This window comes from Nocardia sp. NPDC052254 (assembly GCF_040679495.1).
Classification (GTDB): domain Bacteria; phylum Actinomycetota; class Actinomycetes; order Mycobacteriales; family Mycobacteriaceae; genus Nocardia.
This window is the reverse complement of the sequence record NZ_JBFAUW010000001.1, coordinates 516,769-630,002: the sequence shown is the minus strand read 5'-3', so window position 1 is coordinate 630,002 and position 113,234 is coordinate 516,769. Positions and strand designations below refer to the sequence as shown.

General features: G+C 68.0%; 110 protein-coding genes and 2 pseudogenes (1 of these 112 running past the window's edge). 66 read left to right on the top strand and 46 right to left on the bottom strand.

The annotated features are described in order from the left end of the window. Positions 1-180 precede the first annotated feature (180 nt). Complete coding sequence (locus AB0L57_RS02900; RefSeq protein WP_364956087.1) at positions 181-1,524, top strand: MFS transporter; 1,344 nt, start codon at positions 181-183, stop codon at positions 1,522-1,524. Here the strand turns inward: AB0L57_RS02900 and AB0L57_RS02895 are convergent, their stop codons facing one another. Beyond that, entirely contained in the window at positions 1,525-2,223 is a 699-nt protein-coding gene (locus tag AB0L57_RS02895; RefSeq protein ID WP_364956084.1) for a DUF4389 domain-containing protein, read from the bottom strand. It lies immediately after the preceding gene. A gap of 114 nt (positions 2,224-2,337) precedes the next feature. Further along, positions 2,338-3,144 (bottom strand): FCD domain-containing protein, encoded by an 807-nt coding sequence (locus AB0L57_RS02890; RefSeq protein ID WP_364956081.1) that lies wholly within the window; start codon positions 3,142-3,144, stop codon positions 2,338-2,340. A gap of 94 nt (positions 3,145-3,238) precedes the next feature. Between AB0L57_RS02890 and AB0L57_RS02885 the strand changes: the two genes are divergently transcribed. Genes AB0L57_RS02885 through AB0L57_RS02865 form a run of 5 tightly spaced genes read left to right on the top strand, consistent with a single transcriptional unit; the run spans position 3,239 to position 8,481 of the window. Then, positions 3,239-4,393, top strand: a complete 1,155-nt coding sequence (locus tag AB0L57_RS02885) for an acyl-CoA dehydrogenase family protein (protein ID WP_364956077.1) — start codon at positions 3,239-3,241, stop codon at positions 4,391-4,393. Next, positions 4,390-5,352 (top strand): acyl-CoA dehydrogenase family protein, encoded by a 963-nt coding sequence (locus tag AB0L57_RS02880; protein WP_364956074.1) that lies wholly within the window; start codon positions 4,390-4,392, stop codon positions 5,350-5,352. The genes AB0L57_RS02885 and AB0L57_RS02880 overlap by 4 nt, the downstream gene beginning before the upstream one ends. 34 nt (positions 5,353-5,386) lie before the next feature. After that, positions 5,387-6,187, top strand: coding sequence for an enoyl-CoA hydratase-related protein (locus tag AB0L57_RS02875; RefSeq protein ID WP_364956071.1), 801 nt, complete (start codon positions 5,387-5,389; stop codon positions 6,185-6,187). 3 nt (positions 6,188-6,190) lie between these two features. Beyond that, complete coding sequence (locus AB0L57_RS02870; RefSeq protein ID WP_364956068.1) at positions 6,191-7,375, top strand: acyl-CoA dehydrogenase family protein; 1,185 nt, start codon at positions 6,191-6,193, stop codon at positions 7,373-7,375. Beyond that, positions 7,372-8,481, top strand: coding sequence for an acyl-CoA dehydrogenase family protein (locus AB0L57_RS02865; RefSeq protein WP_364956065.1), 1,110 nt, complete (start codon positions 7,372-7,374; stop codon positions 8,479-8,481). The genes AB0L57_RS02870 and AB0L57_RS02865 overlap by 4 nt, the downstream gene beginning before the upstream one ends. Positions 8,482-8,532: 51 nt before the next feature. On the opposite strand, the gene AB0L57_RS02860 is transcribed toward AB0L57_RS02865, so the two are convergent. Both AB0L57_RS02860 and AB0L57_RS02855 read right to left on the bottom strand, forming a co-directional pair. Next, entirely contained in the window at positions 8,533-9,309 is a 777-nt protein-coding gene (locus tag AB0L57_RS02860) for an SDR family oxidoreductase (protein WP_364956063.1), read from the bottom strand. Continuing rightward, positions 9,306-10,838, bottom strand: coding sequence for a class I adenylate-forming enzyme family protein (locus tag AB0L57_RS02855; protein ID WP_364956060.1), 1,533 nt, complete (start codon positions 10,836-10,838; stop codon positions 9,306-9,308). Before AB0L57_RS02855 ends, AB0L57_RS02860 begins: the two co-directional genes overlap by 4 nt. A 172-nt stretch (positions 10,839-11,010) precedes the next feature. On the opposite strand from AB0L57_RS02855, the gene AB0L57_RS02850 reads away from it, so the two are divergent. The 5 genes from AB0L57_RS02850 to AB0L57_RS02830 all read left to right on the top strand — a co-directional run bounded on the left by AB0L57_RS02850 (position 11,011) and on the right by AB0L57_RS02830 (position 15,526). After that, the gene (locus AB0L57_RS02850) at positions 11,011-12,204 is read left to right on the top strand and encodes a CoA transferase (RefSeq protein WP_364956058.1); all 1,194 of its coding nucleotides are present in this window, start codon (positions 11,011-11,013) and stop codon (positions 12,202-12,204) included. Next, positions 12,201-13,472, top strand: coding sequence for an acetyl-CoA hydrolase/transferase C-terminal domain-containing protein (locus AB0L57_RS02845; RefSeq protein WP_364956054.1), 1,272 nt, complete (start codon positions 12,201-12,203; stop codon positions 13,470-13,472). The genes AB0L57_RS02850 and AB0L57_RS02845 overlap by 4 nt, the downstream gene beginning before the upstream one ends. After that, positions 13,473-14,258 (top strand): enoyl-CoA hydratase-related protein, encoded by a 786-nt coding sequence (locus AB0L57_RS02840; protein WP_364956051.1) that lies wholly within the window; start codon positions 13,473-13,475, stop codon positions 14,256-14,258. A 141-nt stretch (positions 14,259-14,399) separates the two neighbouring features. Further along, positions 14,400-15,023, top strand: a complete 624-nt coding sequence (locus tag AB0L57_RS02835) for a TetR family transcriptional regulator (RefSeq protein ID WP_364956048.1) — start codon at positions 14,400-14,402, stop codon at positions 15,021-15,023. Further along, a complete protein-coding gene (locus AB0L57_RS02830; RefSeq protein WP_364956045.1) occupies positions 15,020-15,526 on the top strand; it encodes a hypothetical protein in 507 nt (168 codons plus the stop codon). Before AB0L57_RS02835 ends, AB0L57_RS02830 begins: the two co-directional genes overlap by 4 nt. Positions 15,527-15,551: 25 nt before the next feature. On the opposite strand, the gene AB0L57_RS02825 is transcribed toward AB0L57_RS02830, so the two are convergent. The 7 genes from AB0L57_RS02825 to AB0L57_RS02795 form a co-directional block, all read right to left on the bottom strand. Then, positions 15,552-17,402, bottom strand: coding sequence for an alpha/beta hydrolase (locus AB0L57_RS02825; RefSeq protein ID WP_364956043.1), 1,851 nt, complete (start codon positions 17,400-17,402; stop codon positions 15,552-15,554). A 26-nt stretch (positions 17,403-17,428) separates the two neighbouring features. After that, positions 17,429-17,746, bottom strand: coding sequence for a DUF2563 family protein (locus tag AB0L57_RS02820; protein WP_364956040.1), 318 nt, complete (start codon positions 17,744-17,746; stop codon positions 17,429-17,431). 161 nt (positions 17,747-17,907) lie between these two features. After that, positions 17,908-18,885: an alpha/beta hydrolase family protein gene (locus tag AB0L57_RS02815; RefSeq protein WP_364956037.1), complete on the bottom strand. Its 978-nt coding sequence runs from the start codon at positions 18,883-18,885 to the stop codon at positions 17,908-17,910. 321 nt (positions 18,886-19,206) lie between these two features. After that, complete coding sequence (locus tag AB0L57_RS02810; protein WP_364956035.1) at positions 19,207-20,166, bottom strand: NADPH:quinone oxidoreductase family protein; 960 nt, start codon at positions 20,164-20,166, stop codon at positions 19,207-19,209. 5 nt (positions 20,167-20,171) lie between these two features. After that, complete coding sequence (locus AB0L57_RS02805; protein WP_364956032.1) at positions 20,172-20,975, bottom strand: enoyl-CoA hydratase-related protein; 804 nt, start codon at positions 20,973-20,975, stop codon at positions 20,172-20,174. Next, entirely contained in the window at positions 20,972-21,988 is a 1,017-nt protein-coding gene (locus tag AB0L57_RS02800) for a phosphotransferase family protein (RefSeq protein WP_364956030.1), read from the bottom strand. Before AB0L57_RS02800 ends, AB0L57_RS02805 begins: the two co-directional genes overlap by 4 nt. Then, positions 21,985-23,286: an acyl-CoA dehydrogenase family protein gene (locus AB0L57_RS02795; RefSeq protein WP_364956027.1), complete on the bottom strand. Its 1,302-nt coding sequence runs from the start codon at positions 23,284-23,286 to the stop codon at positions 21,985-21,987. The genes AB0L57_RS02800 and AB0L57_RS02795 overlap by 4 nt, the downstream gene beginning before the upstream one ends. 91 nt (positions 23,287-23,377) lie before the next feature. Between AB0L57_RS02795 and AB0L57_RS02790 the strand changes: the two genes are divergently transcribed. Genes AB0L57_RS02790 through AB0L57_RS02780 form a run of 3 tightly spaced genes read left to right on the top strand, consistent with a single transcriptional unit; the run spans position 23,378 to position 25,301 of the window. Then, positions 23,378-23,851, top strand: coding sequence for a VOC family protein (locus tag AB0L57_RS02790; RefSeq protein WP_364956024.1), 474 nt, complete (start codon positions 23,378-23,380; stop codon positions 23,849-23,851). Next, positions 23,848-24,678 carry an SDR family oxidoreductase gene (locus AB0L57_RS02785; protein ID WP_364956022.1) on the top strand — a complete coding sequence of 277 codons (831 nt, stop codon included), beginning with the start codon at positions 23,848-23,850 and terminating at the stop codon, positions 24,676-24,678. The genes AB0L57_RS02790 and AB0L57_RS02785 overlap by 4 nt, the downstream gene beginning before the upstream one ends. After that, a complete protein-coding gene (locus AB0L57_RS02780; RefSeq protein ID WP_364956019.1) occupies positions 24,678-25,301 on the top strand; it encodes a TetR/AcrR family transcriptional regulator in 624 nt (207 codons plus the stop codon). The genes AB0L57_RS02785 and AB0L57_RS02780 overlap by 1 nt, the downstream gene beginning before the upstream one ends. Here the strand turns inward: AB0L57_RS02780 and AB0L57_RS02775 are convergent. Together AB0L57_RS02775 and AB0L57_RS02770 are read right to left on the bottom strand one after the other, a co-directional pair. Then, positions 25,261-26,145 carry an ATP-grasp domain-containing protein gene (locus AB0L57_RS02775; RefSeq protein WP_364956017.1) on the bottom strand — a complete coding sequence of 295 codons (885 nt, stop codon included), beginning with the start codon at positions 26,143-26,145 and terminating at the stop codon, positions 25,261-25,263. The two genes, AB0L57_RS02780 and AB0L57_RS02775, sit on opposite strands and share 41 nt — an antisense overlap. A gap of 114 nt (positions 26,146-26,259) precedes the next feature. Further along, positions 26,260-27,054 carry an acyl-CoA thioesterase domain-containing protein gene (locus tag AB0L57_RS02770; protein ID WP_364956014.1) on the bottom strand — a complete coding sequence of 265 codons (795 nt, stop codon included), beginning with the start codon at positions 27,052-27,054 and terminating at the stop codon, positions 26,260-26,262. A 284-nt stretch (positions 27,055-27,338) separates the two neighbouring features. Between AB0L57_RS02770 and AB0L57_RS02765 the strand changes: the two genes are divergently transcribed. Further along, positions 27,339-27,485, top strand: a complete 147-nt coding sequence (locus AB0L57_RS02765) for a DUF1059 domain-containing protein (protein WP_081769375.1) — start codon at positions 27,339-27,341, stop codon at positions 27,483-27,485. Here the strand turns inward: AB0L57_RS02765 and AB0L57_RS02760 are convergent. Beyond that, positions 27,479-29,242, bottom strand: a complete 1,764-nt coding sequence (locus AB0L57_RS02760) for a TIGR03619 family F420-dependent LLM class oxidoreductase (RefSeq protein WP_364956011.1) — start codon at positions 29,240-29,242, stop codon at positions 27,479-27,481. The genes AB0L57_RS02765 and AB0L57_RS02760 overlap by 7 nt on opposite strands. Before the next feature lie 73 nt (positions 29,243-29,315). Between AB0L57_RS02760 and AB0L57_RS02755 the strand changes: the two genes are divergently transcribed. Then, positions 29,316-30,872 carry an acyl-CoA synthetase gene (locus AB0L57_RS02755; protein WP_364956008.1) on the top strand — a complete coding sequence of 519 codons (1,557 nt, stop codon included), beginning with the start codon at positions 29,316-29,318 and terminating at the stop codon, positions 30,870-30,872. Between the two features lie 15 nt (positions 30,873-30,887). On the opposite strand, the gene AB0L57_RS02750 is transcribed toward AB0L57_RS02755, so the two are convergent. Beyond that, positions 30,888-31,682, bottom strand: a complete 795-nt coding sequence (locus AB0L57_RS02750; protein WP_364956005.1) for an enoyl-CoA hydratase — start codon at positions 31,680-31,682, stop codon at positions 30,888-30,890. A gap of 59 nt (positions 31,683-31,741) precedes the next feature. Between AB0L57_RS02750 and AB0L57_RS02745 the strand changes: the two genes are divergently transcribed. Continuing rightward, positions 31,742-32,785 (top strand): TIGR03617 family F420-dependent LLM class oxidoreductase, encoded by a 1,044-nt coding sequence (locus AB0L57_RS02745; protein ID WP_364956002.1) that lies wholly within the window; start codon positions 31,742-31,744, stop codon positions 32,783-32,785. A gap of 65 nt (positions 32,786-32,850) precedes the next feature. On the opposite strand, the gene AB0L57_RS02740 is transcribed toward AB0L57_RS02745, so the two are convergent. Then, positions 32,851-33,261: a MarR family transcriptional regulator gene (locus tag AB0L57_RS02740; protein WP_364957253.1), complete on the bottom strand. Its 411-nt coding sequence runs from the start codon at positions 33,259-33,261 to the stop codon at positions 32,851-32,853. 174 nt (positions 33,262-33,435) lie between these two features. On the opposite strand from AB0L57_RS02740, the gene AB0L57_RS02735 reads away from it, so the two are divergent. Next, complete coding sequence (locus AB0L57_RS02735; RefSeq protein WP_364955999.1) at positions 33,436-34,884, top strand: MFS transporter; 1,449 nt, start codon at positions 33,436-33,438, stop codon at positions 34,882-34,884. A gap of 20 nt (positions 34,885-34,904) precedes the next feature. On the opposite strand, the gene AB0L57_RS02730 is transcribed toward AB0L57_RS02735, so the two are convergent. Continuing rightward, entirely contained in the window at positions 34,905-35,663 is a 759-nt protein-coding gene (locus AB0L57_RS02730; protein ID WP_364955996.1) for an SDR family oxidoreductase, read from the bottom strand. 94 nt (positions 35,664-35,757) lie between these two features. On the opposite strand from AB0L57_RS02730, the gene AB0L57_RS02725 reads away from it, so the two are divergent. The 4 genes from AB0L57_RS02725 to AB0L57_RS02710 all read left to right on the top strand — a co-directional run bounded on the left by AB0L57_RS02725 (position 35,758) and on the right by AB0L57_RS02710 (position 38,525). Beyond that, positions 35,758-36,312 carry a helix-turn-helix domain-containing protein gene (locus tag AB0L57_RS02725; RefSeq protein ID WP_364955993.1) on the top strand — a complete coding sequence of 185 codons (555 nt, stop codon included), beginning with the start codon at positions 35,758-35,760 and terminating at the stop codon, positions 36,310-36,312. Positions 36,313-36,473: 161 nt separating this feature from the next. Then, the gene (locus tag AB0L57_RS02720; RefSeq protein WP_364955990.1) at positions 36,474-36,638 is read left to right on the top strand and encodes a hypothetical protein; all 165 of its coding nucleotides are present in this window, start codon (positions 36,474-36,476) and stop codon (positions 36,636-36,638) included. A gap of 3 nt (positions 36,639-36,641) precedes the next feature. After that, positions 36,642-37,742 (top strand): hypothetical protein, encoded by a 1,101-nt coding sequence (locus AB0L57_RS02715; protein ID WP_364955988.1) that lies wholly within the window; start codon positions 36,642-36,644, stop codon positions 37,740-37,742. A 354-nt stretch (positions 37,743-38,096) separates the two neighbouring features. Beyond that, on the top strand, positions 38,097-38,525 hold the full coding sequence (locus AB0L57_RS02710; protein WP_364955985.1) for a DoxX family protein: 429 nt from the start codon (positions 38,097-38,099) through the stop codon (positions 38,523-38,525). Positions 38,526-38,969: 444 nt separating this feature from the next. Here AB0L57_RS02710 and AB0L57_RS02705 read toward each other — a convergent pair whose 3' ends face one another. Further along, positions 38,970-39,467 (bottom strand): nuclear transport factor 2 family protein, encoded by a 498-nt coding sequence (locus AB0L57_RS02705; protein ID WP_364955983.1) that lies wholly within the window; start codon positions 39,465-39,467, stop codon positions 38,970-38,972. Positions 39,468-39,756: 289 nt separating this feature from the next. Here AB0L57_RS02705 and AB0L57_RS02700 point away from each other — a divergent pair, with 289 nt between their 5' ends. Then, complete coding sequence (locus tag AB0L57_RS02700) at positions 39,757-40,143, top strand: Imm7 family immunity protein (RefSeq protein WP_364955979.1); 387 nt, start codon at positions 39,757-39,759, stop codon at positions 40,141-40,143. An 11-nt stretch (positions 40,144-40,154) separates the two neighbouring features. Here AB0L57_RS02700 and AB0L57_RS02695 read toward each other — a convergent pair. The 11 genes and pseudogenes from AB0L57_RS02695 to AB0L57_RS02645 all read right to left on the bottom strand — a co-directional run. Continuing rightward, positions 40,155-40,499 (bottom strand): annotated as a pseudogene (locus AB0L57_RS02695) (Scr1 family TA system antitoxin-like transcriptional regulator); the annotation flags it as partial. A 15-nt stretch (positions 40,500-40,514) separates the two neighbouring features. After that, a pseudogene (locus AB0L57_RS02690) lies at positions 40,515-41,339 on the bottom strand (NAD(P)-dependent oxidoreductase); the annotation flags it as partial. Beyond that, on the bottom strand, positions 41,321-42,139 hold the full coding sequence (locus AB0L57_RS02685; protein ID WP_364957250.1) for an NAD(P)-dependent oxidoreductase: 819 nt from the start codon (positions 42,137-42,139) through the stop codon (positions 41,321-41,323). The gene AB0L57_RS02685 and the pseudogene AB0L57_RS02690, both read right to left, overlap by 19 nt. Positions 42,140-42,168: 29 nt before the next feature. Next, a complete protein-coding gene (locus AB0L57_RS02680; RefSeq protein WP_364955976.1) occupies positions 42,169-42,687 on the bottom strand; it encodes a DoxX family protein in 519 nt (172 codons plus the stop codon). A 7-nt stretch (positions 42,688-42,694) separates the two neighbouring features. Continuing rightward, complete coding sequence (locus AB0L57_RS02675) at positions 42,695-43,684, bottom strand: alpha/beta hydrolase (protein WP_364955973.1); 990 nt, start codon at positions 43,682-43,684, stop codon at positions 42,695-42,697. Positions 43,685-43,847: 163 nt separating this feature from the next. After that, positions 43,848-45,509, bottom strand: coding sequence for an OB-fold domain-containing protein (locus AB0L57_RS02670; protein WP_364955970.1), 1,662 nt, complete (start codon positions 45,507-45,509; stop codon positions 43,848-43,850). Positions 45,510-45,591: 82 nt separating this feature from the next. Continuing rightward, a complete protein-coding gene (locus AB0L57_RS02665) occupies positions 45,592-46,968 on the bottom strand; it encodes a cytochrome P450 (protein WP_364955967.1) in 1,377 nt (458 codons plus the stop codon). 10 nt (positions 46,969-46,978) lie between these two features. Next, on the bottom strand, positions 46,979-47,170 hold the full coding sequence (locus tag AB0L57_RS02660) for a ferredoxin (protein WP_364955964.1): 192 nt from the start codon (positions 47,168-47,170) through the stop codon (positions 46,979-46,981). A 12-nt stretch (positions 47,171-47,182) separates the two neighbouring features. Continuing rightward, positions 47,183-48,043, bottom strand: coding sequence for a mycofactocin-coupled SDR family oxidoreductase (locus AB0L57_RS02655; RefSeq protein WP_364955961.1), 861 nt, complete (start codon positions 48,041-48,043; stop codon positions 47,183-47,185). Positions 48,044-48,096: 53 nt separating this feature from the next. Further along, positions 48,097-48,801: an SDR family NAD(P)-dependent oxidoreductase gene (locus tag AB0L57_RS02650; protein WP_364955958.1), complete on the bottom strand. Its 705-nt coding sequence runs from the start codon at positions 48,799-48,801 to the stop codon at positions 48,097-48,099. Next, positions 48,798-49,604, bottom strand: coding sequence for a TauD/TfdA family dioxygenase (locus AB0L57_RS02645; RefSeq protein ID WP_364955956.1), 807 nt, complete (start codon positions 49,602-49,604; stop codon positions 48,798-48,800). The genes AB0L57_RS02650 and AB0L57_RS02645 overlap by 4 nt, the downstream gene beginning before the upstream one ends. A 201-nt stretch (positions 49,605-49,805) precedes the next feature. Between AB0L57_RS02645 and AB0L57_RS02640 the strand changes: the two genes are divergently transcribed. The 6 genes from AB0L57_RS02640 to AB0L57_RS02615 all read left to right on the top strand — a co-directional run bounded on the left by AB0L57_RS02640 (position 49,806) and on the right by AB0L57_RS02615 (position 56,711). Further along, positions 49,806-51,290 (top strand): aldehyde dehydrogenase family protein, encoded by a 1,485-nt coding sequence (locus AB0L57_RS02640; RefSeq protein ID WP_364955952.1) that lies wholly within the window; start codon positions 49,806-49,808, stop codon positions 51,288-51,290. Continuing rightward, positions 51,287-52,519 carry a CoA transferase gene (locus tag AB0L57_RS02635; RefSeq protein WP_364955949.1) on the top strand — a complete coding sequence of 411 codons (1,233 nt, stop codon included), beginning with the start codon at positions 51,287-51,289 and terminating at the stop codon, positions 52,517-52,519. The genes AB0L57_RS02640 and AB0L57_RS02635 overlap by 4 nt, the downstream gene beginning before the upstream one ends. A gap of 26 nt (positions 52,520-52,545) precedes the next feature. Continuing rightward, positions 52,546-53,727: an OB-fold domain-containing protein gene (locus AB0L57_RS02630; RefSeq protein WP_364955946.1), complete on the top strand. Its 1,182-nt coding sequence runs from the start codon at positions 52,546-52,548 to the stop codon at positions 53,725-53,727. Between the two features lie 211 nt (positions 53,728-53,938). Beyond that, positions 53,939-55,099, top strand: coding sequence for a thiolase family protein (locus AB0L57_RS02625; protein ID WP_364955943.1), 1,161 nt, complete (start codon positions 53,939-53,941; stop codon positions 55,097-55,099). Between the two features lies 1 nt (position 55,100). After that, complete coding sequence (locus AB0L57_RS02620; protein WP_364955940.1) at positions 55,101-55,484, top strand: hypothetical protein; 384 nt, start codon at positions 55,101-55,103, stop codon at positions 55,482-55,484. Positions 55,485-55,658: 174 nt separating this feature from the next. Then, entirely contained in the window at positions 55,659-56,711 is a 1,053-nt protein-coding gene (locus AB0L57_RS02615; RefSeq protein WP_364955937.1) for an enoyl-CoA hydratase/isomerase family protein, read from the top strand. A gap of 80 nt (positions 56,712-56,791) precedes the next feature. On the opposite strand, the gene AB0L57_RS02610 is transcribed toward AB0L57_RS02615, so the two are convergent. From AB0L57_RS02610 to AB0L57_RS02595, 4 genes are all read right to left on the bottom strand, one after another. Next, positions 56,792-57,532, bottom strand: coding sequence for an FCD domain-containing protein (locus AB0L57_RS02610; protein ID WP_364955934.1), 741 nt, complete (start codon positions 57,530-57,532; stop codon positions 56,792-56,794). Positions 57,533-57,864: 332 nt separating this feature from the next. After that, positions 57,865-58,563, bottom strand: a complete 699-nt coding sequence (locus AB0L57_RS02605) for a hypothetical protein (protein ID WP_364955931.1) — start codon at positions 58,561-58,563, stop codon at positions 57,865-57,867. Positions 58,564-58,670: 107 nt separating this feature from the next. Then, a complete protein-coding gene (locus AB0L57_RS02600; RefSeq protein WP_364955928.1) occupies positions 58,671-59,597 on the bottom strand; it encodes an enoyl-CoA hydratase in 927 nt (308 codons plus the stop codon). A gap of 19 nt (positions 59,598-59,616) precedes the next feature. Continuing rightward, positions 59,617-60,663: a phosphotransferase family protein gene (locus AB0L57_RS02595; protein WP_364955925.1), complete on the bottom strand. Its 1,047-nt coding sequence runs from the start codon at positions 60,661-60,663 to the stop codon at positions 59,617-59,619. Between the two features lie 252 nt (positions 60,664-60,915). Between AB0L57_RS02595 and AB0L57_RS02590 the strand changes: the two genes are divergently transcribed. From AB0L57_RS02590 to AB0L57_RS02560, 7 genes are all read left to right on the top strand, one after another. Next, the gene (locus AB0L57_RS02590; RefSeq protein ID WP_364955922.1) at positions 60,916-62,394 is read left to right on the top strand and encodes a class I adenylate-forming enzyme family protein; all 1,479 of its coding nucleotides are present in this window, start codon (positions 60,916-60,918) and stop codon (positions 62,392-62,394) included. Between the two features lie 48 nt (positions 62,395-62,442). After that, positions 62,443-63,621 carry a thiolase family protein gene (locus tag AB0L57_RS02585; protein WP_364955919.1) on the top strand — a complete coding sequence of 393 codons (1,179 nt, stop codon included), beginning with the start codon at positions 62,443-62,445 and terminating at the stop codon, positions 63,619-63,621. Positions 63,622-63,665: 44 nt separating this feature from the next. Beyond that, positions 63,666-64,427, top strand: coding sequence for an SDR family NAD(P)-dependent oxidoreductase (locus AB0L57_RS02580; RefSeq protein ID WP_364955917.1), 762 nt, complete (start codon positions 63,666-63,668; stop codon positions 64,425-64,427). 36 nt (positions 64,428-64,463) lie between these two features. After that, positions 64,464-65,228 (top strand): SDR family oxidoreductase, encoded by a 765-nt coding sequence (locus tag AB0L57_RS02575; protein WP_364955914.1) that lies wholly within the window; start codon positions 64,464-64,466, stop codon positions 65,226-65,228. Between the two features lie 52 nt (positions 65,229-65,280). After that, positions 65,281-66,573 (top strand): acyl-CoA dehydrogenase family protein, encoded by a 1,293-nt coding sequence (locus tag AB0L57_RS02570; protein WP_364955911.1) that lies wholly within the window; start codon positions 65,281-65,283, stop codon positions 66,571-66,573. 238 nt (positions 66,574-66,811) lie between these two features. Continuing rightward, a complete protein-coding gene (locus AB0L57_RS02565; RefSeq protein WP_364955908.1) occupies positions 66,812-67,396 on the top strand; it encodes a TRAP transporter small permease in 585 nt (194 codons plus the stop codon). After that, positions 67,393-68,892, top strand: a complete 1,500-nt coding sequence (locus AB0L57_RS02560) for a TRAP transporter large permease (protein ID WP_364955905.1) — start codon at positions 67,393-67,395, stop codon at positions 68,890-68,892. The genes AB0L57_RS02565 and AB0L57_RS02560 overlap by 4 nt, the downstream gene beginning before the upstream one ends. A 95-nt stretch (positions 68,893-68,987) precedes the next feature. Here AB0L57_RS02560 and AB0L57_RS02555 read toward each other — a convergent pair whose 3' ends face one another. Beyond that, positions 68,988-70,205, bottom strand: coding sequence for a CoA transferase (locus AB0L57_RS02555; protein ID WP_364955902.1), 1,218 nt, complete (start codon positions 70,203-70,205; stop codon positions 68,988-68,990). A gap of 89 nt (positions 70,206-70,294) precedes the next feature. Between AB0L57_RS02555 and AB0L57_RS02550 the strand changes: the two genes are divergently transcribed. The 7 genes from AB0L57_RS02550 (at position 70,295) to AB0L57_RS02520 (ending at position 77,591) form a co-directional block, all read left to right on the top strand. Then, positions 70,295-71,479, top strand: coding sequence for an acyl-CoA dehydrogenase family protein (locus tag AB0L57_RS02550; protein WP_364955899.1), 1,185 nt, complete (start codon positions 70,295-70,297; stop codon positions 71,477-71,479). A gap of 40 nt (positions 71,480-71,519) precedes the next feature. Continuing rightward, positions 71,520-72,260, top strand: a complete 741-nt coding sequence (fabG, locus tag AB0L57_RS02545) for a 3-oxoacyl-ACP reductase FabG (RefSeq protein WP_364957248.1) — start codon at positions 71,520-71,522, stop codon at positions 72,258-72,260. A 118-nt stretch (positions 72,261-72,378) separates the two neighbouring features. Continuing rightward, complete coding sequence (locus AB0L57_RS02540; protein ID WP_364955896.1) at positions 72,379-72,528, top strand: hypothetical protein; 150 nt, start codon at positions 72,379-72,381, stop codon at positions 72,526-72,528. 19 nt (positions 72,529-72,547) lie between these two features. After that, a complete protein-coding gene (locus AB0L57_RS02535) occupies positions 72,548-72,688 on the top strand; it encodes a hypothetical protein (RefSeq protein ID WP_364955893.1) in 141 nt (46 codons plus the stop codon). A 123-nt stretch (positions 72,689-72,811) separates the two neighbouring features. Further along, positions 72,812-75,175, top strand: a complete 2,364-nt coding sequence (locus AB0L57_RS02530; protein ID WP_364955890.1) for a CoA transferase — start codon at positions 72,812-72,814, stop codon at positions 75,173-75,175. A gap of 3 nt (positions 75,176-75,178) precedes the next feature. Then, entirely contained in the window at positions 75,179-76,438 is a 1,260-nt protein-coding gene (locus tag AB0L57_RS02525; protein WP_364955887.1) for an acyl-CoA dehydrogenase family protein, read from the top strand. A gap of 49 nt (positions 76,439-76,487) precedes the next feature. Then, positions 76,488-77,591 (top strand): acyl-CoA dehydrogenase family protein, encoded by a 1,104-nt coding sequence (locus AB0L57_RS02520; protein WP_364955884.1) that lies wholly within the window; start codon positions 76,488-76,490, stop codon positions 77,589-77,591. Between the two features lie 30 nt (positions 77,592-77,621). On the opposite strand, the gene AB0L57_RS02515 is transcribed toward AB0L57_RS02520, so the two are convergent. Together AB0L57_RS02515 and AB0L57_RS02510 are read right to left on the bottom strand one after the other, a co-directional pair. Next, positions 77,622-79,010: an amidohydrolase family protein gene (locus AB0L57_RS02515; RefSeq protein ID WP_364955881.1), complete on the bottom strand. Its 1,389-nt coding sequence runs from the start codon at positions 79,008-79,010 to the stop codon at positions 77,622-77,624. Continuing rightward, on the bottom strand, positions 79,007-80,200 hold the full coding sequence (locus AB0L57_RS02510) for a CoA transferase (protein ID WP_364955878.1): 1,194 nt from the start codon (positions 80,198-80,200) through the stop codon (positions 79,007-79,009). Before AB0L57_RS02510 ends, AB0L57_RS02515 begins: the two co-directional genes overlap by 4 nt. 220 nt (positions 80,201-80,420) lie before the next feature. On the opposite strand from AB0L57_RS02510, the gene dctP reads away from it, so the two are divergent. After that, positions 80,421-81,677: a TRAP transporter substrate-binding protein DctP gene (dctP, locus tag AB0L57_RS02505; RefSeq protein ID WP_364955875.1), complete on the top strand. Its 1,257-nt coding sequence runs from the start codon at positions 80,421-80,423 to the stop codon at positions 81,675-81,677. Positions 81,678-81,738: 61 nt separating this feature from the next. On the opposite strand, the gene AB0L57_RS02500 is transcribed toward dctP, so the two are convergent. From AB0L57_RS02500 to AB0L57_RS02490, 3 genes are read right to left on the bottom strand one after another with little or no spacing between them, the layout of a single operon-like run. Continuing rightward, entirely contained in the window at positions 81,739-82,530 is a 792-nt protein-coding gene (locus AB0L57_RS02500) for an SDR family NAD(P)-dependent oxidoreductase (protein ID WP_364955872.1), read from the bottom strand. Between the two features lie 25 nt (positions 82,531-82,555). Further along, positions 82,556-83,560, bottom strand: coding sequence for a MaoC family dehydratase (locus tag AB0L57_RS02495; protein WP_364955869.1), 1,005 nt, complete (start codon positions 83,558-83,560; stop codon positions 82,556-82,558). Position 83,561: 1 nt separating this feature from the next. Beyond that, positions 83,562-84,410, bottom strand: a complete 849-nt coding sequence (locus tag AB0L57_RS02490; RefSeq protein ID WP_364955866.1) for a CoA ester lyase — start codon at positions 84,408-84,410, stop codon at positions 83,562-83,564. 234 nt (positions 84,411-84,644) lie between these two features. Here AB0L57_RS02490 and AB0L57_RS02485 point away from each other — a divergent pair, with 234 nt between their 5' ends. Genes AB0L57_RS02485 through AB0L57_RS02470 form a run of 4 tightly spaced genes read left to right on the top strand, consistent with a single transcriptional unit; the run spans position 84,645 to position 88,038 of the window. Beyond that, the gene (locus AB0L57_RS02485) at positions 84,645-85,799 is read left to right on the top strand and encodes an acyl-CoA dehydrogenase family protein (RefSeq protein ID WP_364955863.1); all 1,155 of its coding nucleotides are present in this window, start codon (positions 84,645-84,647) and stop codon (positions 85,797-85,799) included. A gap of 1 nt (position 85,800) precedes the next feature. Then, complete coding sequence (locus AB0L57_RS02480) at positions 85,801-86,997, top strand: acetyl-CoA C-acetyltransferase (RefSeq protein WP_364955860.1); 1,197 nt, start codon at positions 85,801-85,803, stop codon at positions 86,995-86,997. Between the two features lie 47 nt (positions 86,998-87,044). Beyond that, a complete protein-coding gene (locus AB0L57_RS02475; protein ID WP_364955857.1) occupies positions 87,045-87,269 on the top strand; it encodes an alcohol dehydrogenase catalytic domain-containing protein in 225 nt (74 codons plus the stop codon). After that, positions 87,262-88,038 (top strand): SDR family NAD(P)-dependent oxidoreductase, encoded by a 777-nt coding sequence (locus AB0L57_RS02470; protein ID WP_364955854.1) that lies wholly within the window; start codon positions 87,262-87,264, stop codon positions 88,036-88,038. The genes AB0L57_RS02475 and AB0L57_RS02470 overlap by 8 nt, the downstream gene beginning before the upstream one ends. 87 nt (positions 88,039-88,125) lie before the next feature. On the opposite strand, the gene AB0L57_RS02465 is transcribed toward AB0L57_RS02470, so the two are convergent. Genes AB0L57_RS02465 through AB0L57_RS02455 form a run of 3 tightly spaced genes read right to left on the bottom strand, consistent with a single transcriptional unit; the run spans position 88,126 to position 90,474 of the window. Continuing rightward, positions 88,126-89,325: a hypothetical protein gene (locus tag AB0L57_RS02465; protein WP_364955851.1), complete on the bottom strand. Its 1,200-nt coding sequence runs from the start codon at positions 89,323-89,325 to the stop codon at positions 88,126-88,128. Continuing rightward, complete coding sequence (locus AB0L57_RS02460) at positions 89,322-89,741, bottom strand: OB-fold domain-containing protein (protein WP_364955847.1); 420 nt, start codon at positions 89,739-89,741, stop codon at positions 89,322-89,324. Before AB0L57_RS02460 ends, AB0L57_RS02465 begins: the two co-directional genes overlap by 4 nt. 1 nt (position 89,742) lies before the next feature. Continuing rightward, a complete protein-coding gene (locus tag AB0L57_RS02455) occupies positions 89,743-90,474 on the bottom strand; it encodes an FCD domain-containing protein (RefSeq protein ID WP_364955844.1) in 732 nt (243 codons plus the stop codon). Positions 90,475-90,689: 215 nt separating this feature from the next. Between AB0L57_RS02455 and AB0L57_RS02450 the strand changes: the two genes are divergently transcribed. From AB0L57_RS02450 to AB0L57_RS02435, 4 genes are all read left to right on the top strand, one after another. After that, complete coding sequence (locus AB0L57_RS02450) at positions 90,690-93,035, top strand: CoA transferase (protein WP_364955841.1); 2,346 nt, start codon at positions 90,690-90,692, stop codon at positions 93,033-93,035. A 19-nt stretch (positions 93,036-93,054) separates the two neighbouring features. Continuing rightward, positions 93,055-93,864: an SDR family NAD(P)-dependent oxidoreductase gene (locus tag AB0L57_RS02445; protein ID WP_364955839.1), complete on the top strand. Its 810-nt coding sequence runs from the start codon at positions 93,055-93,057 to the stop codon at positions 93,862-93,864. A 14-nt stretch (positions 93,865-93,878) separates the two neighbouring features. After that, on the top strand, positions 93,879-94,373 hold the full coding sequence (locus AB0L57_RS02440; protein WP_364955836.1) for a nuclear transport factor 2 family protein: 495 nt from the start codon (positions 93,879-93,881) through the stop codon (positions 94,371-94,373). Between the two features lie 112 nt (positions 94,374-94,485). Then, positions 94,486-95,451, top strand: a complete 966-nt coding sequence (locus AB0L57_RS02435) for an NADPH:quinone oxidoreductase family protein (RefSeq protein ID WP_364955833.1) — start codon at positions 94,486-94,488, stop codon at positions 95,449-95,451. Positions 95,452-95,505: 54 nt separating this feature from the next. On the opposite strand, the gene AB0L57_RS02430 is transcribed toward AB0L57_RS02435, so the two are convergent. Further along, positions 95,506-96,633 carry a CoA transferase gene (locus AB0L57_RS02430; protein ID WP_364955830.1) on the bottom strand — a complete coding sequence of 376 codons (1,128 nt, stop codon included), beginning with the start codon at positions 96,631-96,633 and terminating at the stop codon, positions 95,506-95,508. A gap of 169 nt (positions 96,634-96,802) precedes the next feature. On the opposite strand from AB0L57_RS02430, the gene AB0L57_RS02425 reads away from it, so the two are divergent. The 3 genes from AB0L57_RS02425 to AB0L57_RS02415 all read left to right on the top strand — a co-directional run bounded on the left by AB0L57_RS02425 (position 96,803) and on the right by AB0L57_RS02415 (position 99,611). Further along, a complete protein-coding gene (locus AB0L57_RS02425) occupies positions 96,803-97,816 on the top strand; it encodes an LLM class flavin-dependent oxidoreductase (RefSeq protein ID WP_364955826.1) in 1,014 nt (337 codons plus the stop codon). Between the two features lie 64 nt (positions 97,817-97,880). Continuing rightward, positions 97,881-99,320: an MFS transporter gene (locus tag AB0L57_RS02420; RefSeq protein WP_364955823.1), complete on the top strand. Its 1,440-nt coding sequence runs from the start codon at positions 97,881-97,883 to the stop codon at positions 99,318-99,320. 90 nt (positions 99,321-99,410) lie between these two features. After that, a complete protein-coding gene (locus AB0L57_RS02415) occupies positions 99,411-99,611 on the top strand; it encodes a ferredoxin (RefSeq protein ID WP_364955820.1) in 201 nt (66 codons plus the stop codon). A gap of 144 nt (positions 99,612-99,755) precedes the next feature. Here the strand turns inward: AB0L57_RS02415 and AB0L57_RS02410 are convergent, their stop codons facing one another. Further along, positions 99,756-100,988, bottom strand: coding sequence for a cytochrome P450 (locus tag AB0L57_RS02410; protein ID WP_364955817.1), 1,233 nt, complete (start codon positions 100,986-100,988; stop codon positions 99,756-99,758). A gap of 133 nt (positions 100,989-101,121) precedes the next feature. On the opposite strand from AB0L57_RS02410, the gene AB0L57_RS02405 reads away from it, so the two are divergent. The 9 genes from AB0L57_RS02405 to AB0L57_RS02365 all read left to right on the top strand — a co-directional run bounded on the left by AB0L57_RS02405 (position 101,122) and on the right by AB0L57_RS02365 (position 109,948). Then, positions 101,122-101,895 carry an SDR family NAD(P)-dependent oxidoreductase gene (locus AB0L57_RS02405; RefSeq protein WP_364955814.1) on the top strand — a complete coding sequence of 258 codons (774 nt, stop codon included), beginning with the start codon at positions 101,122-101,124 and terminating at the stop codon, positions 101,893-101,895. Further along, positions 101,892-102,773: a DUF6282 family protein gene (locus AB0L57_RS02400; protein WP_364955811.1), complete on the top strand. Its 882-nt coding sequence runs from the start codon at positions 101,892-101,894 to the stop codon at positions 102,771-102,773. The genes AB0L57_RS02405 and AB0L57_RS02400 overlap by 4 nt, the downstream gene beginning before the upstream one ends. Before the next feature lie 38 nt (positions 102,774-102,811). Then, a complete protein-coding gene (locus tag AB0L57_RS02395) occupies positions 102,812-103,642 on the top strand; it encodes a mycofactocin-coupled SDR family oxidoreductase (protein WP_364955808.1) in 831 nt (276 codons plus the stop codon). Positions 103,643-103,654: 12 nt separating this feature from the next. Continuing rightward, positions 103,655-104,407 carry an SDR family NAD(P)-dependent oxidoreductase gene (locus AB0L57_RS02390; RefSeq protein ID WP_364955805.1) on the top strand — a complete coding sequence of 251 codons (753 nt, stop codon included), beginning with the start codon at positions 103,655-103,657 and terminating at the stop codon, positions 104,405-104,407. A gap of 46 nt (positions 104,408-104,453) precedes the next feature. Continuing rightward, positions 104,454-105,218, top strand: a complete 765-nt coding sequence (locus AB0L57_RS02385; RefSeq protein ID WP_364955802.1) for a crotonase/enoyl-CoA hydratase family protein — start codon at positions 104,454-104,456, stop codon at positions 105,216-105,218. Positions 105,219-105,402: 184 nt separating this feature from the next. Next, a complete protein-coding gene (locus AB0L57_RS02380) occupies positions 105,403-106,326 on the top strand; it encodes an alpha/beta hydrolase (RefSeq protein ID WP_364955799.1) in 924 nt (307 codons plus the stop codon). Between the two features lie 9 nt (positions 106,327-106,335). After that, complete coding sequence (locus AB0L57_RS02375; RefSeq protein ID WP_364955796.1) at positions 106,336-108,255, top strand: M3 family metallopeptidase; 1,920 nt, start codon at positions 106,336-106,338, stop codon at positions 108,253-108,255. Between the two features lie 113 nt (positions 108,256-108,368). Further along, entirely contained in the window at positions 108,369-109,022 is a 654-nt protein-coding gene (locus AB0L57_RS02370; RefSeq protein ID WP_364955793.1) for a TetR/AcrR family transcriptional regulator, read from the top strand. Positions 109,023-109,054: 32 nt separating this feature from the next. Beyond that, positions 109,055-109,948 carry an alpha/beta hydrolase gene (locus AB0L57_RS02365; protein WP_364955790.1) on the top strand — a complete coding sequence of 298 codons (894 nt, stop codon included), beginning with the start codon at positions 109,055-109,057 and terminating at the stop codon, positions 109,946-109,948. Here AB0L57_RS02365 and AB0L57_RS02360 read toward each other — a convergent pair. Beyond that, on the bottom strand, positions 109,926-110,828 hold the full coding sequence (locus AB0L57_RS02360; protein ID WP_364955787.1) for a class I SAM-dependent methyltransferase: 903 nt from the start codon (positions 110,826-110,828) through the stop codon (positions 109,926-109,928). The two genes, AB0L57_RS02365 and AB0L57_RS02360, sit on opposite strands and share 23 nt — an antisense overlap. A 133-nt stretch (positions 110,829-110,961) precedes the next feature. Here AB0L57_RS02360 and AB0L57_RS02355 point away from each other — a divergent pair, with 133 nt between their 5' ends. Then, complete coding sequence (locus tag AB0L57_RS02355; protein ID WP_364955784.1) at positions 110,962-111,864, top strand: hypothetical protein; 903 nt, start codon at positions 110,962-110,964, stop codon at positions 111,862-111,864. On the opposite strand, the gene AB0L57_RS02350 is transcribed toward AB0L57_RS02355, so the two are convergent. Then, entirely contained in the window at positions 111,852-112,790 is a 939-nt protein-coding gene (locus AB0L57_RS02350) for an NmrA/HSCARG family protein (RefSeq protein WP_364955780.1), read from the bottom strand. The genes AB0L57_RS02355 and AB0L57_RS02350 overlap by 13 nt on opposite strands. Positions 112,791-112,887: 97 nt before the next feature. Here AB0L57_RS02350 and AB0L57_RS02345 point away from each other — a divergent pair, with 97 nt between their 5' ends. Further along, a protein-coding gene (locus AB0L57_RS02345; RefSeq protein WP_364955777.1) for a TetR/AcrR family transcriptional regulator crosses the window boundary here: on the top strand, positions 112,888-113,234 show its 5' portion. The gene runs 265 nt beyond the window's last position; 347 of the gene's 612 nt are visible here — the first part of the coding sequence; the start codon lies at positions 112,888-112,890; its stop codon lies off the right edge, out of view.

Genomic DNA, 113,234 nt, shown 5'->3' with positions numbered 1-113,234 from the left:
GCGGCATCACCTCGTCCCGCGCGGGACGATGGTGATGTATCGCACCTTCTCGTAAGTGGAGAGCGTAGTTCTCACTTAGCTATCATTCAAGTGTTGTTATCATTGATAGGATTGACGTAGCATGCGCGAGCCACTGATCATCACCTGCGGCGACGTCGCCCGCGGGGGAGGAGGCTCATCGTGCCCGTCGTCGTCGCGACTCCCCGCTTCCGCTTCTCCGATCTGATCACCTTCGCCGGATACCGGCAGGGTGCGATCGCTTTCCTGCAATACGGAACCGCCGTCGGCGCGGTCTATTTCGTGGTCGGCCCGTTGCTGGCGGCGATGGTGCCCGACGTCGGGTGGAGTCTGGGCGTGGTGTCGGCGGCACTGCTGGTGCGTGGCCTGCTGTCAGCCGGGATGGGCCCCTTGACAGGGTGGTTGGTGTCCAGGTTCGGGGTGCGGCCGATCGTGCTGATCGGCGGGGTGACCACGGCCGTGTGCACCGCACTGACCGGTCTGGTGCGCAATCCGGTCGAATTCATGATCGTGTTCGGTATCGCGCTGACGGTGGCCGACTCCTTCATGGGCTACACCCCTGCCGCCACGCTGGTGCAGAAGTGGTTTCTCGGCCGGCGCGCGGTGGTGATGGGATTCGTCAACTCCGGCGCCGGATTCGGCGGCCTGATCTTCGCGCCCCTGATGGGGCTGCTGGTCCGTGAGTTGGGCTGGCGGCATGCGATGTTCGCGCTGGCGGTGATCATCGCGCTTCTGGCGGTGCCCGCGCTGTGGCTGCGTGACGATCCGCGTGCGGCCGGGCAATGGGTGGACGGGGTCACCGGCCGGGAGATCCCGGCCGACGGCGAAACCGATGCCATCGGCACCGTGCAACAGCCCGTGCGTCGTATTCTGCGCAGTCCGGTGTTCTGGATGTTGTTCGTGGTCTTCGGGATCGAGGCCTGGTCGCTGGGAACCTATGCCGCGTATCAGGTGCTGTATCTGCGCAGTGTGGGCGTGGGTGAGCGGGTGTCCTCGGGCGCGCTGGGGATCGCGGCGGGGGTGGCGGCCTGCTCCGGAATCCTGTTGTCGCGCTTCAACGATCGGATCAGTCCGTACTACGTGCTGATCGCGTCGACGACGGCGATGACGACCGGGTCGGTGATCTTCGCCGCCGCGCGGTCGAGCCCGCCGCTGTACGTCTACTCGATCCTGTTCGGTGCGGGCTACGGCATGCTGGTGCCGACGGTCGCGGTCGCCCTCGGCCGGTATTACGGGGCGCGCAACTTCCCGCGGGCCTTCGGGGCGGGGCAGCTGGTGGCGGGCACGATGGGCGGGCTCGGCCCGTATCTGACCGGGCGCATCGTCGATGCCACGCACTCCTACGAGATCCCGGTGCATCTGGTGACCGGACTGCTCGCCGGATCGGTGGTGCTGGCCGTGGCGGCACGGCCACCGCGGCACGCGTTGCGCCCGGTACGGGAGGTCGATCCCGCGGCGCTTCCGGCAGCGGCCGCGCGGCCGCTGCCGGAACCGGCGGGAGACTGATCAGAGCTCGCCGGATTCGGCCGGGCGCGTGCCGGTTCCGGGATCGCGCGGGCCCTGGTCCAGCCGGAACGGCGGATACTCGTCACGCATCAGCGAGGCGTAGGCGCGCACCCGCAGGATCCACCGGTTCACGCCGAGGACGAAGGCGAACAGGCCCGCCGGATAGCGCCCGGAGAACAGCAGTGCGATGGCGGCGATGAGGACGAGGATGCCCAGCAGCGGAATCCATACCATCACCATCCCGTCGTCGTCTTCGCCCCAGTAGCGGGCACTGCCGACGAACGCCCACACGATCAGATACTGCGGGATCGCCAGCAGCCACCACTTGATCAGGACCAGGCCGCGGTGCAGCCGCTCGGGGTACTCGACGTCGAGATCGGCGGGATAACTCTCGTCGGGACGCAGGCTGAACGGCGGATACCGATCGGTGCCCAGTGCGGACAGCGCGTAGAAACGCACCCGCCACGACCAGCGCAGGACGCCGACATTGAAATCGAACAGGCCGCGGGGGTAGCGGCCGGTGATCAGAATCGCGAAGAACGCGATGACGGTCACCACCGAATACGCGATGTGCAGGAAGAACAGCACGATGTAGTGCGGAATGGCCAACAGCCACTTGACGATCCACTGCCAGCGCGACAGTGCGGGATCCAGATCGCCGCGCACATGGACCGGATACGACGTTGCCTGCGGATGCATGTCACTCTCCTTTCGGAGGACGCGGCCGCGATGCCGCGCCGGAAGATGACAATTGTTTCGCATCCGCGCGACATGGCCGGGCAATTCGGGTCGACACGCAGCGTGACCGGGTCGCTACAAGCGCAGGCGCGGCCCCGCGGCGATGGCTTGGCGGGCCATGTCCGAGGAGGCGTTGACCATCCCGGAGTCGTAGCGCTCGAGTACCACCGACTGGGTGGCGCGCAGGTGTGACCGCGCCAGCCGTTCGGCCTCGGCGTCGTCGCCGTCGGCGATCGCGGTGACCAGGCTGGCGTGGACCCGTGCGGCATCATGGGCCTGGGGCGTGGAGGGGTACTCGCCGCGCCGGGTCAGCGTCTCGGCCCAGGCCTGTTCCTGCGCCGACCAGAGCGTGACCAGGCTCGACACCACGCACCGCACCGTCGCGTTGGGGGTGAAGGCGACCACCAGATCGTGGAATTCGCGTGCGGTGCGGGTGAATTCCACGCCGTCGCCCACCACGCTCTCACAGGCCGCGATATTCGCCTCGAGTGCGGGCACGACCACCTCGGCGCGATCGGGTCGGCGCGCGCATTCGGCGGCGCAGAGGGGTTCGAGCATCTGCAGCGCGCCCGCCAGGTCGCCGAGGGTGACCCGGGCGCCCTGCAGGGCCAGGCCCAGATGGTAGGCGGCCGAGGATTCGTCGGGCCGGTGCACTTCGGCGCCGCCGACATTGCCGCGCCGCACGGTGACCAGTCCCTCGGTCTCGAGGATGCGCAGCGATTCCCGGATCGACGGGTAACTCACGCCGAATTCCTTGACCAGCTGGTCCTGGGTGGGCAGGCGGTAGTCGTCGTCGCCGGACAGGATGCGGGTACGCAGCTCGGAGGCGACGGTTTCGGCGATGCGGCGCTGCGGGATCCGCCCGCGCCGGGGGGTCGTCACGCGGGCTGCCTTGTTGTCATCGGGGAATTCTAACCAGCAGTTCCTGACCATTCAAATATTGCTATCCTTATGAGGATTGAAGTACCGTCGGATGATGGACTTCACGATGGGGGAGGCCGCTACCGAACTCCGAGATGAGTTGCGGCACTTGGTGACCGAACATGTCCCCATGGACTTCCTCGGTGCCTTCACCGATGATCCGGCGGATCTGGAGATCGCACAGCGCTTCTGTGGTCTGCTCGCCGAGCGCGGGCTGCTGTGCGCCGCGTGGCCGACCGAATTCGGCGGCCGCGGTGGTTCGGTGTGGGAGCAGACGGTGGTCCGCGAGGAGATGTGGGCCCATCATGAACCCCGCGGCGCCCAGTACATGGGTGTCAACTGGGTCGGGCCGACGATCATGCGCCACGGCACACCGGAACAGCAGCGCACCCATCTGCCGCCCATCGCGCGCGGTGAGGTGATCTGGTGCCAGGGTTTCAGCGAACCCGAGGCCGGTTCGGATCTGGCCTCGCTGCGCACCACCGCCCGCCGCGACGGCGCCGGCTGGCTGGTCAGCGGGCAGAAGATCTGGACCTCCTACGCCACCATGGCACAGTGGTGTTTCCTGTTGGCGCGCACCGATACCGGTGAGCGCAAGCAGCAGGGCCTGACCATCTTCCTGGTGCCGATGTCGGCGCCGGGGATCCAGGTACGCCCCATCCGGGCGATGATGGGTCCGCATCACCTCAACGAGGTCTTCTTCGACGATCTGCGCGTCACCGCCGCGGATGTGCTCGGCACGGTCGGTGAGGGCTGGAAGATCGTGCAGGAGGTGCTGGCCTTTGAACGGGTGGGCATCGCCCGCTACGCGCGCTGCGAGCGACTGTTGCGCGCCGCGCCCGAGGTACTGGGGCACCGCTGGGACGAGCTGCCCGCCGAACTGCGCGATCGCTGGGCCCGCATGCTGGTGCACTGCCGGCGGGCCCGGCTGCTGGCCTACCGCGTGGTCGCGATGCAGGCCGAGGACCGGGTGGCGCCCGGTGATGCCGCGGCCTATCGGATCGCGGTCACGCGGCTGGATCAGGACAGTGCCGAAGTGCTCACCGAGATCGCCGACCAGCTGCCCGCCGCGCCGGCCAGCGAGCGGGAGAGCTGGTTCCGGCGTGCGGTGGCCGACCACTGGCGGTATTCACAGGCCGCGACCATCGCCTCCGGAAGTATCGAAATGCAGCGACTGTTGTTGTCCCGAGCCATGCTGGCGGCATCATGAACATCGAATTGAGCAAGGAGGCGGCCGATTACGGCCGCGAGGCGATCCGGGCCTTCGAGACGGCCGGTGGGGACCGGCTGCTGGCCGACGCCGAGACCGGACCCGCGCGCCGCGCCGATGCGGTCGCTCCGGTGCTCGCGGAACTGGGCGCGTGGGAGCTGGATCCGCGTCGCGACGAGGACGATCTCGAGGCCGCGGGTGCGCTGTGCCGCAGTGCGGGCTACTGGGGCCTGCCGTATCCGGTCGCCGAGCGATTGGCCCGTCCCGTCGATCTCGACGTGGACGGTCTGCTGGTGGTGACCGAATCGGGGCCGCGCGCCGCGGTCGCGGATCTCGGCCTGCGCTGGGCCGCGGTCACCACGGAGGGCACACGGTTCACCGCGCGGCCGCTGCCCGACGGTGTGCCGCCGCGGACATCGGCGTTCGTGGTGCCGCTCGAACTGACCGTCGTGGACGAGGCCGGCGGCGCGGACGCGGCACTGGCCCTGACGCTGGGGTGCTGGACGCTGCTGGGCATGCTCGACCGCGCGATCGAGCTCACCCGCGCGCATGTGCTGCTGCGCACCCAGTTCGGACAGCCGCTCGCGAAATTCCAGAGCGTGCAGTTCCAGCTCGCCGACGCCGAGGTGGAACGCAACGGCGTCGACGTCCTGGCCAAGTACGCGCTGTGGAGTGTGCGCTGCGGTGGGGCCGAGGCCCTCGCGGATGCGCTGGCCGCGCGGACGGCCGCACTCGACGCCGCGGAGATCGTCTTCCGGGTCGCCCACCAGTTGCACGGTGCGGTCGGATTCTGCGACGAATCGACGTTGTCGTGGTTGTCGCGCTACAGCCTGCCGTTGCGCCGGTTGCCGTGGGCGAGTTCGGGCACCCGTGACCGGCTGACCCGGCAGCTCGGAACGCGAGGGCTGAGCGGGCTGTTCGACACCGATCGGGACGCAGCGGCTGCGAGTCGGCAGTGAATGCACAGCTGCGTGCAATGCGAAATGGCGGTACATGCCTGTGACGGACGACCATTCGAACTACGACCTGCCCGATGTGCTGACCGTGACGGCTACCGGCCCGGTCCGGACGGTGACCATCGATCGCCCCGCGGAACTGAACGCCGTGAACGCACCGCTGCACTGGGCGCTGGCGAATGTCTGGCGGCAGCTGGCCGCCGACACCGCCGCGAAGGTGGTCGTCGTGACCGGTGCCGGGCGGGCGTTCAGCGCGGGGGGCGATCTGGATTGGATCACGTCGTTCCTCGACGATCCGGTGGCGCGTGCGGAGAGTCTGCGTGAGGGCGCGCAGATCATCGAGGAGATGTTGCGGTTTCCGCTGCCGGTGATCGCGGCGGTGAACGGTCCCGCGATGGGACTCGGAGCCAGTGTCGCGGTGCTGTCGGATGTCGTACTGATGTCGCGTACCGCGTATCTGGCCGATCCGCATGTGAGTGTGGGCCTGGTCGCCGGGGACGGAGGCGCGGCGTTCTGGCCGTTGCTCACCCCGCTGCTGCGATCCCGGATCTACCTCTACACCGGGGATCGCATCGACGCGCCCACCGCGGTGGATCTGGGCCTGGCCACCTCGATATCGGAACCGGACGAACTCGCCGAGGATGCCATGCGGCTGGCGCAGCGGCTGGCCGCACAGCCCGCGCCCGCGCTTCGTGCCACCAAACGGGTGGCGAACATGTACTTGTCGCAGGCGTTGAGTGGGGCGATGCAGGCGGGTTTCGCCGCCGAGTCGGTCACCATGTGTTCCCCGGAGCACCGCGAGCGACTGCTGGCACTGCGCGCACGGGCGGGGAGGTGATCGATGGAATCGCCGGCCGAATTCCGGGCCCGGGTGCGTGACTGGTGCGCGGCGAACATTCCGCCCGACTGGCGGGCCGCGCAGACCGGTGCCACCGATGCCGATTTCGTGTCCTTCCAGCAGGCGTGGTTCCAGCGGTTGCGCGCGGCCGGATTCGCGGTGCCGCACTGGCCCTCGCAGTGGGGCGGCGGAATGCCGGTCGAACAGCAGGCGGTGCTGTATTCGGAACTGGCCGCACACGACGCGCCACGCCTGGTCCTGGCCTTCGTATCGATCCATCACGCCGCGGCCACGCTGCTCGCCGCGGGTACCGCCGAACAACGACAGCGGCATCTGCCCGCGATCGCGGACGGGGAGATCTGGTGTCAGGGCTTCTCCGAGCCGGGCGCCGGATCCGATCTGGCGGCGTTGACTACCTCGGCGCGGCGTCGCGGTGACACCTATGTGGTCAACGGCCGCAAACTGTGGGCCAGCGGTGCCACCTTCGCCGACTGGTGCCTGCTGCTGGCCCGGACCGATCCGGATGCGCCCAAGCGGCACGGTATTTCGTACTTCCTGATGGATATGCGCTCACCCGGTGTCGAGGTGCGGCCGATCCAGCAGGCGACCGGGGAGTGGCATTTCTGCGAGATCTTCCTCGACGACGTCGAGATCCCGGCCGCGAACATGATCGGGCCGGAGAACCAGGGCTGGCAGGTCGCGCAGCAGACACTGGGGGCCGAACGCGGGATGACGATGCTGGAACTGGCCGAGCGACTGGCGCACGGCGGATTCGGGCGGCTGGTGCGGCTGTGCGCCGCGCCCCGGCCCGGCGGCGGAAGCGCATCCGACGATCCGGTGGTGTGCGATCGGCTCGCCCGGCTCGAGACCGAGCTGACCGCCTTGCGCGGGTTGTGCGCCGAACTGGTGGCCGCCGAGACGCCCGGGCCCGCCGACGCGTCGATCGTGAAGTTGTACTACAGCGAACTACTACAGCGGCTCATGGACTTCGGGACCGAGATCGCCGGGACGAGTACCCACGCGGTGATCCGCACACCGCGGTCCAGCGGCTGGGAATCGGGAGCGTGGATGCTCGACTTCCTCGGGTCCTGGGAATGGACGATTCCCGGCGGCACCAGCGAGATCCAGCGCACCATCATCGCCGAACGCGGACTGGGCCTGCCGCGGGAACCGGTGGTGCCGCGATGACGGGGCAGCTGTCGCGGCCGGTGGGCGAATTCACCGAGCTGCACGAGGAGTTGCGCACCGTCGCGCGGGACATCCTCACCACGACCGCCGCGGGCACCGCGCAGGACTGGCCGGCGATCGTTGCCGCGGACTGGCCGGGACTCGAGATCGACGACGAATTCGACGGTGCCGGAGTCACTTTCGCCGAGGTGGCGGTGGTGCTGCGGGAGATGGGCCGGGCCTTGACCCGCAGCCCGTACGCGTCGGTCGCGGTCGCGGTGGCCGCGCTGGCCCGGGCCGAGCCGTCCGCTGCGCGGGACGCGCTGCTTCGCGAGACCGCCGCCGGCGCGGCCGTTCCGGTGCTGGCGCTGAGCGGGAGCACCGGGCCGGCCGATCCGCCGTTCACGATCTCGCGCGGCCGTGCCGGGACAACCGTCACGGGCGCAACGGAATTCGCCGCCGATGTCGCCGGGGCGACCACCGTGCTGCTGCCGGCGCGCGACACCGACGGGACCACCGTCCTGGTGACGACCCGGCCGACCGGCCCCGGAATATCGGTCACCGCGCAACCGTGCCTGGACACCACACGTGAATTCGGCACCCTGTCCGCGCGCACGGCGGTCGTCGACGACGAGGCGGTGTGGCGGTGGGGTACCGAGGGACCCGATGCGCTGACCGCGGCGGTGCGCCGGCAGACGGTCGTGACCGCGATCGACAGTCTCGGCCTGGCCGAGGGGGCACTCGCGGCCACTGTCGAGCACGTTCGCACCCGCGAGCAGTTCGGCCGGCCGGTCGGCTCGTTCCAGGCCGTCAAGCACGCCTGCGCCGACATGCTGGTGAGTCTGCGAATCGGCACGCAACTGGTCGGGGCCGCGACGACCGCCGAGGTCCGCGACGACCCGGACGCCTGGATCGCCGCCGCGCGGGCCAAGTCCTACACCTGCGCAGCCGCGGTCGACATCGCCGGCAAAGCCGTTCAGCTGCACGGAGGAATGGGCTACACGTGGGAGAGCGGCATCCACCGTTACCTGGAACGTGCGACCCTGAACCGATCGCTGTACGGATCACCGTCCGAGCACCGCGCGCGGCTCGCTGCCCGCTACCGGGACCCGCACTTCACGCCCTGACGCGGTGCTCGGTGGTGGTCGCAGTGCGGTCGTGCGGTGCGAGCGTGGCCGTCAGCGAGCCGTCCACCCACCGTCGACCACGATGGTCTGGCCGGTGACATAGGCCGCCGCGTCGCCCGCGAGCCACGCGACGGCGCCGACGACGTCTTCCGGGGTGCCGTGCCGGGGGAGCGGGGTATTGCGGCGCAGGTACTCCAGGGACCGCTCGTTGTCGTACAGCGGCGCGGTGATCTCGCTGCGGAAGAAGCCCGGCGCCACGGTGTTCACCCGGATCGAATGCCGCGCCCACTGCACGGCCAATTCGGCGGTGAGCCCGGACAATCCAGCCTTGCTGGCCGCATACGACGCCTGTGGGATGCCGGGGACGCCGACTCGTCCGCTGATCGAGGAGATGTTGACGATGCTGCCGCGCCCGGCCGCGCGCATGTGCTCGAACATCGCCTGCGACAGCAACAGCGGGGCCGCGAGGTTCAGCTCCAGGGTCGAGCGGATCGCCGGCAGTGGTTCGGATTCGGCGCGCTCCTCGGTGAACATGCTGCCCGCCGCGTTGACCAGGATCTGCGGTGGTCCCAGCTCGGTGGCGGCCGCATCGACGACCGCACCGATCCGGTCCAGCTCCGACAGATCTCCCGCGACCGCGAAACCGCCTATCTCCTGGGCCAATTCGGCCAGTCGGTCGGCCCGCCGGGCCACCACGGCGACGTGCGCGCCGAGGGCGGCGAGGCTGCGCGCTACGGCGGCGCCGAGGCCGGAGGACGCGCCCGTCACGATGGCGACCCGCCCTGTGAGATCGAACAGTTCGGTGCCGGACAGCTGGTGCTCGCTCACGCGTCGTTCCTTTCGGCCCGGGTGGTCGTCGCCGGATCCCGTCCGACGAGATCGGCCAGTCCGGTGCGTTGCAGTTTGCCCATCGCGTTGACCGGCAGCGTCTCGACCTGGGTCCAGGATTCGGGCACCTTGTATCCGGCGAGCTCGCGCCGGCACAGTTCGGTGAGCGCGGCGAAATCCAAAGCGGGACCGGTACTCTCGACGACCGCGGCGACCCGCTGACCCAGGCGCTCGTCGGGGACGGCGCAGACTCCGACCGCGGCCACCTCGGGATGGGCGGCGATCACCCGCTCGACCTCGAGCGGGTAGACGTTGGCCCCGCCACGGATGATCACCAGCTTCTTGCGGTCGATCACGCGCAGCCAGCCGTCCTCGACGGTTCCGATGTCGCCGGTGGGCAATGCGGCGGTGTCGATCGGGCGGACCCGCCCGTCGTCCCAGTGCCCCAGCGCCGGAGCCCAGCGGTGGGCCCACGGTCCGGACGTGGCGGGCGCCAAGCGCAATTCGCCGGGTTCACCGGGTGGCAGGCGGCGGCCCGAGTCGTCATGGGCCGCGACATCGAGATGTGGTTGAACCTGCCCGCTGGTCGCGCTGCGCCACTGCGCACCGGGGGGATCGATCGAGACGACGGTCGGTGCCTCGGTGAGGCCGTAGGTGACGCGCGGAACGACGTCGTGAGCATCGGCGAAGGCGGTCCGCACGGCGTCGAGGGTGTCGCTGCCACCGCTCCACACCTCCTGTAGCGAACCGAGATCGTCGGTGCGCCGGGCCAGATCGTAGATCTGGGCGGGCGCACCGTTCCAGACCGTGACCCGGTGCGCGGCAATCCATTCCGCGACACCGGCGGCGTCGCGGCGATCCATGATCACCGCGCACCCGCCGGCTTGGGCGGTGGTGAGGGTGGACAGGATCATCATGTTGAGGATGGTCATCGCGAAGCTGTCACCGCGGCGTAGCTCGGGGCCCCAGCCCCGGGTGGCCACCGTCACCGCGCCGGGCAGCAGCATGCCGCGCTGCGAGTGCACCACGGCCTTGGGATGTCCCGAGGTGCCGCTGGTGAAGCCGATACCCGCGGGCGCGTCCGGATCGATGTCGACGCGAGGTGCCGGTTCGGCGCCGGCGAGCGCATCGGCCCACCGGTCCGGGTCCACCGCGGCGCTCGCCGTGGCCCGGAATCGCGGGCCCGCCAGCACCACCGACGGTTCCACCAGATCGCACAGCGACTGTTGTTCACCCGCGCTCGCCGCCTCGCCGATTCCGGCCCAGATCGCGCCGATGCGTTGTGCACCGTGGAAGGCCGCCACGATCGCGAGGTCGTTGGGCAGGCAGGCGGCGACCCGATCGCCCGGCCGCACCCCGAGGCTCCACAGGGCCCCGGCCGCGCGTCCGGCCTGCTCGTCGAGCTCACGGTAGCTCCACGCGCCGGACGCGGCCTCGATCGCCGTCGCCTCCGGCCGTGCGGACAACATCGGGTCCAGGATCGTCGCGATCGATGCGGGAGTCCGCCCGCCGCTGTTTACAGTGCCCACCGAACCTTGATATCACTATCCTTGTAAAGATTCATCAGATAGCCTGAAGGCGTTGCCCCCGAGGACCGTTCGCTCAGCCGGATGGCCGGGTGGGGTCCCATCGGCGTGGTCCCTGTCGTGGTGCGCGCCGAATTCGCCGGTGCGAAATACCGAACCAGGGAGGCCCGCGAGCATGCAGCCGCCGAATATCTCCACTCGGGCCGCGGGGCCGCTGTCGGGTGTGCGGGTCATCGATCTGACCGCGATGGTCATGGGTCCGTACTGCACGCAGATCATGGCGGACATGGGCGCGGAGGTGATCAAGATCGAGCCGCCCGCCGGTGACAACACCCGCTACATCTCCGCCGGGCCCGAACCCGGAATGGGCGGGGTGTTCGTCAACGTCAATCGCGGGAAGCGCAGTGTCGTGCTGGATCTGCGCAGCGACGCCGGAGCCGCTGCACTGCGCGAACTGATCGGCACCGGTGACGTGTTCATCCACTCGATGCGCGGGCGGGCGATCACGGCACTGGGGTTCGACTACGAATCGGTCGCCGCACTCAATCCGGCCATCGTCTACACCAATTGCTACGGTTACGGCCGTCGCGGTCCCGATGCCGATCGCACCGCCTACGACGACACCGTGCAGGCCGAATGCGGGCTGCCGTACGTGCAACAGCGGCTGACCGGGCACACCGGCTACGTCGGCACGATCATGGCCGACAAGATCGCCGGGCTGACCGCGCTCTACGCCACCATGATGGCCCTGTTCCACCGCGAACGCACCGGCGAGGGCCAGGAGGTCGAGGTCGCGATGTTCGAGACCATGGCGGCATTCATGCTGGTCGAACACGCGGCCGGAGCATTGTTCGATCCCGCGCCGGCGCCGCCGGGCTATCCGCGCGCCCTGACACCCGATCGCAAGCCCTACCGCACCGCCGACGGGTATCTGGCCGCACTGGTCTACAACGACAAACAGTGGAACGCCTTCGTCGCGGCGGTCCAGCCCGCCTGGGCCACCACGGAATTCGCGACGCTGGCCCAGCGTGCGGCCCGGATCGACGAGGTCTACGCGCTGCTCGCCGAGACGTTCCGGGAACGCACGACAGCGCAGTGGCTGGCACTGCTGGGCTCGCTCGACATTCCGGCGGCCCCGGTGAACACCCTGGCCGATCTGTTCGACAACGAACATCTCGCGGCGGTCGGATTCTTCGAAACGGTCGAGACCCCGAACGGCCCGGTGCGGTTCCCCGGACCACCGGCCTGGTTCTCGCGCACGCCCGGACATGTGGCCGGTCCCGCGCCGCGGCTGGGTGCGCACACCGACACGGTCCTGGGCGATCTGCCGGGTCTGGCGCGCGCCGACGCGGGCGGAGCGACAGCATGACGATCGTGCGCGATCCAGCGGCACTGGACTGGAGCGAAATCCTGCGTCCCGGTGACCATCTGGTGATCGGGCAGGCCTGCGGCGAACCCACCACCCTGGTCGAGACGCTGCTGGCACAGGCCGCGCAGATCGGTGCACTGAGCGCCTTCGTCGCCACCAGTTTCTCCGGTGTGTTCACTCCCGAATCCACCGCGGGCCTGCGCATGCGCAGTATGGGTGCGATCGGCGCGTTGCGGTCGCTGACCGCCGCGCACGCCCTCGACGTGATCAGCTGCCATGTCGGGCAGGTCGGACCCATGATCGAGTCCGGTGCCCTGCCCTGTGACTGTGCGGTGATCCAGGTCGCCCCTGCCGATCGCGACGGTGACCACAGTCTCGGACTGATCGCCGATCACGTCGCCGCCGCGGTGCGCACCGCGCGGGTCGTGGTGGCCGAGATCAACGATCAGGTACCGCGGGTACCCGGTGCGTCGATCGCGGGCAGCGAGATCGACTACGCGGTGCGGGTGTCGCGCCCACCGGTGACCGTCGCCCCCGCCCGGATCGGCCCGGTCGACGAGGCGATCGCCGCGCACGCGGCCGCCTACATCGGTGACGGTGCGGTGTTGCAGACCGGCATCGGCGCGGTCCCCGACGCACTGTTGCGCGCGCTCACCGACCGCAGGGATCTGGGCGTGCACTCGGGCATGATCGGCGACGGCCTGGTGGATCTGGTCGCCTCCGGCGCGGTCACCAACGCGCGCAAGCGAATCGACACCGGCGTGTCGGTCACCGGCGCGCTCATCGGCAGCCGCCGCCTCTACGATTTCGCCGACCGAAATCCCGCGATCCGGTTGTGCCCGGCGACCTACACGCACGACCCGGCGGTCCTGGCGAGAATCGACGATCTGATCACGATCAACTCCGCGATGCAGATCGACCTCACCGGTCAGGTGAACGCCGAACAGCACGGGTCGTCCTATCTGGGTGGCACCGGCGGCCAGGTCGATTTCGTACGCGCCGGAGCCCGCTCGCGGGGCGGGCACGCCATCATCGCCCTGCCGGCCACCGCCAAGGGCGGCACCGTGAGCCGGATCAGCGCGGCCCTAGCGGGCCCGGTCACCACGGCGCGCAGTGAGGTCGACATCGTCGTCACCGAATACGGTGCGGCCGAACTGGCCGGGCGCACCCTCGCGGAGCGCGCCCGCCGGCTCACCGAGATCGCCCATCCCGACTTCCGCGCCGACCTGGAACAGGCCGCCGCCCAGATCATGAAGCGAGGTTTCTGAATGCCCGGCCTACCGGACGCCGCCGATGCGGTGCTGTTCGATGCTCGCGACGACGGTATCGCCGTCATCACCCTCAATCGCCCGGACCGGCGCAACTGCCTCGATGCGGACGTTCGCGCGGGCCTGACCGCGGCGTGGGACCGCTTCGAACACGATGCGGCACTGCGGATCGCGATCCTCACCGGCACGGGAGACAAGGCGTTCTGCGCGGGTGGCGATCTCGCCGAGATGGTAGCCACCGGTATGCGGGTGCCGCCCCGGGACATGTACGCACTGCCCTACGACACCATCGAATTGTCGAAACCGACCATCGCCGCGGTGAACGGAGCGGCGTACGCGGGCGGCTGGATGATCGCGCAGGCCTGTGATCTGTGTGTAGCGACCACCACCGCGCGCTTCGCCATCAGCGAGGTGAAGGTCGGTCGCAGTTCGCCCTGGGCGGCGCCGCTGATCCATATGATCCCGCAGCGGATCATGATGGAGCTGTTGCTCACCGGCGCCCCGATCGATGCGCACCGCGCCTATGAGATCGGGCTGGTGAACCGGCTGGCCGAACCTGATCGCCTGCTTCCTGTCGCGATCGAACTGGCTCACGAAATACTCAGTGGCGCACCACTTTCGGTGCGCGCCGCGCGTGAGACGGTTATGCTCGCCACCGAGATGGGCCGATCGGCGGCACTGCGGGCGGCGCGTGCCGCCAGCGAGTGGTGCTACAACAGTGAGGACGCGCAGGAGGGTCCGGCAGCCTTCGCCGCACACCGGCCGCCGGTGTGGAAGGGGTGTTGACCGATGCCTGTTCCGCCCAGTTATGCGTCCACCTGCCGAAATGTGATGTGGGGCAAAAGTTGGCACAAATGAGACCCTTGTCACATGCCGACTAAACGACCTACTGTGTGTTCAGTAGGTTGCTTCGACCAAAGGAGTTCGGTGTCCGGTCAGCGACGGCCAGCAAATGTTCGGGCCTATGACACGCTGCTCGCCAAGGGCGAGGAGCGCAAACTCCGCATCCTCGCGGTGGCGCAGCGCATGCTCGCCCGCAACGGATGGCGGTCGACGACCCTCGCGCAGATCGCACGGGAAGCCGGAGTAACGCCCGCCGGGCTGTTGCACCACTTCGAATCGAAGGATCAACTGCTGCACGCGGTACTCGAGGCCCGCGACACCGATGACGAGATGCACGCCGATCGGACGGGCGATCTGGTCGAGCAGATCGCCGGCGTTGCCGACCGGTTCCGGCGCTCACCCGATCTGATCGGCATGTACGCCGTGCTGCTGATCGAGAACCTCGAACCCGATGCGCCCCTGCACGATCGGCTGCTGGGCCGGTATCGGGCCGCCACCGAGCAGGTGGCCGAGAGTATCCGGCGCGGACAGCGCTGCGGGCGCTACAGCGCCGATGTTGACCCTGCCGTCAAGGCTGTGGAGATTGTCGCTTTTCTCAATGGAATGGAAACGTCATGGCTGCTCGATCCCTCGATTCCACTGACCAAGGTGTTCCAGGAGTACGCTCTGTCACTCGAACGCGAGCTGACGCGCAACGACGTCCGTTGAAGTACCGGCTGGGTGTGGTGGCGCCGACGGTGACCGAAGTGGTCCGCTGCGCCGGCGGCTGGTTGTTCGACCGCGGAATGGCGGGCTGGGAAGTCACCGTCATCGTCGCCGACCCGACGCACTCCCGAGCGCTGGACATCCTCGGTGCGATCGTGCTCGATCTGGAAGATTCGCTGTCCTCGCCCGCCCACGAACTGCATCCGGACGCGGTGGCACTGGCCGGGGAACTGTTCGAGTCCGACGACCGGATCCGCTGCGGTGTCCTCGAGACGCTGGACCGCGGCGGGTCGGAGGTCACCCTGCTGGGCGAGCACTGTCCCAGCGAGCTGGACTGCCGCGTCGACACCGTGCAACACCGATTGAGTGTCGCCGCACGGGCTTTCAAGAAGCAGGCACTGGCTGCCGCGGGGATCGTGGTGCCCACGGTGGCTCCGCTCGAGACCTTCCGCAGCGGAGCTCCGGTGTGGGCACCTCCGGTGGACCTGGTACCGGTGGCGGGGTAGTCCGTGGTGGCGTCGATCGACCGGTTCAGTGGTAGTGATCGTCTGTGACGCCGTCGGTCGTCTCGCCTTCCTCGACTGTTTTCAGGCCCTCCCATCCGGCTCGGCCGGGGGCCGGAACCTCCTTGTCGGGAGTGGCCAGCATGTCGTCGTCGGCGAGTCGGTCGGCGTGTCCGGATGTGATATCGGTTGTGGCGTAGAGTGATTCGCTTCCCGGGGTGAAATAGTGCAAATGGGCTTGCCCGCTGTAGTAGAGCGGCGAGGAGTAGCTCGGTGGTGTTTCGGCCTTGATGCGGGTCGCGCCGTAGTCGGGGTCGGTGGGATCGGCATCACCACCCTGTCCGGTCAAGTGGCTGTGCGCGTTCAGAATGGCGTGGCCGCCGTGCGCGTTGAGGTCGTTGGATGCCTCGCCGACATATACGTGGCCGTGGTCGAGGTGGTAGTCGGCCGCGTGGTGTGCTTGGTCGGTGCTGACGGGGCCGAGCAACACCATGTCGTTGGTGTGCAGGTGACTCGCGGCAGCGGCGTCGGCGGTGACGATTGCCCCGGCGGAATAGCCCACCGTGGTCACATGCGATGCTCCCTGGTGGGTCGCCCACAGCCCATCGACGTCGCGTGCCAGGAGTTCTCCGCCCGCGCGTTCGGCGGTGGGGTCGCCGCTGACCACAGCGGTGATCCCGTTCGTCGGTGAGTCGTAGCCCATCCAGGCGACGACCGCGGTCGGATGACTCGGGTCTGCTCTGTTCGATTCGGTGTACAGATTCTGCGCTTGTGAACTCTGCGCAGCGAACCAGCCGGTGTCGGATGCGTCGCTGGCGCGCACGCTCTGGCTCGCGCCGGGAACGAGGACCGCGGTGTTGGGCGCGGTGTCCGGGTCGCCGATGGCGATTGCGGCCCGGCCCTTTCCGTCGAACGCGAGGGGCTGGTACACGTACAGATAGGTCGGCAGATACGGCCCGAACTGACCGGGGTGCTTCCGGCCGGCATAGGCGTTCAGACCGGCTCGGACGTTGATCGCATTGTGGTAGCGGGTCATGTCGTCAGCCGTCAGGTTGTATTTCGCCGGGTCTTTCCGAATCGTATCGACCGACACCCCTTTGGCTTTCGCTACCGTCTCGACCCGACTGATGTCGGCGTTCATCAGCTTTGTATTTGCGGCGCTGCGATCGGCGACCGGTATTCCGTTGAGATTCCCGATCACATCGGGATGATCGGCGATGAGCATCTTTTGTTCGGCCGGAGTGAGCAACTTCCACCATTCGTACACGGCCTTCGGATCGGTGTTCGAGGCGGCGTCCTCGAGCTGCACGGGTGGGAGGTAACCGGTCTTTTCGAGCTCTTTCATGCATCGGTCGAGCAGCTTCTCGTAATCGGCGACGGTGCCCTTTATCTGCCAATACGTCGCCGCCACCGCACCCGTCGCAGTCTTCTTCATTTGCAGCAGCGCCACGTTCGGGACCTCGTTCGAAAACCTTCCCACCGGGTGCGGAAACTTCAGGTACTCCGACTCGAGGGCCGTCAGCGCATGGTTGAGGGCATCGATCGGAGGGTGCGTCTTGTTCTGTGCGACGGCGAGAGATGCCGCGATCTCCTCCAGGCCGGCACCGATCTTGCTGAGCGCTTCTGCTGACCCATGCAATTTGGCCTTGGCATCTTTTACGACAGCTGAATCATCGATCACATCGGATCGCGCACCGGAGGTGTACGCATCCTGGAAGTGCTTTCGAGCCGTGTCGAATGCACTGTTCGCATTTCCGGTGTGCGAGCCGCTCCTATGAAATGCCTCGGCCATCGTGGCGATCCGATCCGGCTTGCCCGTCAGCAGCTGATCCTGTAGTTCCCACGGATCGCCTCCGGCGTTTTTCGTCAGCTCGGACACCAGGAGAACGGACAGTTTCGGCGCATTCATTCCGGTCGATCGACAGAGCCCCCGCGGCGTACGGTATCCCTGCCGGCGTGGTCCGCCTCGCCGAGAGTGGTCGCGACTCCGGCAGTGTTCTCGCCGATCCACGTCAGGTTCCGATGATGTTCGTCGAGCGCGCGTTTATGCCGCTCGTGGGCTCGATACGCGAGCGCCTCGGCATTCGCAGCGGCCTCGGTCCGGCCGAACATACCCGCGCTCACCTCGACCGACCGCAGATGATTGTGCGCCTCATGAAGGTGGTCGGTGGCGCCATAGGCATGGTTGCTGCCACGCGCGATCCGATCTATGTCCGCGTACATTCGCATGTCCTCACATTTCCGAGCTCACAAGTGCTGGTGCAGATCTCGGCCGACCACAACGGCGGCGGGATCGTCATACAGGGTTTGTCTCTTTCGAATCTCTCGTTCACCTGGACGCGTCATGCGCGGCGTGGACAGGTTCTCCGTACCGGCTACCGGTGTCAGTTGTCGGTGTGAAGTGCGTGCGCAATGGTCGGCCAGGATCGGGTCAGCTCGTCGGCCCAGTACGGCCACGAGTGGGTGCCGGTAGGGCGCAGGTTCACTGTCGCGGGGATCTGTAGTCGCGACAGCCGGTCGACGAGCGCCACCGTACAGACGTACGCGCCGGCTTCCAGTGGTCCGCCGACGGTCACGGTGTCGGTGAGGTCGTTCTGGTCGGTGACGTCGTGTTCGCCGGGGAGGCCGCTGCCACTGGACAGATAGATCGCGGTCCCGCGTAACGCTTCGGCATGGGACATGACGTCGTGGGCGAGCCAGTCCGGGTCGCCCGGGGGCCCGAACATGTTGTCCGCGTTGCCGCCGTAGGTTTCCACGATCGCTCGGGCCTGGGCCTGACCGGCGCCGGAAGCGACTGTGTAGCAACCACTGTGGGCCGCCACCGCCCGATATAGACCCGGATTTCGGACCGCGAGCATCATCGCGGCCTCGCCACCCATCGACACCCCCTCGATGGCGCTGCGGCCGTTGCCGTCGAAGCGGGCATCGATCAGTGGGGGCAACTCGCGAGTGAGGAAGGTTTCCCACTTGCTGGTGCCCAGGACGGGGTCGCTGCGCTGCCAGTCGGCATAGAGGTTGGCCGGTCCACCGGTGGCCAGCACGACGTTGACGCTCTTGTCGGCGAAGAACTCCACCGCATGCCCGCGCTCGGTCCAACTGCTCTCACGCTCCGGGGCACCACGCCCGTCGAGCAGGTACAAAGTCGGCCGCGGCCGCTCCCGATCGGCGGAAAGCATGACCTGTACCTGCACGATCCGGTTCATCGCGGGTGACTGCACGAACACCCGCAGCCACCGGTCGGTGATCGGCTCGATCGCGTCGATCGCCGGCCGGGTAGCAACACCATCGCCCTGGGCAGGAGCGTGGTACTCGCCAGATGGACCCAGATCTGGACCGGACGTCGGCGGGGCCGCGGCGCTCATCCCAGCCGTCAATATCGAAACCGCCGCCACCGCGGCGACCTCACCGACAATCCGGCACGCCCGCATGCGCCTCCAACGGAGACCCCTTGTCGTTGAGGTGTCCGTTTTATTCCATTTTCTCCTCGGTCGGTCCTCGACAGCCCGCTCGGTCGGCTTTCCGGGATCGCAAGACACGCAGTCGAGTAGAAGCCATGGATCACGATTCGTCGTGGATGGGAAGGATCGGGTCGGGAATGTCGAAGAAGGGGAGGTGATTTCGCCGGGAGATTCGCCGAGCGGATGCGATGTATCGGCGCAACGATTCGGTGACGCCGTGCCGAATCAGAGATCCACGATCACCTTGCCCACCGCGCGCCCGTCGGCGACCAGACGCAGTGCGGCGGGGGCGTCGGTGAGCGTGAAGCGGACGCCGATGTGGGGGCGCATATCGGCCGCGAGTAGTGCGCCGAGCTCGGTTTCGTTGCGCCGGAACTCCTCTGGGGCCACGTCCTGGAACTGGAACCCGAGGATGTGAATTCCTTTGACCAGCACCAGGTTGAGCGGAATTCGCGGCACGGTGCCGGAGGCGTAGCCGACGGTGACGAAGCGCCCGGCCCGGCGCAGCGCGCGCAGCGCGGGTTCGCTGAGGGCGCCGCCGACCGGATCGATGACGGCATCGGCGCCGTCCGGTAACGCGCTGCGCAAGGCCGCTCGCAGATCGCCGGCGCGGTGGTTGATCAGGTGTCGTGCGCCCAACGACTGGGCCACGTCGAGTTTGTCGTTCGAGGACGCGACGGCCGTCACCGACAGGCCCAGTCTCGCCCCGAGCGCGACCGCCGCCGATCCGACGCCGCCGCCCGCGCCGAGCACGATCAGCTCCGCGCCCGCAGCGGCCCGCGCGACCGAGCGGATGCAGTGGTACGCCGTGCGGTAGGTGACACCGAATGCTGCGGCATCGGCGAAATCCACACCGTCGGGGATACGCGTGAGTGTGGCGGCCGGCGCCACGAGTTGCTCGGCGAACGCACCGTGCAGGCCGGTGCCGGTGATCCGGTCGCCGACAGCGATTCCGGAACACGCGGGCCCGAGTGCCACCACCTCCCCGGCGAATTCACTGCCGGGAACGAATGGTGGCGGCACACTGATCTGATACTTGTCGGCGACGAGCAGCACATCGGGGAAGTTGACCGCGGCGGCGTGTACCCGCACCCGGACCTCACCGGCGCCCGGTTCGGGCACCGGACGTTCCTCGATCCGCACCACCTCCGGCGGGCCGTGACGCGGGCACACCGCCGCGCGCATCCGGCTCACCTGCCCTGCCAGGAGGGGGTGCGGCGTTCCAGGAATGCCTGCGCTCCCTCGGCGGCATCGGCGCTGGCGAAAACCTCACGCTGCCAATGCTTCAGGCGCTCGGTGGCCGCGGTGTCGTCGGTGACCGCCAAGCGTGCGAGTTCCTTGGACGCGGCCAGTCCCAGCGGGGCGTTGGCGGCGACCGTGGTCGCCAAGGCGACGGCGGTGTCGAGAACGTCATCGGGTGCGGCCACCGCGTTCACCAGACCGATCCGCTCGGCGCGCTCGGCGTCGATGAGCCGGCCGGTCAGCAGGAGCTCGAGGGCGATCCCCAGCGGGATGCGCGTGCCGATCCCGGTGCCGCCACCAGCCGCGAACAATCCGCGCTTCACCTCGGGGAGACCGAAACTCGCGGCCGAGGAGGCCACGATGAGATCGCAGCCCATGAGCAGTTCGAGCCCGCCGCCCACGGCCGTGGCATTGGCGGCGCCGATGACGGGGACCGGCGTGCGCCCGGAGGCCATGCGGGCGTAGGCCTCGAGCGCGCCGCGTTCCTCCGGTGAATCCGCGTGCGTCCCGGATCCGTCGGCGAATTCCCGTAGATCCATCCCGGCGCAGAAGGCGCGGTCGCCGGTGCCGGTGAGAACCAGGGCCCGGATCTGCGGATCGGTTTCCGCGGTCAGCACCGCCGCGCCGATACCGCGCAGAACGGCTCCGTTGAGCGCGTTTCGTGCCTGCGGGCGATTGATCCGGGCGATCAGCACCGCGTCGCGGCGTTCGACGACGACCTGGTCGGTGGTGGTGGATTCGGAGGCGGTCATTTGTACTCCGTACTCTCGGCGAGGTCGGCGGCCTCGCGCATCAGCTTCGGCACGATCGGTCCGAAGGATCGCAGTTTGATGTCGTCTCCGGCGCGCTGGAATCCGCGTTCGAGCACGATGGCGAGCTTCCACTTCGCCAGGACGAGGTAGTAGTCGAGGTCGTCGACCTGGCGCCCGGACACCTGTGCATAGTGCTCGACAAGCTGGTCCCGCGAAGGCATTCCGCGCAGATCGACATAGCTCACCCCGGCGGCCTCGGGTGCGGAGGTGTCGGCCGGCCAGCTCTGCACCATCCAGGCCAGATCCAATTTCGGATCGCCCACGGTGCCCATCTCCCAGTCCACCAGCGCCGCCAGCCGGGCGGGTGCGCCGTGTTCGAACATCACATTGGCGAACTGGTAGTCGCCGTGCATGAGACCGGGGAGGTAGTCGAGCGGCCGGTGGGTGCGCAGCCAGTCGGTGGCCACCGCCATGCCGTCGAGATCGCGGCCCCGGTTACGGGCGAAGAAGTCGGTCCAGCGCTGGACCTGACGCTCGTGGAAACCGTCGGGACGGCCGAGATCCTGTAATCCCTTGGCGCGCCAGTCCACTCGCGACAGCAGCGCGATGCCCTCGGCGAGCTGATAGGCCAGGCCCGCGCGGGCGCTGAGGTCGGTGTCGAACGGTGCGGGCCAGATCTTGCTGTCCATCGGTGACCAGCCGTCGACGTAGCCCATGAGGTAGAAGGTGCGGCCCAGCACCGAATGATCGGTGCAGACCGCGATCGCGGGAGTGTGCGGCACATCGGTGCCCTCGAGCGCCTCGGTGATCCGCCATTCGCGCGCGATCCCGCCGTCGCGTTCGGCGGGTGCGCCGGTGGGGGGAATGCGCAGCACACACCGGTTCTCGCCACGGGTGATGAGGTAGATCTCGTTCTGCGTGCCGCCGGACAGGAACTGTGCCTGCGCGGGTGCGCCCGTGCCGGGCAGGGCGAGGGCATCCATCCATTCGGTGAGGCGGGCGGTGTCGATCACTGGTTACCTACTTCGTGTTCGAGATAGTCGGCGAACTTCGCGCGCGCGGCGTCGAGCTTGCGTGGAATCCATTGCGCGGGCCACAGATCGTCGCTGGCGGAGTAGTCGCGCAGCACCTGTTTGGCCACGGTGCCCTTGTGTACCTCGGTCGGCCCGTCGGCCAGGCCCAGCACTCCCGCGCCGTGGATCATGGTGAAGAACGGCATTTCGTTGGTGACCCCGAGGGCGCCGTGTACCTGCATGGCGCGCCAGGCGATGTCGTGTAGCACGGTCGGCATGACCACCTTCACCGCGGCGATGTCCTTGCGTACCTTGCGGTAGTCGTTGTACTTGTCGATCTCCCACGCGGTGTAGAGCACGAACAGGCGGAACTGCTGCAGCTGGGCGTAGGAATCGGCGATGTAGCCCTGGACGAACTGTTTGTCCGACAGCCGGCTGCCCGCGGTCTCGCGGCTCAGCGCCCGCTCGCACATCATGTCCAGCGCGCTGCGCGCCAGGCCGATGGTGCGCATGGCGTGGTGGATGCGCCCGCCACCGAGCCTGGTCTGGGCGATCGCGAACGCCTGGCCCGGGCCGCCCAGCAGCGCCGAATTCGGTACTCGCACATTGTCGTAATGGATCAGCGCGTGTGCGCCGCCGTCGAGCGGTTCGCCGTAGAGACCCACATTGCGTTCGATCCGGACGCCCGGGGTGTCGGTCGGGACCAGGAACATCGACATGCCCTGATAAGCGCTGACCTCCGGATCGGTCACCACCATCACGATGAGGAACGAGGCCGTCGAGGCATTGGAGGAGAAGAACTTCCAGCCGTTGATGATCCAGTCGTCACCGTCGCGCACGGCGGCCGTGGTGAACCTGGTCGGATCGGCGCCGGCCTGGGGTTCGGTCATCGAATAGCTGGAGAACAGCTCGCCGTCCAGTAGCGGACGCAGATAGCGGCGCTTCTGCTCCTCGGTGCCGAAATGGGCGATGATCTCCGCGTTTCCGGTATCGGGAGCCTGGCAGCCGAAGATCACCGGCGCCCACGAGGAGCGGCCCAGAATCTCGTTGAGCAGCGCCAGTTTGAGCTGACCGTAGCCCTGGCCGCCGAGATCCGGGCCCAGGTGGGTGGCCCACAGTTCGTGGTCGCGCACCTGTTGTTTGAGTGGGTCGACGACCTTCCGCCGCGTCGCGTCCGGTGGGACGAACTGTTGATGCGGCCAGATCAGATCCAGTGGCTCGACTTCCTCGCGGACGAACGCATCGGCCCAGTCCAGCTTGCGCTGAAACTCCGGATCGGTCTCGAAATCCCACGCCATTGCGCCTCCTCCCATTCGGTGGAAATATAGTTCTCGTGAAGAAGAATAGCATTCTTGATCGAGCAGACGTGGTTCTGGAAGGTGGGTGGGTATGAAAGCCGCCGATCAGTTCCACCTCGGCATCGTGTCCGCGGATATCGAGCAGACCACGGCCACACTGTCGCGGCTGCTGGGCTACGAGTGGGGCATCGAGTCCGGTGGCCCGCTCACCGTGACGGCTCCGTCCGGGCAGCTGTCGGTCGATATCCGGTGCGTGTACTCGACGACCGTGCCGCGTCTGGAGGTGATCCGCGCGGTCGAGGGCACGCTGTGGGAACCGGTGTCCGGGGGCGGAATTCACCATGTCGGGTACTGGTCCGACGATGTGGCCGCCGATATGGCGGAACTGACCGCGGCCGGGTACGAGGTGGAGGCGGTGCGCCCGGGGCCGGGTGGCGCGCCGATGTTCGCCTTCCTCACCGCCGCCTCGGGGTTCCGGATCGAATTGCTCACCCGCGCCGCCGAATCGGGTCTGGCCCGCTGCTGGGCGCCGATGGCCCGCCGAGAGAACGGTGCGAGCCGATGACCACGGTCGCCATGATCACCGGCGCGGGCCGCGGAATGGGCCTGGCCTGTGCCGAGGTGCTCGCGGACCGGGCCGATCTGCTGGTCCTCGCGGACCGGGACGAGGCGGGCGCGGCCGCCGCCGCGGACCGGTTGCGCGCGGCGGGAGCGCGCGCCGAACCGTTCGTGGTCGATGTCACCGACCCCGCGGGTGTCGGCGAACTGGCGCGACACCTCGCGGCACGGGGTCGATTGCGCTGGGTGGCACATGCGGCGGGTATCTCACCGACGATGGCCGATTGGCGCACCATCGTCGCCGTGGACCTGATCGGCACCGCCGCGCTACTGGAGACCCTGCGACCCCTGGCCGGACCGGGCGCGGCGACCGTGGTCTTCGCGTCCATGGCGCCGCTGCTGGATCCGAACCCACCCGATCCGGCGGCGCTGGCGGTCCTCGACGATCCCTTGCACCCGGACTTCCTGGAGCGGTTGCGGGAGGTGCTCGGTGCCGCGGTCGAACAGCCTGGTGTCGCCTACGGCTGGGCCAAACGTGGTGTGCAGCGGCTGGTGTGGCGTGAAGCGGTCCGCCTGGGCGCGGCCGGTGCGCGGATCTGCTCGATCTCACCGGGCATCGTCGACACCCCGCAGGGCCGGCAGGAGGCGAGCGCACATCCCAGTATGCGGGCGCTGGTGGAGCGGACGCCGCTACGGCGCGAGGGCCGGCCCGAGGAGATCGCCGCGGTGGTGGGTTTCGCGCTGTCGGAGGAGGCTAGCTTCCTCAACGGCACCGACCTGCTGGTCGACGGCGGTGTGGTGGCGGCGCTGCGGGGCGCGGACGGGCAGCGATGATGACCGGCGACGACATCGCGACGCGCATCGCGCAGCGGGCCTTGGCGCAGCGCGGTGCCGCGTATGCCGAGGAGGTGCGGCGGCTGCTCGACGCCGGGCTGGCGGTGATGCGTCGCTGCGGTACCAGCGCGCGGCCGCGGGTGGCCGATATCGTCGCCGCGGCCGGGCTGTCCAATGATGCCTTCTACCGGCATTTCGCCTCCAAGGACGCCCTCGTCGCCGCATTGCTCGAGGATGGAACCAGCCGGCTGCTGGGATATCTCGGCCATCGGATGAGCCGCAGTACCTCGCCGGAGGATGCGGTGCGGGAGTGGGTCGCCGGTGTCCTGGCCCAGGGGGTGGGCGAGGTCGCCGCGACCACGCGCGCGGTGATGTGGAATGCCGGAGGGCTGGCTCAGGGGCTGGTCACCGGGCCGCCGGAGGCCAATGCCCGGCTCGCCGCACCCTTGGGTGCCCCGTTCGCGGAATTGGGTTGTGCCGAACCCGAATTCGTCGCCACGCTGGCCGCCCACGCGGCGGTCGGTCATCTGGCCGAATCGCTGTGGCAGCAGGTGGAACCGGGCGTGGCCGATATCGAGCGGGTCACCGCGTTCTGCCTGCGGGCGGCTCGTCCGGATCGGTGAGCGGGCGCAGGGCGGCCGTCAGCGTGGTCGCGGCGACGGTGGCCGGCCGGTCGCTGACCTGGCCGTCACCGATCTCGAGGACCCGCCATCGGCCATCGGAGCGCAGTGCGAAATCTACCGTGACGAAACGACATCCGAGGTCTGCGACCAGCGGTGCCACGGCGGAGATATCGGGGCCGGGTTCCGGGATCCGGTCCGGTGTGTCCGGATGCGGGCCGACCAGGCGGCAGTGGCCGTCCACCCACCAGGTACGCGTCTCGGCGGCGGCGAGATCTTCGAATCGGCGGATCACGAATCCGCCGGTCATCTCCGAACCGCGCAGTTCGCGCAGTCGGTCCGCGATCGGCCAGGCCGCGTCGGCATCGGTGAGTTCGGGAATGTACATTGCCTCGTGCCAGTGGTGTTTCATCGATTTGGTGTAGTCGCGCACGACGCCCGGACCGTGTCCGAGTGTGGCTCGGGCACGGTCGAATTCGTCGCGAGTGGTGCCCCGGGTCCAGGCGGATTCGGGCGTGTGGCCGACGAACAATCCGTACCAGCCGGGGAATTCGTGTGCGCGCCGATACCGTCCGGCATCGGTGTACAACCGCACGCCACGTTCGGTCAGGGCGGCGTCGAATCTCGCGTACTGCCCGGCATCGAGCATCCAGCCCCGGTACAACGCCGGGCCGGTGGCGCGCACCCGGCGCACAGCCGCCGCGGCGTCGGCCTGCGGGCGAGTCAGCTCGTCGTGGTCGACGAGGCCGATCTCCCAGCCCGCGTCGCGGGCCGCTTCGGCGTCGGCGGCGAAATGCGCGTCGGGGCGTCGAGGATGCAGGACGTCGGCGGGGACCAGCAGGATCATCCGATCATCCTTGCCGATGCCGATGCCGATGCCGATGCCGATGCCGATGCCGATGGCCGTGTGCGCGGCCGGTACCGGTGGGTGTGCGCGGTGCCGATGGCTGCGTGCGGTGGCTCAGACGGTGGTCTCGGCCATGTCGACCTGGCGGCGAGCATTGGCGACACCGGTGACGATGCAGGTACCCAGCCGGCCCTGCCGGTCGTAGAGCGTGGCGGTGCCCACCGCGATACCGTCGGACGAAATATGGTCCTGGGCATGGAGTCCGAGCTCGTGGCCGATGGGCAGCCGGGTGAGGGTCAGCGTCATATCGCTGTTGATGTAGCCGACGCCCGCGGTGCCCCAGTTGCACACCAGATTGGTGGTGTCGCCGAGGAAGGCGGCACGCTGGAACGGTGAGATCGGCTCACCGGCCACCAGTGCCGGAAGGTTCTGCCACACCGATTTGCGCTCACCGTTCTGTGCCGCGGCGAAATCACCGGACCACTCGCCGTCGCCGCATTTGAACAGCGGGGGCTGACCGGTGGGCTCGTCGAGCCGGATATCGGGGATCGGCAGCGGCGCATCGGCCTGCCACACCCGGCCCGGCGGTTGCTGGGCCACGGCCAAATACATCACCGAGGCCCGCACCCGGATCTCGCCCTGCTGCTCGATCCACGCGTCCGCGACCCGCACCCGGGTCCCGTCGCGCACGACCGCGCTGTGCACGGTGAGCGGTTCGTCGCGGACCGGGCGGAACAGATCGGCGGTGAGCCGTGCGGGGATGAATCCGGTTTCCGGGCAGTGGGTCTCGAGTTGCCGGGCCAGCAGGCCGCAGATCGCGGGTCCGGCCACCTGATCGGGCGACCACCGGCTCACGGCCAGTTCGCTCGCGACGAACCCACTCTCCTCCCGACGGAAGAACGCCACCATCGCAACAGGCCCCTCTCGTGACCGACCCTTGAATTAGAACACGTTATAGGAATTGATCCGGAGCCGCCGCACCGGTGGCCCCACGAGGTCGCCGAGCGAAAATTGTCCCCGGTTCTCGATGCGGCGTTCGCCGAGTTCAGGGCGGTGGCCGCGGCCGATTCGGCGCCGCCGCGGGCGCTCGGCGAGGTTGCCCCGGGGTGACGGAGGGCACAGATTGTGCATAAGGTGATGTGCATAAGGTGACGTGAACGACGCTCACAGCCCGACCCGATGGAGACAAGACTGTGAAGACCCGACTGGGCTGCCCCTGTGGTGAACAGATCGTCGGAACCGACGAGGACGACCTCGTCGAGAAGACCAAGCAGCATCTGGCGGAAAACCACCCCGGCCACGACTACTCACGTGAGGAAATCCTCTTCCTCGCCTACTGATCGCCGCTCAGGTACCGCATGGGCGCGTAGTTCGCCCATCCGGTATCGGGCCAGTTGAACCAGCCGGCCGAGGCGCCGGTCCCACCGTCGGGATGAAGAGTCGTCCCGGTGAGATACGCCGACAGCGCCGAGGCCAGGAACACCACGCAACCCGAGACATCGCCGACCTCGCCGGGGCGGCCGAGCGGTATCGCCACCCGCACGCCGGTGGGATCGGTCATCGCGCCGTCGCCGTGCGGGAGCCGGCTCAGATTGGGGGTCGGTACGTAATCGGGGGCGACATTGTTGACCCGGATACCTTCGGGAGCCAGCTCCACCGCGAGGGTGCGGGCGAATTGCTCCACGGCGGCCTTGGCGGCCGAATACACCGCGAAACCGGGTGCCGCACGATGCGCCTCGATGGTGGTGATGTTGACGATACTGCCCCCGCGCCCACCCGCCCGGATCCGTGGCACCGCCAGCGAGCAGGCGTGCAGCACGTGGGTGAAGTTGGTGCGCAGCAATGCGTCCCAGCCCTTGGGGCGGGTATCGGTGAACGAGGCGCGGAAGGTGCCGCCCACGACGTTGACCACGGTGTCGAGTCGTCCCCACCGCTGGTCGGCGGCGTCGAACAGGGCCGTCAGGACCTCGGGATCGCGAGCGTCGCCGTGCTGGATCAACGCGTCGTGACCGTCGGCGGCCAGTGTCGCCCGCAGGTTCGCCGCGGCCTCGGCGTCGATGTCGACGACGGCCGGGCGTACCCCGTTTGCCGCCAGGTCGGTGACGATGGCGCGGCCGAGACCGCCTGCGCCGCCGGTGATCACGGCGACCGTGCCGGACAGCGCTGCCCGTTGCTCGAACCAGCCGGCGCTCATCGCAGATAGCTCGCGCCGAAGGCCTCGAGGAAGTCCGTGGTCGCGTGATGCTCGCGGGTGCGACCAGATACCACGACCCAGGTGACGCCCGCCCGCTCCAGTTCGGCGAAGGCCTCGCGATGCCGATCGGCCTGCGCGGGATCGGTGAGGGGTCTGGTCGTGATAGGAGTACAGCACGTCGAGATCGGCTGTGCGCCCGGCCGATTCGGACCGCGCCCGCACCTCCGCGATCTGCTGCGCCAGCTGCGTCCGGGTGCCCAGCGCGGGTGTACGGGTCGTGGTGCTGAGTTCCGCGCCGCCCGACATCGGCATCCAGCCCTGGGCGCGAGTGGCGGCGCGGCGACGGCTCGCGGCGGAGTTGCCGCCGATCCAGATCGGGATGGGATCCTGGATGGGCCGGGGCCGGGCGACGACCTCGCGCGCGTCGAAATGCCGCCCGTGATAGCTGAACGGTTCACCGCTCCAATGCAGCGGTAGCACCTCGAGCGCCTCGTCGAACAGCGCGTTGCGTTCGTCGAAATCGACTCCCAGCGCATGGAATTCGCTCTTCTGATAACCCGCGCCCAGACCGAGGATCAGTCGCCCGCCCGACAGTTTGTCGATGGTGGCGGCCGCCTTGGCGAGGATGAACGGATTGCGGTACGGCGCGACAGCCAGATAGGTGAGCAGGCGCAGCCGTTCGGTCGCGGCGGCCAGATAGCCCAGGGCCACCAGCGAATCGAGCGTCTGATGTCCGCCGCCCGCGAGCCATCGTGATCCGGGAATCGGGTGTTCGCTCAGCGAGATGCCGTGGAAACCGGCTCGCTCCGTGGTGCTCGCGACCTCGTGCAGGGGTCCCGCGTCGAGGACGTCACCGTCGGCGCCGGCGGTCTCCGGATAGTGAAATATGAAACGCAGACTCACCGTGCGAGAGTAGCATTCTTATCTAGTTAGAATTCAGTTCTCCGCCGGTCGGCGGATGGGAGGAGGGCTGCCGATGGCCGCCGTGCCGATGACCCTGGGTCTGCATGCCGAGCGCGATCCCGATCGCCCCGCGATCGTGATGGGAGAGACCGGAGAGATCGTGACCTACCGGCAGCTCGAGCAGCGCTCGGTGGCCGGTGCGCGCGCCCTGCGCCACCGCGGTCTCGAGGTCGGATCTCAGCTGGCGATCCTGGCGGAGAACACCCGGGCGTTCCTGGAAATCGCGTGGGCCGCACAACGGTCCGGGCTCTACTACACCGCGATAAACCGCCATCTGCGCCCCGCCGAGGTGCAGTACATTCTCGACGACTGCGGTGCGACGGCGCTGGTGACCACGGCGGCGATGGCCGACGTGGTGGCGGGGCTGGATCTGAGCCGGATCACCGTCCGGATCTGCGCCGCGGGCGCGCTACCGGGCTTCACCCCCTATGCGGAGCTGTTGAGCACCGAACCCGATGAACCGCTGCCGGACGAGTGCGAGGGCCGGGAGATGCTGTACTCCGGCGGAACGACCGGGCGGCCCAAGGGGGTGCGCAAACCACTGCCGGCGACCCCGCTCGGCGATCCACAGGCCCCGCCGGTGCTGATCGCGCGGGGCCTGCTCACCGCGGGCTCGCGCGCCGACGCCGTCTATCTGTCCCCGGCGCCGCTGTATCACGCGGCGCCCCTGGTGTTCGCGATGTCGTGGCAGCGCATCGGCGCGACCGTCGTCGTGATGGAACGTTTCGACCCACGCCGGTGCCTGGAACTCATCGAGCGCCACCGAGTCACCCACACCCAGATGGTGCCGACCATGTTCGTGCGCATGCTGCACCTGCCCGCGGCGCAGCGCCGCGGCTACGATCTGTCGAGCCTGGTGGATGTGGTCCATTCGGCGGCGCCGTGCCCGGTGCCGGTGAAGCGGCAGATGCTCGAGTGGCTGGGACCGATCGTCAACGAGTACTACTCGGGCACAGAGGATGTCGGCAACACCTACATCTCCGCGCGGGAATGGCTCGAACACCCCGGATCGGTCGGGCGTCCCGGGCAGCCGTGTCATATCGTCGGCGCCGACGGACGGGCGCTGGAGGCCGGGCAGATCGGCGTGGTGTATTTCGAGGGCGGGCGTCCGTTCGAATATCACAACGATCCCGAACGCACGGCCGCCGTGACGGGTCCGCACGGCTGGCGCACCCTCGGCGACATCGGCTGTCTCGACGAGGACGGCTACCTGTATCTGACCGATCGGCAGTCGCACATGATCGTGTCGGGCGGGGTGAACATCTATCCGCAGGAGGCCGAGAACCTGCTCGCAGCCCACCCCGCGGTACTCGACGTCGCGGTCCTCGGGGTGCCGGACGAGGAGATGGGTGAAGCGGTGAAAGCGGTGGTGCAGCCGGTGGATCCGGCAGCTGCCGGTCCGGCGCTGGCCGCCGAGTTGATCACGGCCTGCCGGGCCGAACTGGCGTCCTACAAATGTCCGCGCACCGTGGATTTCGCCGATGAGCTACCCCGCGATCCCAACGGCAAGCTCTACAAACGGCTGCTGCGGCAACAGTATTGGGCCGGACACGACGGCCGGGTGATCTGAATCGCCGGCCCGTCGTCAGTCGCGCAGCTGTTGGCGCCCCCGCTCGACGACCCGGGCGCCGTGCCCGGCCATCCGCCCGGTGCCCGGCGCCCACGTCTCGGCCATCACCCCCTCGAGCAGTTGCGCGGACCGCTCATCGATCTCGGCGAGGGCGCGGTAGTGCCGCAGCAGTCTGGTCACCGCGTCCGCGTCGCTGCCGATGATGTCGGTGGCCAGGGCCCGGGTGAACGACAGCAGCTCGGCGTGCGGCACCACATGATTGACCAGTCCGTGGGTGAGTGCCGCGCCGGCGGTGAGAAAGTTGCCCGACAGCGACATCTCCACCGCCTTACGCCGGCCGACCGCGCTGCTGAGTCCCACCGTCACCCCGCCGCCGGGCATCATGCCCATCCGGGCGTGGGTGTCGGCGAAGCGTGCCCGCTCCGATGCCACCAGCAGGGTGCACTGCAGGGCCAGTTCGAGGCCGCCCGCGACACAGGCGCCGTTGATCGCGCCGAGGATCGGCTTGTCGATCACCGGAAGGAATCGGAACAGCCCGTCGGGCCCGCGCCCGGGACCCGAACTCGCGGACCGGGCCGCTGCGGTGTCACCGGCGCGGGCGGCCTCGCCGATATCGATGCCCGCGCAGAACGCCGGGTCCGCGCCGGTGAGGATGACCGCGCGGATATCGGGGTCGGCACCGGCCTCGGCGACCGCATCCCACACCGCCGCCATGAGCGCGCGATCGAGTGCGTTGCGGACCGCGGGCCGGTGCAGGGTCACCGTGGTGATGTTCGCGGTGCGTTCCACCACCACCATGGAATCGGTCATCGGCGGGCCCCATTTCGACTCGAATCACCGAACGTGAACCAGGGGAATACTATTCTCGCGTGGCGGGTGGTGTCATGCTGATCGACTCCACGATCGCGGGGCTCGACGATGCCGCGTCCCGGGCCGCCGGCCTGGAACGACTCGGCTTCGACGGACTGTGGGCCGGTGAGATGAACGGTGACCCGTTCCTGACGCTGGCGCTGGCGGCCCACGGGAGCGACCGCATCGGCCTGGGCACCTCGGTCGCGGTCGCGCTGGCCCGCTCCCCGATGACGGTCGCGTATTCCGCCGACGACCTGCAGCGCTTCTCCGGTGGCCGGTTGCGGCTGGGACTCGGATCGCAGGTGCGCGCACATATCGACCGTCGTTTCGCGATGCCGTCGGATCGGCCCGCCGCGCGGATGCGTGAATACGTGCGCGCGCTGCGGGCCATCTGGGCGCACTGGCACGATGGCGCGGATCTGGCCTTCGACGGCGAATTCACCCATCACACCCTGATGCCGCCCGATTTCGTTCCGCCCGCCCACGGTTTCGGACCGCCGCGCATTCTGCTGGCCGGTGTCGGCCCGGTGATGACCCGGGTGGCCGCCGAGGTCGCCGACGGATTTCTCTGCCACGGTTTCACCACTGCCCGCTGGATTCGCGAGCGCACACTGCCGGCCCTGACGGCCGGGGGAGCGGGCGACGGATTCGAGGTCGTGGCAACACCTTTCGTCGTCACCGGCACCGACGAGCGGATCGAGCGCGGCGTGGCGGCCCTGCGCCGCCGGCTCGCGTTCTACGCCTCCACTCCGGCCTATCGCCCGCTGTTGGAACTGCACGGCTGGGCCGACGCCGGAATCGAACTGACCCGGCTGTCCACAGCGGGGGAGTGGGACCGCATGACGGCGTTGATCGGTGACGACATGATCGACGAGTTCGCGGTGGTGGCATCGCCGCGGGAACTACCCGGCCGGCTGGCGCGGCGCTTCGGCGCATTGCTCACCCGGATGTCGTTCGCGCCGGGCCCCGATATGGCGGCCGACGAGGTGGCAGAACTGGTGCAGCGGATCCGCCGGTGCTGTGCCGAGGAAGATCCCGGTGCGGCGGTGGCCCGCGAGTAGCGGGCCGGGGGCCGTCGGCATCGACCGGAGCTGCTCGGGGGGCGGTGAGAGTACCGCGCCGGCCGCTATTGCGGTCTGGGCCAGGGTTGCCCGGACAGCCGCTCGATACCCGTGTTGAGCCGACGCAACCAGGTCGCGAACTCGGCGACCTCGGTGGCCGACCAATCGCTCAGCACGCGCTCGAGGCCCGCCACGGTGGCCTCGACCGTCTCCTCGAGCCGGCGGGTTCCCTCGGCGGTGATGCGGAACTTGCGGGCGATACCGCCACCGGGATCGGCGATCCGCTCCACCAGGCCGCTGCGCAGCAGTGCCGCGGTCTGCCGGTTCAGTGTCGAGGTGTCCAGGCCGAATGCGGCGCTGAGCTGGCCGATCGACATCGGCCCCTGCATGATCAGCCGACTCAGGACCACATAGGCGCTGCGCTCGAGCCCCAGCATCTCGTGCCGCCGCCGCATCTGATAGCGGCTCAGCAACATGGTCTCGAATTCGACCAGATGGATGGGCTTGTCCGCCTGATTCACGCGGACCTCCTCTCGCCTCGTGCGGCCGGTCCCGAGACCCGTCTCACAGTCCACGGGGGAATCCGTCCACCAGTATGCATGCTACATTCAGTATGCATAATACATATTTGCTGGTGAGGGAGATGTGAAATGAACAGGACCGGTTCCGATCGGTCGGGGTTGATCGTCGGGGTGCTGGCATTCGCCGGAATCGTCGCCTCGATCATGCAGACCCTGGTGATCCCGCTGATCGCGCAGTTCCCACAGATGCTGCACACGACCGCGTCGAACGCCTCGTGGATCATCACCGTGACCCTGCTCGTCGGCGCGGTCACCACGCCGGTGGCCGGTCGCCTCGGTGACCTCTACGGCAAACGCCGCATCCTGCTGCTGTCGACGGTTCCACTGATCGCCGGACCGATCGTGTGCGCGCTGTCGGACTCGGTGCTGCCGATGATCATCGGGCGCGGCCTGCAAGGTATGGGCGTGGGCATCATCCCGCTGGGGATCAGCGTCATGCGCGATGTGCTGCCGGCCGAGAAGCTGGGCTCGGCGGTCGCGCTGCTGAGCGCATCGCTGGGAATCGGTGGCGCACTGGGACTTCCGGTGGCGGCCGCCGTGGCCGAATACGCGGACTGGCATGTGCTGTTCTGGGGCGCGGCGGGCCTGAGCGCGGTGATCGCGGTCGCCGTGTGGCTGGTGGTGCCGGAATCGGATGTGCGCGGCACCGGCGGATTCGACTATGCGGGTGCGCTCGGACTGGGCGCCGGGCTGGTGTCTCTGTTGCTGGCTGTTTCCAAGGGCGGCACCTGGGGATGGGGCAGCGCCACCACCATCGGACTGTTCGTCACCGCGGCCGTGGTGCTGCTGGTGTGGGGCTGGTGGGAACTGCGTATCGACGATCCGCTGGTCGATCTGCGGGTGACCGCGCGGCCGCCGGTACTGCTGACCAATGCCGCGTCGGTGGTCATCGGTGTCGCGATGTACTCCTCGTCGCTGATCGTGCCGCAGGTACTGCAGTTGCCGGTCGCGACGGGATACGGGCTCGGGCAATCGATGATGGCCATGGGGCTGTGGATGGCGCCTTCCGGTCTGATGATGATGCTGATCTCGCCGCTGGGTGCGCGCCTGTCGGCCCTGCGCGGCCCGAAGGTCACCCTGACCGCGGGTGCGGTGGTGATCGCGGCCGGATACGGCGTGACCACCGCGCTGATGGGTTCGACCTGGGGTCTGCTGGTCGCGGTCTGTGTCATCAACGGCGGCGTGGGACTGGCCTACGGTGCGATGCCGGCACTGATCATGTCGTCGGTGCCGTTGTCGGAGACCGCCTCCGCGAACAGCTTCAACACCCTGATGCGCTCGATCGGCACCTCGATCGCTGCCGCGGTGGTCGGTGTCGTGCTGGCTCAGATGAGCATGGACTTCCACGGGCACAGCGTGCCGACCGAGGGAGGTTTCCGGACCGGGCTGTTCATCGGTTGCGGCGTCGCGCTGGTCGCGGCCGCGCTGGCCGCGCTGATTCCGGTGCGCCGCACGGCGACACCGGACGCGGTGACCGATGCCGAAGCCGCCGACGAAGCGGTCGCGGTCGGGGCATGACACGGGTCGCGGAGCCGGTGTCAGCCGGCCGACCAGCCGCCGTCGACGGGTACGACCGCACCGTTGATGAAGGAGGCGGCGTCGGAGGCGAGGAAGACCGCCACCTCGGCCATCTGCTCGGGCTCCGCGACACCCCGCATGAGCGACATGACCGGTTGCAGCCGGGTCACACCGTCGAGGTCCCACTCGGGTGTCGGCCCGGCGCTGCCGGTCATCGTCGGTCCGGGCAGGATCGCGTTGCAGCGAATACCGTCGCCGGCGTGGATCCAGGCGACATTGCGGGTCAATCCGACCACGCCGTGTTTGGCCGCGGTGTAGGCGATTCCGGCCGCGCCGCCGCGGATCCCCGCCTCCGACGCGGTGTTGACTATCGAGCCGATGCCCTGGTCGAGCATGTGTGGCAGCACCGCACGGGTCATCAGGAAGGTGCCGGTGAGGTTCACCGCGACCGTGCGCTCCCAGGTGGTGACCGGAGTGTCGGCGGGCAGTGCCATCTTGTCCATCACGCCCGCGTTGTTGCACAGCACATCGATGCGGCCGAAGGTGTCCATGGCGGTGCGGGTCGCGCGGGCGACATCGATTTCGTCGGAGATGTCGACAACCACCGGAATCGCCGCCGCGCCGATTTCCGCGGCGGTACCCTGAGCGCCGTCGGAACTGATATCCGCGGCCACGACCATGGCGCCACATTTGGCGAATGCGATGGCGATGGCGCGCCCGATTCCGGAGCCGGCCCCGGTGACGATGGCGACACGGTTGTGAAAGCTGTTGGTGCTCAACGGAGTCCCTCCTCGGTGCACTGCGGGGCCGTCGGCACGCGTCGACGTCGCCGTTTCGATCCGGACATTGGTGTCCGGTTGGTAGTGTAGGCCGATGGCGGAGCGACGTCGAGCGAATCGTGGGCCCAGTGCGGCCGCCGCCAATCGCGCGGCGCTGATCGCGGCGGCACGGGAGGTCTTCGCCGAATCCGGCTTCGACGCGCCGCTGAGTCTGATCGCCCGGCGCGCGGGAGTCGGGCAGGGCAGCCTCTATCGGCACTTCGCCGATCGAGAAGCTTTGGCGCTGGCGGTATTCGAGGACAATGTCGCCGGCCTGGAAACGTATGCGGCCCATCCGGACACCGGAATCGACCAGATGCTCGGGCGCATCGTGGATCAGGTGGTGACCTCGATCGCGTTCGTGGAATTGATCGATCCACCGCTCACCGGCGGCCCGCTGGCGCGGATGAGCGTGCGGGTCGGGGCGATGCTGGGCGGGCTGCTGGAGCGGGCCCGGGATCGGGGTGCGATCCGGGCGGATCTGACGGCCACGGATCTGATGCTGGCGTTGTCGATGCTGGCGGCACTGCTGGCCCGCGCCGCGCCCCGGGATCGCGCCCGCGTCGCCGAGCATGGCTGGGCACTGATCCGCAGGGGGCTCGACTCCTGAACGGTGGGCCCGATACTTCAGACCTGCGCGGTCCTCACTGGGTAGCGGTGGCCGCCGATGCTCACCGCGCAGGTGTCGAATTCTGTGAACCGCTTCAGATTGTTCATGCAGTAAGGGTTTCGGGAGTCGCCGTGTCAGTGGGCTTCTCTACGCTGCCCCGCATGACCCGTTCGCGAACCAGCCCGCACCACACGTCGGCCGATTCCTTCGCCCTCGACCTGGTCGGCGCCGATCCCGCTGTGAGCACCGCCGCCTCGTCATCCGGTCCCGCACTGCCCATGACGGTGCCGGAAGATGGCGAGCTCTCGTCGGTCGGGATGGTGTGAGAAGTGTTCAGGCTGGAGAGCGAAGTCGGTGTCTCCTACAGTCAGATCTATGTCGAAAGCGCCATAGGAGCCGTCAACTCGCGCATGCACGAGGCGTTCGCCGGGCAGGGGTCGGGACTGTGCGGCGCCGCGGTACCCGGCAAGCTCTTCCTGCTCACCGGGCTGCACACCGGGAAGGTCGGTTTCACCGTCGAAGTGCACGACCAGGCGCCATCGCTGGATCCGGCATGGGAAGACGTCGTGGAGGTCTCCTTCTACCCGGTTTCGGATCGAAGCTCCCTGGTGCAGTGGGCAGGCGAGGCCCACTGGGAATTGGACCTGGAAGAAGGACTCGACTATCGGGTGCGGTACTGCGCGCAGGGCATGGACCAGGCGCGGGAGAAGGACGTCAGACTCGGTGACGAGCCGGTCATGGACCGTTATCTCCTGCAGTTCTGGCCTGCCGAGCCCGCGCCGGACCGCGTAGTTCGCCAGAGCTCGCAAGCTGCGGCCTACTGGCACGACTGGGCTCGGCAGCAGCCGGATGTCGAGCCCGGCGTCCGGGCGATCATGGCGCAACGACGTGCACTCCTCACCCCTGGTGCGGGCGAATCGTTTCCCGACGTCGAATCTCCGGAAGGGATCGCGGGCATGGCTGTCGTCTCCCGCGAAGCCGACCCCGAGTCCGTCCGCGAGCAGGTGACATCGCTGAGCGAGTGTCCCGCGGCGCTGCCCTGGGATTGGGTCGCCGCCTTCGACGCCGAGCATGCCGGCGACGATCGCGTCGGTTACCTCCAAGCGTTCCTCGAGGAGATCGGTGAGCGCGCCTTCGACCTCGGCACTGTCTTGGCATCGCTGGATTCCGGCCGAGACTACTACGTGGCCTTCGTGACACCGTCCCAGTTCGAACAGCTCTCGCAGCTTCTCGCCGGACAGAAAATGGGCGTTGAAAGCGTTCGGATCGGCCGCTGGACGCCGCGCATGAACCCGAAGCAGAGCGTCGCGATCCGAGCCTGGGTCAGAGCAAACGGCCATAAAGTCACGGTAACGGGCAGGGTGAGCGGCACCGCGCCGCGCGGAACCTTCGGCGCACAAGAGGAGGCCGAACCGGACCAGCGCGCGTGATCTGTAGGTACCCCGAAGCGCCCATACGCCACGGTGGCCTCGATCGGCGAGCTGCTCCCATCCTCGATACGGTGCCGAGTATTCGGCTCACCCACCGCCTCGACTCATCGGCAATCCCGAACATTCTGCGCTGCGGTCGATTCCGCCGCGCACAAGGCCCGCCCAGCGGTATTTCCGTGTGTGCGGGATCAGTGCGAATCCGAGGGCAGCTCGGGCGACGAACGCAGTGCACATGCGGTCCCGATGATGTGGTGAAGATTGTTCCGACCGCGGCGATGAGTTTTCCGGACCGCCCCCGTCGGTACTGATGAACGCGCCACCAACCCGGCGCGACCGACCCAGAAGGAACAAGACATGACCGCCATCAGCGCCACCCGGACCACCCTCGCCGTCCGCCCCGGCAAGATCCGCAACCGCGTCCTGTGGACCCTGCAGATCGTGCTCGGCCTGTTCTTCATCATCGCCTCCGGCGGTCCGAAGCTCGTCATCCCGCACACGCTGATGGACAACAACGCCACCGCTTTCTCGATCCCGTTGGCGCTGCTGGTCTTCATCGGTCTCGCCGAGGTCGCGGGCGGGATCGGACTCATGGTGCCCCGCCTGACCGCGGCCGCCGCGATCGGCCTGGCGATCGTCACCTTCCTCGCCGCCGGCTTCAACGCCTTCTTGGCCGACGCCCCGGAATTGGCCCCCTTCCCGCTGGTGCTCACCGCGATCTTCGCCTGGATCGCCTACGAACGCCGCGCCTCGATCACCGCCGTGGGCGCGCTGCTCGAGCGATGACCCGCGCATAACGACCGGCTACCGGCGGCACCCAGCCGCCGGTAGTCGCGGTGTGCGTTATGGGGACGGTCCGGTCGGGTTGGTCGGGCTGTCGCATCGAAGTCGCGGGGCGTGCGTCACCGGGTCGGACCGCCCGCCCCGCGTGCCTCCGAATCATGTGATGACAGTTTGCGTTTCGCGGCAGTCGATCTCGCGCCCTCTTCGACCGCTCGCCGGGAGGCGATGTGGGCGCAACCAGTGCGTGCCCAGTTGTGCGGCACATCCTCGGTGACGGGGGTGTCGTCGCGTGACACCGCGACGGTGCCGATCGTCCATCGCCGTCGGCAACGTGGCCTCGTCGAAGAGTCGCCGTAGTGGCGTTCGATGTCGAGATCGTCGATGGCGTGGGTGGAACTGTTGTGGCGCAACAGTACTCGCACGTCGGCGCGGATATCGCGGGATGGATCATCGGGGCGCCGTGGCGCCGGACCGGTCACCGGTTGTCTGTACGACGGTGCGGGTCAGGTGCAGCGACGAGATCCGCCACTCGCCTTCGTGTTTGTCACAGGTTTCGTGGTAATGCCCGGCGCCGCGCAGTTCTTTGCCGTCGGGGTAGATCAGCCAGTCCTGCATCGCCCAGACGCCGGTCGCGATGGTCGGTGAGGTGAGGATGATCTCCGGGGTGTGGCAGTGGTGCACCGTGGCGACCCCCGCCAGGCTCGCGAGCACTGTGGTGACGAAGGCGTCGGCGCCGTCCACAGTGAAGCTCGGCGTGGGCTGCCCGTCGGCGGAGGGGACCGCCAGATCGGTTCGAATCCGCACGTCCGGTGTGAAGATCGTGCGCCAGGATCGTTCGTCCTTGGTGTCGAGGAACCGGCAGTACCGCGCCTTCAGATCCCTGATGACCTCCCGCTCGAGGAGCGATGCGACAGGATCGGCTGAATTCTCGGATTGTTGCGACATCGCCCTGCTCTCTCGACTCGACCTCGCCGCAAGTGTCCCGCCAGGGATGCGGCATGTGCGACCGACCGGCCGACGGTGATCGAGCCACCTCCTGTGGCGCCTACAGTAGTGACAACTATTCGATCGCGAACAGATACTCCCGCCGGCACGTGGAAGGCCCAACGTAGATGAGGCCCGCGCGGAGTCGATGCCACGGCTGGGAGATCGCCTGAACAAGGTCCAATGGACCGTCAAGCCCCTTCAGGACGCGGGTGTCACGATGTCGGGCAGAGAAACTTACACTTCAGCAGTGTTCGAGTACCACGGTTGGGTCACCCTGCGTGCCGACGCCACGACTACGGACGATGAGTCGTCCCTTCGCCTCGATGACGTCCGGACTCTGTTGGAGGAGTTCTCCGGCTACGCGCTGATGGATCTCCAAGCGTTCAACGGTGACTACTACATTCACTTTGCAGGGCACCCGAACCGACGTGGCACGTGGGGCGCTGGAGTGATCGACCTGTTCACCCGGATCGGTCGACTCGCGCGCGGGTCGTATGGATTGCTGTACGTCCACGATGACGAGGATGCTGCGTACGCCGGGGGATTTCGTGTGTTCCGCATGGCTCGAGGTCTGGTGACCGTGCATGCGGATGCGCTTCTCTCGCCTGTGGTACCGATTCTGGAGGACGGATAACCGCGCCGCAATCAACCGCTCGTCGGCATGTGCGGGTGTTCGCTTGTGGCGCGGTCGAATTCGAGTACCGTGAACGGTCCGGGGGCGAGCCCGAGTGGGTACCCGCTCGTGAAGGGCAGTATCGCGAGGTTGACGTCGATCGGCAGATCGGCAAGATGAAGTAGTTGGTCGGCCATCGGTCGTGAACCGCCGACCACTCGTCGGAGCACGCTTTCGTCCAGAATCAGATCGACGTGTACCGGGTTGCGTTTCCGGGTGATGATTCGCTGACGCTTGGACCGAACTTCGACTTCTTGGTCGAGCCGTTCCGCGGTCGCGTCCGCGTAGAACGAGGTATCCAAGGCCCGGGCGTAGGCTCCGGTTTGGAGACCTCAGTGCCCGAACGGTGCGGCGGCGATCGCGTCGTCGAGAACTCCGAGCGAACCGCCCAGTTCTGCGGTGAGCGCACGCACCACCGCGACATCCTTACGCAGGAAATCACCTACGGCACTGCCGAATTCGGCGACCGAGCGCTTGGCTGCGATGCTGGTGACGACGCGGCCCGAGGAGCTGGCGTGAGGTAGCGCCGACAACAGCGCCGATTCCTCGACGCCGAGCTGGCCCGCCAGATCGACCGCGGCGGCGACGAGCCCGGCTTGGGCGGCGAACAGGGCATTGTTGACGAGTTTGACCCGCTGCCCCGCTCCGAGTGGGCCGACGTGCAGGATCGGATCGGCGTAGCAGGACAGGGCGGGGCGTAGGTCCGCGGCCGTGTCTTCGTCGGCGCCGACGAAGACCGTCAGGGTCCCCGTGGCGATATCGTGCGGCCCCCCGCTCACCGGCACATCGGCCACCCGCACTCCGTGTGGTCGTGCGCGGTCGGAGATCTGCTGGGCGGTGCGTGGATCGCCGGTGGTGTGCACCGCGAGGATCGCGGCGTGGTCCATGGCCGCGGGGAGATCGCCGTCGAGGCAGACCTCGCGCACCTGTTCGTCGGAGAACAGGCAGACGAGGACCATGTCCGCATCGGCCGCCGCGGCAGCGGGGGAGTCGACGGCGTGCGCACCGGATTCGGTGACCGCTGCGCGGATATCGGTGCGCCGCACGGCTACTCGCACCTCGTGTCCGGCGGCGGCCAATCGGCGCACCATGGGCATGCCCATTCGGCCGGGGCCGACGAATCCGATACGCATGTCGGCTACCGCTCGTGCTTCATCAGTGCCAGCGTCGCGTCGGCGGCGGTCAGCACGACGCCGGGAGTGATGCCCGCTGTGTCGGCGAGATTCGCGACGAGTCCGACATCCTTGCGTAGGAGAGTGCCCGCGTATTGGGCGAGCCGGTCCAGGGTCATTCCGGCATCGGCGATCCGGCCGACGGCGAAACTGTTCCCGGAGCCGTGTGCGATCACCTGCCCCAGTCGGGCCGGGTCCACCCCCAGATCGGCGCCGAGGGCGAAGGTGGTCATCGCCGTCGCCAGATTCGCGGTGAACAGCAGATTGTTCAGCAGTTTGGTGACCTGGCCGGAGCCGACGTCACCGAGGTATACGACTGGGTCGGCGTAGCTGTCGAAGACGGGGCGGCAGCGATCGACCACCTTGGCGTCACCTCCGGCCATCACCAGCAGCCGCCCGGCCTGGGCCGCGGGGCCGCCGCCGCTCACGGGCGCGTCGATCAATGAAACACCCTGACCCGATGCGGTTTTCGCGAGTTCGCGGCAGGTGTCGGGATGTATCGTGCTGTGCACGGCGACCACACCACCCGCAGCCATCTCGGCGAGGACGCCGTTCTCGCCGGTCAGTACCTCACGCACATCGTCGTCGCCGACCACGCACACGCAGACGAGATCACTGGCCGCGCCCAGTGCCGCCGGTGATTCGGCGGTGGCCGCCGGGGTATCCGCGAACGGTTCCAGGCTGGCGGACCGGCGCGCCCACAGTGTGGTCGGGTGCCCGGCGGCGACGATCCGCTGCGCCATGGGCGCGCCCTGGCTGCCCAATCCGATGAATCCGACTCGCATGCGATCGCCCTTTTCCTCGAAAGTGTCTGTCACGGTGCGGGTTCCGGCTGTGCCGGATCGGTGGCCGGGCGGTAGAAGGTGGCGAGCAGTCCGGCGGTCGCCGCCACGCCCACCACGCCCGCGATGAGTCCGCCGGTCCAGCCTTGGGTGTCGAGGCCGACGGCGTGGTCCAGGGAGGCGCGGCCGGGGCCGAGGATCGCCGTGGCCAGTGCGGTGACCGCGAGCACCAGGACGTACTCGTAGCCCTCCTTGAAGACGAAGAATCCGTTCCGCCGGTGTGCCAGGAGTCCGGCCACGAGCATCACCGAGATGACCGCGGCGCAGGCGAGCGGGGTGAACAGGCCGACGATCAGCAGTGCGCCCGCGCCGATTTCGGTGATCACGCTCAGCCAGGCCTGCAGGATCCCGTTGCGCAACCCCAGCCCGCCGAACCAGCGTGCGGTGCCCTCGATCCGCCCGCCGCCGCGCCAATGGTTGTATCCGTGCGCGATCATGGTCACGCCCACCACCAGTCGCAGCAGCAGTGCGGCCACATCGGCGACATCCATCTTCGCCTCACTTCCCGGGTCGTGTGCCCACGACCCCGTCGAATTGTGTTGCAGAACAATCTAATCCGGCATCGGCGGCGACCAGGCACTCTTCGATGAAGGCCAGCAGGCCGAGATGGTAGGCGCGCGCGGTACGCCCGACACTGAGGTTGTGACCGCTGCCGGGCTGGCGGTTCAGCACCACCCGGGGCGCGGCGGTGAAGGCCGCGGCTGCCGCGGCCAGGCCGTTGTGATCGTTGCGCCACACCCGCTCGTGGTCGGCGACGGTGAAACGCACCGGAATCCGGACCTGCGCCGCGAGGGCGGGGAATTCGGTGCCGGCCCAGTCCGTGACGGTGGCGGCCTCGAGCCGCGGTCCGGTGGCGGCGAGCCGCGCACCGCCCACGATATCGGCCGGATACAGCTGCGCGGGCTGCCAGAGCAGCTCATTGAGCCCGCGTGGGCGTGTGCCCGGTGGCCGGTCCCACAGCATGCGCTGGGCGATATCGGTGTGCTCGCGCCCGGTGCCGGCGAGCTCGAGGCCGAGCAGGTCGGCGCCGCGCGGGTCGGCGGCCATCCGCATGGCCTGTTCCGATCCCGCCGAATGCGCGACGAGTACGGTCCCCGCGCCGCCGGGCAGGCCGGAAAGTAGGTGTGCCACAGCACCGTAGAGCAGATCCACTCGCGACCGCGGTTCCCACAGCCGGTCCGCGTAGGGAGCCGATGCTCCGTAGCCGGGCCGGTCGAGTGCGAGTGCGGTGATTCCGGAGGCGGCGGCCAGGCGCAGCAGCGACAGTTCGGGGTGGCCTGGGCAATCGAAGTAGGCCGAGGTGGTCGCGCCGCCGTGGACGGCGACCAGGGCCGCTCGCGGTGACCGCGCCGTCACCAGCAGTCCGGAGACCGCGATGCCGTCGACTTCCGTCCGAACCGGCTGGGGCGCCACGGATTCGGGATTCTCGATGGTGGGGACTGGGCGCGTGGCTCCGCAGCGGGGCAGCCCCGAGGCGTCCAGAGTCATCGATCGCTCCGCATCGGGTACCCAGGGGCGCTGTGCGCAGCTGTGCTGGAGACAATCCACGACGATCGCGTGGTCGGTTCGCGGCGTGCTGGGTTCACCCGGCGGCCGTGCGACACTGCCGTCGGGCCGGTGTGCGGTGGTGTCCGGCCGGTGATGGCCGGGCTCATGGCTCGCTCCGCAGCAGCAGGACGCCGCTGGGGGTGAGGCCGCCGCTGCTGGTGACCGCGACCCGGGCATCGGCCACCTGACGCGGTCCGGCAGCGCCGCGCAATTGGCTGACGGCCTCGTGCAGCAGCCCCATCCCGTGGGTGCGGCCGTGCGAGAGCTGGCCGCCGTGTGTATTCAGCGGCAGCAGCCCGTCGCGGGCGATGTTCTTGCCGCCGTCGAGGAATTCCTTCGCCTCGCCGATCCCGCAGAAACCCAGTGCCTCGATCCAGGACAGGCAGTTGAAACTGAAGCCGTCGTAGAGCTCGGCGACGTCGACATCGGCGGGCCGCAGCTCGGTGCGGGTCCACAGATGCGCGGCCTGGCCCAGCACCTGGGGTTCGTGGGTGAGGGTGCTCTGATCCCAGTCGACGCGTTCGATGATCTGGGTGCCGACCGCCTCGACGAACACCGGCGGCTGGGCCAGATCCGGCGCCGTCTCGACCGCGGAGACGATCACCGCGACCGCGGCGTCACAGGGGACATCGCAGTCGTAGAGACCGAACGGGCTGGTCACCGGGCGGGCCGACAGGTAGTCGTCCATGGTCATCGGATCCCGGTACACCGCAGTGGGATTCAATTCGGCATTGGCACGCTGATTGAGCGCGATCCACCCCAGCGTCTCCCGCGTGGTGCCGAATCGGTGGAAATGCCGCTGCGCGTTCTGGGCGAGCGTATGCGCGGCCGAGGTGGCGCCGAAGGGCAGCTGCCAGCTGGTGGTGCGGCTCCCGCCGAGCGGCTGGGCCTTTCCGGTGCGCAGCAACTCGTTGTGGGTGGCCTCCCAGACGGTGCGGAAACACAGCACGTGCCGGGCCAGCCCGCCCGCGACCGCGAGCATGGCCGCGATCACCGAGCCACCGGGCCCGAAGGTCTCCATGCCGCCGTTGTACCAGGTGGGATGCAGGCCGAGCGCCGACTCCAGTGCGGTCACCCCGCCCTCGCCCATACCGCCGAGATTGCCACCGCCGGGGTAGGAGGAGATGCCGTCGATATCGGCCATGGTCAACCCGGCATCGGCGACCGCGCGCTCACACGCCTGAACGGTCAGCCGCAGTGGCGGGACCATGAGTCGCCGCCCGATCTCGGACATGCCGATTCCGGTGAGCGCCACCCGATCCTCGAATTTGGCCGCGGTTTGCCGGGGACGGACGTGTTCGGCGAACCGGCCGGGTTCGATCTCGTCGGCGGGCAGCGGTGCGGGCTCGGGCTGCTCGGCGGTGGGGCGGAACAGCGGCAGCCACACATCCTCGTGCTGTTCGAAGCGCACCTCCATCCGCATGCCCAGTTCGAGCGCGGCCGGATCGGAGTCGATCACGGTGGTGGTCAGGCGAATTCGCGGATCCTCGACGAGCGCGACCTGCCCGACCACATAGGGCGGGGGCAGACCGGGCAGGGCGAACCGCTCATTGAGGGTGAAGCCGATGAGAGTGGCGTGTCCGGAGACCTCGCGAACACCCATCTCGGTGCCGCGGCAGTAGCGGCACACCGGCTGCGGCGGGTGGATCAATTCCTGGCACGCACAACAGTGCTGGATGCGCAGCCGGCCGTCGGCCCCCGCGGTCCAGAAGAATTCGTTCTGTGCGGTGAGCTGGGGCAGCGGCCGTTGCGGCGCGGTGGTCACCTGACCTCCTGTTGGATGCGGGACACCGACATCCGGGCCGGTGTGGCGGGCGAGTCGGCCGCCCGGCACACCGGCCCGGGTCTCAGTGGATGTCGGCCTGTTCCTTGCGCGCGGTCACCGGTGCGGCGAGCTGCTGCTCGTCGCAGATCGCCTGCAGCTTCTCGAGCGTTGCCTCGAGTCCCTCGCCCAGGCGCTCGCCCGGGGTGAAGGTCGCCGGCAGATGCCGCATGCCCTGGATGACGGCGATGGTGTCGTAGTGCACCGTCGTCTCGGGATCGCAGCGATAGTCCGGCATCCGGTCCATGACCGCGAGCAGCATCCGCTTGAACACCGTGCGCGCCACGTTCGAGCCGATGCACCGATGGATGCCGAGCCCGAAACTGTAGTGCCGGTTGCGATGCCGGTCCAGGATGATCTCGTTGGGGTCCTCGAAGACCTCTGGATCCCGGTTGGCCATCGCCCACGACAACCACACCCGGTCGCCCTCGGCGAACGTCTTGCCCACCACCTCGCAGTCCTCGGCGATGGTGCGCCCGTCGCCGGGGGCGGGGGCGTAGAAGCGCAGGAACTCCTCGGTCGCCGAATCCAGCAGCGTCTCGCGTTCGGCGCTGAGCATCTCGCGCTGGTCCGGATGCTCCGACAACCATTCCAGCGCATGGGCGGTCAGCGCGGTGGTGGTGTCGAAGCCGCCACCGATGACCAGCCCCAGGATGCCGAGCATCTCGAGATCCGGCATCGGCTCGCCGTTCATCGTGGCGTTGGCGACGGCGTTGATCAGCCCGGGGCGCGGATTCTGCTTGATCTCGATGAGATTGTTGAGCAGGTCCAGGCCCATCTCCCGGTGCATCGCGGTGACCCGCTCGATATCCGGTGAATCCGGCGGGGTGTAGACCGCCGCGTGCACCGGCTCGTTGTAGACCGTCCATTTCTTGATCGGGATTCCCAGCATGGCCAGGGTCAGCACCGCGGGAACGACATTGGCCAGATCATCGACGAAATCGATGTGCCCGGACTCGATCTTCTCGTCGAGTGCAGCCCGCACGACCTCGTCGATGAACGGAATCCAGCGGTTGACCGCCGCCGGGGACAGATACGGATTGACCGCGGACCGGGCCTCGCGGTGCTCGGGCTCGTCCATCTCCAGGAATCCGCCGCGGACCGCGGCGACGCGTGGCGGTGTGGGAATCGAAATTCCCTTGTAGCCGTTGCGGTCTCCGGCCACATCATGATCGTTGGACACGTGCGGGCAGCGCGCGATCTCGAAGACCTCACGGTTTCCGGCGGCCACCCAGTGCCCGTCGTAGGTGTCCGACCAGGCGATCGGGCAGTGCTGCTGCATGTCCTTGGTGATGGACAGGAAGTTGTCGCGATACTCCGGTGCGTACCGATCGAAGGCGAACTGCGGATTCTTCCGCTCGTCGTCCGTCGGGCCGGGTGCTGTCACGTTGTCGGCGGTCACGGCGGTCCTCTCAGGTGATGGTGATCGCTCGTTCCGGGCACGACTGGGCGGCTTCGCGAGCCAGTTCCTCCTGATCGGGGGGAACGTCCTCGCTGACCGCCGAGGAGTGGCCGTCGATTTCACTGAGTTCGAACGATTTCGGAGCGACCATGAAACACAGGGTGTGGCCCTGGCAGCGGTCGGGATCTACGTGAACCTTCACGGTTGTCTCCCCTTAGATGTGATAGTCGTACCACTTGAGGTAACCGCCGGCGTCCACGCGCATCTGCATGCCGGTGACGTAGCGGGATTCGTCGGAGGCCAGGAACAGCACCATCGCACTGGTGTCCTCGGGCTCGATCCACGGAATCGGCATCGCCTGCTGCACGTGGAAGCCCGGCGTGGCGTCGGCCTTGGTCGGGTGCTCGAGATCGGGCCGGAAGGAGCGATACATCGGCTCGCTCTGCAACATGTCGGTGTTGCAGTTGGTCGGATGGATCACGTTGGCGCGGATGTGGCGCGCGGCGATGTGGGTCGCCAATTCGTGCATGTACATGGACAATCCGCGCTTGGCGACCATGTAGGCGATACCGCCCGGATCCTTACCGGGCTGGTCGACCTTCGACACGTCCATCAGGGCCGCGGTCGAGCCGGTGGCGATGATCGAGGCGCCGGTGTCCAGATGCGGCAGTGACGCGTGCACGGTGTTGATGACACCGATCAGGTTGGTGTCGATGACATCGGTCCACGCCTGCCACTGCGGCTCGCCCTTCATCCCGGCGATACCCGCCTGGGCGACAACGATATCGAGCCGGCCCAGCTCGTCGACACCGCGCTTCACCGCGTCCCGCAACGCGGCGATGTCACGGACGTCGGCCTGCACCGCGACGATGCGGCGGCCGGTCTTCTCCACCAGCCGGGCGGTTTCGTCGAGATCATCCGGGGTGGCCATCGCGTAACCGATGGTTTCGATGTCCCGGCAGATGTCGACGGCGATGATGTCGGCGCCCTCGGACGCCAGTTTGACCGCATGACTGCGGCCCTGCCCTCGTGCGGCACCGGTGACGAGGGCGACTTTGCCTTCCACGCGTCCCACTGGTGGTCCTTTCGATCGTTCTGTTGCCTCCCACCGCATCTCGCGGCGGTCGTCTAGGTGTTGCGGCCGCCGTTGACGCCCAGGATCTGGCCGGTGATGTAGCCGGCCTCCTCGGAGGCGAGGAAGGCGCAGGCGGCGGCGATGTCCTCGGGCCTGCCGACCCGGCGGACCGGGGTGCGGGCGATGTGGTCGTCGATGGTGCCGCCGAGCAACTGGGCCTGTTCGGTCTTGCGCAGCATGGGCGTATCGATGAAGCCCGGCGGTACCGCGTTCACCGTGATGCCCTCGGGACCGAGTTCCAGGGCGAGGGATTTCGTGAGGCCGTTGACCGCCGACTTCGCCGAGACGTAGGCCGACATGAACGGTTGGCCGGAGTGTGTGCTCGACGAGGAGATGTTGACGATGCGGCCCCAGTGCGCGGCCCGCATGTCCGGCAGGACGGCCTGGACGCAGTGGAACACTCCGTGCAGATTCACCGCGATCGTGCGTTCCCACTGCTCGAAACTCAGATTGGCGAACCGGCGGTAGCTCTCGGCGCCGGCGGAGTTCACCAGGACCGTCACCGGACCCAGCTGGTCGCGGATCGTGGCGAGGGCTGCGTCGATCTGGGCGCGATCGGTGACGTCGGCGGTGTGGTCGAATTCCGAGTCACCGGGCTTGATGTCGAGGGTCGCCACCTGTAATCCGTCGGCGCGCAACCGATTCGCCACGGCAAGGCCGATGCCCGAGCCGCCGCCGGTGACCACTGCTGTCCTCACGCCCACGGTTCGGACCCCGCGATCGTGGTGCGGTGCAGCTCCCGCTCGGAACTCGCGTCGTAGGGCAGGGCGCGGTGCAGAATGCCGGTGTTGTCCCAGACCACGAGATCGCCGACCGACCAGTCGTGGGTGTACGCGAAACGCGGCTGGGTGGACCATTCGAGCAGTTCGTCGAGCAGCTTGCGGCTCTCGGCCGGATCCATGCCGACGATGTGATCGGCCGTCGCGCCGATGACCAGCGACTTGCGGCCGTCCCGGCGTGACCACACCAGATCGGTTTCGTGCGTGGGCAATTGGCGCCAGTCCGCTACCTGTTCCGGGGTGGGATCGGGGTTGGCGAGCCGTTGCGCCGCCTCGAAACTGTGCACCACGCGCACGCTGTCGTAGCGCTTGCGTTCGGCCTCGGACAACCCCTCGTAGGCGGCGTAGGTGCTGGCGAACTGGGTGCCGCCGCCCTCCATCGCCACATGCCGCGCGGTGAGCACGGTGGACCGGGCCGGCACGTCGTTGGTGGTGTCGTCGATATGCCAGAAGAAGGTGCCCTCGAGGTATTTCGCGGCCCGGTTCTTCTCGGGATTCAGTGTGATGGTGAAGATCTCGCGTCCGCCGGGGGCCAGCACGGTGCCGAGGCGGCGGCAGAACGCCAGCTGCGCCTCGTCGTCGAGATGCAGGCCGCGAACGACGAGCACCCCGCGCCATTTCAGCGCCTCGGTGCATCGGCTGATCACGGCGTCGTCGTGCAGATCCTCGACTCCGGTGACCTCCACGCCGATGGTGGGGCTCAGCGCTGTCGTCTCAACCACAAGAATCTCCCTTCCAATTGTGAGAACCGTACTCTCGCTCGCCGATTCTCCGCAAGGTTTCCCGCATTCGCGTGGTCCGGCGGACTGTCGGCGATTCACGCGGCGGTCGGCGATGTGATCGGCCATTGCTGGGGCCGAACGCTCTCGGATACATTATTCTCCATTGTTGAGAATGGAATTTCCATAGCATGAGGAGACGGGATGCCAGCTCAGGGCAACGCGACGGCCGGCGACGGGCGGGCCGTCACCAGACAAATGCTGATCGACGGTGAGCTCGTCGCGGGGGAGCGCAGTTTCGCCTCGCTGAATCCGGCCACCGGTGAGATCTACGGATACGCGCCCGAGGCGAGCATCGCCGATACCGAGGCGGCCATCGCGGCCGCGCGCCGGGCGTTCGACACCACCGATTGGTCGACGAACACCGAATTCCGGGCGCACTGCCTGGAGCAGTTCCATCGAGCACTGCGCGACAACGTCGAGGAGCTTCGGGACCTGACGATCGCCGAGGTCGGCGCGACGCGCATGATGACCCACGCCAATCAGCTCGAGACGCCGTTCGAGATCGTGAACTATTTCGCCGGACTGGCCCGGACCTATGAGCGCACACAGGATCTCGGTGTGATCGAAGACCGAGGCAAGAAGCATCGGCGCTGGGTCGAGCGCGAGGCCTCCGGTGTGGTGGCCGCGATCGCGGCCTACAACTATCCGCATCAGCTGGCGCTGGCCAAACTGGCCCCGGCGCTGGCCGCCGGGTGCACCGTGATCCTCAAGGGTGCACCCGACACCCCACTGGCGACACTGGCCCTCGGCGAGGTCATCGCCCGGCACACCGATATTCCCGCCGGGGTGGTGAATGTGCTGTCGGGCTCCGATATCGAGGTCGGCAAGACGATGACCACCCACCGTGATGTCGATGTCGTGAGTTTCACCGGTTCCACCGTGGTCGGCCGCCAGATCATGTCGGCGGCAGGCGATTCGCTCAAGCGGGTGTTCCTGGAGCTGGGCGGCAAGTCCGCGGCGATCGTGCTCGACGACGGTGATCTGGGTACCGCTGCCATGTTCGGTGCCTTCAGCATCTGCAGCCACGCCGGTCAGGGCTGCGCGATCACCACCCGCATGCTGGTGCCGCGGGAGCGTCAGGAGGAGGTGGCGCAAATGGTGGCCGGTTTCATGTCCAAGGTCAGCTTCGGCGATCCGAACGACATGTCGAACTACATGGGGCCGTTGATCTCCGAACGCCAGCGCGAGAAGGTACACGGCCTGGTGACCCGCGCGGTCGACGCCGGTGCGAAGCTGGTGTGCGGCGGGGAGAAGGTCGATCCGGGCTACTTCTACGCCCCGACCTTGCTGACCGACGTGGACCCCGACTCGGAGATCGCGCAGGAAGAGGTCTTCGGACCGGTGCTGGCGATGATCCCGTTCGACGACGACGACGATGCGGTGCAGATCGCGAACAACTCCATCTACGGCCTGTCCGGCGGGGTGTTCTCCGCCGACGAGGACCGGGCGCTGGCGGTGGCGCGGCGGATCCGCACCGGCACGATGAGTATCAACGGCGGCAACTACTTTCACCCCGACGTCCCCTTCGGCGGCTACAAGCAGTCGGGTATCGGCCGTGAGATGGGTGTGGCCGGCATCGAGGAGTTCCTCGAGCAGAGGGCCTTCGCGGCGGTGGTGAACGAATGACCGACAACGGCAATTCCGGGAGTGGTAAGCCACTCGAGGGCATCCGGGTCCTCGAGGTCGCGATGTACGGGTTCGTCCCCTCGGCCGGCGCGGTGCTGGCCGAATGGGGCGCCGATGTGGTGAAGGTCGAGCACGCCCGCACCGGCGACCCCCAGCGCGGTCTGCGCCAGATCGGCAAGTTCAAGGTCGAGGGCGATCCGAACCCCAACATCGAACACGCCAATCGGGGCAAACGCAGTATCGGCCTGGACATGTCGGTGGCCGAGGGGCGCGAGGTGATCCACGAATTGGCCAGGACCGCGGATGTGTTCCTGACCAGCTTCCTGCCGCAGGCCCGCACGAAGTTCGGTATCGACGTCGACGACATCCGCGCGGTGAACCCGAAGATCGTCTACGCGCGCGGCAGTGCGCTGGGCCCCCGCGGTGAGGAGTCGACCAAGGGCGGATTCGACATGACCGCCTTCTGGTGCCGGGGCTCGGTCGCGGCGACCATCACCCCGGAGGGGATGGACGGACTGATCAACCCACCCGGACCCGCGTTCGGCGACACCATTTCCGGGACCAACCTCGCGGGTGGCATCGCGGCCGCACTGCTGAAGCGGGAGCGTACCGGAAAGCCGTCGGTGGTCGACGTGTCTCTGCTCGGCAGCGGGCTGTGGTCGATGGGGCACACCATCGGACTGTCGGCGTACATGAACGAACCGCTGCTGGCACCGGCGCCGGGATCGCATGGTGCGCCGACGAATCCGCTGTCGGGTCTCTACCGGACCTCCGACGGCCGCTATCTGTCGCTGGTGATGTTGCAGCCCACCAAGTTCTGGGCCGATGTGTGCCGCCACATCGAGCGCCCGGACCTGGCCGAGGATCCGCGCTTCGCCACCGCGGCGTCGATCGCCGCCAATACCGAAGCGGGCGTGGCGATTCTGCGCGAGGAGATCGGCAAACGCACGCTCGCCGACTGGACCGAGCGGCTGGCCACCATGGCCGGTCCGTGGGCGCCGGTTCAGGACAGTCTTCAGGTGGGTTCGGATCCGCAGATCCGCGCCAACGAGTACCTGGTGCAGGTGGGCAGCCTCGAAATGGTCGCCAACCCGGTGCAATTCGACGTCGCCGCGCCCGCCACCGGGCCCGGACCGGAATTCGCCGCGCACACCGAGGAGGTGCTGCTCGAACTGGGGCTGGACTGGGATCGCATCATCGCGCTCAAGACGGCCGGCGCCATCACCTGATCCGATCCGAGCGAAAGGCAGATCGCATGCCCTGTGTTGCGTCGATCGGAACCTATCTGCCGTGCTGGGGTGGACCCCGCGGCCGGGTGCCCGGGGACGACGAGGATGCGGTGACCCTGGCAGTGGAGGCCGGGCGAGCAGCCCTGTCGGGTGCGCCTCGCGCCACCGCCTACGTCGAGCGCGTGGTGGTGGTGAGCCGGGATCTACCACTGCTGGAGAGCAGCAATGCCGCGGTACTACTGGCCGGGCTGGGACTGGATCCGGAACTCGAGGTGATCGAACGGCTCGGGGGAGCACCGGCAACCCTCGATGCGCTGAGTTCCGCGCGGCCGCGCACGCTGATCATCGGTGTGGACCTGGATCCGGCGGGCGCGGCGGCCGCGCTGGTCGCCGAGCGCGGACTGGCGGTGCGGACCGCGGCCCGGGTGGCGCGCAGTCTTCCGGTGCGCACCCGCAATGCCATCGGCGATGTCCACGACTACGGCGACCCGCGGTTGCTGCACGAACGCGGCCTGGTCGCGTCGCTGGCGGTGGCCTGGGTCGACACCCCGGTCATCGTGGCGGGCGTGGACCACGACCAGGCGGCCCAGCTGTGCGTCGGCGATCCACCGCAATTGCCGACGACCGGGGCCGGATCGAGCCTGTTCGCCCTTGCGGCACTGGCCGATTGGGGACAGGCCGGCCTGCTCGTCGGGGTCGAGCAGGCCAGCCTGTCGGGAGTCACCGTGTCCGCCGGGCCGGTGAAGGTGTATCGGCGCGAGCCGGCGGTCCGCGCCGAACCCGACGCGGTGGCGGTGCCGGGGGCCGACATCCCGATCTCACTGGCGGCCTACGAACGTGCCTTCGAGGCCAAGGTGCGCTGGGAGGCCGGCCGCCATCCCGGCAGCGAGGAACTGGATTTCCCGCCGCGCTACCGGCTCGGGGACGACGGTGCGCTCAGTACCGGCTACGCGCTGATCCCGTTGCCGCGCACCGGGACCGTCTACACCGCGGTCACCGTGCAGGTTCCGGTGCCGGGTTTGCGGACGCCGTACTCGCTGGTGATCGTCGAACTCGATGCGGTCGACGTGCGAGCGCTGGTGAAGGTCACCGGCACCGACCCGGGCACGGTCCGCATCGGCGACCGCGGCCGGATGGTCCTGCGCCGGGTGGCGGTGCGGTCGGGGGTTCCCGACTACGGATATGCGTTCGAACCGGAGGCGGCATGAGACACAATCGCGTAGCGCTCGTGTCGCCGACCGGGGTGTGGGGTGTCCCCACAGGTTACGGAGGCGGCATGAGACACAATCGCGCAGCGCTCGTGTCGCCGACCGGGGTGTGGGGTGTCCCCACGGGTTACGGAGGCGGCATGAGACAGAATCGCGCAGCGCTCGTGGTGCCGACGGGGTGTGGGGTGTCGCCGCAGGTTACGGAGGTGGCATGAGGAAAGTGGCACTGGTCGGCGCGGGGATGACCCCGTTCGCCGAGCATTTCGCGCTCGGTATCAAGGATCTGCTGCCGATGGCGTTCGCCGAATGCGCGGCATCGGTGGACAAGGGGATCGCCAAGGCCGATCTGGATGCGGCCTGGTTCGGGGCGATGGGGACGCCCGACGGATTCCCCTCCGGCATCCTCGCCGATGTGCTGGGCCTGCCGGAGTTGCCTGTCACGCGAGTGGAGAACTCCTGTGCCACCGGCAATGACGCGGTGCGCAATGCGTTGTTCGGCATCGCATCGGGTGCCTGCGATGTGGCCCTGGTGATCGGTGCGGACAAGGTACGCGAATCCGCCTCCAAGGACATGATGTGGGAGTGGGAGGCGATGGCCCGCGATATGGCGTGGGACTACCCGCTCGGGTTGATCGCCCCCGCGGGTTTCGCCCTGCACGTCGCGCGCTATCTGCACGAATCCCCGGCCGGCCGTGAACATCTGGCCATGATCGCGGTGAAGAATCATCGCCACGGCGTCGCGAATCCCAAGGCGCGGTTGCGATTCGAGATCACCGTCGAACAGGCGCTGGCGGCACCGGTGGTGGTCGATCCGTTCGGGCTCTACGACTGCGCACCGCAGAGCGACGGCGCCGCCGCGCTGATCCTGGCCGCCGAGGACGTGGTGGATCGCTACACCGATCGCCCGGTGTGGATTCGCGGGGTGGGCCTGGGGCTGGATTCGGTGATGCACCAGCACAAACGGGATATGACCACGTTCCCGGCCACCGTGCGCGCGGCCAAGCGCGCGTTCACCATGGCCGGGCTCGCTCCCGCCGACGTCGATGTCGCCGAGGTGCACGACTTCTTCACCGGTATCGAACTGATCAGCTACGAGGACCTCGGTTTCGCGGATCGCTTCGAGGCCTGCAAACTCCTCGACAATCACGCCACCAGTGTGGGCGGGACGCTGCCGGTCAATCCCAGTGGCGGCCTGAAATCCAAGGGTCATCCGCCGGGGGCGACCGGGGTGGCGCAGTGCGTGGAGCTGTTCGAGCAGCTGCGCGGGACGGCGGTCAATCAGGTGGACCGGGCGCGAATCGGTTTGGCGCACAACCTCGGTGGGCCGACTGCGGTCTCGGCGGTCACCCTCCTCGAGGGGCCACGCGACTGAGATGACAGCGCGGTACGAGTCCGAAGTCGTTGCCTTGGTCACCGGCCGTGTGTCCCGGCGTCGTGCGGTCCTGGACTGGGCCGCACACTATGTCGGGCGCGAGGGCACCGTACATGTGGTCTGTGACGGAACCCTGGCCCCGGCGCTCGTCAGTTCCATCATGGTGGGGATATTCGTCGACGGGGAGCAGGTGGAGCACGCCGACTTCGCCCAGACCGCCATGCTGCTGGCCCCGCACGGCTGCAACTGGACCTGGCGCCACCTACCCTTCGGTGCCGGCGGGCATGCGGTCGCGCTGGCCCGGCGCAGAAGCCTGCTCGCCGTGGTCCCCGCCCGCTCACAGTGGCTTCGACCGCAGACCGTGCGGATCGTGGGACCACCCTGAACCACGCCCCGGCTGCCGCGCCCGGCAACTGCCCGCCGACACAGGACGACCGGAACCCGTGGACCGGCGGCGTGCGATACCTGCGGAGTGCTCGCGGTGACCATGCCGGGTGGGGTACTCACCAGGGGTGTGCCCCTGCGTCATCGGCGACGGGGCTGGTGCCAGGATCGAGGGGTGGACGAACGACTGTCGCTTTCCGTGGACGATCTGGAACTGCGGATGAGCCCCGAGGGAGATCCGGAGTCGCCGGTGCTGGTGATCGCGCTGGACGCGTGGCGCGGTGCGTCCGCGGAGCGGATCGCGCGGATGGCCGATGCCGTGGCGAGCACACTGCGAATCACGGTGGGAGTGCTCGAATCCGAGCCGACGCCGGAGATGGCACCGCTGGTGCAGGCGCTGACGTTGACACTGTCGGCGGGGCGGGCGGGGGTGGATCGTGCGCTGATTCATTGTGGTGATCTCGCCGCGAGCCTGGATCTGCTCGGCGCCGCCGTGGCGGGTAATCCGCAGGCGAGCGTGGCGCTGGCCAGGTTGCTGCGCCAGACGGTGACGCCGGACGTCGAGGCCGGTCTGGCCGCGGAGGCCGCGACGTACTCGATGTTGCTGGGCGGCAAGGAGTTCGCGCGGTGGCGCGCGGAGCGTCCCGTCCGTCCGGTGGTGGTGTCCGAGCGGTCGCCGGTGCGCGTCGAGCGCGGGGATTCGGTGCTGACGGTCGTGCTCGACAACCCCGGCCGGCGCAATGCGCTGAGCCAGCGGATGCGTGAGTCGTTGCTGGAGGCGTTGCAGCTCGCCGTGCTGGATCCCTCGATCGCACACGTCGAACTGCGAGGTTCCGGACCGGTCTTCTGTAGCGGTGGTGACCTCGACGAATTCGGTATAGCCACCGATCTGGTCGCCGCCTATCTGGTGCGCCTCGAGCGGGCTCCGTGGCGGATCATCGATCGCATGCGCGATCGGGTCACCGCACATGTGCACGGTGCCTGCATCGGAGCGGGTATCGAGATGACAGCCTTCGCCGGTCGGGTTGTCGCGGAACCGGATACGTACTTTCTGCTGCCCGAGATCGGGATGGGGCTGGTGCCCGGCGCCGGGGGGACCGTCAGCGTGCCCCGGCGCATCGGGCGATGGCGGGCGGCGTGGATGATGCTGACCGGGCAATCGATGGACGCGGAGCAGGCCCTGCGCTGGGGCCTGATCGACGACATCGGGCGATCACGCCGGGGGTAGGCCGCCACCGACGCGTGCGGGCGGGGGCGAACGATGTCGCTCCCGCCCGCACGGCCGAATTCTGTTGTGCCGGAGTCCGATCAGCCGCGGTTGCCCCAGGCGATCGGGGTATCCAGAACTTCGGGGTAGTGCTTCTCCTCGTAGCGCCAGATCCCGTCGATGTGTTCCTCCATCGCCGCGAGCGCCGCGCCGGCATCGCCGCCCGCCACCGCGAGATAGATCTTCTCGTGGATGTCGCAGGTCGCGACCCGATGCCGTTCGGGGTACTCCATGCCCACCGCGGAACCGTCGAGCATGTCCAGCAGGGCGTGGATCAGGTATCCGAAGATGGCGTTCCCGGAACCCTGCGCGACGGTGTCGTGGAAGACGCGGCTCATCTCGACGAAGATCTCCTCGTCGTCGATGTTCGCGCGCATGTGATCCACCGAGTACTTCAGTGTGGCCAACTGCTCCTCACTGATCCGGTCCGCCGCGAGCTTGGCCATCATGGGTTCGAGCGCTGTGCGCGCCTCGACGATGGTGCGGAACGGTGCGTTCTCGAACTGCAGCAACAGGGTGATCGCCGTGGCCAGCGCCATTCCGTCGGGCTGCTTGACGATCGGGCCACCGCCGGGGCCCGGTTTGAGCGCGATGACGCCCTGCAGTTCCAGGAAGCGCAGTGACTCGCGCAGGGTGCCCCGGCCGATGTCGTACTCTTCGAGCATCAACCGCTCGGGCGGCAACTTGTCACCAACCTTGTTGCCCCGCTTGTTGATTCCCTCCACGATCCGCTGAGCGACCAGCATCGCTGTCTTCTGCGGACGAAGCCCTGTTTGTGCCATCACACGTACCTCCATGCGCCAGGCCGCTCCCCCGTACACTGGAGTCCGAGCCGTATCAATCTATGATTATGTTTACCTCATCGGGGTTGCGGACGCCAGATGAGCAGGGTTTCGGCGCTTCGGACGGGGGATCTGCCGCACGAATGCGCAGGCGTGCGCACCCGGCGGTGCCATTCGAATCGGAGGTGGGGCCGGCCGGTACCGGTGGTGAACCGGAATCGCATGCGCCGCAGGCGCTTTTTCACCACGGGATACCGGCCGGTCCACTGGTGACTCCGTACTCGATCCGGACACATCTGGATGTCCGGTGGCGGTACTTCCGGGGGCCCGGGTTACTTGGGCTGGGCCGGACCGGGGGCGGGCTGGTTGATCGTGGTGAAGTACTGCACCGCGGCCATGACGGCGACCGGGGCGGTGACCAGCAGCTGACCGGCAGCGGTACCCAGCGCTCCGATCGCGACGATGCCGCCGAGGCAACCGATGGCGGCGGCCGGGATGAACGGGCCGAACATGCCGACGATGGTCGCGGCGGCCACGGTCGCACCGGCGATGCCGCCCAGCACGCAGCCGACGGCCGCGCCGCCGAGGCCGCCCACCATGGTGCCGACGGTGGCGCCCGTGGTGATCGTGCTGGTCAGACGACTCCAGGCGGACTGCTCGCGGTCATAGGAGTTCTTCCAGGGAGCCTGATCCTCATACGGCAGCGCCACGGGCTTGTAGGTGGCGTGGGCGAGGTCGAACCGGGGCGTGAGCGTCGCACTGCGGCCGTTGACGTCCGCGGCGATGGGGAAGACGAAATCGTCGACCCGGAAGGACAGGTCGGTTCCGGCGACCACGGTTCCGTTGGGGGCCTTGATCTTCAGTACACCGTTGTCCACATTCACGGTGCCCGCGTCGGTGCTGATGACGGTCCCGGTCGAGGTGGGGGTGGCGGTGTAGTTGATCGTGTCGGACTGGGGATCCGCGTGCGCGGTTCCCGCGATGCCTACGGTTCCGGCGAACAGTACGCAGGCAGCAGCGATTTTCCTCATCGATGATTCCTCTCTCGGACCTCGACATCACTGTCGAGGACGTGCAAATCCGGCATCGGATGCCGGCGAAGGCAGCCGGCCGCCGTAGCGGCCGCGGCTGACTGTGTTCAGGGGCAGTAGGGGTCCGCCCGCTCGACCGGCGGTGCCGACTTCCAGTCGGGCAGCCCGAGTTCCGGGGTGCCGACCGGGCTCTTGCCGCCGGACAGATGGGTCCACTGCGCGTGACCGAGCTGGTGGATCGTGAAGCAGGAGTCCAGCGCGCTGGAAAGGCCCATCGCGTCCTGGCTCTGGTTGACCGAATCCTTGACCAGCAGGGCGGCCATGGTCGGTACCTGCGCGATCCGGCGGGCGAAGTCCAGGGTGCGATCGCCGAGTTCGCCGGCGGGGAAGATCTTGCTCACCATGCCCAGGGCGCGAGCGTCCTCGGCGTCGATGCAGTCGCCGGTGAGGAGCAGCTCCTTGGTCTTGCGCGGGCCGAATTCCCAGGGGTGGCCGAAGTATTCGACACCGCACATGCCCAGGCGCGTCGTGACCACATCGGCGAACTGCGTGCCCTCCGCCGCCACGATGAGGTCGCACGCCCACATCAGCATCAGCGCTGCCGAGAAGACGTTGCCGTGCACCTGCGCGATGGTGATCTTGCGCAGTTTGCGCCAGCGCAGGGTGTTCTCGTAGAAGTAGTGCCACTCCTGGTGGTAGCGGGACTCCACCGCGTCGTGGGTGGCGCCGGTGCAGGAATAGGACCAGTGCTGATCGGGGCCGGGATCGCGTTCGGCGCGGTATTCGGAGCTGCCGAGGTCGTGGCCCGAGGAGAATACGGGGCCCTCGCCGGCGAGAATGACCACGCGCACCGTGTCGTCGGCCTCGGCGCGCAGGAACGCCTCGGTGAGCTCGACGAGCAGACCACGGTTCTGGGCATTGCGGTAGCGGGGACGGTCGAGCACGATGCGCGCGATCGTGCCGTCGTCATGGGTCTCGTACCGCAGGTACTTGTAGTCGACCGGCGTGGTGGGATCGTGGGATGGCGTGGGCATGGGGGAATATCCTTGTCGCTCAGTAGATTTCGGGAGAGGTCCGCACGAGACCGAGTGCCTGGTCGAGCAGAGCCTGGGAGACGCCGTGGAATCGGCGGCCGAGTGCGGCATCAGCCTTACCGGCGCAGGCCCGTGCGTGGGTGCCCTCGAGGATGACGGCGAGCCGGTAGCAGGCCAGCACCTGATACCAGTCGAATTCCGACATGTCCCGGCCGCTGACCGCGCCGTAGCGGGCGATGACCTCCGCGCGTGCGGGCAGGCCGTCCAACTGCCGCGCGAGTCCCACGGTGCGGGACTCGTCCGGGTCGGGCCAGGTCGCCAGCAGGTGGCCCAGATCCAGCAGTGGATCTCCGACGGTTCCGAGTTCCCAATCGACCACGGCCGCCACCGCGGGGCGGTCGCGGTGGAACATCACGTTCCCGAAGTGGTAGTCGCCGTGGATGATTCCCGTGCGCCACTGCGCGGGCCGGTGGGCATCGAGCCACCGGCCGATCTCGTCGAGGCCGTCGAGCTGCGGGCCCGGCCAGCCGTCGAGTTCGTGATACGAGTCCAGCTGTCGCTGCCAGCGGCCGACCTGCCGGTCGATCCAGCCGTCGGCCCGGGCGAGCTGTGCTTCGCCGAGGACGGCGGGATCCACCCGGGCGAGTGCGGCCGCGCTGTCGACGACCGACAGGCCCATGGCGTGTTGGAGGTCGGGGGAGGAGGCGAAGGGCTCGGGGACCTCCGAGGTCGCGGTGAAGCCGTCGATCGCGGCCATGACGAAGAAGACGCAGCCCAGCACATCGAGGTCCTCGCACACCGCGACCAGGCGCGGATGGGGCACTTCGCTGTCGGTGAGCGCCGCGAGCAGCCGGGCTTCGCGTCGCATCGTCTCGTCGCTGTTGCTGCGTTTGTGCAGCGGCGGGCGACGGAAGACGTAGTCGGCGCCGCTGCGGGAGAACCGGGCCAGGATGTTCTGGGTACCGCCGGTCAGTGCCACCACATCGGTGACCGGGCCGGTCCCGACCCCGTTCCGGTCGAGCCATGCTGTCAGTGCGACGACGTCCACCGGATCCCGATCGCTCATCGAATTACCTCGTGCCTTTCTCGTCTGCCGGCCGACCGGCGACGCCGCCGTGCGGCGGCCTGGCGCAGTGACCCAGGTCATTCGCGCTCACCGAAGCTAACACATCCCTACGAACTATTGTCATGAATTATTTCAAATTGGGGCGCATAGTTGTTATCGTTTGCCACAGACTGCCCCGGATGTTTCCTGCCGCACACGGCTCGGCGCCTCGGGCGCACATCCACAATCCAAGAGTTCTCACCAGGTGGTGCAATGGGTATCGAAATGGTTCTGGACATGGCTGTATCGGTCCATCCGGACAGGCCGGCCGTGGGCCGGCGCGACTCCGGGATGACCTACCAGCAGCTCAGTGACGCCGCGTCGCGCGGTGCCGCGGTCCTGAACGAGTACGGCGCCGCGCATGTGGTCTTCGTCGGTGTCAACGGCCCGGTGCTGCCGGTCCTGACCTTCGCGGCGGCGCGGGCGGGGGTACCGATCGCACCGCTGAACTATCGGCTCGCCGCCGATCAGCTGCGGGAATTGATCGGGCAGCTGGAGCGGCCACTGATCGTCGCCGATCCGGCGTATCGCGACAACCTCGACGGCGCTGCGGACACCGTGCTCACGAGTGCCCAGTTCCTCGAGCTCGCCGCCTCGGAAGGGCCGGCCGTGGCGGGTGTGGCGCCCGACGACACCACCGCGGTGGTGTTGTTCACCAGTGGCACCACCTCGGCGCCCAAGGGCGTGTTGCTGCGCCACCAGCATCTGCTGTCCTATCTGCTCAACACGGTCGAATTCGGTTCCGCCGCAGCGGAAGAGGCGACCCTGGTCAGTACGCCGCCCTATCACATCGCGGGGATGGGTGCCGTGCTCAGCAACGTCTACGCGGGCCGCCGGATGGTGTATCTGCCGGACTTCACACCGCAGAGGTGGCTCGATCTCGTCCGGGGCGAGGGGATCACCGGTGCGATGGTGGTGCCGACGATGCTCGCGCGCGTGGTCGAACATCTCGACGGCGCGCCGGGCGATGCGCCCGCGCTGGCCTCGCTGGCCTACGGCGGCGCCCGGATGCCGCAGCCCGTGCTCGAGCGCGCACTGGCGGCCTTCCCCGCGACCGGATTCGTCAATGCCTACGGACTGACCGAGACCAGTTCGACCATCGCCGTCCTCGGTCCCGACGATCATCGCGAGGCGCTGGCGGATCCGGGCATTCGCGGCCGGTTGTCGTCGGTCGGGCGGATCGTGCCGGGGATGGAAGCCCAGATCCGTGACGAGGACGGCACCGTTCTCGCCGACGGCGAGACCGGGCTGCTGTGGGTGCGCGGTGCCCAGGTCAGTGGCGAATACATGGGTAAGGGCTCGGCTCTCGACGCGCAGGGCTGGTTCCCCACCCGGGACCGCGCCCGCATCGAGGACGGATATCTCTACATCGGCGGCCGCGCCGACGACACGATCATCCGCGGCGGGGAGAACATCGCCCCCGCCGAGATCGAGGACGTCCTGGTCCACCACGACGACGTACGCGAGGTCGCCGTCATCGGCGTTCCCGACGACGAATGGGGAGAGCGGATCTGCGCGGTGATCGTGCCGATCGGCGACGGCCATGCCGATGCGGAGCAGATCCGGACGTGGTGCCGTGCACGCCTGCGCGGCTCCCGGACGCCCGACGAGGTCGTGTTCGTGTCCGAGCTGCCCAGGACCGCCACCGGCAAGCTGGTGCGCCGCGACCTGGTCACGCGGGTCGCGGGCTGAGCCGCTCGCACATCACCCCCCGGGTGTCACATCTCTGAAGGAGTTTCCATGCGTAATGCCGTGATCGTCGATGTCGTGCGGTCGGCGTCGGGCCGGGGCAAAGCCGGTGGCGCGCTGTCCGGCGTGCACCCGATCGATCTGCTGGCCGATGTGCTGCGCGCTCTGATGGCGCGCAACGACATCGACCCGGTGCTCGTCGACGACGTCATCGGTGGCTGTGTCAGCCAGGCGTCGGAGCAGGCCGGCAACATCACCCGCTCCGCCGCCCTGGCCGCCGGTCTGCCGGAATCCACGCCCGCCACCACGGTGACCCGGGCGTGCGGTTCCAGTCAGCAGGCCGTTCACTTCGCGGCGCAGGGTGTGCTCGCGGGCGCCTACGACGTGGTGATCGCCTGCGGTGTCGAATCGATGAGCCGGGTGCCGATGGGTACCGCGCCGATGGGCGGCGATCTGGTCGGAACGGCTCTCGCACAACGATATCCGCAAGGCTGGATCAGCCAGGGCGTGGCGGCCGAGCTGGTCGCGCGCAAGTACGGACTGGACCGCGACGATGTCGACCGTTACGCGTTCGAATCGCATCGGCGCGCATCCGATGCGGCCACGGCCGGGCACTTCGAGCGCGAAATCGTGCCGGTCGCGACGCCCGAGGGTGCGCACACCGTGGACGAGACGATCCGCGCCACCACGACGACCGAGAGCCTCGCCGCGCTGCGTGCCTCCTTCTATTCGGAGGAGTCGGCACAGCGTTTTCCCGACCTGGGCTGGATGATCACTCCCGGCAACTCCTCACCGCTCACCGACGCGGCCGCGGCCACACTGATCATGTCCGAGGACAAGGCCGCGCAGCTGGGCCTGACGCCGCGCGCCCGCTTCGTCGACTTCGCGGTGGCCGGTGACGACCCGCTGTACATGCTCACCGCGCCGATCCCGGCCACCCGCAAGATTCTCGACCGCACCGGCCTGTCGATCGATGCCATCGACGCCTACGAGGTCAACGAGGCGTTCGCGTCGGTGCCACTGGCATGGGCCCGCGCATTCGAGGCCGATCTCGCGCGGCTCAATCCGGTCGGCGGCGCGATTTCGCTCGGACATGCGATCGGCGCCTCCGGCGTGCGACTGCTGGCCACCATGGTCGGCGAACTCGAGCGCTCCGGCGGGCGATACGGCCTGCAGACGATGTGCGAGCACGGCGGGATGGCCAATGCCCTGCTCATCGAACGTATCTGACCATTCGGCAACGATTTCCGGCCGCGGCCGGGGAAGGCGTATTCGTGGATATCAACGGTAAGGTCACAGTCGTCACCGGCGGCGCGTCCGGTCTCGGACTCGCGACGGCACGACAGTTCCTCGACGCGGGATCGAAGGTGGTGCTGCTCGATCTGCCGACATCACAGGGCGCGGCGGTGGCCGCCGAACTGGGGCCCGGCGCCGTCTTCGCCCCCGCCGACATCACCGACGAGACCGCGGTGGCGAGTGCGCTTGATGCGGCCGAGCAACTCGGCGAGCTGCGCGCGGTCGTCAGTTGCGCGGGCACCGGGCGGTCGTTGCGGGTGGTCGGCCGCCAGGGCGTGTTCCCCCTCGATGTCTTCACCCGCGTCGTGACGATCAACCTGATCGGCACCTTCAATGTGGTGCGGCTCGCCGCCGAGCGGATGTCGCGCCTGGACCTCGACGGCGAGGAGCGCGGTGTCATCGTGACCACGGCATCGGTCGCGGCATTCGAAGGACAGATCGGGCAGGCCGCCTACGCCGCCTCGAAGGCCGGCGTCGCCGGGATGACCCTGCCGCTGGCCCGCGATCTGGCCTCCCTGGCGATCCGGGTGGTCTCGGTCGCGCCGGGACTGTTCGACACCCCACTGCTGGCCGGTCTCAACGACGAGGCGAAGGCGTCCCTCGGGGCGCAGACCCCGCACCCCAGCCGGCTCGGGAATCCCCGGGAATTCGGTTCACTGGCGGCCCATATCGTGTCCAACCCCATGCTCAACGGCGAGGTTGTCCGGCTCGACGGCGCCATCCGCATGGCACCGCGCTGATCGCGGTGATCCCGTGCCCGACAAGGAGGTACAACGATGACAGCTCCGACCCTTCCGCTGGAAGGTAAGGTCGCCCTCGTCACCGGTGGTAGCCGGGGACTCGGCCGCGAGATGGTGCTCGCGTTCGCACACGCCGGCGCCGACACGGTCATCGTCAGCCGCAAGCTCGACAGCTGCGAGAAGCTGGCGGCCGAGGTCACCGCCGCCACCGGACGGCGTGCGCTGCCGGTGGCGTGCCACGTCGGTGACTGGGATGCGCAGGAGCGGTTGGTCACCCGCGCCTACGACGAGTTCGGCCGGGTCGACATCCTGGTCAACAACGCGGGGATGTCGCCGCTGTACCCGAATCTCGAAGAGGTCTCCGAAGCCCTGTTCGACAAGGTGTTCGACGTCAATCTCAAGGGCGCGTTCCGGTTGACGACGTTGATCGCGCCGCGGATGGCCGCGGGCGCGGGCGGGTCGATCATCAACATCAGTTCGATCGCGGCGCAACGGCCCACCCCCGACGATCTGCCCTACGCCGCGGCCAAGGCCGGGCTCAACGTCCTGACCAAGGGATTCGCCCAGGCCTACGGGCCGGCGGTGCGAGTCAATGCGATCATGGCCGGTCCGTTTCTCACCGATATCAGCAAGGCGTGGGACATGGATGTGGTCGCCGAGAAGATGGCGGCGCTGCCACTGGGCCGTGCGGGCAACCCGGACGAGATCATCGGTGCCGCGCTCTACCTCGCCGGCCCGGGTGCGACCTACACCTCCGGCGCGATCCTGCCGGTCGACGGCGGTCGCACCGCGATGCGCTGATCATCGCCCGCACCCGAGACATATTCCCTACCAACCGATGAGGAACCACGACATGAGCTGGGGATTCGAAACCGACCCCGAGTATCGGAAGGTACTCGACTGGGCCGACGAGTTCGTCACTACGGAGGTCGAGCCGATCGACCAGGTCATCACCCATGCGTGGGACCTGAAGGATCCGTTGCGGCAGAAGCTGATTCCACCGCTGCAGGACAAGGTCCGGGAGCAGGGGCTGTGGGCGACCCACCTCGGCCCCGAACTGGGCGGACAAGGGTTCGGCCAGCTGAAACTGGCCCTGCTCAACGAGATCGTCGGACGCACCCACTCCGGGCCGATCGTGTTCGGAGCCCAAGCGCCCGACTCCGGTAATGCCGAGATCCTCGCCCACTACGGCACTCCCGAACTCAAACAGCGGTATCTCGAGCCGCTCATCGAGAACAAGATCGTCTCCTGTTACGCGATGACCGAACCTCAGGGCGGGTCCAACCCGGTCGAGTTCGAGACGACCGCGGTCCTCGACGGTGACGAGTGGGTGATCAACGGCGAGAAGTGGTTCGGATCGAATGCGCGTTTCGCCTCGTTCTACATCGTGATGGCGGTGACCGATCCCGACGCCGAGCCGCATCGCCGCCTGTCGCAGTTCATCGTCCCGGCCGAGACTCCGGGGCTCGAGATCGTGCGCAACACCGGTGTGTGGGGCCACGACTACGAGGTCGGCACGCACGCCTACACCCGCTGGACCGATGTGCGAATCCCGAAGGATCACATCCTCGGTGGGGTGGGCCAGGGGTTCGAGGTGGCGCAGACCCGGCTGGGCGGCGGTCGAATCCACCATGCGATGCGCACGGTCGGCCTGGTGCAGCGCTCGCTCGACATGATGCTCGAGCGCGCCGTCTCGCGCACGACGCGCGGGAGCAGGCTGGGCGACAAACAGCTCGTGCAGGAGATGATCGCCGATTCCTGGGTGCAACTCGAGCAGTTCCGCCTGCTGGTGCTGCGCACCGCGTGGCGGATCGACAAGGAGAACGACTACCGCAAGGTCATCAAGGACATCGCCGCGGTCAAGGCGGCCATGCCCAAGGTGCTGCTCGATGTGACTTCGCGCGCCGTGCAGCTGCACGGCTCACTGGGGGTGTCCAAGGAACTTCCGCTGGGCAAGTGGCTGTTCGAGGCTTATCACATGGGCCTGGCCGACGGCGCGACCGAGATCCACAAGATCGGGCTGGCCCGTCAGCTGCTGCGCGATGCGACCCCGCACGACGGGTTGTTCCCGAGCTACCACGTGCCCGCACTCGAGGATCTGGCGCGAGAGAAGTTCGCGGCGGAGTTGCGTGACATGGCCGAGTAGGCCGGATGTCTCCTGAGCCGCAGGGTGATTCATCGATGGTGAGTCACCCTGCGGTTTCGTGCGTCCACCCTTTTTCTGCAAATGATTCGCATGAAATATTGACAATTGACCCAATTCGGGCGAATGATGATCAGGTCGTCGGTGACGTGGGTCACGACGGCGTCATCGGCGAACGGACCGTGTGGATTCCGGCCGGGCGCCGCCCCACCTCATTCCCCTCAATTCCCGCGGAGTTTCCATGAGCGCATCATCGAGCGCTTCGAGCGCACGGCCGGACAGGCTGCGCCTGCTGATCGAGGTCCCGGCGGTCGTCGTGCTCTTCGTCATGATGATTCACGTGACCGCCAACGCCCTGTTGCGGACGTTCGCCTCACATCCCATCCAGAACACCCTCGAGATCACCCAGTACATCTACCTGCCGATCATCGCGCTGCTCGGATTCATGGCGGCCCAGTCGCGCGGCGAGCACATCGTCGCCGACCTGGTGACCCACTACTTCCCACGGCGGATTCGGCGGGCCGTGCTGTGCGCCGGGTATCTGCTCGCACTGATCGTGATGAGCGGATTCGCGTGGTTCGGGCTGAAAGCGGCGCGCCACGCCCACGAGATCGGCAAGACCGCCGGCGTCTCGACGGTCGTGTCCTGGCCGGTGCTCTACCTGGTGCCGCTGGCCTTCGGGGTGCTCGCGGTACAGCTCGGCTTCGCCGCGGTGCGCGCGGTGCGCGGCGCCGAGGACGACGACACCACTGCCGCCGATACCGACGGCACCCTCGGCGGGATCGAGGCCCCGGCCCGCACGACATCGGATTCGGAGAAGAAATGACCACCGTTGCCGCCCCCGCGGACCGGCCGATCGGCCCACCGCCGGTCGGGCCGAGCCGCACCCACACCATCCGGTCGTGGACCGTATTCGGCGCACTCGTCGTCCTGCTCATCGGGTCGAGCACCGCGATCTTCCTGCCCCTGCAGCCGCAGGCGATCGGCGGTGCCGCCCTGGTCCTGATGATGGTGCTGTTGTTGCTGCGGGTCCCCGTCGCGATGACGATGATGATCCCGTCCTTCGCCGGACTGTATGCGCTGCGCGGTGAGAAGACCGTATTCAGTGCGCTGTCCTCGCTGCCCTATCACCAGGTCGCCAGCTGGACCCTGAGCGTCGTGCCGATGTTCGTCCTGATGGGCCTGCTGATGTGGAAGTCCGGTCTGACCGCGAACCTGTACACGGTGGCCCGGCACTGGCTGGGCTGGCTGCCCGGCGGTCTCGCGGTCGGCACGAATGTGGCGGGCGCCGGTCTGGCCGCGGTCAGCGGATCCACCACCGGAACCGCCTACGCGCTCGGGCGCATCGGCATTCCCGAGATGCTCAAGGCCGGCTACGACCGCAGGCTCGCGGTCGGCGCGGTGATCGTCGCCGGATTGCCCGGTCAGCTGATTCCGCCGAGCATCCTGCTCGTGCTGTACGCGGGTATCGCCGAGGTGCCGGTGGGCAAACAGCTGCTGGCGGGCGTCGGCCCCGGCATCCTCGTGGCGATCCTGTTCAGCATCGCGATCATCCTGTACTCGGTGTTCGGAAAGGACCTGGCGGGCCCGAATCGTGGCCGCAGCACCGAGGTGGTGCCGTGGAAGGAGAAGTTCGACAGCCTCGCCAAGGCCTGGCCTATTCCGGTGCTGATCTTCGTGATCGTGGGCGGAATGTTGTCCGGCGTCTTCACCGCCACCGAGGCCGGTGCGGTGGCGGCCCTGTGCTCGGTCGGCGTGGTGTTCGCGCTCAAGGGCCGGTCCGGCGGCGCGCTGCGTGCGCTCACCGACGGCGCGATCGGGACCGTGTCCACGGTCGGCGCGGTGTTCCTGCTCCTCGTCGGTGTCGAGGCGCTGTCGCGGATGATGATCCTCAGCGGCATCAGCAACGGTTTCGCCGACATCATCACGCGCCTGGATCTGGGCCGGGTCGAATTCGTGCTCCTGATGATGGTGGTCGATCTGGTCCTCGGCGCGTTCATGGAACCGCTGCCGATGATGGTGCTGACCATCCCGATCCTGATCCCCACGCTCGCGCACCTCGACATCTCGCTCCTGTGGTTCGGCGCGTTCACGGTGTTCATGGGGGAGCTGGCCATCCTGGCCCCGCCGGTCGGCGTACTGGCGATGGTCATCCACTCGATAACCAAGGACCCGGAAGTCAACCTGGGCAGAAACATTCAGCTCAAGGACGTGTTCATGGCATCGCTGTGGTTCCTGCCGATGGCCGTGGTGGTGGTCCTGATTCTGATCCTGTTCCCCGAGATCGCGACCTTCCTGCCGGATCACTCCAGCGGCGGCTGAGCCGGGTGCGGCCACCGGTCCGCACCGGAACGGGAACCCGTTCCGGTGCGGACCGGTGTCGTGCGGTCGGTGCCTGGAACCGACCGCCTGGACCATCAGATCGCGACGACGCCCGCCTGCTCGAGTTCGGCGATCTCCGCATCGCCGAGCGCGAGAACCGCGCGCAGGACCTCGCGGCCGTCGGCTCCCAACCGAGCCGCCGGTCCGGTGTGCAGGTGGGCGCCATCATAGGAAGCCGGCGCCGCCGCGGCGAGATAGGTGCCGATCCGCGGCTGGGTGAGTTCGGCGAACAGTGGATTGGCCGCGAGATCTCCGGAACCCACGACCTGCTCGAAGGTCCGGTACCGCTCGTGCAGGACCGACGACGCACCCAGTGCCGTGCCGACCTCGTCGGCGCTGTGGGTGCGGAACCAGCGCGCGAACAGTCCGGTGAGCACCTCCCGATGTTCATAGCGGTCGCTCTCCCGGCCGAAGTCGGCGCCCAGGGCCGACTCCACCGCGGCGACGAGCTTTTCGGTGCCGGTCAGGGCCATGAGGTCCCGGAAGTGGCGCGAGGTCAGCGCGACGATCATGAATCGCTCGCCGTCCGCGGTGACGAAATCGGTTCCGTACGTGCCGTATACGGCGTTACCCGTGGCCGGGCGGCCGGTTCCGTTGACCTGCGGCTCGGTCAGGTAGCCCAGCGCGCCCGCGGTCGCCAGCGCGACATCCTCGAGCGGAAGGACGATCCGCGAGCCCGCTCCGGTGAGTTCGCGGCGCCGCACCGCTGCGGTGACCGCGAGCGCGGCATGCAGGCCGGCCGCCACATCCCAGGCCGGCAGCACATGGTTCACCACGCCGGCGTAGTCGGCCGGGCCGGTGATCTGCGGGAATCCCAGTGCGGCGTTGACGGTGTAATCCACGGCGGGCCGCCCGTCGTGGCGTCCGAGCAACTCCAGGGTGATGACATCGGAGCGCAGCGCGGACAGCGTTTCGTGACTCATCCAGTCCCGGCCACCCGCATTGGTCACCAGAACCCCGCCGCCGGGTGCGGCCACCAGCCGTTGCACGATGTCGCGCCCCGCATCCGAGCGCAGGTCCAGTGCCAGCGATCGCTTGCCGCGGTTGAGTCCCGTCCAGTAGATCGATTCGCCCGCCGCGGTCACCGGCCACCGGTCGATGTCGGCGGCGCCGCCGATCGGATCGATGCGGATCACCTCGGCGCCCAGCTGGCACAGCGTGAGGCCGCACAGGGGAGAGGCGACGAAGCTCGAGATCTCGACGATGCGGACTCCGGCGAGCGGGCGATCGTCCGGGTGTTTCGTGGGGGTCATCTAGCGATCCTCCGCTGGTCAACAATTAATGATAATGAATCTAACCATAACATTTGACACACTGAATTTGGCGCGCCATACTCTCCACTATGGCAAGCATTTCGGCAGTCGGACCGGAAGATTTCGCTGACATCCTCGCGCAGACTCGCGAATTCATTCGCAAGCAAGTGGTGCCGCGGGAACAGGAAATCGCGGACACCGACAGCATTCCCGCCGATATTCGCGCGAATGCGGCGGCGATGGGCCTGTTCGGTTACGCGATCCCTCAGGAGTGGGGCGGCCTCGGCTTGGACCTGACCCAGGATGTCGAGCTGGCGATGGAATTCGGCTATACGGCTCTGTCGCTGCGATCGATGTTCGGTACCAACAACGGCATCGCCGGACAGGTGCTGGTGAACTTCGGCACCGACGAACAGAAGGCGCGGTGGCTCGAGGGCATCGCTTCCGGAGCTGTCGTCGCCTCGTTCGCGCTCACCGAGCCCGGTGCGGGATCGAATCCGGCCGGATTGCGCACCAAGGCGATCCGCGAGGGCGACGACTGGGTGATCACCGGCGAGAAGCGGTTCATCACCAACGCTCCGCTGGCTGATCTGTTCATCGTGTTCGCGCGGACCCGGCCGGCCGATGAGAACGGCACCGGCATCGCGGTCTTCCTCGTGCCCGCCGACACCCCGGGAGTCGAGGTCGGTCCCAAGGATCGCAAGATGGGACAGGAAGGCGCCTGGACCGCCGATGTGCATTTCACCGGTGTCCGCGTGCCGCAGGCGGCACTCGTGGGCGGCAGTGAGGATGTCGGCTACCGCGCCGCGATGACCTCGCTGGCTCGCGGCCGCGTCCACATCGCGGCCCTGTCCGTGGGTACCGCGCAGCGGGCACTGGACGAGGCGACCGCCTACGCCGCGACGGCGACCCAGGGTGGTACGGCGATCGGGGATTTCCAGCTGGTGCAGGCGATGATCGCCGATATCGCGACCGGTGTCATGGCCGGGCGCGCGATGGTCCGCGAGGTCGCCGCCCGCTACGTCTCCGGCGAGGACCGGCGAATCGGCCCGTCCGCGGCCAAACTCTTCTGCACCGAAATGGTCGGGCGCGCAGCCGATCTCGCGGTGCAGGTGCACGGCGGATCGGGGTATCTGCGCGAGGTGGCCGTCGAGCGGATCTACCGCGATGTGCGACTGCTGCGGCTCTACGAGGGCACCAGCGAGATCCAGCGCCTGATCGTCGGCGGCGGTCTGGTGAACGCGGCCAAGAAGCGGGCCGGCGCGGCACGCTGAGACGGCGTCCTGATCGGAGCCACGGATGAACAGGAGTGAGATGGGACTGCTGGATGGAAAGGTCGCCGTCGTGACGGGGGCCGCGCAGGGGATCGGCCTCGAAATCGCCCGCACCTTCGTGCGCGAGGGCGCAAAGGTTGTGCTCGCGGATGTCAACGACGAAGCGGGCGCGAAGGCCGAGTCCGAACTCGGCGGCCCGGATGTGGTCAGGTACCTGCGATGCGACGTCCGTGACGGCGCGGCGGTGGAGGCTGCCGTCGATGCCGCGGAAGCGACGTTCGGGCCGCTCGGCGTCTTCGTGAACAACGCGGGTATGACGCGGGATTCGACCATGCGCAAGATGAGTGAGCAGGACTTCGACGACGTGATCGCCGTGCACCTCAAAGGTGCGTGGAACGGTACCCGGGTGGCCGCGAACCGGATGCGCGAATACGGCGCCGGCGCCATCGTCAACATCTCCTCGATCTCGGGCAAGGTCGGACTGCTGGGGCAGACCAACTATTCGGCGGCCAAGGCCGGGATCGTGGGTTTGACCAAGGCCGCCGCCAAGGAGGTCGCGTTCAAGAACGTCCGCGTCAACGCGGTGCAGCCGGGCCTGATCCGCACACCGATGACCGAGGCGATGCCCGAACGCATCTGGGAACAGAAGATGGCCGACATCCCGATGGCGCGCGCGGGTGAACCCGGCGAGGTCGCATCGGTGGTGTTGTTCCTGGCCAGCGACATGTCGAGCTATATGACGGGTGCCGTCGTCGAGGTGACGGGCGGCCGTCAGATGTGACGGCCCAACCTCTTGCCTTAATTCATGACTATCATTATGGTGATCTAAGAACGTTTCGCAGCGGTGCGATGTGGACATGGTCCGCCGCACCGCACGCATCCACGGTGAAGGAGCCGAGATGTCCGACAACACACCCGGTACGCAGGCTTCGAGCGGGAGCCGCCTGCGCTGCAACGAATGCGGTTCGGAGGCGATCGTCACGACGGCCGGCGGGTCCGCGCTGACCTGTTGCGGCGTTGCCCTCGAGATCACCTTCGCCGGTAGCTGACCGGAGAGAGAACACGACCATGAACGAGATCGGTAAGCGCTACACCTGCGCCACCTGCGAGACCCAGATCATCTGCGTCAAGAAGGGTGAAGGCCGCTTCACCTGCCATGGAGCACCCATGGAACTGCTCACCGCCAAACCCCTCCCGTCCTCGGACTAGGGCCCACGGCGCCGGCCGGACATCTCGGCACGCCGGTCGAATTTCTTTGTGCCACAGCACCGTCGACGCCGCGCCCAGGCGCCGCGACCGGTGCGGTACTCGCGTAACAGAAGGAGTGTTCAGATGGCTGGTCCACTCGACGGACTCGTCGTGATCGATGCGAGCTGGGGCATGCCGGCGGCCATCTCGACGATGATGCTCGCCGACTACGGCGCGCGGGTCGTCAAACTCGAGCGACCGGGCGGCCCGGCGGAGGCGAATTCGGCCCTGCGCAAATCGACCGACCGCGGAAAGTGGAGCGTCGAGGCGGACCTGAACACGCCCGAGGGCCGGGCGATCGCCGACCGGCTGCTGGCCGGCGCGGACGTCTTCGTCGAATCCTTCGGCACCGGCCGCGCGCAGGAACTGGGCCTGGGCTACGAGCGGTTGCACGAGCTGCATCCCGAACTCGTCTACTGCTCGGTGACCGGCTACGGCAACGACGGCCCGCTGGCGGCCCGGCCCGGCTACGAGGCGTTGCTCAACGCCCGGCTCGGGCAGATGGCCGAGCAGGTGGGGCATCGGGACGGGCCGATCTTCCTCGGACACCCGACCGTCTCCTACGGCACGGCATTCATCACCACCATCGGAATTCTCGCGGCGTTACGGGCTCGCAAGCTCAACGGCACCGGCCAGAAGGTCGACACCTCGCTGCTGGACGGGATGCTGGCGATCTCGTCGATGAACTGGTGGTGGAACGAGAAGGACATCTCCTACCTCGCCCGCAGCGGAAATCAGAAGGGGTTCGGCAACAAACGGCTGATCACCGATCCTTTCCAGTGCGCGGACGGCAAATGGCTGATCCCGCACACCGGTGGGCCGGGGTCCTACAAGCGAATGATGGATCTGCTCGGTTTCGGTGCGCAGACCCAATCGATCGACGGCCCGGAGATGGCGGTGCCGCTCGACGATGTCGAACTCGACATCGCGCGCAACCAGGTGCCGGGGGCATTCCGGGCACGGCCGCGCGACGAATGGCTCGAGCTGTTCCACGCCGCCGACATCGCCGCCCTGCCGGTACTGCACCCCGAGGAGACCTTCGACGACGACCAGGTGGTCTTCGCCGGAGTCGCGATCGACCTGCCGGACGCCGAACACGGCACCCTGCGCCAGATCGGGCCGGTGATCCGGTTCGAGAAGTCCGCGCCCGCGACACCGGAACCCGCTCCCACGGTCGGCGCGCACACCGAGCGTGTCGGTGAGCTCTCCCGTTCGCCGCTGTGGGCGCCCGCTCCGGCCGGCGATGCGGTCACCGCGCCGCTGCAGGGAGTGAAGATTCTGGACTTCAGTTCCTACTTCGCGACCGGTTTCGGTGCGCGCCTGCTGTCGGACCTCGGCGCCGACGTGATCAAGATCGAGCCGCTGGTCGGCGATCAGATGCGCCCGCTCGGTGACCTGTTCGAGGGCGCCAATCGCGGTAAGCGCACCATCGCGCTGGATCTGCGGACCGCCGAGGGGCAGGAGATCGCGCACCGCATGGTCGCCGAGGCCGATGTGGTCATGCAGAACTATCGTCCCGGAAAGGCCGAGAAGATCGGCCTGGGGTACGAACAGCTGCGCGCGATCAATCCGGACCTGATCTACGCCTATCTCCCCGGATTCGGCTCGAGCGGCCCGAAGTCGACCCTGAAGTCGTTCGCGCCGTTGGTATCCGGTCTGGTGGGGCTGAATTTCGAGGGCGCGGGCGCGGGTAACGCGCCGATCCGCCGGGTCATCGGCAACGAGGATCTCTACAACGGCTTCCTCGGCGCCGTCACCGTTCTGCTGGCCCTGCACCACCGTGCCAACACCGGGGCCGGACAGTATGTCGAGAGCCCGCAACTGCATTCGAGCCTGTTCGTGATCAGCGAGCACTCCGCGACCGAGGACGGTGCCGCGGTGCCCGCCCATCAGCTCGACGCCGAGCAGATGGGGTTGTCGCCGCTGTATCGCCTGTATCGGACCGCCGACGGGTGGATCGCGATCGCGGTGTTCGGAGATGCGGCGTTCGGCCGGCTCGGTGCGTCGTTGCAGCTGCCCGACCTCACCGCCGACGAGCGCTTCACCGGCGTGGCGGCACGTGCGGCGAATGCCGACGCACTCGCGAAATCGCTGACCACCCGATTCGCGGAATTGACCAGCGCAGAGGCATTTACGCTGCTGGACGGCCATGGCGTGCCTGCCGAGATCCCGCTCGACCATCCGCTCATGCCCGAACTGCTCTGGGAAGAGTGGGCGGTCGAATCGGGCCGGGTGGTCGAATATCACCATCCCGAATACGGCTGGTCACGCGAAGTCGGCATGGTCATCCACCTGTCCGATACGCCGGGCCGGTTCAAGGGCAGCAGCCCGCGGCTGGGCCGGGATTCGGCCGAGATCCTCGGCGAGATCGGCTATTCGGCCGACGAGATCGCCGCATTGCTGGACACCGTGTGCAAGCTGCCGACGGCGGCCGTGAAGGAAGCCTGAACCATGGATATCACCTATCCCGCGGCCGCCGAGGCGTACCGCGGCGAGATTCGCGCGCTGCTCGAGTCCGAACTACCCGCCGACTGGTGCGGTATCGGCGCACTGCCGACAGCCGAACAGGAAGAATTCCTGAAGAGCTGGCGAAAGGTGCTCTCCGACAACGATCTTCTGGCGGTGTCGTGGCCCAAGGAGTTCGGCGGTGCCGGTCTGTCGGGCATCGAACAGGTCGTGCTGAACGAGGAGCTCATGCGGCTCGGCGTTCCGGACGGCACCGAGAACGACACCCTGGGTATCAAACTGCTCGGCAACACCATCACCGTACTCGGCACCGACGAGCAGAAGGAGTACTTCCTGCCCAAGGTGCTGTCGGGCGAGCACGTGTGGTGCCAAGGGTATTCCGAACCCGAGGCCGGCTCCGATCTGGCGGGGATGCGCACCCGCGCGGTCCGCGACGGTGACGAGTGGGTGATCAACGGTCAGAAAACCTGGACATCGCAGGGGCACAACGCCAATTGGATCTTCGTGATCGCGCGGACCGATCCGGCGGTGGCCAAGCACAGGGGACTGTCGTTCCTGCTGGTGCCGATGGATCAGCCCGGCGTCGAAGTGCGCCCGATCGTCAACGCGGCCGGGTATGTCGCTTTCAGTGAGGTTTTCTTCACCGATGCCAGGACCCCGGCGTCGCATGTGCTGGGCGGTGTGGGCGGTGGCTGGAAGACCGCCAACACCCTGCTCGGCTTCGAGCGCGGGGTACGCGCGACCACCGATGCCGTGCGCTTCGGCCGGGAGGTGGAGCGACTGATCGAACTGGCCCGCGAGCGCGGACTCAGCACGGACCCGCGAATCCGCGCCGAGCTGGCCTGGTGCTGGTCGCGCGTGCAGACCATGCGTTTCCGCGGCTACCGTGCGCTGACCAAGCTGCTCAACGGCGGCTCCTACGGTGTGGACGGTTCGTTCTCGAAGGTGATCTGGAGCGAATTCTTCCAGCGGTACACCGAAATCGGCATGGAAGTCCTCGGTCTCGAGGCGCTCACCCCGACCGGTGGTGGCAACGACGGGATCCTCGTGACGCCCAACCCGGGCGCGGACAACTCGTCGCGCTGCTGGACCGATATCGCGCTGTACGCACGCGCCGCCACCATCTACGGCGGCAGTTCGCAGATCCAGCGCAACATCATCGGCGAGCAACTGCTCGGACTGCCCAAGGAGCCTCGCCTCGACAGCGGTCCCTTCCAGGACATCGGACGCCGTCGCAGCGCCTGATTCGATACCTTCGCCGCGCCGGCGAAACGGAAGAACGGAAAAGACCACCGTGTACTTCGCATTCGACGAAGACCAGGAGGAGTTTCGGAGTTCGCTTCGCCGTCTCCTCTCCGAACGTGCTCCGCTGACCCGCGTCCGCGAGGTCGCCGAGGAGGGCGGCCATGACGGCGAGACGTGGCGGTTGCTGGCCTCGAACATGGGTGTTCCGGGCCTGCACGTCGCGGAGAAGTTCGGCGGGGGAGGATTCAGCTTCCTCGAAACAGCCCTCGTGGCACAGGAATTGGGCCGCGCCCTCACTCCGGTGCCGATGGTGACCACCACCGGGGCGATCGAAGCGGTACTGCGACTCGGAACCGAGGAACAGCAGACGACAGTGTTGCCGGGACTGCTCGACGGCAGTGTCATCGGTGCGCTGGCGCTCAGTGGATCCGACGACACCGCGGTCGGCGCGGCGAAGGTACGCGCGACGGGTGATCCGTCGGCGCCCAGCCTGACCGGCCGGCTCGACTATGTGACCTTCGGTCACGTGGCCGATCTGCTGGTGGTGCCCGCACTGGTCCCGGCGGGCGACGCGGTGGCGTTGTATCTGCTCGACGCGCACGCATCCGGCGTGCACGTCACCGCGCAGCCGTCGCTGGATCTGACCCGGCCGGTCGCCACCGTCGAAATCGTCGACGCCGACGCCCGTGTACTGGGCGCCGACCCGGTGTCGATCGGCCGCGTGGTCAACCTCGTCCGCACCCTGCTCGCGAACGAAGCGCTCGGCGCCGCCGAGGCCGTCCTCGACATGGCGGTGAGCTACGCCAAGCAGCGCGTGCAATTCAATCGTCCGATCGGGTCCTTCCAGGCCATCAAGCACAAGTGCGCCGATATGGCCATCGCGATCGACGCGGCGCAGGCGACCGTCATGTACGCCGCCATGTGCGCCGACCAGGACAACGACGAGTTCGCCCGGGTCGCGGTGATGGCCAAGGCACAGGCATCGGAATGCCTGACTCTCTGTGCGGCACACAACATTCAGGTGCACGGCGGCATCGGCTTCACCTGGGAAGCGGATCCGCATCTGTACTTCCGCCGGGCCAAGGCCACCGAGCCGATTCTCGGCAACAACGCGCACCACACCGAACTTCTGGCCGACCTGGTCGGAATCTGATCGGTGGGTGGTCCGGTGATCCCGGGCCACCTACCGCTCGTACACGACGCGGCCGCCGATGAGTGTGCACCGCACCGCGTCACCGCTCGGGCGGGAATACATCTGCGCGATCGGCCGATCCAGGAGGACCAGGTCGGCGGCGGCTCCCGCTGTCACCGTACGGGCCGGTGCACCCGGATCGTGCAGTGGTGCCAGATAGCGATCCACGGCGTCGCAGGGCCGCAGCGTTTCCTCGCCGCCGACCAGTGCGCCGCCGGGGGCGCGGCGTTCGATGGCCGCGGCGATGACCTGCCACGGGTCGACGGGACCGTAGGGGGCGTCGCTCGACAGGGCAAGGCCCACACCGGCATCGCACAGGCTGCGGCAGCGGTAGAGATCGCCGATGTCGCGGCTGTCGACCCGGCGCAGGTAGTCGTCGCCGCGGTCGGCGATGAAACCCGGCTGTGTCACCACGGTGATTCCCCGACGCCGCAGCACCTCGATGATCTCGACCGGGATGATGGCACCGTGCTCGATCCGGTCGCCGGTGATGGTGCCGGTGGCATCGAATACGGCGAGCAGGATCAGCAGCGCCTCCCGGCTGACACAGTGCACCGCGACCGGACGCCGGAGATCGTGCGCGCGCCGGACCGTCGCCTCGAGATCGGCGATGTCGGGCAGGTCGGAATCGGCGATGACAATCTTGTACGGCCCGACGGTCACGGCGGGATCGCAGGAGTGGCCGAGCGGGACTCCGAGTAGATGCAGCCGCTGCGGGATCGCCCCGGAGCCCGCGGCGGCGGTGAGACTCGCGAGCGACTGCGCACCCAGATCCGGTGTGGCATCGGTGATTCCGGTGATTCCGTAGCGTGCCAGCCGCAGACCGACAGCGGTGAGATCGGGCGGCCCGGTATCGGGCAGTCGTGACCGTAACCAGGTGTCCGCGCGCCAGATGCGGCCGGTCGGGCGGCCGCGATCGTCGCGTTCCACACCGGGGTCGGTCGCGGATTCCAGATCGACCAGGCGCGCACCGGCCGAGTTGAGAATCCACATGGCGCCACTGCGGTGCTGGATACGTACCGGACGGTGCGCGCACAACGCGTCGAGCGCAGTCGAATCGAGCAGGCCGGCAACGGTTTCGACGTAGCCGACCCCGCGGATCCAGCCGTCGCCCGGGACCGTGGCCAGTGCGCCGGCCAGTTCCTCGGCCGTGCGGACCCGGGGCGGACCGCAGCGCACGGAATTCGAATCGGCTGCCAGCGCGTGCAGGTGCAGATGGTGATCGTGCAGGCCGGGCAGCAGCGCCCCGCCGCCGGCATCGAGTACCGGAACTCCGGGCGCGACCAGGTCGGTACCGATCGCGGCGATGGTTCCGTCGCGTACCAGGACGTCGGCGCGCGCACCGGACAGCTCGGCAGCGCGAATCATGAGCTCGGTCATGGCATTCGCCTGCCCAGCTCGGCGAGTACGGCGGCGGTGTCGCGGCCGCTGCCGGGCGCCTCTCCGATCGCTTCCCGGCGGCTCGGCGCGATGATCTGCGATTCGTCGGCGGGTTCGGCACCCGAATCGGGATCGAGTGTCGCGGCCACGACCGACGACATCGCGATGTCCCACAACCGGCCACTGCCGTCGGCGGGAGCCGACATCGCGAGCACGGCCGCGGCGAGGCCGGTCAGCGGGTCGGCGATGGCATCGCCCACGAACAGGGGAGTGCCGTCGCCGGCGCGTGCCACGAGGCCCGCGCCGGCGGCGATATCGTCACCGAATCCGATCCGGTTGGAGGCCCGGCCGTGCGCGGTGATCGAGATCCAGGTGCCGCCCGCGTCGGCGAATGCCTGTGCGGCCAGGCCGAATCCGGCCAGTGCGCGGGGACGCGAGGCTTCGATCACGATGTCGGCGGAGGCGACGAGGTCGGCGAGCGCGTCGCGCTGTGCCGGGTCACCGGGATCGAGTACGACGGATTCGTGGCCGGCGTGCAGCAGCCGGTAGAAGCCGGGATCGCCGCGCCGCGCGCCGTCGGGGCGGGTGGGCGTCTCGACCTTGATGACGCGCGCGCCCGCCAGGCCGAGCAGGTGGGCGCACAGCGGCCCGGCCCACAGCGCGCTGAAATCGATCACCCGCAACCCGTCCACCGGACGCGGGGACAACGGTGGCACGGCGGTGACGGCCGCCGGTACGAGCGGGGCCGCGGCCACGCCCAGGAGTTCCGCGCGCTCTGCCAGTTCGGCACCGGAATGGGTACGCAGCCATTCGGTCACCGGGGGCCAGGGGTCGTCGCCGATCTCGCGGCATACGAGTGCGCCGAGCAGTACGGGATCGTCGGGGCGTGCGCAACTGACCGCCGCCCAGCCGTCGAGGGTGGGCAGCAAGCGGCAGTGCCCGCCCGCCGATGTCGTTCCGTCACGGCCGAATCCGGTGAAGGCGGCCCGCTCGGACAGCAATCGTGCGCCGTCCAGCCGGACCCGGCCGCCGGTGACCTCGGCGATCCGGTCGGTGTGGCGCCGGGCCGTCGTCGCCGCGGTGCCGGGGGGAATCAGCGGCGGCCCGTCGGCGTACCCGGTGAGGGCGGGCACTCCGCTCTCCGCCCAGTCGCGCACGCGCTGCGACGTATTTCCCGAGGTGCCGGACACGGCGCCGATCATACCCGGTGCTAATAATCATACGCAGAGATTGAGGCGACCTCGCGCGCTAATTCAGGCGCATAGATATTGACAATTCCGTCAAATCAGACGCATGATTAGCATCATAACGTGAGTGTGCTCACGTCGCTCCGTGCGCGACGGCAGTTTCGATCGGCCTGTCTCGCATCGTGTTTCGGCCTCCGCGGCCCATTCAAGGGAGACCCAGCAAGTGACCAAGTTCTTAGCCTGCGTCGCGGCCGGCGCGCTCGTGCTCGCCGGTTGCGCCGAATCGGGCGTCGGTGGCGCCCGCGGCGGTGGCCCGAGTGTTGCCTACGGCGCCACGAAGGAGCAGTTTCGGGAAGCCCTCGCCGACGCGGGTCCGATCGTTCTGCACACGCAGTCGCCCGGCGCCAAGGGGTCGGTCTCGGGTTCCTTCGTCGAGGAGTACGTCGCCGCGGTACAGGACTGGTCCGGCGGGAAGATCACCTTCGATGTCGCGTACTCGGACGCGATCGCGAAGTCCACCGAGATCGACGACGCCGTCAGCGACGGGCGCCTGGACATGGCCCAGGTGCTCACCGTGTACGAGCCCAAGGAATTCCCGGCGATGTCGGCTCTCGGCAACGCCGGTGTGCTGTCGGATCAGAGTGTCGTCACCGGTGCGTTGCAGTCCAACGCCTGGCCGGCGGAGGTCGCGTTCTCGACTCGCGAGATCGTGTCGGAGTTCGAGGACAAGGGGTTGAAGCTGATGATGCCGGGCTACAACGCCGGCACGAACGCGTTGTTCTGCGCGCAACCGCGAACCAGCCTGCGCGACTTCGCCGGCAAGAGCATCTCGATCGGCAGCACCGCCGGGGGCGAGCAGGTCGCCGCCCTGCGCGGTACGTCGACATCGGTGGCCTACACCGAGGCTTACGAGGCGCTGCAGCGTGGTGTGATCGACTGCTCGATGGTGAGTCCGTCGGCCGCCACGATCGGTGGTCTGGTCGAGGTCGCGCCGCACACCGTCATCGATCCCGATGCCGGGCTGGTCGTGCCGACCGCGAACATGGTGTTCAACGAGGACATGTGGAACAACCTGCCGCGCGCGGCCCAGCAACTGCTGTGGGATCGCCTCGACGTCTTCGTCACCGCGATCGTGAAGGACAAGATCTGGCCCGTCACGGTGAGTTCGGTGCGCAAGATCAAGAAGTACGGCGGATCGGTACTGCCCTTGTCGGCCGATGCGCGCGCCGCGTTGCAGCGCACCAACGACAAGATCATCGACGAGACCGCGCACGAGCGGGCGTTGTCGGACGGTGCGGCGTTCGTGGCCTCGGTCCGGACGGCCGCCGACAAGTGGAGTCGCATCGTCGCCGAACTCGGTTACCGCAACGAGACCGACTACAACGGCTTCGCCGACTGGTACACCCCGCAGAAGATCGATGTCGACCGCTACGTCCGGCGGGTCTACGAAGACGTCTTCCTGCCGCGTCGCCCGGCCTGAGCGCACAGCGAAATGCCCGGCAGGCACAGCGAATTCCGCTGCCCGCCGGGCATTGCCGGTATCAGAAGGCGCTACGGCCACCGTCGACGGTGTAGATGCCGCCGGTGACCCAATCGGCCTCGTCGGAGGCCAGGAACAGCGCGATGGAGGCCAGGTCCGCGGGCTTGCCCAGGCGGCGCAGCGGAAAGCGCGCGGCGGCATCGGCATCGAGGGCGGCCTGATCGGCATCCGGTGCGGCGGTGCCGCGGTCCACGCGCGACTGATACACCAGCGGGGTCGGGATGGTGCCGGGGCAGATCGCGTTGACGCGGACATTGTCCGGTCCGTAGGTGACCGCCATCTGCTTGGTCATCGCGATGACGCCGCCCTTGGCCGCCGAGTAGGGGAAGATTCCGGGAAGCCCGATCAGCCCGCCCATACTGGCCTGGTTGATGATCGAACCCGTCCGTCGCTCGATCAGATGCGGCAGCGCGTACTTCGACGTCAGCCACACACCTTTGAGGTTGATCGCGATGACCCGATCCCACTCGTCCTCGGTGGTGTCGGCCGCGTCGCCGGCGCCGTTGATCCCGGCATTGGCGAACACGACGTCGAGCTGACCGAATTCGGCCAGGGTCGCCGCGATCATCCGCTGCGCGTCGGCGTCGGAGGTGACGTTCGCGGTCACCGGCAACGCGCGGCCGCCGTTCGCGACGATCTCCTCGGCGGCGGCGGTGGCCGCGGCGGGATCGAGATCGACGATCGCGACGGCCGCGCCTTCGGCCGCGAAGCGCCGCGCCGAGGCCAGGCCCAGTCCCGAACCCGCGCCGGTGATCAGCGCGACCTTGCCGGCCAGGCGTCCAGTGCTACTCATGGTGCTACCTCTCGTGTGGGGGAAATCAGGCGAACAGGGCGGTGAACCGCCAGTCCAGAACCGGTGCGGGAGCGTCGTTTCCGCGGTGCGCGTGGACGCGGGAGCGCAGCTCGAGAACCCCGCCGCCGGCAGGCAGCGAGTCGGCGGCGTCGACGTGCAGGGTGCTGGTGAGGGTGTCGCCCTCGTGTACGGGTCCGGTGTGATCACAGGACCGCCAGCCCAGGACGGTCACCAGATTCGGCAGCGCGCGGCAGGCCTGGGCCAAGGCGAGCCCGATGGTGTGGCCGCCGTAGACGAGTCGTCCGTGGTCACCCACTCGTTCGTCGTGATGGGTGGCCGCGATGTTGAGGGTCAGGCGAGCCAGTTCGGGCGCGCTGGTGACCACGTCACCACTGGACTCGAAGGTCGTGCCCACGAGTGCCGGATCGAAGTGCGCGCCGGGCACCCGCGCGCGATAGGCGTCGAGATCCAGCTCGGCCGGTGCTGCCAGAGGCGGCAGGTCGCGCGGTTCGATCGCTGCCAGATCATCGGCGGGCGCGGTGCGCGCCGGATCGGGCTGCTCGCTCAGCGGCAGCATCGCGCAGCGGTAGAAATCGAGTACCGTGGCGTCGTTCTGATCGGTCGTGGTGATCCGCAACGCGGCCAGGCCCGTGGGCCGGCGTCCCGATCTGGCGGAATTCTGTTTCAGGCCGACGACTTCGGTGCCGGTGTAGAGGGTGTCGCCGATGTGTGGCAGCCGATGCAAACGCAGGCCACGGTAGAACAGGTTGGCCTTCACGTGATGTGTCGCGAGCGTGGATTGGCCGATCGACAGGTCGGCGACCAGGCCCGGGTGGGCGACGGGAGCACCGGTCACCGCTGTCGACAGCCGCGCGTCCAGGGGCAGCCGCAGCCGGTCGCCGAGGATGCTCTGATGCACCGCGGCGAGCCCATCGGTGAGGGTGACCGCGGGCGCGGTGTCGAAGCGCTGTCCGATCGACAGTTCGTCGAAGTACGGCCCGCCGACGTGGCGGACGGTATCGCTGCTCATCTCATGCTCCGATCATCGACAGGGTGCGCCGGGCCGCGACGGCCACGGCCTCGTCGAGCATCTGCCCATCGAGCTGGGCGGCTCCCGCGCCGCGGGCCTGCGCCTGTACGAGGGCCTCGAGTACGCGCCGAGCGTGCTCGGCCTGTTGCGCGGTCGGGGTGAAAGCGTCCTTCGCCGTGGCGATCTGGGCGGGATGGATGACCCACTTGCCATCGAATCCCAGCTCGGCCACCCACCGCGTGACCGCACGGAAGGCGAGGTCGTCGGCGATCGCGAGGTAGGGACCGTCGATGGCTTGGACCCCGGCCGCGCGTGCGGCGTGCAGGACACGATCCTGCACGAACAACCACTGCTGCGGTGTCGCGGTGGCGGCGCGGCCCAGCGCGGCCCCGAGATCGGCATAGCCGATGATCAGTGCCTGTACTCGTGGACCGGCGGCGATGTCGTCGATGGCGCCGACTCCCGCCGGTGTCTCGATCAGCGCCTGCACGGGCAGATCCGCGGCACCGGCCGCGGCGAGGACGGCGTCGGCCTCGGCCAGATCGGCCGGTCCGTCGACCTTGGGAATCACCACCGAGGCCAGCGTGTCGCCCAGTGCCGCACAGGCGCGCAGATCATCGGCGAACCAGGGGGTACCCGGTCCGTTGATCCGCACCGATACGGCGCGGGTTCTGCCGTGCGTGCGGACCAGGTCCGCCACCAGGGCGCGCGCCGTGACCTTGAGCGCGGTGGTGACCGCGTCCTCGAGGTCGAGGACCACCTCGTCCGCACTGCTCACCAGCGCTTTGCGTGCCTTGCGTGCATCGGAGCCGGGGGCGACGAGCGCCGCTCGTCGGCGTACATCTCTCACGGGATGTTCCTTCTCGATCGTGTGCTGACCTGTACCGAGGCTGAGCCGCGGGTGCCCGGACGGGGCGGCGCCGACCCTGATGTACCGGCGCCGCACCCGATTCTGGAGTCTCCCAGAGATCCCAGTCTCTGTAAATGTTTATCATGATTGACATTTTCTTTCGGCTGACTGACTATGGCCGTACAGATCCGTTTTCGGGCTCGGGAGAGCCCGCGACACGACGAGGCGTGGGGCGTGAGCTACTACCTGAACGATGAAGAGACCCTCCTGGTGGAGACGGTGCGTGAGTTCATCGATCGCGAGGTGAAACCGACCGTACAAGAGGTCGAACACGCGAACGAGTATCCCGAGCAGTGGATCGAGCAGATGAAACGCATCGGCATCTACGGTCTGGCGATCGCGGAGGAATACGGCGGCGCACCGGTATCGATGCCCTGCTACGTCAAGGTCACCGAGGAGCTTGCCCGGGGCTGGATGTCGCTGTCGGGAGCGATGGGCGGGCACACGGTCGTGGCCAAGCTGATCGGCCTGTTCGGCACCGAGGAGCAGAAGCAGCGCTACCTGCCCCGGATGGCGACCGGTGAGATCCGCGCGACCATGGCACTGACCGAGCCTGGCGGTGGGTCGGACCTGCAGGCCATGAGCACCACCGCCAAACGTGACGGCGACGATCTCGTCATCAACGGCGCGAAGACCTGGATCACCAACGCGCGCCGCGCCGGAGTGATCGCCCTGCTGTGCAAGACCGACCCGACCGCGACGCCGCGGCACCGGGGCATCTCGATCGTGCTCGTCGAGCACGGCCCCGGGCTCACGGTCTCGCGGGATCTGCCCAAGCTCGGCTACAAGGGCGTCGAGAGTTGCGAACTGGCATTCGACAACTACCGGATTTCGGCGGACGCGGTGCTGGGGGCAACGCCCGGAAAGGGTTTCGGGCAGATGATGAAGGGGCTGGAAACCGGACGGATCCAGGTGGCGTCGCGGGCACTCGGTGTCGCCGCCGCGGCGCTCGAGGATTCGCTGGCCTACGCGCAGCAGCGGGAGAGCTTCGGTCAGCCGATCTGGAAACATCAGTCGGTCGGCAATTACCTGGCGGATATGGCCACCAAGCTGACCGCCGCGCGACAACTCACCCGGCACGCGGCGGAAATGTACGACCGCGGCGAGCGCTGCGATATGGAGGCCGGCATGGCCAAGCTGTACGCGTCCGAGATCGCGATGGAGGTGGCGCTCAACGCGGTTCGCATCCACGGCGGGTACGGGTACTCCACCGAATACGACGTGGAGCGCTACTTCCGCGATGCCCCGCTGATGATCGTCGGAGAGGGGACCAACGAGATCCAGCGCAATGTGATCGCCGCCCAGCTCGTGGCCCGCGGGGGGCTGTGAGATGAAACGTGCGGCATTGGTGGCTCCGGTCCGTACCGCGGTCGGACGGTTCGGTGGAGCGTTGAAGGATGTACCGGCGGTGACCCTGGCGACGACGGTGCTCCGCGAGACCGTCGCACGGTCGGGGATCGACCCCGAGCGAATCGACGATGTGGCGATGGGGCAGTCGTACGCGAATTCGGAGGCCCCCTGCATCGGCCGCTGGGCCGCCCTGGACGCGGACCTGCCGATCTCGGTGGCCGGGCTGCAAACCGATCGCCGCTGCGGCACAGGGCTGCAGGCGGTGGTGACCGCCGCGATGATGGTGCAGACCGGTGCGGCCGATGTCGTGGTGGCCGGCGGGGTCGAGTCGATGAGCAGTATCGAGCACTACACGACCGGCGCGCGCTGGGGTGCCCGATCCGGCGGTCTGCAGCTGTTCGACCGCCTCGATCGTGGTCGCGAGCGGTCGCAGCCGGAATGGCGATTCGGCCGGATCAGCGGAATGATCGAGACCGCCGAGAACGTCGCGGCGAAGTACGGGATCACTCGCGCGGAGTCCGATCTGCTGGCCGCGGAAAGCCATCGCCGGGCCCACGCCGCCTGGGAGACGGGCCGATTCGACACCGAAGTCGTTCCGGTCGAGGTCACCGACCGCAAGGGCAAGGTGACGACATTCGATCGTGACGAGGGGATCCGGCCCGATACCACCGCCGAATCCCTCGCGAAGCTGCGCGCGGTCACCCCCGGCGGGGTGGTGACCGCAGGCAATGCGAGCCAGCAGAACGACGCCGCGGCAGCGGTACTCGTGGTCGCCGAGGACCGCCTGGACGAGCTCGGACTGGAACCGATCGGGTTCCTCGAAGGCTGGACCGCGGTCGGATGTGATCCGGCGCTGATGGGCCTCGGGCCCGTGCCCGCCGTGCAGAAACTGTTCGCCCGCACCGGACTCGGCTTCGACGATTTCGACCTGGTCGAACTGAACGAGGCCTTCGCCAGTCAGGTGCTGGGTGTGCTGCGGGGCTGGGGCTGGGACGACCGAGACCGGTTGAACGTCAACGGTTCCGGAATTTCGCTCGGCCACCCGATCGGCGCCACCGGCGTGCGAATGCTGACCTCCGCGCTGCACGAATTGCGGCGCCGTGACGGCGGCCGCGCATTGCTGACGATGTGTATCGGCGGCGGCCAAGGCATGGCCGCATCGGTCACCTCGGCCTGAAACGTCGGCAGGTACGGGCGAAGCAACGAAAAGTTGGGAGATCGGTTGTGCGAGCGTGGCGATTCGAACGTGCGGGAGATCCGCTGGTGCTGCGGGATGTGCCGGCACCGCGCCCCGAGGCCGATGAGGTGCTGATCGGGATCAAGGCCGCCGGGCTGGGCCATACCGATGTCGGGATCCTGCCCGATCCGCAGTGGAGCGAACGGACCGGGCCGTTCCCGTCGACTCCCGGTCACGAGCTCGCGGGACGGCTGGTGGCCGTCCATGAGTGAACGGGTCGCGATCGTCACCGGCGGGGCGAGCGGTATCGGCGCGGCATGTGCGCAGCGGCTGTCCCGCGACGGGTTCCGCGTGCTGGTCGCGGATGTGCAGGAAGAGGCCGGTCACGCGCTCGCCGAGCGGATCGGTGGCGAGTTCGTCCGCACCGACGTGGCCCGCGAGGAGGATGTCGAGTCCCTGGTGAACCGCGCCGGACCGCTCGATGTCTTCTTCGCCAATGCCGGGATCTTCGGTGCGCTCGGCCCGATCGAGCAGACCGATACCGCCGAGGCCGACCGGACGATCGCGGTGAACCTGCGCGGCACACTGCTGTGTCTCAAACACGCGGTCCGGGTGATGCGCCCCCGCGCAAGCGGTTCCATCATTGTCACCGCGAGCCCGGGCGGAGTCGTCGGAGGAGTCGGCCCGCACGTCTACAGTGCGACCAAGGCCGGTGTCGCCGGACTCGTCCGAGCCGTGGCCGCCGAGGTGCGCGACTACGGTATTCGCGTGAATTCGGTGGTGCCCGGGGCGATCGTCTCGGCGATGACCGCCGCCGTACTCGCCGAGGACCCGGCCGATCTGGAGACGGCCGCCCGCGCGATGGCCCCCAGTCCGCTCGTCGGGCGCCCGGGCCGGCCCTCCGATATCGCGGGCGCGGTCTCGTTCCTGGCCGGCGCCGACTCGGCTTTCATCACCGGGACCGAACTGTTCGCCGACGCGGGCTATACGAACGCGCCGGGCCAGGCGAGTTTCGCCAAGGGGAAATTCGCCGCGCACTGAGTTCTGGTCGGACAGTACGGGCCCGACCGGTCCACGAAATCTCCTCGCCCGGTACCGATCCGATCGGTACCGGGCGAGTTGTCTGTGTCAGTGGTCCCGGCTGAAGACGAATGCGGTCGATTTGGCCAGGCCGTTGGAGACGGTCACCAGTGCGCGAGACGCATCGGTGACCTGACGCTCGCCACCGCGACCGGTGACCTGCAGGACCGCCTCGGCGAGATGGGTCATTCCGTGCAGGCGTCCTTCGCCGAGGGCGCCGCCACCGGTGTTGACCGGAAGCTTGCCGGTCAGCGTGGTGTGACCGTCGCGGGTGAACCCCACCGCCTCGCCACGGCCGACGAATCCCATCCCTTCCAGCCAGGTGTGCACGAAAACGCTGAATCCGTCGTACAACTGGGCATTGTCGATATCGGACGGGCCGAGACCGCTGGTGTGCCACAGGGTTCGCGCGATCTGCTCGCTACCCTCGACCAGGTCTTCGAGGGTCATCACCGCACCGGTCGGTGCGGTATGCGTGCCGGCGGCGAATCCGGTGAGCAGTGCGGGCGCCTGCCGCAGATCGCGCGCGCGTTCGGTGGAGGTGAGCAGCAGTGCGACCGAGCCGTCGACGGGGATGTCGCAGTCCAGGATGGACATCGGGTCCGCGATCATCCGCGCATTCAGGTAATCCGTTGTGGTCAGCGGCTTCCCGCGCCAGTACGCGTTCGGATTCTTCTGCGCGTTGTCCCGGTTGGCGACCGCGTACGGGGCCAGGTCCTCGCGGGTGAGCCCGTTCAGGTCGAGATAGCGGCGCAGTACCGTCGCCGCCCACGCCGGCGGCATGCTGAAACCGAACGGTGCCTGGAATTGGTCCGGGCCCGCGGCGATGGTGCTGTCGTAGTTGACATATCGTCCCTTGGGCACGTGCAGGGACCGGTAGACCAGCGCGTGCGTGCACACACCGGAGTGAATCGCCATCGCGGCGTCCATGACACTCTGGGTCACCATGCCGTTGGTGGAGCCGGTCCAGGTGATCTGCGGCCGGATGCCGAGCAGTTGCGGGAGATGGTAGGGGGTCACGACGTCGATTCCCTCGCCGGTTCCCTTGGTTCCGCCGTATCGCGGCATCGACGGGGAGGTGGCGATGCCGTCGACGTCCGCGCGGGTCAGGCCCGCATCCTCGAGTGCGCGGTCGCACGCTTCGATGGTGAGCGCGGCCAGGGTGCGCGGCAGCCGCCGGCCGAGTTCGCTGTATCCCACGCCGGCGACGGCGACCTTGTCGCGTAGTTCCCACATCTGTCTTCTCACGCTTCCGTCAGCCGGAACTGCGGGAGCACGCAGTCCTCGGAAATTTCTTCGAAGTCCACTACCACGGCGGCGCCGATGCGCACCTCGCCCGGTCCGGCGCCGAGCAGGTCGGCCACCAGTAACAGTCCGGGCTGCTCGGTGAGTTCGACGATGACGACCACCAGCGGGACCAGATCGGCGAATCCAGGACCGGGCGGTTCCGCGAGCACCGTGTAGCTGTAGATGGTGCCGCGGCCGGATACCGCCTCGAAGCCGAGATCCTCACTGCCACACGCAGGGCAGGTCAGGCTCGGCGCGTGGTTGAATCGCCGGCACGCCGCGCAGCGTTGAATACTGAGCCGGCGTGCGCGAATGCTGTCCCAGAATCCCTCGGTCACATCGTCGGGGAAGGGGATCGGACGGGTCGGGGTCGTCATCTCACATCTTCCACATCACGGGCGCAGCGAGCGCTTTGGCGTAGTGCTTCTGGGTGTAGGCGGCCAGCGCCTGCATATGGGTGTTCATCAGTTCCTCGGCGCGATCGAGGTCGTGTTCGGAGATCGCGGTCGCGATGGAGGTATGGATCTCCACGGTCAATTTCCGCTGCCGCGCCCGGTACTCCACGCCGACCGCGGCCCCATCGAGAATGTCGAACAACGCGGTGAACAGTGCCGCGAAGATCAGGTTGCCGGAGCCCTCGGCGACGGTGATGTGGAAGCGCCGCGTCTGGGTGAGGAATCCGGTTTCGTCGTCGAGGTTCTGCTGTTCGAGTTCGATGATCTCGAACAGCTTCGCCGCGTCCTGCTCGGACATCCGCTCGGCGGCCAGGCGTGCCATCCGGGGTTCGAGGGCCGCGCGGGTCTCGATCACGGTCTGGAAGGGAGCTTGCTGAAATTGCAGCAGCAGGCTCAGTGAGGTGGCCAGTGCCGAACTGTCCGGCTGCTGCACGATCGGTCCGCCGCTGGGGCCGGGCTTCAGGGTGATGACGCCCTGGAGTTCGAGAAACCGCAGTGATTCCCGCAATGTCCCGCGTCCGACGTCGTAGTCCTCGAGCATGACCTTTTCGGGGGGCAGGCGATCACCGATCTGGTTACCCCGGCGATTGATGTCCTCCACGATGCGCTGTGCCACGAGTAGCGCAGTCTTCTTCGGCCGTTCCGCAGCAGGCATATTCGTTCCTCCCTGGCTCTTGTGCTGACGTCTTTCACACCCTACATTCAATGCTATTGATATGTATAGATACACGCGATCCATCTGCTGCTGATCATTCGGTCGCGCGGTGGGGAAGCTCTTCTTTCGCGTGCCGTACGGGTCCGGATGCCGGCACGCGATTCGATTCGTCCGCAACTCGGTTGTGATCGTGAACTGCTAGGTGAGGAGTGCATATGCCTGGTCCACTCGATGGACTCGTGGTCGTCGATGCGAGCCGAGGCATGCCCGCGGGTATCGCCACCATGATGCTGGCCGACTATGGCGCACGAGTGGTCAAGGTCGAGCGTCCCGGGTACACACCCGGCGCCGAGGCGACGTTGCGCAAGGTCCTCGACCGCGGAAAGTGGAGTGTCACAGCTGATCTGGAGACTTCCCAGGGCACACGGACACTGCACGAGCTGCTCGCGTCCGCGGATGTGTTCATCGAATCGTGGGGTGCGGGCCGCGCCGAAGCGAACGGCCTGGACCACGCCACACTGCGTGGGCGGTACCCGCAACTGGTGTGCCTGACGGTCACCGGCTACGGGACCGCGGGCCCGCTGTCGCAGCGGCCGGGATATGAGGCGTTGCTCAACGCCCGTCTCGGCATGACGGCCGAACAGCGTGCGCACCGGCCCGGCCCGACCTTCCTCGGTCATCCCACCGTGTCCTACGGAACCGCGTTCCTGGCGGTCATCGGCGTGCTGTCGGCACTGCACGCGCGCAAACTCACCGGCCGCGGTCAGCGCGTCGACACGTCGTTGCTGGACGGGATGCTCGCGATCCGCGGGATGAACTGGTGGTGGAACGAGAAGGACATCTCCTATCTCGCCCGCAGCGGAACACAGCAGGGTTTCGGGAACAAGCGCCTGATCACCGACCCGTTCCAATGTGCGGACGGGAACTGGTTGATTCCGCACACCGGCGGCCCCGGCTCCTACAAGAGGATGATGGATCTGCTGGGGTTCGGTGACCGCGTGCGCACGATCGACGGCCCCGAGATGTCGGTGCCGCTCGACGACGACGAGCTGGTGATCGCGCGAGATCTCGTGCCCCAGGCATTCGAGTCGCGCCCCCGCGACGAGTGGGTCGCGTTGTTCGCCGAGCACGACATCGCCTGCCTGCCGGTGCTGCGGCCGCACGAGATCTTCGACGATGAGCAGATTCGTCATGCCGGTGTCACGATCGAGTTGCCCGACCCCGATCACGGCACGATCCGCCAGATCGGCCCCGTGGTGCGGTTCCGCGAGACGCCGCCCGCGACGCCGACGCCGGCGCCGGAGGTCGGGGCCCACGACGAGAGACTCGGCGAACTGCGGCAGCGTGCGGCCTGGCGGCCCGCGGCGTCACGGAACCTGGAACGACCGTTGCAGGGGGTGAAGATCGCCGACTTCAGCTCGTTCTTCGCCACCGGGTTCGGATCCAAGCTGCTGTGTGATCTCGGCGCCGAGGTGGTGAAGGTGGAGCCGCCCTCGGGCGACCAGATGCGCCCGCTCGGTGACCTGTGGGAATGCTCCCAGCGGGGCAAACGCGGCCTGTGTATCGATATGCGGACACCGGAGGGCCAGGAAGTCGTCCGCGCATTGGTCGCCGAAGTCGATGTGGTCACGGTGAACTTCCGGCCGGGTAAGGCCGAGAAGATCGGCCTGGGCTACGAACAGCTGCGGAAGATCAATCCGAAGCTGATCTACGCCTATCTTCCCGGCTTCGGCTCGACCGGGCCGAAGTCCTCACTGAAGAGCTTCGCGCCGCTGCAGTCCGGATTCGTCGGCATGAACTTCATCGGCGCCGGTGCGGACAACGCCCCGATCCGGCGGGTCATGGGCAATGAGGACCTCTACAACGGGTTCCTCGGTGCCGTCGGTGTGCTCATGGCACTGGTGGCCCGACAGAATTCCGGCGCCGGTCAGTACCTCGAGAGCCCGCAGCTGCATTCGAGCCTGTTCGTGCGCACCGAGATGGCCGCGGACGGGAACGGCAATCCGCTCGAGCCCTACCGGCTGGACTCCGACACCACCGGGTGGTCTCCGTTGTACCGGCTGTATCGCACGGCCGACGGCTGGGTGATGATCGCGGTATTCGGCGACCGGAAATTCGCCGCCTTGGCCGCCGCGCTCGGTCATCCCGAATGGACAGCGGAATTCGGGACCGAGCGGCAACGCGTCGACAACCCCGCCGAGCTGGCCGCTCGCCTGCAGGACGCATTCGGCAAGCGCAACACCGAGGACGTGTTCGGCGCGCTGGACCGCGCGGGCGTGCCGGTCGAGATCCCGGCCGAGGACCCGGTCATGCCCGAGCTGCTGTGGGACGAGACCCTCACCGAGACCGGACAGGTGGTCGAACAACACCACCCCGAATACGGCTGGTGCCGCGAAGTCGGTGTCACCATTCGGCTTTCGGACACTCCGGGCGCGGTGCGCGGCCCCAGCCCGCTGCTGGGCCAGCACACTCGCGAGGTCCTCACCGAACTGGGCTACCCGACCACGGCGATCGACGAATTGGTCGAGCGCGGCGTCTGCCGTGAACCGGCGCGCAACTGAATCCGGAAGTGGGACAGACATGTTGAACGACAAGAGAGTGCTGATCACCGGCGCTGCCAAGGGAATGGGGCGAGAGCTCGCCCTGGAGGCAGCCCGCCAGGGCGCCTCCCGGATCGGGGTCACCGACGTCGATGCCGCGGAGCTGGCCACGACCGCGGAGCTGGTCGCCGAATCGGGCGCCCGGGTCCGGGCCATCAGCGCGGACCTGCGCTCCACCACGGAGATCAAGCAGATGGTCGACGACTTCGCCGGCTGGGCCGGTGGGGTGGACACGCTGTTCAACAATGCGGGCGTGCTCGACCACATGTTCACCCCGCCCGACCGGACCGGCATCGAGACGCTCGACGAAGACGTGTGGGACACGGTGATGGCCATCAACCTCAAGGCCGTCTGGTCCGCGATCAAGTTCGCGGCTCCGTATCTGCGCGCCTCCGATCGCGGCCCGTCGGTGGTCAATGCCGCCTCGGTATCCGGGCTGGCGGGAACCAACATGGTCGCCTACGGAGTCTCCAAGGCCGCGGTGATCCAGCTGACCAAGGTGGCGGCGGTCAACCTGGCACCGGACGTGCGGGTGAACTGCTACTGCCCGGGCTCGATCAAGACGCCGATGAGTGATGCGCATCTGGCCGCCGGCGAGGATCGGCTGCTGCGGGCGCGGTCGATGTACGGAACGAATCTCATTCCGCGCCGCGGTCTCCCGGTGGAAGTGGCGCATCCGGCGTGCTTCCTGGCCAGTGACGGGGCCTCGTTCCTGACCGGTGTCGTGCTGCCGGTCGACGGCGGGACCACGGCCTGGCGCGGCGTCCACGACGACGTGCCTCTCGACTGACGACGGATACGAATATGACCGAGTCCACAGGACAACACCCGGTGAACGACGAAATGACCGCGCTGCGGGAGCGAGTGCGCAGGCTGGAGGCCGCGGAGACCGCCCGCGATCACATCCATGCCTACGCACGGGTGCTCGACGATCCGCACCCGGACACGGTGACCGCGCTCTTCGCCGCTGATGCGGTACTGAGCACGCCATCGCGGCAGGCCCGCGGTACCGCTGAGATCCGGCAGTTCTTCGAATGGGCGTTCGCCGCCGATCCGTCGAACAAACGGCATTTCGTCGCCAACACGCGCACCACGTGGCTCGGTGAGCCGAGAGTCCGAGTGCAGTCGCAGTTCCTGTTCACCGGGCGCGGGAGCGCACGTTCGGTGATCGGCTGGGGCCGCTACGACGCCGTCGTGGACATCGCCGGCCCGGCACCGCTGTTCGCGGAAATGAATATGGCGGTGGACGTGAGCACCGACCTGGTCACCGGCTGGCAGCAGGATCCCGAGGCGAACTGACCCACGCCACAGCACATCCCGGGCCGGGGCTCCATGGAGCACCGGCCCGGTCGCATAGAAGCTCGTTGTCGATCGCGGTGCGCGAGATGCCGTGTGCCGGAAAGGAAATCCGATGCGTGCATTGGTACTGAGCGAGGCGATCGGTCCCCGCGGGCTGCGAGTGACGGAGCTGCCCGAACCGGCCGCGGCCGACCGGGTGATCGTCGACGTGCGGGCCGCGGGCGTGTCCTATCCGGATCTGTTGCAGACCCAGGGGCGCTACCAGACCACGCGGGCCCTGCCGTTCGTTCCGGGGGTGGAGGCAGCCGGCACGGTGCGTTGCGCACCGGAGGGCAGCGGCTTCGAGCCCGGAGCGCGGGTGGCGGTTCTGACGACCGACGGTGCCTGGCAGCAGGTGGTGGCCGGCGACCCACGACGAGTGCTCCCGCTTCCGGACAATATCGGCTTCGCGGCCGCGGCGGGGATGCCGATGAATCATCTGACCGCGCATTTCGCGTTGCTCCGCCGAGCCCGGGTCCAGGTGGGGGAACTCGTTCTCGTGCACGGCGCGGCCGGTGGGCTCGGGCAGGCGGCGCTGGCGCTGTGCCGGGCGCTGGGGTTGCGCACGATCGCGGTGGTCAGTACGCAAGCCAAGGGCCGCGCCGCGATCGAAGCCGGGGCCGATCATGTGGTTGCCGTTGACAATTGGCTGGCAGATGTGCGGGCGTACACCGATGGCACGGGCGTCGACGTGGTCATCGATCCGGTCGGTGGTGATCGCTTCACCGACAGCCTGCGGTGCCTGTCCACCGAAGGACGGATCATCGTTCTCGGCTTCACGGGCGGATCGATACCCGAGGTGAAGGTCAACCGATTGCTGCTGAACAACACCGGCGTACTGGGCGCGGCCTGGGGAGAATTCCTGCGCAACCGCACGCACCACATCCGGGCGCAGTGGGACGAGCTGTATCCGATGCTCGCCGACGAGCGACTCCGGATCGCCGAGCCTGAACTACGGCCGCTGGCCGAGGCCGGCTCGGCACTCGGGGACTTGGGCACGCGCACCTCGATCGGCAAACTGGTGCTGGACCTGAGCTGAGGTTGCCGGCAACCGATCGAGGGGCGGGTCCGGTTACCGGACCCGCCCCTCGAATCAGCGAGTAGGCAGTTTCGGGGGATTGGTCCGGTAGGTGGCCGGGGTCCGCGACAACCGAATCGGATTGCGTACCTGAGCAATTCCGGTGCCCTCTGGTTCGTCGGTCGGCAAGACCACCGGCGACAGTCCCAGGTTCTCGGCGAAGGCGACGGCTTGGCCGATGTCGTTGATCGGCCCGGCGGGTACGCCCGCGTCGACGAGGACGGCGAACCAGTGGTCCGCGCCCTGGGTGCGGAAGACGTCCTCCAACTGCTCGATCAGCTCGTCGCAATGGGCGACGCGATCGGTATTGGTGCGAAAGCGCGGATCCTCGATCAGGTCGGCACGGCCCACAGCGTGACACAGTGCGCCGAACTGTTTGTCGTTGGCGGCGGCGATCGCCAGCGGTCGATCGGCGGTGTTCACCGGCTGATAGGGGGCGACGCTGGGGTGCGCGTTGCCCATCAGCTTCGGCACGTTGCCGGTGAGGATGTGGCCGGACACCTGATTGGTCAGCGATGCCAGTGCCGAGGACAGCAGATTGACCTCGACCCGCTGTCCTTCGCCGGTGCGCAGCCGATGGATCAGCGCGGTCTGGATGCCGAGTGCGGCGTGTAGTCCGGTGATGGCGTCGACCATCGCGACGCCGACCTTGGCCGGTCCGGTCTCCGGATGGCCGGTGATACTCATCAGCCCGCCGGTCGCCTGGGCGATCAGGTCGTAGCCGGGCAGGTGCGCGCCCTTGTCCGAGCCGAACCCGGTCACCGAGCAATACACCAGCGCGGGGTGGTCGGCCGCGAGCTGCTCGTAGCCGAATCCGTAGCGCTCCAGCGTGCCCGGCCGGAAATTCTCCACGACGACATCGGCCTGCGCGATCAGCTCGTGGGCCATCGCGCGGTCGGCCTCATCGGTGAGGTCGAAGGCGATGGATCGCTTGTTCCGATTGAGCCCCAGGAAGTAAGTGGACTCGCCCTCGTACCATGGCGGTCCCCAGCCGCGAGTGTCGTCGCCGACGTTCGGGCGTTCCAGCCGGGTCACGTCCGCACCGAAGTCCGAGAGCAGCATGGTCGCGTAGGGGCCTGCCAGTACCCGGCTGAAGTCGACGATCCGGATCCCGGACAGGGCTCCTGGTGTTGTGGCCGTCATCGTTTCCCTTTCACACGTCGTGCTCGCGGCTCGTTTCGCGGCAATGGCGCGGTCGGCCGGCAAATCAAAAGAAACCCTACACATTCATGCGCATGGTTGCTATGGTTCTACTGGTTTTGAGAGTGGCGTGGGACACGTTCGGCGCCGACAGGAAATGAGGGACTGTGACGTGAAGCTGGCTCTGCGCTACGACATGCGCGCACCCGACATCGGTGTGGGCAGCCCCGACCAGTACGCCGCCGCACTCGATCACGCCGAATGGGCCGACGAGCTGGGATTCGAGACGGTGTACCTGGCCGAGCATCACGGCGCCGACGACGGGTACTGCGCCGCGCCGATGGTGCTCGGATCGGCGATCCTCGCCCGCACCCGCCGATTGACCGTGCATCTGTCGGCGCTGATCGCGGTCCTGCATCATCCGCTGCGGCTGGCCGAGGACCTCGCCACGCTGGATCTGATCGGCGGCGGTCGGGTGGAGGTGACAGCGGGCATCGGATACCGGGATGTCGAATACCGGATGTTCGGTGTCGAGCGTCGCCGGCGTGCGCCGATCCTCGAGGAGACCGTCGAGATTCTGCGGCAGGCGTGGACCGGCGAGGAATTCGACTTCCGCGGCGAGCGGGTACAGGTCCGCCCCCGTCCCGCCCGTCCACAGGGGCCACCGCTGTATATCGGCGGCTCGGCCGACGCCTCGGCCGTCCGCGCGGCACGTATCGGTGACGGCTACCGTCCCGCCGGTGCCGACAAGGACCGGCTGTACGCGATCTATGCCGCCGAACGGCAACGGCTCGGCAAACCGGTTCCGCCGCAGGCGCCCACGCTCGGCCCGCTGTTCCTGTTCGTCTCCGACAATCCCACCCGAGACTGGGACATCGTCGCCCCGCACGTGCTCTACACCACCAACTCCAATGCCGCCTGGGCCCGGGAGCGCGGAGTGGGCACCACCGCCTATCAGGCCGCCGCGGGGCTGGCCGATCTGCAGAAGGACCCGAACATCAGGGTGGTCACACCGGACGAGTGTGTCGAACTCTGCGAAAAACTGGGGCCCGACGCCGAACTGGTGTTCCAGCCGCTGATGGGCGGCCTGCCCCTCGATGCGGGCCGGCGCAGCCTTCGACTGTTCGAAACCGAGGTTCTTCCCGAACTCGTCGCGCGGGGGTACCGCGCCCCGGCCGGCCGATAGCGCCGCCACATTCTCACCCGCCCGCACCCGGGCGGATTCTCGTTCGACTCAATGAAGAGGCAAGATGACCAGTACTGCAACGGATTCCAACCGCAGTGAGGTGCCGGCCGCGATGCCACGCGGCCTGGTCGTGATGATCGGCTATTTCGTCATCCTGGCCACCCTGGTGACAACCGTCCCACTCAAACTGCTCGGTCAGATCGGTCCCGATCTCGGGGCCACCGGCGGCCTGCTCAATTGGGTCGTGATCATCGGCACGCTCGGCGGCGCGATCGGCACCGCCCTGCTCCCCCCGATGGCGAAATTGTTCGGACAGCGGGTCGTCGCGCTGACCACCATGGGACTGCTGGCCTTCGGCTGTTTCCTCGCTGCCGTGGCGCCGAATATGACGGTGCTGCTGATCGGCCGGTTCATCGGCGGTTTCACCCTCGGCGCCATCGCGCTGGCGCTGTTCATGGCGCGGTCCAACCTGTCCGGCCGGTCGCTGACCGTGGTGCTGGCGTGGATCGCGGCTGCCGAAGGTGTCGCGGCCGGTGTTTCCTTCGCCGTCGGCGGACTGCTCGCCGACACCGTGGATGTGAACTGGCGAATCATTCTCGGTGTCATCGCGGCGCTCGGAGTCATCGGTGTCATCGGTACATTCATCGGGATCCCGAAGCATGAGGGTCTCGCCGATGCGAAGGTCGACTGGATCGGCGGAATCCTGCTGACCGTGGCCCTCGCACTGATCCTGGTGCCGCTGAGTATGGGATCGAAGTGGGGATGGTCCTCACCGAAGACGCTGCTGCCGCTCATTCTCGGTGTCGTCGTGGCCGTCGTCTGGTGGCTCGTCGAGGAGCGGGTGGCACAACCGCTGGTGAATACCCGCGCGCTGCGCAACCTCAACTTCCTGCGCGGCTGGGTGGTCTTCTTCCTGGCCGGAATGTCCACCTGGGTCATCAATTTCACCATTCCGGCGTTCACCGAAGTGCCGCCGTCGGCGGGCTTCGGCTTCGGCTACGACGGGCTGCGCAGCGGTCTGGTGATGCTGGTGTACTGCATCGGTATCGTCGTCGGCAGTGCCGTGACCGATCGGCTGAGCAGGCTGGTCCCGGCTCGCACGGTGTCGATGGTGGCCTTCGGCGGGTTCGCCCTCGGCATGCTGCTCATGGCGGTCGCGCACAGTGCCGAATGGCAGCTGTGGGCGTGGCCGATCATCGTCGGTCTGTCGTATGGCATGGCCGTCGCCAGCGCCTATATGACCTTCATCAAGGCGCTGCATCCCGATCAGGTCTCCACCGCGGCGGGTATGGGCCAGATCGCCGGCCCGCTGGGCAGCTCGATCGGTAGTGCGGCGATCACCGGCATTCTCACGGCATCGGTCATCAAGGTGGGACACCACACGGTTCCGTCCGAACACAGTTTCCAGTTGGGCTGGTTCATCGGCGTCGGCATCGCGGTGGTCGGCTTCCTGCTGGTCGCATTCGTGCGCTCGACGAATGTGCCCGCGGACGAGACTGCCTGAGCCGGACCGATATTCGACACCCCTCGGCGTGGTCCACGGCAGTTGTGGGCCGCGCCGAGGCGCGTACACATCACAGGCAAGGAGGACGACATGATCATCTCGATAGCCAAGGACCGGTGCATGGGGCACGGCCGCTGCTACGCGATGGCCGAGGCACTGCTGACCGACGACGACGAAGGGTTCGTCGCCGAGCGTGGCACCAGCTGGGAGGTCCCCGAAGGACTGACCGGCCAGGCCGAGGCGGCTGCCGACGCCTGCCCCGAAACCGCCATCACCGTGCGCGATTCGTAGTTCACCGAGGCGCCGCGCACAACCGTGTGGTCGCTGCAACCGACGCACGCCTGGCTGTGCTGCGGGTGTCCGAGGAACAGATCGGCCCGGCATCCTCGTCGTGAGGACGCCGGGCCGATCGCAGGTCCGGGGTGTGCTCCGCGGTCAGTCCCAGACCAGGGGCAGGTGCTGCAACCGCAGCTGGCTGCCGCGCTCGCGCAGGTCGGCTCCCTCGGCGATCCGGTAGTGCGGGATCTGCCGATGCCACTCCGTGAGCGCGACCACCAGTTCCGCACGCGCCAGATGCATGCCCAGGCAGCGGTGGTAACCGGCACCGAAACCCAAGTGCTGCTGGAGATTCGGACGGTCCGGGTCGAAGACGTGCGGATCCTCGAACACGCGCGGGTCCTGGTTGGCCGCCGCCAGGCCGAGCCACACCAGATCGCCCTGCCGGATCGGCAGCCCGTGGAAGTCCATGTCGTGTGCCGCTTCGCGTCCGTCCTGGATGATCAGGCCGTAGAGCCGGATGATCTCCTCGATCGCATTCGGCCACAGTTCGGGCTCGTCGAGCAGTCGCTGCCGGTCCTGCGGATGGGTGGCCATGTGCAGGAAGGTGTAACCGAGCGCGCTGCGGGTGGTGTCGAGCCCGGCCGCCATGATGGTCATGCAGATGGTCAGGATCATCTCGTCGGGGATGGGGGCACCCTGGAATTCCGCCGTGACCAGACGGGTCACCAGATCGGTCGCGGGATCGCCGGGGTTGGCCCGGCGGTCGGCGATCGCCGCGGCGAAGTAGGCATCGAGTTCCCGGCGAGTCTGCGCGGCGATTCGCTGCGCCTGCGGCGACTTGTCGAAGAAGCCGGTGAACTGGCCTTCCACCCAGGGCTGGAAGGTGGGCCCGTCCTCGACGGGCAGGCCGAGCAGTGCCAGGAACAGCTCGGTCGGGTAGGTCATGCCGAAGCCGGTCGCCATGTCCTCGGTGCCGCGCGGGGCGATCTCCTCGACCAGGGCGGTGGCACGCTCCTGTGCCAGATCGGCGATCCGCCGCACGAGTTTCGGGGCGAAGAACGGATTGAGGATGCGTCGCATTTCGGCGTGCTCGGGCTGATTGAGGTTCTCCGGCAGCAACATTCCCGCCGGTGAGCGGTGCAGGGAGCTGACCTGGTCGTTGGTGAAGTCACCGTCGCGCTGCAGCGCTTCGCGCACATCGGCGAACCGGTTCAGGACCCAGAATCCCTCCTCGGTGGAGTCGTTCCAGGCGAACCGCGCGGCTTCCCGGTCGGCGTTGAGCAGTCGGTGCGTCTCCAGGGCCGGGCGTTCGACCCGATAATCGGTGTGGAACACCGGGCATCCACCGAGATCGCGTGCGGCACCGGAATTTTCGGCCACCTCTGGCATGGGCATCTCCTCGTCGAGTCACACTGCTACTTATGCGAATTATTAGCATGAATGTGATCCAAATCAATCATTGACTTTCGGGGTAATCATGTGCATGATTCGAATCAAATAGGCCGACTTTGGGAGACTGGGTATGCGCAGGCTCGAAGACCACAACGCCGTGGTGACCGGTGGTGGTTCGGGAATCGGAGCCGCGTCCGCGCGGCGGCTGGCCGCGGAGGGCGCGGCGGTTGCGGTCGTCGACCTGCACCTCGCGGCCGCCGAGGACACCGCCGAGGGCATTCGGCAGGCCGGCGGGCGCGCTGCCGCCTACGAGGCGGATGTGCGCGACCGAGAGCGGATGTGCGCGGTCGTGGACCAGGCCGTCGAGAAGTTCGGCGAGATCGGGGTGGTGTTCACCGGAGCCGGGGTGTCGGGAGCGCGGATCGACAGTCACGAACTGTCCGAACAGGATTGGCGCAGTGTGCTCGACATCAACCTGAGCGGCACGTTCTTCACGATCCAGGCCGCGCTGCCGTCGCTGCTGCGCCGCGGTGGCGGCGCGATCGTCACCTGCGGCTCGACCTCGTCGTTCGTCGCGACACAAGGCGGGCTCGCGCCCTATCGGGCATCCAAGGGCGGGGTCAAGATGCTCACCCAGACGCTGGCGGTCGAATACGCACCGCTCGGCATCCGGGTCAACAGCGTGTGCCCGGGCGCGGTCAAGACGAATCTGAGCAGCAATACCGCGGCGATCGTGCCGACCGGCGGGACGGTGCGCAATCCGTCGAAACCGCTGAGTGTGCCGCTGGGCCGCTACGGCGAACCGGAGGAGATCGCCTCGGTGGTCGCATTCCTCGCGTCCCCGGACGCCTCGTATGTCACCGGTCAGGCGATCCTCGCCGACGGAGGTGTCACCGCCGAATGACCCGTGAGTCGGGTGCGGCGCCGATCCTGTTCGACGGCGCGATCGACATGCACTGCCACTTCGGTCCGGAGCCACTGGTCGAGAAACTCGCCAAACATCCGCATGCGGTGGACCCGATCCAGGCCGCCCAGGAAGCGGCGGCCGGTGGGATGCGGGCGATCGTGCTCAAGGCGCACGAGTTTCCCTCCACCGCGGTCGCCGACCTGGCGAACAAGGCGGTGCCGGGCGTGTTGTCGATTGCCGGAATGTGTTGCGACCACCCGGTCGGCGGGCTGAATCCACAGGCCGTCGAGACGGCACTGCGTGCCGGGGCGCGCGTGATCTGGCTGCCGACATTGTCGTCGGCGTCGAACAGTCCGCGTGCGGTTGAGGCGGCATTCGGTGTGCCACAGGGTATTCCGGTGCTCGGGGCGGACGGGACGCTGGTCCCCGAGGTCCGTCAGATCATGGACCTCGTCGCCGCGCATGATGCGGTACTGGCCACCGGTCACATCACGACCGACGAACACTACGCGGTGGCGCGGGCGTTCTGCGGGCGCGGGAACCTGATCGTCACCCACGCGATGCACGCGAGCGCCGGGCCGGGTTTGTCCATCGATCAGGTCGTGGAGCTGGCCGACCTCGGCGCCGTGATCGAGTTCGCGGCGCACACCTGCATGGGCAAGCCGTCGACGTTCGCCGATGTCATCGCCGCCATCGGCCGGATCGGGCCGCAGCGGTCGATCGTGTCCACCGACTACGGCTGGACCGACACCCTGCCCCATCCGGCGGCAGGTCTGCAGGGATATGTCAACGCGCTCTGGGACGCGGGCGTCGATGAGCGCGAGCTGCGGCTGATGGCGGGCACGGTCCCCGCGCGGCTGCTGAATCTGGACTGAGCACACAGGTTTCGACCGAGAAAGACGGAGGTTTGCGAATGGGACGGGTGGACGGCAAGGTCGCCTTCATCACCGGTGCGGCACGAGGTCAGGGCAGGGCGCACGCGGTGCGGCTCGCACAGGAGGGCGCCGACATCGTCGCCGTGGACTCGTGTTCGGACGTGCCCTCGCTCGAATACCCGATGGCCACGGTGGCCGATCTGCGCGAAACCGAGAAACTGGTACGCGATCTCGGCCGCCGGGTGCTGGCCCGCCAGGTCGATGTGCGCGATCAGGCCGGTCTGGACCAGGTTGCCGCGGACGCCGTCGACACTCTCGGTGGCATCGACATCGTGAGCGCCAACGCGGGTGTCTGCGGCTGCCGCCCGACGGTCGAGCTGACCGATGCCGAGTGGCACGACATGGTCGACATCAATATGACCGGGGTGTGGCGCACGGTGAAAGCCACCGTGCCGCACCTGATCTCGGCCGGACGTGGCGGTTCGGTTATCCTCACCAGCTCGGTGGTCACGATGGTGGGCGCGGCGAACGTCGCGCACTACAACGCCTCCAAGAGCGGGGTCGTGGGATTGATGAAGACGCTGTCGGCGGAATTGGGTCCGCATCAGATTCGCGTCAACGCCGTCCATCCGGGCAATGTCGCCACGGACATGCTGTTCAGCGACTCCACGCTCCGGGTGTTCTGCCCCGACCTGGAGAACCCGACACCGGAGGATCTGCGCGCGCGGGCCCGCGGCGGGGATGTGCTCGGACAGGGTTGGGTCGAGGCGATCGACATCAGCAATGCCGTGCTGTACCTCGCCTCCGACGAGGCGCGATTCGTGACCGGCGTATCCCTTCCGGTCGACTGTGGCCGCCGGATCGGCTGAACGGAGATGACGATGGAATCCGGAAAACGACTGAGCGGCCGGCGCATTCTGATCACCGGGGGAGCGGGCGGGATCGGCGCGGCCGCGGCCCGGCGACTGTCCGCCGAGGGCGCCGCGGTGGCGATCGCCGACCTCGATGCCGGGGCCGCGCAGCGGCTGGCGTCCGAACTCGGCAATGCGATGTCATCGGAATGTGATGTCACACAAGAAGGCTCGGTCGATGCCGCGGTGGCTGCCGCGGCGCGCGAACTCGGCGGCCTGGACGGCGTGCTGACCTGTGCCGGTATCGCTCGCTCGGGTCTGCCGCACGAGATGTCGGTGGCCGACTGGACCTCGGTGATCGCGGTCAACCTCACCGGCACGTTCCTCGCGGTCCGGGCCGCTCTGCCGCATCTGCTGGCGGCGGACGATTCCAGCGTCGTGACCATCGGATCGGTGGCATCGCTGGTCTCGGCCAACACCAATACCTGTGGTTACGACGCGTCGAAGAGCGGTGTGGTCGGCCTGACCCGTTCGATCGCGGTGGGTTACGCCGATCGCGGTGTCCGGGCGAACTGCCTGTGCCCGGGTGTGGTGGACACTCCGCTCGCCCGCCGTGCCCGTGAAGAGGAAGGCGTCACGAGCAACGCGGTGGCGGCGACCCCGCTCGGACGTCGCGCCGAACCGGACGAGATGGCCGGGGTGATCGCCTTCCTGCTGTCCGCCGAATCGTCGTACATGACCGGCTCGGTCGTCACGGCCGACGGCGGGCTCACCGCACGGTGAACCGGAGGACCGATATGAAACTCGAACGAAGGGCACGGTGTCGGCGATGAGTGATGAGGTACTGGTCGCCGAACACGACGGCATCCTCGTCGTCACCTTGAATCGGCCGGCCGCGCGCAATGCGGTGAACCTCGCCGTCTCCGAGGGAGTCGCCGCGGCGATGGCCGAGCTCGACGCCCGGGCCGATCTCGCGGTCGGCATTCTCACCGGCGCCGGTGGGACGTTCTGCGCGGGTATGGATCTGAAGGCGTTCGTGCGCGGCGAGTCTCCCGTGATCGCCGGGCGGGGGTTCCTCGGCCTGGTCGAAGCGCCACCGGAGAAGCCGCTGATCGCCGCCGTCGAAGGCTACGCGCTGGCGGGCGGCTGCGAGGCCGTGCTCGCCGCCGACCTCGTAGTGGCCGCGCGCACAGCGCGATTCGGCATCCCGGAGGTCAAACGCGGACTGGTGGCGGCCGCCGGCGGACTGATGCGGCTGCCGCGCCGGATCCCGCAGGCGGTGGCGCTCGAGCTGGCGTTGACCGGTGATCTCCTCGATGCCGAGCGTGCTTTCGACCTCGGTTTGGTGAATCGTCTTGCCGACGAGGGGAAAGCACTCGACGCGGCGCTCGGGATGGCCCGGTCGATCGCGGCCAACGGGCCGCTGGCGGTCCGGGCATCGAAGCAGATCGTGCACGAGAGCGCGGATTGGTCGCCGCACGAGATGTTCGAGCGGCAGCGGGCGATCACCGGTCCGATATTCACCTCGGCCGACGCGCGCGAAGGCGCTCTCGCCTTCGCCGAGAAGCGTCCGCCACGCTGGCGGGGTGAGTGAGGGCCGACCTGCCTGACACGTCGTACTCGGCGTCGCGGCCCGCGCGCGGTGGCGAGGGATTCGGGGCGTGCGCACCGCCGGACCGGTCGAGGATCGAATCGCCCCGGCGCGGCGCCCCGGCGCGGTAGCGTGCGGGCACCGGTCTCGGTGCCTGTGCGATACCGGGAACGACGAGGAGTTGGTCATGGATCTGTCCCTGGTGGCGCCGGAACTTCGCGGACCGGTACGTCTGCTGCCGCCCCTGCCGATCGGACACCGCTGGGCGCTGCGACTGGTGCGGCTGGGCGCCGCGCATCGCCCCGCGCGCCGCGTATCCGGCGTCCACATCGACAATCTCGCCGCGGGCGGGGTCCCGCTGCGCGTCTACCGGCCGGTCGAGCCGCTGACCGACGCCGCACTGCTGTGGATCCACGGTGGTGGCTTCGTCCTGGGCAGCCCCGCCATGGACGACACCTTCTGTGCCACCACAGCCCGGGACCTGGGGCTCACGGTTGTCTCCGTGGACTATCGTCTCGCACCGGAACATCCGTTCCCGCTCCCGCTGGACGACTGCTGGATCGCCTGGATGTGGTTGCAGCGCAACGCCGCCCGCTTCGGCGCCGATCCGGCGCGGGTGGCCCTGGGCGGGCAGAGCGCGGGTGGCGGCCTGGCCGCCTGCCTGAGCCAGCGGCTGGTGTCCTCCCGCAGTGCACGGCCGGTGGCCCTGTGGTTGAGCGCGCCGATGCTCGACGACCGCACCGCGGTGCGCGAGGATCTGGACGCGGTGCGGCATTTCGCCTGGAGCAATCGCGAGAACCGGCACGGCTGGCGCGGCTATCTCGGTGCGGAGCCGGGGAATTCGCCGGTGCCGGAGTTCGCGGTGGCGGCACGGTGTGACGAGCTCGCCGGCCAGCCGCCGACCTGGATCGGGGTGGGGGAGATCGATCTGTTCCATGCGGAGGATCTCGCGTACGCGCAGCGGTTGCGTACCGCCGGCGTCGAGGTCGAGGTCGATGTGGTGCCGGGGGCTCCGCACGGTTTCGAGAGCTGGGCGCCGGGAGTGGAGGTCGCCCGGGACTATCACGCGCGTTCGCGGCAGTGGCTGAAGACGACCCTGGGTGGCCGTTAGAGTCGGGGCATGAGTCGTGAACCATTGGAACTGCCGTCGGCGCGTTGGCGGGATTGGCTCGACGATCATGTGCGAGACAGGCTCGCGACCGCGGCACGGACGCTGGACGCACTGAAAGACGGCACCACCCGGAACACCGCCGACGTGCTCGGACTGTGGAACGACGCCGATATCGCACTGCGCGGTGCGAGTTCCGCCGCCCATCTGTTCGGCGAAGTCCACCCCGATCCCGATGTGCGGCAGATCGCCGACGATCTGCACCGCGACGTCGACCGCGCGACGACCGATCGTGATCTCGACCGCGCGCTGCACGACATCGTCGCGGTGACCGACCCGGCGGGGTGCGATGAGACGGCACTGCGCATGCGTGCGCACGTCCTGCGTGATTTCCGGCGCAGCGGTGTGGATCGTGACGAGCCGACCAGGGCCCGGCTGCGTGCGATCTCCGAGCGGCTCACGGTGCTCGAGCAGGAATTCGGGCGCACGATCCGCGAAGACGTACGCACCGTGCGGCTCACCCCGGAACAGCTCGACGGGATGCCCGCCGACTTCGTCGCCGAGCATCCCCCCGCCGAGGACGGACTGGTGGCGGTCACCACCGACTATCCGGACTACCTGCCCTTGCGCACCTACGCCCGCGACGCCGCCGCCCGCCGCGATCTCACCGTCGAATTCGAGTCACGTGGCTGGCCGGCGAACGACGCCGTCCTGCACGAGATGCTCGACCTGCGCGACGAGAAGGCCCGGTTGCTCGGCTACAGCGGCTGGCCCGATTACGACGCCGACGTCAAAATGATCGGCAGTGGTCCTGCGATCGCCGATTTCATCGAGCGCATCGCCACCGCCGCCGAGGCCGCGGGCCGTCGCGATCTCGATACGCTGCTCACCCGGCGCCGCGAGGACGACCCCGCCGCGACGGCCATCGACCGTTCCGAGGTCGGTTACTACACCGAACTGGTCCGGCGCGAACAGTATGACGTCGACGCGCGGGAAGTACGGCGCTACTTCGACTTCCAGCGAGTGCGTGCCGGTCTGCTCGAGGTCACCGGCCGGCTGTTCGGCCTCGAGTACCGACCCGTGGACGTACCGCGCTGGCACGACGACGTTGCCGTCTACGACGTCTACACCGAAGGTGAACGACGTGGGCGGATCTATCTCGATCTGCATCCGCGCGAGGGCAAATACAAGCACGCCGCGCAGTTCGACCTCGTCGGCGGCATCACCGGCCGCCTGCTGCCCGAGGGTGTGCTGGTGTGCAACTTCTCCCGGGGCCTGATGGAACATCAGCATGTGGTCACGCTGTTCCACGAATTCGGGCATCTGATCCATCATGTGCTCGGCGGCCGGCAGGAGTGGGCGCGCTTCTCCGGAGTCGCCACCGAGTGGGATTTCGTCGAGGCACCGTCCCAGATGCTCGAGGAATGGGCGTGGGACGCAACAGTTCTGCGGACCTTCGCCGTGGACGAAGCCGGAGGGCCCATCCCCGCCGAACTGGTGGAGCGGATGCGGGCGGCGAAGGACTTCGGCAAGGGAACCGCGGTGCTGACCCAGGTCGGCTATGCCGAGGTGTCGTATCTGCTGCACCGGGACCGGCCCGTCCACCACAGTCCGATGGTCTTCGACACCGTGGGCCGCTACAGCCGGATCGCCGGACTGCCGGACACCCACTTCCAGACCTCGTTCGGACATCTCGCGGGCTACACCTCCGGGTACTACACCTACCTGTGGAGCCAGGTGATCGCCAAGGACCTGTTCTCCGCCTTCGACGCCGGCGATATGTTCGATCCCACTGTGGCGCAACGTTATCGCGACCGGATCCTGGCGCCGGGCGGCTCGCGCGACGCAGCCGACCTGGTGACCGCTTTCCTGGGCCGGCCGTTCACCTTCGACGCGTTCGCGGCGTGGCTCGACCATGCTCCGATCCCGTAATCGGATCAGAATCCGCGGAAGTACATGCGTACCCGGGGGCTCGGTGCCGGTGATTCCGAGCTTCCGATCGGCGCGGGTGAGCGCGGGTCATTGCCTGTGATACGGTACGGAACGTGTCGTTTCGTAATAGTGAGGTGGAAACCGGCGCGAATGCGCGTTCCGGGCGGCCCCGGGACCAGGTTCGTGAGGCGGAGATCCTCGCGTGCGTGCTGGAGCTTTTGGGTGAGTCCGGTTATGACGGGCTGACGTTCGAGGCGGTCGCCCGCCGGGCGCGAGCCTCGAAGGCGACGTTGTATCGGCGCTGGGATACCAAGCGCGACATGGTCGTCGCTGCGGTCAAGGCCGGTCCCGCGTCCGGTGGTGGCCCACCCGCCATCGACACCGGTTCCCTGCGCACAGACCTGCTGGCCCTGTGTGAACGACTCGACACCACGATGCGCACGGCGGACCCGACGATGAGCCTGTTGCTGTTGCAGGCGGGCCTGGAAGACCCCGAACTGTGCCGGCATATCGAAGAGGCGACGGGGCCGACCGGCGCCAAACTGCCCGCGCGGGTACTGGCCGCGGCCATCGATCGGGGCGAATTACCGGCGGGCGCGCAACCGTTCCCGTTCGAGGAGATCACCGGGTCGGTTCTGCTCCTGCGGCGACTGAACGGTCTTTCCACCGGGCCGGAGTATCTGGCCTACCTCGTCGACAACATCCTCATTCCCGCACTGCGAGCGAGCGTGTCCACCACACCGCCGACGCAGGCGATCTTCTCCTGAACCCGATTCTCGACAACGAAAGGTGCACTCTGATGGCGGACACGGTGATCGAGGGCTTCGACTATCGACGGATCCCCGGTGCGGGTGGCGTCGAATTGAACGTCGCGGTCGGTGGCAGCGGAGACCCGGTCGTGCTGCTGCACGGCTTCCCGCAGACCCACCTCATGTGGCGGCACGTCGCTCGCGCGCTCGCGCAGCGATATCTGGTCGTGGTGCCCGACCTGCGTGGCTACGGCGCCAGTGACAAGCCGGAAGAGGCCGGGCCGCAGACCTATTCGAAGCGATCCATGGCACAGGACATCGTCGATGTGATGCGCGAGATCGGGCACGAACGCTTCGCCCTGATCGGTCACGACCGTGGAGCCCTGGTTGGCGTACGGGCCGCGCTCGACCACCCGGACAAGATCACCCACCTGGGGATTCTCGATGTGCTGCCGACCATGGACACCTGGGATGTGCTGCACGGCGTGGACGCGGCGGTCGCATGGCACCTGTATCTCATGGCGCAGCCGAAGGGCTTGCCCGAGCGGATGATCGAAGCGGTCGCCGACGATTTCTTCGGCTCGTTCCTCGACGCGTGGGACCCCAGCGGGACGACATTCCCTCCGCGGCTACGCCGTCACTACATCGACAGTTCGGTCGCGGCGGTGCCGTCCATCGTCGCCGACTACCGGGCCAGCGCGGGCATCGACCTCGAGATGGACCGAGCCGACCGGAAAGCGGGCGCGCAGTTGGCCATGCCCGTGCGCGTGCTCTCCCAGGACTGGGGCGCACAGCTCGGATTCGACGCACTCGACCTGTGGCGGAAATGGGCGCCGGGCGCCACCTACCGCCCGATCGACGCCGGCCATTTCATGGCCGAGGAGAAGCCGCAAGACATCGTCGCCTTCATCGACGACATGCTCAGCGGTGTTCCTGTCCGGTAATCGGGTTCCAGCGCGCACCGAGCTCGCCGCTGCGATATCGGTCACCGCGGTCCGGAGCCGTTCCCGGATCGGGCCGGTAGGCCGTCAGCTGCAGCCACCGGGTCGGTGCGTCGAAGGTTTCGCGGCCGAATCGGCTGCGCAGGGCGTCGGTGGCGATCATGGTGGCGCACTCGAGGTCCAGGGTCGAGTGGCGTTCGATCTCGCCACGGAGCGGGGTGCCCTGACACAGGGCGATCGCCGCGGTCTCGGCTGTCGTGCGGCTCGTGCCGTCCAGGTATTCGCCGGTGATCCGTTCGAATCCGGCTGCTTCGAGCTCGCTGCGGATCCGGTCGATGTCGAAGTAGCCGTGGGGTTTTCGATCGAAGAACTCGAGCGGCTCGTCGGGTGCGGTGGCGCACAGTGCCTGTGTGACGACCAGGGTTACGGCGTTGTTCTCGAGGCGGTCCCAGACGTTGAAGGCGAACATGCCGCCCGGCCGTAGCACGCGCAGGGCCTCGGCGTATCCGGCGACCTTGTCGGGCAGGAACATGACGCCGAATTGGCAGGTCACCACGTCGAAGGTGCGGTCGGGAAAAGGCAGCTGCCCGGCGTCGGCCACCTGCCATCGCACCTGTGCGGAACCCGGCCGGGCCGCGGCCGCGGTGAGCATGGGTTCGTTGAGATCGGTGGCGACGATGTGGTGGCGACCGGACCGGGCGAGCGCCCGGGTCAGCACGCCGGTCCCGGCGGCGGTTTCGAGGATGTCGGCGGCGTCGGTCGAGGTCACCGTTCGCGCGAGTAGCAGGGCCGGTTCCTCGAAGATCATCGGAACCAGCAAGGCGTCGTAGATCTCGGGAATCGACCCGGTGAAAGAGGTGTCCCCGCTGCCGGTTGCGGTCATGAGTTCGTCCTCGGATCGCCACTCACTTCCCGCAGATGCTACTCGCCGGCGGTCTTGACAGGGCCCGGTCGCGGCGTTTGACTGAGCCGGAGCTTGTGTTACCTCATCCCACTGTGTTGCGAGAGGTCGACATATGCACGGCACACAATCGACAGCCGCGAATCATCGACGCGGACCGGGAACCCGCCGCAGATCCATGGTGGTGCTGGCGTTGCTGGGGGTGTGCCTGCTCGCACCGGCGACGACCCGGACCGCCCTCGCCGAACCGGCGGCAGACGCCACCGGTTTCGCGATGCCCTTCGCGGGGGCGCCGGCCTACGAATACCTGGCCCCGATCCAGCTGACGGGTCCGGAACAGCTCAATCAGCCGATCGGGCAGGCGGAGGCGGATCGGATCGCCGGCCGGATCGGGCTGACCGCCGCCGACGCACTGTCGGACCAGCAGTATCAGTATCTCAGCACCGGCGGCGGTGTCGGCGGTGACCGCACTGCCGCCGAGGTGATCAACGCGTGCGTCCAGATTCTCACCAATACCGTCGGCCGGCCGATCCATTCCGATGTGAACGGCCAGAACACGCCGTCGGTGCTGGCCGGCTACGGGTTGTATGTGAATCCCGGCGGACAGTTGGAGAGTCCCGCGAATGCGGACGCGCCCACCCGGCAGGTGAACTCGCTGATCGCGCCCGGCGGCTATGTGGGTACCTGGCTGCGCGACAATGGTGCGGCACACACCCTGGTAGCGCTGTATCGCTCGGCGTATACCGTGCAGGCCGCGTATGGCTTTGCCGCACAGCAGATGTCGGGCGCCGCGCAACTGGTGACCAACACCAAGGGGGACGTGAGCACCGTGGTCGGGATGTCGATGGCGCCGCCGCTGTGGATCGTGAACTTCGCCCTGATCTACATTCTGAAGCCGTCGCTGGCGGCCGCGATGCCCGCCTACTGGGCACCCATTCCACCGCCGGTGGCCGACGCCATCGAAGCCGCCCCGAGCGGCCAGGTGCCGTTCGGCGACTATGCCTCCTACTTCCGCTGATACGAGAGCGCCTCGGGCCGTAGGTATTTCACCGCCCATTCCTCGAAGCCGGTGAGAGGAATGCCGAGATCGGCGGCGTAGCGGGGGCGGGCCGGCTGTCCGGCGACGTTCAGCCATTCGAGGTTGGCGCCCATCGGCGGCATACCGGCCGCCACGGCCTGCGCCACCGTCATTTCCGGTGCGGTCAGGTGCCGGCCCAGTACCCGGGACAGGACCTCGGCGATCTCGCTCATCGACAGAACGTCGCCGGCGAGCTCCAGCTCGACGCCGTCGAAGCGTTCCGGTGCGGTCAGGGCCGCGGCGGCGGCGCTGCCTATATCGTCCACCGCGACCAGCGACAGGCGAGTCCCCGGGGCGAGGATGCTCACCAGGCCACCGTCGATGCCGCGCGGGAACATGTATCGCAACGACGGCAGGAAATTCTCCATGAAGGTGCCCGGCTTGAGCAGTGTCCAGTGCGGGAAACCGGCCGCCCGCACTCGGTCCTGGATCGCGGTCTTGGCGGTCAGTGATGGCTCTACGCCCCAGCGTCCGGGCGCCCAGCCGGGTTCGGCGGTGTGCTGACCCGCGCCGGTCACCGAGGAGTGCACGAACTGTGGCACGCCCGCGGTTCGTGCGGCCTCGACCAGGTTGATTGCCTGGACCACCTCGCCGTCGAAATCGAAACCCGCCTCGGTGATGCCGGGCATCTGCACGGAGAACACGGCGCGAGCGCCCTCGGCCGCGCGGAGCACCGAATCGCGGTCGTGCAGATCGCCGGTGACCAGTTCGGCTCCGAGTTCTTCGACGGCCGTGGCTCGCGGCGTTTCCCGGTCGCGTACCAGGGCGCGAACGCGGACGCCGGCCGCGAGTAACGCGCGGGCAGTGGCGCCGCCCTGTCTGCCGGTGGCGCCGGTGACCAGAACGGGAGCGGAATCGTCGGACATATCGCACCTCGATGCACTAAGTGGCGGGGCCCGCCGTTTTTGTTTCAAGGTACGATATGGCGGGCCCCGCCGTTTAGCAACCCTTGGAGGTCGTGCCATGTCCGAGCCTCGGCGTGCCGACGCACGCCGCAACTACGCGCGCGTTCTCGCCGTGGCCGAGGACGAAGTCGCGACGCATGGCGCCGGTGCGTCGCTCGAGCAGATCGCGCGCGTCGCGGGTGTCGGTTCAGCGACGGTGCGCCGTCACTTCCCGACCCGCCGCGCACTGCTGGAAGCGGTGTCGCGCAAGCGAATCGACGCTTTGTGTACCCGCGCCCGCGACTCGGCCGATGCCGCGGACAGTCGCAGCGCACTGCTGGACTGGTTGAGCGAGGTCGTCGCCTACTGTGTCGGTGCTCGCGGGCTGGCGGTCGCGCTGTCCTACGACACCGCGGGAGGCGACCC

Coding starts and splice junctions, on each gene's coding strand:
- AB0L57_RS02895 (WP_364956084.1), bottom strand. CDS start 2,223: ATGCATCCGCAGGCAACGTCGTATCCGGTCCATGTGCGCGGCGATCTG.
- AB0L57_RS02885 (WP_364956077.1), top strand. CDS start 3,239: ATGGACTTCACGATGGGGGAGGCCGCTACCGAACTCCGAGATGAGTTG.
- AB0L57_RS02880 (WP_364956074.1), top strand. CDS start 4,390: ATGAACATCGAATTGAGCAAGGAGGCGGCCGATTACGGCCGCGAGGCG.
- AB0L57_RS02875 (WP_364956071.1), top strand. CDS start 5,387: ATGCCTGTGACGGACGACCATTCGAACTACGACCTGCCCGATGTGCTG.
- AB0L57_RS02870 (WP_364956068.1), top strand. CDS start 6,191: ATGGAATCGCCGGCCGAATTCCGGGCCCGGGTGCGTGACTGGTGCGCG.
- AB0L57_RS02865 (WP_364956065.1), top strand. CDS start 7,372: ATGACGGGGCAGCTGTCGCGGCCGGTGGGCGAATTCACCGAGCTGCAC.
- AB0L57_RS02850 (WP_364956058.1), top strand. CDS start 11,011: ATGCAGCCGCCGAATATCTCCACTCGGGCCGCGGGGCCGCTGTCGGGT.
- AB0L57_RS02845 (WP_364956054.1), top strand. CDS start 12,201: ATGACGATCGTGCGCGATCCAGCGGCACTGGACTGGAGCGAAATCCTG.
- AB0L57_RS02840 (WP_364956051.1), top strand. CDS start 13,473: ATGCCCGGCCTACCGGACGCCGCCGATGCGGTGCTGTTCGATGCTCGC.
- AB0L57_RS02820 (WP_364956040.1), bottom strand. CDS start 17,746: ATGTACGCGGACATAGATCGGATCGCGCGTGGCAGCAACCATGCCTAT.
- AB0L57_RS02815 (WP_364956037.1), bottom strand. CDS start 18,885: ATGAGCGCCGCGGCCCCGCCGACGTCCGGTCCAGATCTGGGTCCATCT.
- AB0L57_RS02810 (WP_364956035.1), bottom strand. CDS start 20,166: ATGCGCGCGGCGGTGTGCCCGCGTCACGGCCCGCCGGAGGTGGTGCGG.
- AB0L57_RS02805 (WP_364956032.1), bottom strand. CDS start 20,975: ATGACCGCCTCCGAATCCACCACCACCGACCAGGTCGTCGTCGAACGC.
- AB0L57_RS02795 (WP_364956027.1), bottom strand. CDS start 23,286: ATGGCGTGGGATTTCGAGACCGATCCGGAGTTTCAGCGCAAGCTGGAC.
- AB0L57_RS02790 (WP_364956024.1), top strand. CDS start 23,378: ATGAAAGCCGCCGATCAGTTCCACCTCGGCATCGTGTCCGCGGATATC.
- AB0L57_RS02785 (WP_364956022.1), top strand. CDS start 23,848: ATGACCACGGTCGCCATGATCACCGGCGCGGGCCGCGGAATGGGCCTG.
- AB0L57_RS02780 (WP_364956019.1), top strand. CDS start 24,678: ATGACCGGCGACGACATCGCGACGCGCATCGCGCAGCGGGCCTTGGCG.
- AB0L57_RS02775 (WP_364956017.1), bottom strand. CDS start 26,145: ATGATCCTGCTGGTCCCCGCCGACGTCCTGCATCCTCGACGCCCCGAC.
- AB0L57_RS02770 (WP_364956014.1), bottom strand. CDS start 27,054: ATGGTGGCGTTCTTCCGTCGGGAGGAGAGTGGGTTCGTCGCGAGCGAA.
- AB0L57_RS02755 (WP_364956008.1), top strand. CDS start 29,316: ATGGCCGCCGTGCCGATGACCCTGGGTCTGCATGCCGAGCGCGATCCC.
- AB0L57_RS02750 (WP_364956005.1), bottom strand. CDS start 31,682: ATGACCGATTCCATGGTGGTGGTGGAACGCACCGCGAACATCACCACG.
- AB0L57_RS02740 (WP_364957253.1), bottom strand. CDS start 33,261: ATGTTGCTGAGCCGCTATCAGATGCGGCGGCGGCACGAGATGCTGGGG.
- AB0L57_RS02735 (WP_364955999.1), top strand. CDS start 33,436: ATGAACAGGACCGGTTCCGATCGGTCGGGGTTGATCGTCGGGGTGCTG.
- AB0L57_RS02725 (WP_364955993.1), top strand. CDS start 35,758: ATGGCGGAGCGACGTCGAGCGAATCGTGGGCCCAGTGCGGCCGCCGCC.
- AB0L57_RS02720 (WP_364955990.1), top strand. CDS start 36,474: ATGACCCGTTCGCGAACCAGCCCGCACCACACGTCGGCCGATTCCTTC.
- AB0L57_RS02710 (WP_364955985.1), top strand. CDS start 38,097: ATGACCGCCATCAGCGCCACCCGGACCACCCTCGCCGTCCGCCCCGGC.
- AB0L57_RS02705 (WP_364955983.1), bottom strand. CDS start 39,467: ATGTCGCAACAATCCGAGAATTCAGCCGATCCTGTCGCATCGCTCCTC.
- AB0L57_RS02685 (WP_364957250.1), bottom strand. CDS start 42,139: ATGCGAGTCGGATTCATCGGATTGGGCAGCCAGGGCGCGCCCATGGCG.
- AB0L57_RS02680 (WP_364955976.1), bottom strand. CDS start 42,687: ATGGATGTCGCCGATGTGGCCGCACTGCTGCTGCGACTGGTGGTGGGC.
- AB0L57_RS02675 (WP_364955973.1), bottom strand. CDS start 43,684: ATGACTCTGGACGCCTCGGGGCTGCCCCGCTGCGGAGCCACGCGCCCA.
- AB0L57_RS02640 (WP_364955952.1), top strand. CDS start 49,806: ATGCCAGCTCAGGGCAACGCGACGGCCGGCGACGGGCGGGCCGTCACC.
- AB0L57_RS02635 (WP_364955949.1), top strand. CDS start 51,287: ATGACCGACAACGGCAATTCCGGGAGTGGTAAGCCACTCGAGGGCATC.
- AB0L57_RS02630 (WP_364955946.1), top strand. CDS start 52,546: ATGCCCTGTGTTGCGTCGATCGGAACCTATCTGCCGTGCTGGGGTGGA.
- AB0L57_RS02625 (WP_364955943.1), top strand. CDS start 53,939: ATGAGGAAAGTGGCACTGGTCGGCGCGGGGATGACCCCGTTCGCCGAG.
- AB0L57_RS02620 (WP_364955940.1), top strand. CDS start 55,101: ATGACAGCGCGGTACGAGTCCGAAGTCGTTGCCTTGGTCACCGGCCGT.
- AB0L57_RS02610 (WP_364955934.1), bottom strand. CDS start 57,532: ATGGCACAAACAGGGCTTCGTCCGCAGAAGACAGCGATGCTGGTCGCT.
- AB0L57_RS02605 (WP_364955931.1), bottom strand. CDS start 58,563: ATGAGGAAAATCGCTGCTGCCTGCGTACTGTTCGCCGGAACCGTAGGC.
- AB0L57_RS02600 (WP_364955928.1), bottom strand. CDS start 59,597: ATGCCCACGCCATCCCACGATCCCACCACGCCGGTCGACTACAAGTAC.
- AB0L57_RS02595 (WP_364955925.1), bottom strand. CDS start 60,663: ATGAGCGATCGGGATCCGGTGGACGTCGTCGCACTGACAGCATGGCTC.
- AB0L57_RS02590 (WP_364955922.1), top strand. CDS start 60,916: ATGGGTATCGAAATGGTTCTGGACATGGCTGTATCGGTCCATCCGGAC.
- AB0L57_RS02585 (WP_364955919.1), top strand. CDS start 62,443: ATGCGTAATGCCGTGATCGTCGATGTCGTGCGGTCGGCGTCGGGCCGG.
- AB0L57_RS02575 (WP_364955914.1), top strand. CDS start 64,464: ATGACAGCTCCGACCCTTCCGCTGGAAGGTAAGGTCGCCCTCGTCACC.
- AB0L57_RS02570 (WP_364955911.1), top strand. CDS start 65,281: ATGAGCTGGGGATTCGAAACCGACCCCGAGTATCGGAAGGTACTCGAC.
- AB0L57_RS02565 (WP_364955908.1), top strand. CDS start 66,812: ATGAGCGCATCATCGAGCGCTTCGAGCGCACGGCCGGACAGGCTGCGC.
- AB0L57_RS02560 (WP_364955905.1), top strand. CDS start 67,393: ATGACCACCGTTGCCGCCCCCGCGGACCGGCCGATCGGCCCACCGCCG.
- AB0L57_RS02555 (WP_364955902.1), bottom strand. CDS start 70,205: ATGACCCCCACGAAACACCCGGACGATCGCCCGCTCGCCGGAGTCCGC.
- AB0L57_RS02550 (WP_364955899.1), top strand. CDS start 70,295: ATGGCAAGCATTTCGGCAGTCGGACCGGAAGATTTCGCTGACATCCTC.
- fabG (WP_364957248.1), top strand. CDS start 71,520: ATGGGACTGCTGGATGGAAAGGTCGCCGTCGTGACGGGGGCCGCGCAG.
- AB0L57_RS02540 (WP_364955896.1), top strand. CDS start 72,379: ATGTCCGACAACACACCCGGTACGCAGGCTTCGAGCGGGAGCCGCCTG.
- AB0L57_RS02535 (WP_364955893.1), top strand. CDS start 72,548: ATGAACGAGATCGGTAAGCGCTACACCTGCGCCACCTGCGAGACCCAG.
- AB0L57_RS02530 (WP_364955890.1), top strand. CDS start 72,812: ATGGCTGGTCCACTCGACGGACTCGTCGTGATCGATGCGAGCTGGGGC.
- AB0L57_RS02525 (WP_364955887.1), top strand. CDS start 75,179: ATGGATATCACCTATCCCGCGGCCGCCGAGGCGTACCGCGGCGAGATT.
- AB0L57_RS02515 (WP_364955881.1), bottom strand. CDS start 79,010: ATGACCGAGCTCATGATTCGCGCTGCCGAGCTGTCCGGTGCGCGCGCC.
- AB0L57_RS02500 (WP_364955872.1), bottom strand. CDS start 82,530: ATGAGTAGCACTGGACGCCTGGCCGGCAAGGTCGCGCTGATCACCGGC.
- AB0L57_RS02495 (WP_364955869.1), bottom strand. CDS start 83,560: ATGAGCAGCGATACCGTCCGCCACGTCGGCGGGCCGTACTTCGACGAA.
- AB0L57_RS02480 (WP_364955860.1), top strand. CDS start 85,801: ATGAAACGTGCGGCATTGGTGGCTCCGGTCCGTACCGCGGTCGGACGG.
- AB0L57_RS02470 (WP_364955854.1), top strand. CDS start 87,262: ATGAGTGAACGGGTCGCGATCGTCACCGGCGGGGCGAGCGGTATCGGC.
- AB0L57_RS02460 (WP_364955847.1), bottom strand. CDS start 89,741: ATGACGACCCCGACCCGTCCGATCCCCTTCCCCGACGATGTGACCGAG.
- AB0L57_RS02455 (WP_364955844.1), bottom strand. CDS start 90,474: ATGCCTGCTGCGGAACGGCCGAAGAAGACTGCGCTACTCGTGGCACAG.
- AB0L57_RS02450 (WP_364955841.1), top strand. CDS start 90,690: ATGCCTGGTCCACTCGATGGACTCGTGGTCGTCGATGCGAGCCGAGGC.
- AB0L57_RS02445 (WP_364955839.1), top strand. CDS start 93,055: ATGTTGAACGACAAGAGAGTGCTGATCACCGGCGCTGCCAAGGGAATG.
- AB0L57_RS02440 (WP_364955836.1), top strand. CDS start 93,879: ATGACCGAGTCCACAGGACAACACCCGGTGAACGACGAAATGACCGCG.
- AB0L57_RS02435 (WP_364955833.1), top strand. CDS start 94,486: ATGCGTGCATTGGTACTGAGCGAGGCGATCGGTCCCCGCGGGCTGCGA.
- AB0L57_RS02430 (WP_364955830.1), bottom strand. CDS start 96,633: ATGACGGCCACAACACCAGGAGCCCTGTCCGGGATCCGGATCGTCGAC.
- AB0L57_RS02420 (WP_364955823.1), top strand. CDS start 97,881: ATGACCAGTACTGCAACGGATTCCAACCGCAGTGAGGTGCCGGCCGCG.
- AB0L57_RS02415 (WP_364955820.1), top strand. CDS start 99,411: ATGATCATCTCGATAGCCAAGGACCGGTGCATGGGGCACGGCCGCTGC.
- AB0L57_RS02410 (WP_364955817.1), bottom strand. CDS start 100,988: ATGCCAGAGGTGGCCGAAAATTCCGGTGCCGCACGCGATCTCGGTGGA.
- AB0L57_RS02405 (WP_364955814.1), top strand. CDS start 101,122: ATGCGCAGGCTCGAAGACCACAACGCCGTGGTGACCGGTGGTGGTTCG.
- AB0L57_RS02400 (WP_364955811.1), top strand. CDS start 101,892: ATGACCCGTGAGTCGGGTGCGGCGCCGATCCTGTTCGACGGCGCGATC.
- AB0L57_RS02395 (WP_364955808.1), top strand. CDS start 102,812: ATGGGACGGGTGGACGGCAAGGTCGCCTTCATCACCGGTGCGGCACGA.
- AB0L57_RS02390 (WP_364955805.1), top strand. CDS start 103,655: ATGGAATCCGGAAAACGACTGAGCGGCCGGCGCATTCTGATCACCGGG.
- AB0L57_RS02385 (WP_364955802.1), top strand. CDS start 104,454: ATGAGTGATGAGGTACTGGTCGCCGAACACGACGGCATCCTCGTCGTC.
- AB0L57_RS02380 (WP_364955799.1), top strand. CDS start 105,403: ATGGATCTGTCCCTGGTGGCGCCGGAACTTCGCGGACCGGTACGTCTG.
- AB0L57_RS02375 (WP_364955796.1), top strand. CDS start 106,336: ATGAGTCGTGAACCATTGGAACTGCCGTCGGCGCGTTGGCGGGATTGG.
- AB0L57_RS02365 (WP_364955790.1), top strand. CDS start 109,055: ATGGCGGACACGGTGATCGAGGGCTTCGACTATCGACGGATCCCCGGT.
- AB0L57_RS02360 (WP_364955787.1), bottom strand. CDS start 110,828: ATGACCGCAACCGGCAGCGGGGACACCTCTTTCACCGGGTCGATTCCC.
- AB0L57_RS02355 (WP_364955784.1), top strand. CDS start 110,962: ATGCACGGCACACAATCGACAGCCGCGAATCATCGACGCGGACCGGGA.
- AB0L57_RS02350 (WP_364955780.1), bottom strand. CDS start 112,790: ATGTCCGACGATTCCGCTCCCGTTCTGGTCACCGGCGCCACCGGCAGA.